Raw genomic sequence first — 115343 nt, 5'->3', positions numbered from 1 at the left:
TCCTAAATGTGGGTTCAATCCGAATGGTTAACGAATTTGTTTCTGACCTACATGTAAAACAAAAACTGTTATCAAATGCCTATTTCGGTGGGATTTCACCAACTTTTATTTGGTCACCATTTTTCGCGTCTCTCGGGATTATTTTATACTATACGGGTCTCACCTATCTTGAGTATTTTCCAATTGGGATTATTTTTGTGTTTTTTCAAGTTGTAGTTGCCTTTCTGTTAGTTGGACCTATAAGAAAAAGAACGACTGATTCAACAATTGAAAGGAAGAAGAACCAGGGATTTAGCCCATTTTATCTGCTAATTATATACGTTGTTTTACTTGTTTGTATTCTTATTCTTTTAGAAGAAATAACAAATAAGCCTATGACTTTACTAGTTACAGTCATTTGTATATTTTTACCTATACTTTATACGATTCTGCGAAGAAAATGGTCAGATATAAAAACTGAAGTGAGCCTTTTTAAACAGCAACTAACGACAAATTCTAATTTTGAAATTGCCTTATTTCTGAGTGCTGGATTACTGGGAAATGCACTACTAAGTACAAAATTAGATAGTCTACTAAAAAGCATTATACTATGGTCATCTGATATATCGATTATGCTTTTATTTTTCTTAGTGATTTGCTTTGTAACTTTAATGTCTATTATAGGAATTCACCAAATAGTGGTCATTCCCATCATATTAACTTTATTAATATCTCCTGATGTTAACATTGGCCTGTTTGTCTCAGCATTTATGTGCATCTTTACTTGGATGCTTTCAGCTTCATTAAGTCCTTTAAATGTATTGAATGTCATTATTAGTAGATGTGTCAAAACAAATGGTGTAAGAGTAGCATATTACTGGAACGGAAAGTATTTCTTATCGATTACTATATTGGCATTCTTCTATGTTTTCGTTTTGGATATTTTAGACTAGGTGTATATGGCTGGTAACTTAATCAAGGAGGATATGTTTATGAAAGTTGGTCTAATCTCGGCAACAAAGGTATCACTTGAACCAATTGAAAGTGCGTTTCATAAAGAATCTCCTGAAATAGAAGTCTTTCATTATCTCGATTCTAGTTTGCTGCCCATGTTAAAAGATGAAGGATATCTCTCTCCAAAAATTATGAAACGTTTTATTCGACTCATTGACTCTGCTGTGGATTCTGAAGTTGATGTGATCCTACTTACCTGTTCTGCATTTAATGATTTAGTGGAAATATTAAAACCACTTTATCAAATTCAAATCTTTCGTTCTGATGAGGCTGTATTAGATAGTGCTCTTGCATATGAGCGAATTGGCCTTTTATCAACCGTTCATGAAACATCAACCGTATTGATGAACTATTTAAAGAAAAAGAACCCAAACGTATCTGTAGTACCAATGGTTGAAGATGGATTAATCTTCTATTTAAATAGTGGCATGATAAAAGAACATGACGAAAGAGTTATAGAAATGATTAATGAAATAAGTAAAGAAGTCGATGTTATCGTTTTGGCTCAATTTAGTATGGAACATGTAGCAGACCAAGTCAATTTTACAATTCCAATACTAACTGCTCCTCGTTTGGCTGCAAAAAGGTGTAAAGATTATATATCGGATTTGCATTAGCAAGAAAAATCATGATTAATGAAGAAGGTTCACCTCATATTACTAATTGAGGTGGACCTTCTTATTAAATATAGAATTTTTCCATAAAAGTTTCTATAAGATTCTATTGCTGTTATATAAACCAACTTATTTTTAGTATCCAATTTGAAATTTCTTTTTTATAAAACGTAGCCCAAATTATACAGAATCATTTTTACAATAATGAACCTTGGCATGATTTATTTATTAATGAAATAAAATTCCCCTTTGGATTATCTGAAAGACTATATTGTTACTTGTACTTATCCTAAAAACTATTTTATTACAAAACTTTAATGTGATATTAAAAAAACTTAGAATAATTTGACAAATCAAATAATTCATGATAAATTACTCATAAATATATCGGGACACTAGACCAAATATCGGGACACTTGACGATTTTTGCGTAATCCCGAATTATGTTTACTTACATTACAAAGGGGGATGAAAATGGAGTTTGAAACTAATACAGCCATTTCTACAAGAGATAAAATTACAGTCTATGGTTATGACTTAACGGAAGAATTAGTTGGAAAGATCAACTTGGCTGACATGATTTTTCTAGGTGTTAAAAACCGAAAGCCAACGGAAAATGAATCTATTATGCTGAATGCAGTGATGGTATCTATTTCAGAGCATGGTTTTACTCCAAGTTCAATTGCTACTCGATTGACTTACCTTGGAGCACCTGAAGCAACTCAAGCTGCTGTAGCAGCAGGTCTTTTAGGTGCAGGAACTGTTTATCTCGGTGCTATGGAGTCTACGGCAAAGATGTTACAAGAGGCTTATTCGAAATACAAAGAGGATACTCCAGATATTAAAGAGATTGCTAGTAAAATATTTTCAGAGAAAACTAGTAAGCGCTTACAAATACCTGGATTTGGTCATCCTATTCATAGACCCGTTGATCCCCGAACAGTAAAATTATTTTCTCTTGCAGAAGAATATGGATTTAAAGGTGCACACATCCAGCTATTAGAAGAAGTACATAGATTGTTGTGTGAGGATAAAGGAAAACAAATTACGTTAAATGCAGCAGGTGCTGTTGGTGCTGTTATGTCAGATATGGAAATCGATTGGCGTGTAGTAAAACCAATTATGGTTGCCGCTCGTGCCGTAGGTTTAGTTGGACATATAACAGAAGAAATGAAATTGGGTAGAAAAGAAAGTGTAGGCCAAAGAGTTTTTGATTATTTTGATGAACATACAACTTATGCAAAATTCTAGTTAAATACAAACACAATAAATAATTGAAAGAGGGGACGTTATGAAAGGTTTGAAGTATCAAAGAAATTTATATCTTGTTGTAGTTCTTTTAGTCTCTATACTTCTTACAGCCTGCAGTTCTGAAAAAGAAACAGGAACACAAACAGGTGACTCGCAGAATAATGAAAATGGAGAATCTGAAACGTTTGAACTAACATTTTCAAGTTACCTAGGTGAAAATTCACCTCCAAATCCTGTTGTAGTTTGGTTTATTGAAGAGGTTGAAAAACGAACAGAAGCAAGAGTGAAAATTGAGCCTTTTTGGGCAGGGTCATTGCTCGGAGGACCCGATACTTTAACTGGTTTGAAAGATGGAAGGGCAGATATGGCTTATGTTAATCCTGCAGCTTTCCCTTCAGAGCTTCCATTAACGAATGTAGTTGCCGTACCATTTGTTAATGCGAATCCAGAAGTAACACTAAAAACCTTCTATGATCTGTATCAAAATAATGAAACATATAAAACTGAGTGGGAAAACCAGGGTATTCGTGTGTTAAATTTCTTCCCATTTGGAACTAATGTTATTGGCACACAAGATCAAGTCGATAGTATTGACTGGTTTGATGGAAAAATGGTCCGTGGCTTAGGATATGTCAATCAAGCATTAGAAGCTGTTGGTGCTAATCCAATTGCAATTGATGCAGCAGAGGTATATGAAGCGTTAAATCGTAAAACCATTGAGGCAGTTTCCGGTATGACATTAGAAGCATATAGCACTCTTAAATTTCAAGAGGTTGCTCCACATATTGTAGATACTGGATTGGGAAGTTATATCACAGCTACGATGAGTATAAGAAAAGAAGTATGGGATAAAATGCCATCTGATATTCAACAAATTGTATCAGAAGTAGCGTTAGAAGCACAGGAAAAATCCCTGGAATCTTTAAATGAATGGCAAGAGAACAGTGCTAAACAAATTGTTGATGCTGGGGGAACAATAAAAGTATTGCCTGAAGATGAGGTGCAGAAATGGAAGGATGCTATTGGGGATACGATTATTAACCAATGGATTGAAGAGAATGAGGAGAGAGGGCTTCCAGCAAAGGATTTCTTTGATCAATATACCGAATTAATAAAAAAATATCAAGAAAGCTCTACTTATACATCAGGTGCTGAGAGATGGTCAACTGAATAATTATTGTATCTGTTAAGAAAAAGGATTGTATTCATTTTGGGATTATTCATAATATGAAAGTTTACAATTATTGATACAATCCTTTTTCAGTCTAGCAAAGTAGGTGAAATAATTGAGAAAAGGAATTGAAAAAATATCAAAATGGAGTGCGATCTTATCAGCAATACTGATAGGTATTTTAATGTTAAGTACTACATTCGATGTTATAAGTCGCAGTGTAACTAATAAATCACTTAGAGGAGTAGTAGAAATTAGCGATGTATTACTCGTTGCGATTGTGTTTTTAGGAATGGCATATACTCAACAAACAAAAGCACATGTGAAAATGGAAGTACTTAGTTTTTTGCCAAGAAATCGATTAAGTGCTTTTATGCGTATTATTGGATTGACGGTACTTTGTTTTGTTTCCGTCCTACTTATATATACTACAGGTCAAGGATTTATTTCTTCTTTTACTTCAGGTGAATTTCGTACTGGACTTTTGTCAATACCTCTATGGCCATCAAAATTCTTTATTGTATTTGGGTTTACCCTCTTTTTTTTCATAGTCCTATATGAACTTATTGATATTATTAAGAACACTTTTACAAACATAAAGCATGATAAGTCTGGCTCTACTAAAGATGGGGGGATATCAGCAAAATGACTTCTGGATTTATCGTTGCATTAGTAATCATTCTTTTATTTGTGCTTTTATTTTTTGATATTCCCATTGCTTTTGCATTATTAGCAAGTGGTTTGGTAGGTATTGTTCTATTGAAAGATTGGGATGTTGCAGCTGGAGCATTAGCGAATATTCCATTTCAATCAACTGCAAAATATACACTTATTGTGATCCCCTTGTTTCTCTTCATGGGACTCTTGGCTCAGCATGGTCGAATTGCAGAGGATGTTTTTAATTTTGCTCACCGGTTTTTGCGTAAATTGCCCGGAAGCCTTGGGATAGCCACTGTCGCAGCTTGTGCAGGTTTTGCAGCAGTATCTGGATCGAGTGTGGCTACAGCGGCAACTGTTGGCAAACTGACAATAGGAGAAATGAGGAAGCATGGGTATAATGCAACGTTTGCCACAGGAATTGTCGGTGCTGCCGGTACATTGGGAATTCTTATTCCTCCCAGTCTAGTATTAATTATCTATGGAACGATTACGAATGAATCAATTGGCAAACTATTATTAGCCGGTATTATTCCGGGACTTTTAACAGCAGCTATTTTTATGATAGCTATCGTTATCATTGCTCGTTTTAGACCTAGTATGGTGGAGGTACCGCAAGGCAGTTCATTACAAACTCTATCTACCAGCCAATTTAAGAGTCAAAGCTATTGGGGAGTTCTTAAAATTGCGATCTTGTTTGTAATTGTAATGGGTGGAATTTATAGTGGTATTTTTACAGCGACAGAATCTGCAGCAATTGGTGCCTTGGTAGCTCTTATTATGCTTATCTTACAATATCGGAAACATAGGAAAGTATTAAGTGAAAAACTAGTCGACTCTCTTTTAGAAACGGCTAAAACCACATGTATGGTTTTTGCTATTTTAGTAGGTGCAAGTTTACTAACCTATTTTTTTACAGTATCCCTTGTTCCAACTAGATTTGCTGAATGGGTAACAGGATTAGGAGTATCACCTGTTATTACAGTGGCTCTCCTTTTGGTTATTTTTATACCGCTTGGAATGTTCCTAGATGGTATGTCAATTTTATTGATTACCATTCCATTAGTTTATCCGGTAGTAACCCATTTGGGTTTTGATGGTATATGGTTCGGTATTCTTGCAGTAAAGATGATTGAATTAGGATTAATTACACCGCCTTTAGGTGTTAATGCTTTTGTTGTTGCTGGAAGTGCAAAGGATGTATCTATAGTAAGGATTTTTAAAGGTTTAGGGTTGTTTATGGTACTTGACCTCATCGTCATTTCACTACTTTTTATGTTCCCAGAACTTACAACCTGGCTGCCGAACTTAGCAGATAAATAGAGGAGGATTTATATGTCTAATTGGGGAGAAGAAGTTCAAAAGGTTCAACAAGTCGTTCATGCTTCTGAGGAAGGTAGAATTATCGTAATGGATTCTATTACATGGACGGATGAAAGAAACAATAATGGAGATGTGATGGTAGGTGCTTCTTTTGCAGGAATTATTTCTGTTCGATTTCCACTGAGAGTAGTACCAAAGGCAGTAATATGCCATGATGCGGGAATTGGAAAGAATAATGCAGGAATAAATGGACTCTTGCTTTTGGAAGGAAAAGGTATTCCTGGAGCTGCTGTTGAAACAATGTCAGCGAGACTTGGTGATGGTAAAAGTATGTATGAAGATGGAGTCATTTCAGTCGTAAATGATCTTGCCAAAGAAATGGGAGTGTATCCTGGAATGACAGTTAAAGAGGCAGCGCACATTTTATTGAAATATAAAAAGGTTATTGAAGAAATACCGAAATATCAAGAAGTTATGTATGAAAGTGAAAGAGGAAAGATTGTTGCGATGGAAACAGTTACTTTTACGAATGAAAGTAATCATTATGATGTTGTATGTGCTGGCTCTCACAGTGGGGTTACCTCGGCAGCTTACTCATCAAGATTTTCTCCGCGTGGGGTTATATGTAATGACGGTGGTATGGCAAAAGATAACTCAGGTATTGCAGGTCTTCCTATTTTGGATAGTAAAGGAATCGCTGGTGCGGCAGTTGACACTATGAGTGCAGAAATAGGAAGTGGAAGGAGTACGTATGAAGACGGAATTATTTCTGCTCGAAATGAAACCGCTAAGGAATGTGGTATAGAAGTGGGGATGACTGCAAAAGAAGCAGCAATGTTAATGCTTGAAGGTGTTCGATAAGTTAGGGAGTTTATCTAAATACATTATATGAAGGGTGATCATATTGACACAGTGGCCTCAGCATATTGTTTATCAATCTAATCGAGGAAAAATCATTTATATGGATTCAATGGGTTACATTGATGAAAGAAATGATGTAACAGATGTATTAATATGTGGTTCTCATAGTGCTTTATGTGCGGTTGAATTGGTTTCATGGGTTCGTCCAAGGGGGTTAATCGGACATGATGCAGGAATTGGTTTAAGAGAAGGAGGTATTTCAGGTTTAAAACATCTTGAAGAAATAGGTATTCCTGGAGCAGCTTGTGGTGGAGAATTCGCACAAATTGGCAATGGTGAAAGTTTATATCATGAAGGAATCATTACTGCTGTTAATAAGCCTGCTAAGGACAAAGGAATAAAATTAGGTATGACTACTAAAGAAGCAGCAATGATCATGTTGGAATGGGTTTATTCTTCACCCCCAATAAAGAAAGTGCAGAAAATACTTTTAGATTCGGAACATGGAAAAGTAATAGGGATAGATACGATAAAGTATGGTGATCAGAATATTAACAATACAGTAATTTGTATGGGTTCTCATGCAGGCGAATCAATGGCAAAATATGTATTAGATTTAAAAGTAAACCTATATGGAATTATTACAAATGATGTAGGTCTACCTAAGGGAAATTCAGGTATTTCTGGGTTACCTATCCTTAATAAATACGGTATTCCTGTTGCGACGGTTTCGGTTAATACAGCAGAGGTCGGAAATTCAGAAAGTACTTATCAAGAAGGTATCATATCGACGGTAAATGAAACTGCTGAAAAAATAGGCGTTAAAAAGGGAATGGATGCATCTGTGGCAGCTAAGATAATGCTAAAAAGGGGAGTTAAATAACCTTTGTATAAATTAATATACCTTTTAAAAAAGTTTATAACTAACTTTGTGATAAAGGAGGAAAGTTATTGCGGATATTTGTTAAGCTCGAAGAATGGATTCTAGTATTGTTAATGTCTATCTTGTGTTTATTAACATTTGGAAATGTTTTGGCAAGATATATCTTTCATTCATCTTTCTCATTTACCGAAGAACTTACAACGAATCTATTTCCTTTTATCATTTTTATTGGTGCTGCTCTTTTGGCTAGGGAAAAAGGCCATCTAGGGTTTGCCTTACTCAATGATATACTGCCAAAGCGATTTTCAATTGTTCTAATAATAATTGTTGGGTGCTTAACATCTATCTTTTTTATAGCACTCGTATGGTATGGAATAGATATGGTTATTCAACAATACGAATTTAATCAAAAAACTCCAGCAATGGGAATGCCTGCATGGATAATGGGTTTAGCCATTCCATTCGGATCGTTTCTATGTATTTATCGTTTTTGGGAAGGTTATATCAGATCAATACATGATCTTTCGGATGTGGAGGAAACAAAATGAGTACTATAGCAATTGCGTTATTCGGTTTGTTTTTTCTATTCCTTCTCATCAACATGCCTATTGCAATAGCGTTAGGATTATCCACTGCTATTACCATGTTATTATTTGATTTACCAATACAGTCCTTACCAGCAACTTTATCTTCATCTCTAACGAAGTTCTCTTTATTAGCGATTCCATTTTTCTTTTTGGCAGGACTTATTTTAGAGAAAGCAGGAATTTCGAGAAGACTTATCAATCTTGCTCAAACTTTAACTGGACATTTAACAGGGGGATTAGCAATTGTAGCGGTTGTAGCGGCATGTTTCTTTGCTGCCATCTCTGGTTCAGGGCCAGCTACAATGGCTGCCGTAGGAACCATTATAATCCCTGCAATGGTTAAAGCGGGTTATAAAAAAAAGATGTCAGGTGGTTTATTAGCAACAGCAGGAGGAATTGGAATCATCATTCCACCAAGTATTGGTTATATCGTTTACGGAGTCGTTGCACAAGTTTCGATTGGCGAGTTATTCATTGCCGGGATAATTCCAGGATTAATAATGGGGACTGTACTAGCCATTTTAAGTTTCTTTATTGCTAAAAAGGAAAAGATACCTACTTTGCCAAAGGCAAGTATAGGTGAAGTATGGGTTGCCTTTAAAGATGCAATTTGGGGATTATTTGCACCAATTATTATATTAGGTGGAATTTATTCAGGTATATTTACTCCTACTGAATCTGCGGTAGTAGCCGTATTTTATGGATTGTTTGTAGGGTTAGTTATTTACAAAGAAATTAAGATTACGGAGTTACCTCAAATTCTGGTTGAATCAGCTAAGACGACATCAATGATTATGATAATCGTAGCTTCTGCTGCTTCTTTTGGTTGGCTCCTTACGATTGAGGGTATAGCACTTGAACTTGCAAATTCACTAATGAGTATTGCCCCTGAGAAATTTACGATGTTACTAATGATGACTATTATACTTTTAATTGCTGGTATGTTTGTAGATGCAATCTCTGCATATTATATTTTTCTACCTATTTTCATGCCAATCATGTTAAGCATGGGAATAGATCCGGTTCATTTTGGAATAGTGATGACCATGAATTTAGCAATTGGTCTAATCACTCCTCCAGTAGGATTAGACCTATATGTCGCAAGTGGATTGACAGGATTATCTTTAAAAGAAATGTCGTTAGGTGTTTTACCATTTCTTTTTGCAGCATTAATTACATTGCTTTTAGTTACCTATATCCCGCAAATTAGTTTATGGCTGCCTCAACTACTTGATATGCGATAGATTGATAACTTGATTACTAAAAAAATATAAAAAATGGAGGGTTTTTAGATGGAAAAACAAAATGAGATTCGAAATTGGCGTGAGGTTGTAAAAGAATATGATGAAGAAATGCATGAAAAATTAGTAAGTTACATAGGTCATATACTCGAGCGTGAATCTACAATTCCAAGAAAATATAAAGAGCTTATCCTTGTTGCTGTTTCTACAGGAATTAGATTTGAAAGCAGTATAGAATCTCATGCCAAAGGTGCATTAAATCATGGAGCAACGAAAGAAGAAGTGTTTGAAGCCATGTCTTTATCAGCATTGTCAGCAGGCTTTACAGCGATGATAGAAGGAACAAAGGTATTAGATAGATTATAACAATATTTTAAAAAATAAGGGGGATAAAACATGAAAAATTTTCTAAAATTTATCACTGTTTTAACAATGTTTGTACTATTAGTCGCCTGTTCCACTTCTAATTCAAATACAAGTAATGAAGCATCAAATGAAACACCTGAAAAAGAAGAACAACAAGTTAGAGAACTTAAGTTTAGTATGTCAGTTGGAGAAACATCTCCTTGGACAAAAGGTGCTTTTAAATTTGCAGAATTAGTAGAAGAAAAGAGTGATGGAAAAATAAAGGTTACAGTCTATCCTAATGGCCAATTAGCTGGAGGTAATCAAATCACTGAACTGGAGTTATTACAAAACGGTTCAATTGATATTACTTGGCATTCAAGTATTATCCTTAGCTCTATTGATGAACGATTTATAGGATTTTCAATGCCGTGGATTGCGTCTTCATTTGAGGATATGGAAAAGATTATGGATGGTCCGGGTAAGCAAGTTTGGGAAGACCTTAGTTCTAAGGGCGTTGTCCCACTAGACGGCTACAGCAGTAGTGGTTTTAGACAAATAACCACTAAAAATCAACCAATTGAGAAACCTGAGGACCTAGAGAAATTAAAAATTCGGGTACCTGGTATAAGCATGTATACATCCATTTTTAACGAACTAGGTGCAAATCCAACGACGATGTCTTTTGGAGAGTTATTTGTTGCATTGCAGCAAGGTGCAGTTGATGGTCAAGAAAATCCAATAAGTTTAATAGAAGCTTCTGGTTACGATGAAGTTCAAAAATATCTATCTATTTGGAATTATTCAGCGGATGTAATTGGGATGCTGATTAACAAAGAATTGTGGGAGAGTTTAGATTCGGAAGAACAATCTATTTTAAATGAAGCTGCTCAAGAAGCTGCACAAGAACATAGAAAGATGCAGCAGGAAGCCGATCAAACATCTTTAGATGAACTATCAAAAACAATGGAGATTACAGAACTAAATCAGGAACAAATTAATGAATTTAGAAAAGTCATGGAACCGGTATATGAGGAATACAAGAGCATTGTCGGTGAAGACCTAATAAAGGAATTCCAGGATGCAGTAAGTGCGAACTAATTAAGTTCAAGTGGGGTGGACCGGTTCAAAATAAACGAGTTGGTAAAAGTCTACCCCTTCAATCTATAACCAATCCTCAACTTTATGAAAAGTGTAAGGAGGTAACCTAATTGAAGAATAGCCATTACCCAGATTGGTATTTAAATACACACAAGACATGGGTACAGGTTTTGGAAGAGACTTGTACAAGGTTTCCTAACAAGGAATATATTGTTTTTAATGATGAAAGAATTACATACGGCGAGTTTTATGAAAAAGTAAATCACATTGCAGGTGGCCTTTTGGAGTTGGGGGTTAAAAAAGGTGACGTTGTTGCCGTTTGGATGCCCAATTGTCCAGAATGGATGCAAATACAATTTGCCATTTATAAAATAGGGGGCATTCTACTTCCCTTATATACGTACTACCGGACAATGGAAGTAGAATATGCACTTAAGCAATCTGAAGCAAAGGTCCTGTTTATGAAGGATGATTTTTTAGGGAAAATCGATGCTGCAGAAATTATGAAGGATATTTGTCCTGAAATTGAATCAATAAATAAAGAAGACTTTAATTCTGAGAAGCTACCCAATTTAAAAACTATTATAAGTTTGGACGGCAAAGAATTAATTGGAAGATACGATTTTTCTGAGATTGTATCAACAAAAGAGAATAGTATTAGTGAAGTAAATCGTATTGTAAAAGAGATTAGTCCTTTTGATGTTATGAACATTATGTATACCTCTGGAACAACTGGATTCCCTAAAGGTGGTATGTCCATGCACCGTACAAACCTAGCAACTGTGTATCACTGGACAACAATTGCTAATGTTTCGGAGCGGACCGTCATACTTGGCCAAGTACCACTATTTACGAACTTTGGAGGGCTATATGTTGGACCACTAGCGATGCTTAGAGGGGCAAAAGTGATTTTAACTGAGTATTTTAATGCGGAAAACTCGTTAAGGCTAATTGAACAAGAAAGTGTTACTTATATCCCTGGGTCACCAAGTATGTTTATTATGCTACTTGAGCATCGAGATTTCGGAATTAGGGATGTAAGCTCTTTAACTACAGGGCATGTGGCAGGTGCACCTCTATCTCCCGAGCTTATGAATGACATTATCCATAAGATGGGTGTAAAGAATATTATGCAGGCGTATGGACTTAGCGAGTGTGGTGGAATAGCAACAGTTACGTCCTCGGAAGATGAAATGGATAAAAGACTCGAGACAGTTGGTAAACCTCTCCCGTCTGCTCAAGTGAAAGTTGTTGATATAGAGACTCAAGAAACAATAATAAATAAACCTGGTGAAATTTGGCTGCATGATGTGCTTCCAGGATCTTGCGTTGGAAAAGGATATTGGAGAATGCCTGATAAAACTGACGAGACCACAACTAAGGATGGTTGGTTTAAGACTGGTGATATTGGAATAATGGGTACCGATGGATATCTTAGATTTGTAGGGAGACTAAAGGAGATGTTTACTGTTGGAGGTTTTAATGTTTATCCAGCCGAAATTGAAAACTTTATTCAAACACATCCTGATGTTCAAGAAGTACATGTTATTGGTGTACCAGACCATCGATTAGGCGAAGTACCAATGGCATGGATTCGATTAAAACAAGGTGTATGTTTAAGTGAAGAAAGCATGATTGAATTTGTTAAGAAGAACCTATCTAGCCAAAAAGTTCCTAGATATGTTCAGTTTTTTGGTGAAGGTGAACTTCCTATGACAGGTTCTGGGAAAATTCAAAAATTTAAGCTTCGTGAAAGAGCAATTAATGATTATCAGTTGACTAATTAAAAACAAGCGTGATAGAAGGGAAAAGCCTCTAATGAATCGAGATAATGTAGAGTTAGTCCAAACAGTAGAACGTGCTATTCGAATAATGAATTGTTTCACAAAGGAAAATCCTGAATGGGGCGTTAGAGAATTAGAAAAAGAGCTTGAAATAGGAAAGAGTACCGTTCATCGGATTCTTCAAACTCTTCAGATATGTGGTTTTTTAACACGAAGCAGCCATACTGGAAAATACAAATTAAGTTTACGCATCTATGAATTGGGGCGAGTTGCTTTTGAAAGTTTTGACTTTTTGACAGAGTCTACTGAAAACATGAAAAGACTTGTAAAAAGATTTAATGAAACCGTCTACCTTAGTGTGCGAAATGGAACGGAAATCACATATTTAGGACGTGAGGATTGCGAACATCCGCTACGCTACATTTTGGAAATAGGATCAAATTCAGTCATGCATGTAAGTGCAGCAGGTCAAGCAATAATGGCATTCCTCAAAATAAATGAAATAGAAGAAGTAATAAAAAAACATGGTTTACCACGTTTTTCAAATGGTCAAACGCTGACACGTACAGAATTAGATGAAAAGTTACTAAGGATTAGAGAAGAAGGCTATGCCTTAAGTTATGGAGGAAAAATCGAAGGGATTTATGGGATCGCAGTTCCAATATTTTCATCAGACTATATTATTGGCTCGCTTGCATTCTCTATTCCAGAACAAAGATTTGACAAAGAGAACTTACACACATTGGTGAATGTGTTAAAAGAAGAAGCGAGTAACATCTCAAATCTTTTGGGTTACCGATAGTAGATAAATAGAAGGGGAGTGGAGCAGTGGAAAAAGAATTAGGAATTATTGATTGTTGGACGAATGTATTTACCCCAGAAGCATTACATAGGATGTATATCGAAACAGAAGAGTTATTTCAGATTGTTAACTGGTGGGGAATGCATGAAAAAGTAAAGGGGCATAAGGTGGATGATTTTATTTCAATCCTTGATGAAGCTGGAATCGAAAAGGTCCTAATTCCTGCTTTTAGAATGCAATCCTTTCAAACAAAACAAATGTTATGGGATTTTGATAATAAAGAGATATATAATTTAGTACAAATGCAACCAGATCGGTTTGTTGGGTTAGCAGGTATTAACCCCATATTAAAGATGGACGGAGTTAGAGAGCTTGAGATGGCCGTAAAGGAATATGGGTTTAAGGGTGCTCATTTACATGCAAATGGATTCGGTATTCCACTAAATCATAAAGATTTATATCCTTTTTACGCAAAATGTGTAGAGCTTGATATCCCTGTGATGATCCAAACAGGTCATTCAGCAGAACGCATGCCAAGTGAAATGGCAAGGCCCATTCATCTCGATGAGGTTGCATTGTATTTTCCTGAGTTACGGATTGTCGCAGCACATACTGGATGGCCATGGGTAGAGGAATTAATTGCTCTTGCTTGGAAGCATCCTAATCTATATATTGCCACTACAGCTCATGCTCCAAAATATTGGTCTGAATCACTAAATCATTTTATTAATAGTAGGGGCAGAGGAAAAGTGATGTTTGGAACGGACTTCCCTGTATTAAAACATAAGGAAAGTCTAGAACAAATATACGAGAAAAACTATAGAGAAGCATCATTAAAAGCACTACTTAGAGATGTGGCAGTAAAAGTATTCAAATTAGACTAAGGAGGTAAGGAAAATGATTAATCAGGATGAAATTAAGTTTGATTTGCCTCTAAATGAAGGAAAAAGTAAAGTCATGCCATTATCAGAAGCTATTAAAAAACATGTGAAACCTAGGATGATGATTGATATTGGTTATAGCTATGGTAGACCAAATGCGGCAATAAATGAAATTGTAAGGCAGTTTGATGGGAAAGACCCAAAATTTTCAATTGTAACTGCAGGTTTAGTAGCTAACCAAGCAGCACTTGTTAGTCGGGGATTAGTAAAAAAAATAATTGCCTCATTTTGTGGGGATAATTTTCCGACACCAGGACCAAATCCTATTTTTCAACGTGCTTATAAGAACGGACAGATAGAAATTGAAAACTGGTCACTCCTATCCTTAAATCAAAGATTATTTGCTGGTGCAATGGGTATTCCATTTGTACCAACTAATTCATTAAAAGATAGTGGTATGTCAGCTAACGCCGATTTTCACGAGCTAGCTAATCCTTTTGATGAAAACCATTCTGTTGGAATTGTAAAAGCGCTAAGACCCGATATTGTCGTAGTTCATGGGTTGATGGCCGATGAGAATGGTAATGTCATACTTTCACCACCATATGGTGAGGGATTGTACGGCGCAATGGCAAGTAAGGATGGAGTAATTGTTACAGTTGAAAAAATTGTATCAACGAATTTTATACGAAAACATGCGGCTCATGTAAAAATACCAGGATACTTGGTAAAAAGTGTATCAGAGGTTCCATTTGGAGCTCATCCTTATGGAGTTTTTAATCCTGGTATTGAGGGGCCAAGTTCATATGTAGAGGATAATGATTTTATTGTGACCGTTAGAAATAAAGCTAAGAATGAAATGGAATTTGAAGATTGGGTAAAGGAATGGATTTTAGAATGCAAAGATCATAGTCAATATCTAGGAAAAATAGGAAAAGAGAAATTACAGGTAATTAAACAAGGAAGTCTTGCAGAATCGTGGAGAGAAGACTTACCACAAGATTTTTATAATAGAGTTAATAAACCTGAATATACAGATGAAGAAATGATGGTAGTGGTTACTGCTAGAAAGATCAAGGAAAAGATGCGTGAAAATAATTATCATACTATTTTGGCAGGCGTAGGCTTTTCTAATCTTGCATCTTGGCTTGCAACAAGTGTATTAAAAGAAGAAAATTTTGATGTTGAATTGATGGCGGAAATTGGAATGTTTGGTTATCTACCAAGACCAGGTGAACCATTTATATTCAGTAATCGGAATCTACCTACATGTAAAATGTACTCCGATGTCCTTACAACATTAGGAATTATGGTTGGTGGCTCGAATAACCCTTGTTTAGGAGCAATAGGCGCTGGTCAGATCGATAAAATTGGTAATATAAATTCAACTTTCACTGCAAATGGAGACTTTATGGTTGGCTCCGGTGGTGCAAACGATATAGCTTCCGCTTCACAGGAACTTGTAGTAACAGTAAAACAGTCGCAACACAGATTTATAGAAAAGGTACCATATGTGACAAGTCCTGGAAGAAATATAAAAACTGTAGTTTCAACTTTAGGAGTTTTTGAAAAAGATGACAGAAGTAATGAACTTATTTTAACTAGTTATTTTTATAAAAAAGGAGAAACCACAGAACAATCTGTTCAAAGTATTAAAAATAAGTGTGGTTGGGATTTAAGAGTAAGTCCACAACTAAAGATAATCGAACCTCCAACAATAGAGGAATTAGAAATGATAAGATATTTTGATCCGAATAGGGTTTTCTTAAAATAATATATATTATTCATTTTCTTGGTTTCTCATCAATAATCCTGAAAATATAGTGTTATAAATACAGTCTAGGAGGATTAATGAGTGAGCAATTTAGGTCTTGTTTTAAAGGACATGTACAATAAAGCATTTCAATTGTACGGAGATAAAACTGCGATTAACTTTAAAGATGAGCGAATTACCTACAAAGAATTAGATAAACAAAGTAATCAACTTGCTCATGCATTTATACAAAATGGAATTAAAATAGAAACTCCAATTGCTTTATTAATGTCAAATTGCATAGAGTTTGCTATAGCTGACCTAGCTATTATGAAAATTGGTGCAACGAAAATACCACTAAATCATATATTAAATAGAAATGAAATTTTATATATGCTAGAACAATCAAATGTCAAAGCTATAATTTGTGGACCGGAAAGCTATTCAATAATTTCAGACATTCGTGAAAAACTACCGTTCTTAGAAGTAATTATCGCACTATCTAATTCCGTACCTAAAGGCTTCATCAGCATGAAAAGTTTTATACAAAATATGCCAAAGACTGCACCAGATTTAGATGTTGAACCTAGTAATATAGCATCTATTCAATATACTGGTGGTACAACAGGTGTGCCCAAAGGAATCGTACAGACTCAGGAGAAAATAGCGCTTAATTTGCTTTGTGAAATCATTGAGTTAGAGCTTGTAGAGCAGGATGAAATTTTACTGATGACCCCACTTGTTCATGGGGCTGGTAAATTTTTGGAAAGTGGCTTATTGAAAGGGGCATCCCACATAATATTTGAGAAATTTGATCCTTTGCTTGCATTAAATGTCATTAAACAAAAAGGAAACATAGTGACTTTTATGGTGCCTACAATGATATACCGTCTGCTTGATGCTATTGATCAATATCAGATTAAAGTATCGCCAAATGATATAAAAACGATTGCATATGCTGCATCTCCTATCATGGAAGAGAGATTAAAACAAGGACTTAAGCAGTTTGGTCCTGTTTTCTATCAATTCTATGGACAATCCGAATGTCCGAATTTTATTACAAGGTTGCGTAAATCTGATCACAGCCTTGATTCGGATAAAATTCATCGTTTACGCAGTTGTGGAACTCCTTCATTTATGGCCAACGTAAAAATTGTTGATGAGAAAGGAAAAGAAGTTCCAAAAGGAGAGCAAGGAGAAATTGTTGTTAAAGCACCTTATGTTATGGAAAGATACCATAACATGCCTGAAAAGACGAATGAAACGATTGTGAATGGTTGGTTACATACAGGCGATATTGGAAAAATGGATGATGAAGGGTATGTTTATTTATTAGATAGAAAGAATGATATGATTGTTACGGGTGGATTAAATGTGTACAGTACAGAAGTGGAAAACATCATTCAAAAATTCCCAGGAATAAAACAAGTGGCTGTTATAGGAGTCCCCCATTTTGACTGGGGTGAACAAATTATAGCATTGGTAGTCCCTGACCCTAATAAACCGCCTTTAAAAGATGATCTTCTCTCTTATTGTAAAATTAATTTAGCCAAATATAAACAACCCAAGGAAATCAAATTTGTTTCAGAATTACCTCTAACTTCATATGGAAAACTAGATAAAAAGAAAATGAGGGAACCGTATTGGAGGAAAGAACAGAGGTTAATAAATTAATATAATTTGATAAAACAAGCTCTTGTTTTTTAGCAAGTGCTTGTTTTTGGTTGTTGTGTTTCATTGAATAAATAAGAATAAATTTAGGAGTGAGTATTGTGAAAGGGTTCATAATGCTCACTTATCTGGCACCAATGCTTCCGAGAAGCTTGGACGTCCTTCCAGGAGGGATCACGCCTAATCGGTGCAGTTGTTGTAAATGCCGATGGTGAAATTGTTGCAAGGGGAAAGAGTGCTGTATTCGGTGAGTTGTCAGATTTAGTGGTTTTTCACAATGAACTAGCCCATGCTGAGATCATTGCATTGCTAAAACTTGATAATCGTGTCCATACCAAGGTTAATAAATTATACGCTCTATACAACAATGGAACCATGCCCTCTTTGTTTTGGTGCGTTATACATGAGTGGGAATAAAAATCTCGCTTATGCTGCCAAGGACAAATATGGAGGAAGCACAAATTTACTCGGGAAAACCCCATATTTGAGTCGGAAACGAATTCAAGTCGAGGGATCGATTCCATTTTTAGATGATCTATCAATATTATTAAAAGTATATTTTGACCTGAAAATTGGTTATGAAAAGGGACTAGCTGTGATTGAAATAATGCAGGACGATTACCCAACAGCAGTGGCGTTAGCAAGTGAATGCTGGAAAGAATATAGATTGAACGATTATCAGAATCTGCAAATTGAAGAAGTTTACGAGATGATGCTTTCATCGGTGAAGGATTAACCTAAACTTTCATAATCTTGTTATAATAGTAGTAATTCTAACAAATGAGGTGTCAGCATTGAAAATTACACTATCACAGAAAATGAACGAGTTTGGGGAATCGGTTTTTACCGAACTAGCAAACTATAAGAAACAAAAAATACGTGAGGGGCAAGACATTATTGACTTAAGCGTGGGCAGTCCGGATTTGCCGCCACCTCCTTATGTCATTGAAGCATTGGCTACTTATGTTCAAAACCCTTCATTATATGGTTATTCATTAACTGGTATAGATGAATTGCATGATGCCATTTCTGATTACTACATAAGAAGATTTGATGTTTCCATAAAAAAAGAAAATGAAGTATTAATGGTCATGGGCTCTCAGGATGGTCTTGTTCACTTTCCAATGGCTTTTGCCAACCCAGGGGACTTGGTTCTTGTTCCAGACCCTGGATATACGGCATATGCAGCAGGTATTGCATTAGCAGGGGCCAAACCGTATGGCATGCCATTAAAAGAGGAAAATCAGTTCTTACCAGATTTGGATGCCATTCCTGAGGATATTTGTCAAAAGGCAAAACTAATGATACTAAATTTCCCTGGTAACCCTGTGCCAGCACTTGCAACTCAACGCTTTTTCAAAAAAGTCATTCAGTTTGCGAAAAAACATCAGATTCTGGTCCTGCATGATTTTGCCTATTCGGAGTTGTATTTTGAGGAAATACCGATTAGCTTTTTATCGGTAGAAGGTGCAAAAGAAGTTGGGGTTGAATTCAATTCTCTTTCAAAAAGCTTTAATATGGCAGGGTGTCGGATTGGATATATTGTGGGTAATCAAGATATCATTGCTGCCATAAACCGACTCAAATCAAATCTTGATTATGGAGTGTTTTTGCCCATACAAAAAGCAGCAATTGCTGCATTAAGGGATGCCTCAAGCTTCAGCGACAACTTGCGTGAAACGTATAAAAAACGACGTGATCTGTTAGTGAATGGACTAGCTGAAGTGGGCTGGAAAGTGGATTCTCCAATAGCATCGATGTTTATCTGGGCAAAGGTTCCAAGGGGATTTACATCTACTGAATTTACGTATCGTTTAATTGATGAAGCGGGAATTGTGGTTACTCCAGGAAATGCCTTTGGCCCGAGTGGAGAGGGCTATGTACGAATTGGGCTCGTTCAAAATGAAGAGACTCTTAAAAAAGCTGTCAACCGATTACAAGATATCCCGTTATTAAAATAGAATAACGACTTAACTTGGAATACGTGTCTGAAACAAATCTTACAGTTTTTCATAATAAGACGAATCAAATATAAGATTCGTCTTATTTTATTGTAAAAATCTGGGTATTATAGAAGTACTACTTGTTCAGGAGTGTATTCGATGCACCTAGTCTATAATGCCTTATTCCTTTTAGCCGCGATAAAATGGGGCGATTGGAGAAGGTGGCGAGAATATTACCCAACTATTTTGTTCTTTATAGTAGGGGACCTTTTAAAAAATCTATTATTCCATGATTACTGGATTTGGACCTATCAGGAAACAATATTTGCAAAAAACATCCTCAGCAATCATACATTTATTACCTTATTAATTATGTTTGTAAGCTATCCTGCAACAGTTCTTATCTATCTTGGGCGCTTTCCTGAAAAAAGATGGAGAAAGCTACTCTGGATTGGCATGTGGGTGTCTGTATATGTAATAGTGGAATACATCAATTTGAAATATTTACACCTCATTAAGCACCACCATGGTTGGACGATCCATTGGTCGCTTCTTTTTAATCTCGTTATGTTTCTAATGCTGAGACTTCACCAGAAACAGCCCCTTATTGCGTGGGGATTATCTATTATTTGGATTATCTTTTTATTAAATATGTTCCCAATTCCATTGAAATACATAAAGTAAAATTTATATGGAAAATGGCCTTAAAATAGGATATAGTTATTCATGGTAAAGGGAACTCTTGTTTGGAGTTCCTTAATTTTTGATGGGAGAGAATGTATGAATACAATAAATGAACGGGATTTTAATAATTGGAAAAAGAATATTATTCTTTTTCTAGGAAGCCAAACGATTTCTCTGTTTGGATCGGCATTAGTTCAATATGCGATCATGTGGTATATCACCCTTAACACGCAGTCAGGAATTATGATGACCATCTCGATTATCTGTGGATTTTTACCGACTTTTTTCCTTTCTCCTTTTGCTGGCGTGTGGGCTGACCGATATAATCGGAAAGTGTTAATCATTCTGGCGGACGGAATGATTGCTGTTTCTACATTAATATTAGCCATTTTGTTTTTAATGGGATATGACTCCATTTGGCTCCTTTTTGTTATATCCGCGATTCGGGGATTAGGAACAGGAATCCAAACACCAGCTGTTGGCGCGATTTTACCACAAATTGTTCCTCAGGATAAGTTAACGAAAACAAATGGTGCAAATGGAAGCATCCAGGCTGTGATCATGCTGATTGCACCAATGGTAAGTGCAGCTTTGCTAACTATAGCTTCACTTGAAATTATTTTCTTTATTGATGTAATAACAGCAGCAATCGCGATTATGACTTTGCTTGTCTTTCTTAAAATTCCTTCCCATAAGAAGGCAGTCGAACAACAACATGTCGGGTATCTTGAAGATTTTAAGCTCGGAGTAAACTATATTAAACAAAGTGAATTTTTGAAGCCATTTTTCCTTTTCTTTGCAATCTTTTTTGTGGCTATGGCACCAGCAGCCTTCCTTACACCACTTCAGGTCACGCGCAGCTTCGGAGATGATGTGTGGCGATTAACAGCAATTGAAATTGCCTTTTCAATCGGGATGATAGTTGGAGGAGGAGTGATTGCCACTTGGGGTGGCTTCAAAAATAAGATTCATACAATGACATTGGCGAGTGTCCTATTTGGTCTAACAACAATTGGACTAGGAATTGTACCGATTTTCTGGTTGTATTTAGGTGTTATGCTGATTTGCGGTATCGCGATGCCAATCTTTAATACACCTGCAACCGTATTATTGCAGGAAAAAATTGAGGAAAATTATCTAGGAAGGGTTTTTGGGGTATTCAGTATGATTTCTACCTCGATGATGCCTCTCGGGATGTTGATTTTCGGACCGATTGCAGATATCGTAAAAATCGAATGGCTCCTCATTGGCACGGGAATCTTCATGGTCGCACTGTCCTTCTTCCTTATGGGAAGTAAAGCGCTCGTGAAAGCAGGAGCACCGATGCCTGTTCAGGAATCATAAAAAAAACACAAACGGTAGTCAAACTTAGAATTAGTTTGGCTACCGTTTTTTTACGAATTTTATCCAGGATTGTGATTCACCCAAGTAACGAAGCTGCACCGTGTTGAAACTTTTCCTCAGGAGGCCATGCAGATAGGTCAAAAGGGTAATCTGAACCAGGTACGATTCTTTCTTCTCCAACTATTTTACATAGAAAATCAAGGCTATCTTGATTCCACAAGACGGTGTCATACCAGAAGCGTTTTATGTACTCAGATGGTGGGGCTTGAAGATTTGTGGATACTAGCTTCCACTGCTCATATCCTTTATCCAATCTCCCAATTTGATAGGGAAGAAATCCACCCCCATGGGCAAACAAAACTTTTACATTTGCATATCGATCAATCAGTCCACTTAATAAGAAATCTGTTGCACAAACAGTTGTTTCCCACGGAACACCAATAAGGTTCGGCATCATTCTCCTTTGGAGTCGTGGGTCTTCTGCTAAAAGTGGATGGATAAAAACGATGGCATTGAGCCGGTTTGCTTCTTCAAAAAATGGCGTGAAAAATTCATCAGATAACATTCGGCCTGGTAATCCAGGACCGATAATTACTCCTTTTAGGCCAAGATTCATTCCTTCGTTTAAAATTTGTGCTGCTTTGTCTGGGTTCGTAAGGGGGACAGTTCCGAGTGCTGAGATTTTCTGGGGTGCTGCTTTCGTCAATTGAGCTAAAGAACGATTGTATACAAGAGAAATGTCAGATGAAATGTCATCAGGAAAATCATACAAGAAAAGCTGTGGAATGGGTGAAACAACAGAGTGGGTGACGCCTGCTTTCGCTTGTTCTACTAAATAAAGATGACTGTCAATGAAAGCTTGCTTCAGTTCAAATCCCCATTTTTCATTCACCACTAAAAATTCATTTTTGTTTGCTTCTTTTTGAATCCATTTTGCATTTACTGTGTGCTGATGATCCTTTAGCCATGTGATAACATCGGGCGGGATAAGATGTGTATGGAAATCGTACATTGTCTATTCCTCCTTTAGGGAATTGTTCCTCTATAGTAAACGTTTTTCATAGTATGTAATATAGCAAAGAAGTATGTAAGTTGAAAAGGTAGAATTAAAAACGTTTTGATTTGTTTGATAATTATTTTTTTCGAAAAATGAAATTTATTTTAAAGTTGTTCCACATAGAGAAACAGCAGTGTTGTTTATGGAATAGATAGAGGGTAAGATACAGACATAAATTATCAAAAAATTTAGTTAATAAAAGGAGGAATTGTTTCATGCAAGTTGAAACAAGAGTACAAGCAATAAATTGTTTACATTTTATTAATGGACAATTTGTTGAATCACAGAATCAAAAAACATTTACTAACATCAATCCTGCTACCGAAGAGGTTCTGGGAACAGTTGCAGAGGGTGGGAAAGAAGAGGTCGACTTTGCTGTAGCTGCTGCCAGAAGAGCCTTAAATGGAAAGTGGAAAAACACAACTGTTGAGGAGCGTTCGAAAATTATTCGTCGGATTGGAGATTTAATCCTTGAAAGACAAGAGGAACTCGCACGGCTTGAATCTTTAGATACTGGAAAGCCATTTTGGTTAGCAAATAGTGTTGATATTCCACGTGCAGCATATAACTTCCACTTTTTTGCTGATTATATGGTCTCAGTAAATACGGATGCGAATCTGCAAGACGATAAAGCTTTGCATTATACCCATCGTCGTCCGGTAGGGGTGGTTGGGATTATTAAGCCATGGAACCTACCGTTACTGCTACTTACTTGGAAATTAGCACCATGTCTAGCAATGGGGAATACTGCGGTCATCAAACCAGCTGAATGGACACCCATGACTGCAACGGTCTTGATGGAGATTTGTAAAGAAGCTGGAGTTCCGGACGGGGTTGTCAATTTAGTTCATGGATTTGGTACCAACTCTGCAGGAAGTGCAATCTCTGAGCATCCAGATGTAGATGCGATTTCCTTTATCGGTGAACCGGGAACGGGCTCCGCGATTATGAGAGCGGCCTCTACCTCATTGAAAAAATTATCCTTTGAGCTTGGTGGTAAAAATCCTAATATTATTTTCGCGGACTCCGACCTTGATGAGGTTATTGAAACGACGATGAAATCAAGCTTTATCAATCAAGGTGAAGTGTGTCTTTGCGGTTCGAGAATTTATGTAGAACGTCCAATTTACGAAGAGTTCTTAAACAAATTCTCTGAGAAAGTGAAGGCATTAAAAGTAGGTCGACCGGAAAATTCGGATACCAATGTCGGAGCATTAATCAGTAAAGAACATTATGATCGTGTGAATAGCTATCTAGAAATTGCTCGCAATGATGGTGGGAACTTTGTAACAGGTGGAAAACGACCTGAAGGATTTGAGAAAGGTTATTTTTTAGAGCCTACGATTATTACAGGGTTGGATCGAAATTCTCGTTGTGTAAGAGAAGAAATTTTCGGGCCTGTTGTGACGGTTACACCGTTTGATATGGAAGAAGAAGTCATCATGCAGGCAAATGATACGCATTATGGTTTAAGTGCAACCATTTGGACGAATGATCTTCGACTTGCTCACCGTGTAGCCCACCAAATTGAAGCCGGAATTATTTGGGTCAACACGTGGTTCTTGCGTGACCTTCGTACACCATTTGGTGGGATGAAGCATAGTGGTATCGGCAGAACGGGTGGAATGCATAGTCTTGACTTTTACTCGGAATTATCCAATATCACAATCAAACTATAAGGAAGGGTGTGTGACCGTGACCAATAAAATCGAACAATTTGCCTTGAAACTAGCTGAAGCAGAATCTACTCGCGTTGGAATTGAAGCGCCAACTTCAGTAGATTCAGAGCTAACAGTCAAAGACGCTTATTATATTCAGCTTGAAAATATAAAAAAAAGGGTAGTGGAAGGACAGAAAATCGTCGGGAAAAAAATCGGTTTAACCTCTTTAGCGATGCAGAATCTATTAGGGGTTGATGAACCGGATTACGGCCACTTATTGGACAGCATGGTGGTCGAAAATGGCGGGAAAATTTCGATTGAAAAAGTACTGCAGCCTAAGGTGGAAGGTGAAATTGCATTTATTTTAAAGAAGGATTTACGTGGACCAAATGTGACCGCGCTTGATGTTCTTCAAGCAACCGAGTATATTGTTCCAGCCTTAGAAATCGTTGATAGTAGAGTAAAAGATTGGAAGATTAAGCTTGCTGACACGGTTGCTGATAATGCATCTTCTGGTTTTTATGTGCTTGGTGGAAAACCAACCAAGGTAGAAGATATTGATCTCGAGTTAATCGGCATGACTCTTTCAAAAAACGGTAAGCTGGCTAACACGGGTGTCGGTGCAGCAGCCTTGGGAAATCCGGCAAACTGTGTCGCCTGGTTAGCAAATAAGCTTTCTGAATTTGATATACCGCTACGAGCAGGAGAGGTTATTTTATCAGGTGCATTATCAGCGGCAATAGAGGCACGTGAAGGGGATTCATTCACTGCACGATTTGCCCATATTGGCCAAGTGAGCGTTCGTTTTTAAAAATAGGGAGGGGAGAATCTTATGTCAAAAATAAAAGTAGCCATTCTTGGCTCAGGAAATATTGGCACAGATCTGATGCTAAAACTTCGTAGGTCTAACATACTTGAATTAACGACCGTTATTGGAATTGAACCAGAGTCAGATGGATTAAGAAAAGCTCGCGAGCACGGGTTTGAAACGATTGATACTGGAATAAGCGGATTTTTAGAAAGACCCGAATTGGCTGATATTGTGTTTGATGCTACCAGTGCGAAAGCTCATATCCGTCATGCCAAACTATTAAAAGACGCTGGAAAGCAGGTGCTCGATTTAACGCCAGCAGCCGTAGGGCCATTCGTTGTACCTTCTGTGAATCTAGGGGAGCATGTGGAAGCGGAAAATATCAATCTCATTACATGTGGAGGTCAAGCAACGATTCCGATGGTTCATGCGATTAATCGCGTCCAACAGGTTGAATATGCCGAAATTGTCGCAACGATTTCAAGTAAAAGTGCTGGACCGGGTACAAGAGCCAATATTGATGAATTTACGCAAACAACTGCCCGTGGAATCGAAAAGATTGGCGGCGCAAGAAGAGGAAAAGCGATTATCATTTTAAATCCAGCAGAACCTCCCATTATCATGCGAGACACCATTCATGTCATTGTCGAGGGTGAATCCGTTCAGCAGGAAGAAATTACAGCTTCGATCAAGGAAATGGAAAAGCAGGTTCAAACCTATGTACCAGGATACCGACTAAGACAAGAGCCGATCTTTGATGATAATCGGATTACCGTCTTTATTGAAGTAGAAGGGGCTGGCGATTATCTACCGAAGTATTCCGGAAACTTAGATATTATGACCGCAGCTGCCGTGAAAGTAGCAGAAGAATGGGCACAGCACAAAATGTCAAAAGTAACGGTTTAAGAAAGGAGCGAAACAAGAAATGACACTAGAAAGAGATGTATTAATTACTGAAGTCGCATTGCGTGATGGTAGTCATGCGATTAGGCATCAATTTACCGTTGAACAGGTAACCAATATTGCTAAGGCTTTGGATGAAGCCAATGTCCCTTATATCGAAGTATCACATGGAGATGGGCTGGGGGGCTCGTCCTTACAATACGGCCTATCCTTAACAAACGAATTGGAGTTAATAGAAGCGGCTGCATCTGTTGTTGACAATGCGAAAATTGCTGTCCTTCTCTTACCAGGGATTGGAACAATGCCAGAGTTAAAGCAAGCGGCCCAGTTAGGTGCGAAAATGGCACGAATTGCAACACACGTCACAGAGGCTGATGTATCACCGCAGCATATCGCTACTGCAAAGGATCTCGGGCTCGAAACAGTTGGGTTTCTTATGATGTCCCATATGGCACCAACTGCAAAATTAGTCGAGCAAGCCAAATTAATGGAAAGCTATGGTGCCGATACAGTCTATGTTGTTGATTCGGCTGGAGCGCTCTTGCCGCATCAAGTGTCTGAAAGAATTCGAGCTCTCAAAGATACGTTAACGGTTAATGTTGGCTTCCATGCCCATAATAATCTTTCTTTAGCTATGGCCAATACACTTGCAGCGATTCAGGAAGGGGCGACTAGAATTGATGGTAGTATTCGCTGCCTAGGTGCAGGAGCTGGTAATACACAAACGGAAGTACTTGTTTCTGTCCTCGATAAAATGGGGATAAAAACGGGAGTCGATCTTTTTAAAATGATGGATATTGCGGAAGAATTGGTTGCACCGATTTTAAAGAAGCCACAGGAAATTACAAGAGATAGTCTTGTTCTTGGCTATGCAGGTGTCTATTCAAGCTTCCTGCTTTTTGCTCAGCGTGCTGCGAAAAAATTCAATATTGACTCGCGCGAGATTTTAATCGAACTTGGAAGAAGACAAGTTGTTGGTGGTCAAGAAGATATGATCATGGATGTAGCAGCAGAATTGGCAGCAAAGAAGCATGTTGTTAACTTTATTTAGAACTGAGCCCCAATTATATAGATGATTAATGTAAAAAGAGTTTGAAATTTGTGTGGGGTTCATAACACGGCTAAATAAAGTAAAGCCTCCGGCGGATGCCACAGATTTTCAAAGGGAATTTTTCGAGCAATAGATCAAAGACTAAGAACGCCACTTCCTGTGGCAACGTCTTTGTGACCCACCTCGTGTGGGCCTAAAAAATCTGGGCTCAAATACGCCAAGGCGCAATTGATTAAGGAGGAAATCGAATGAGTCTATATAAAGAAATTGCTCAATACCTCGTTTCAGCTGAAGTTGAAAGACGCGAGGTTCAAAGAGTTACAGCGAATTTAAAGCAAGATTTAACGGTTGAAGAGGCATATCTTGTTCAAGAAGAAATCGTCAACATGAAAGTAAATGAAGGAAAACGTATTGTGGGTCCTAAGATGGGTTTAACAAGCCCGGCAAAAATGAAGCAGATGGGAATTAAAGATCCGATTTACGGCTATGTGTTTGATTATATGCTGATTGAAAATGGAGGCAAGGCTCGTTTAAGCGACCAAATTCATCCTAAAGTTGAGGCGGAAATTGCGTTTGTTATTGGTGAGGATATAGAAGGTCCTGGTATAACAGGGGCACAGGTTTTAGCAAAAACGGAATATGTTCTACCGGCCCTCGAGTTGATTGATAGCCGTTATGAAAATTTCCAGTTTACCTTACCGGATGTAATTGCTGACAATGCTTCTACGTCACGGGTTGTGTTAGGTACAACACTGAAGAAGCCTGAACAATTTGAGCTTGACCTTGTAGGTGCAACCTTGTTCATTAATGGTGAAATAAAAGAACTGGGTGCAGGAGCTGCTGTTCTTGGTCACCCGGCCAATTCAATTGCGATGCTTGCTAATATGCTCGCAGCTAAAGGTGGAAAAATTCACAAAGGTGACATCATTTTATCAGGTGGGATTACGAGTGCCGTAATGTTGAAGCATGGTGATGTCGTAAGTGGTAAATTCGATGGTTTTGGTGAAGTTAGTTTCACAGTAACAGATTAAGAGAGGAAGAGTTTTCATGCCAATTATACACGTGCAAATGATGGAAGGCAGACCTAAGGAGAAAGTCGCTGAATTAATTCACAATGTAACAAACACGGTATCTGAAACATTGGGTTCAGATAAGGAAACCATTCGAGTACTCGTTACTGAAATTCCAAAAACACATTGGGGAAAAGCGGGAGAACCGGTTGAAAAATAGAGACATCCAAAAAGGGGGAGCAAGATGATAAGTTCTTGCTTCCCTATATTCATATAAAATTGAAAACGTTTTCTAAAAATGATTGGTTCGAAAAAAATTAGTTTAGGAGGGAATTAGGATGACAATTGAATGTAGCATGCTTGTACCACATGTTCCAAGTATGTGTCATGAAGATCAAGTGCCTGAGTTCCAACAGGATATGGCCTCTGCAATGAAAGAAATCGGGAAGAGACTAAAGGAGATTAAACCGGATGTCCTTGTTTTAGTTTCTTGTCACTGGCCCTCGACATTCTTTCATTATGTAGATTGCACGCCCGTTCATAAGGGGATGCTAACTGCTTTTGAAGCACCCGATTTGATTAAGGACGTTCCCTATCAGTATCCTGGTGATGAAGATTTAGCGAAGGAATTGGTAAGTGCTGCTGAAGAGGCTGGTCTTCAAGTTCAAGGGGTACATGATCCCTATTTTGTTTGGGATTACGGTAGTGTGGTCCCATTGCGTTACTTAGTTCCTCAAGAAGATATTCCAGTTATTAATTTATCTGTCACATTGGCGGCAACTCTAGAAGAAACCTATAAATGGGGGAAAGTGATTGGTAAAGTTTTACGAGAAAGTGAGAAAAAAATAGTGTTTATTTCAAGCGGAGCTCTATCTCACAATCTAGTAAGGGGAAGACACAATATACCAACAGTTACAGAACATGCGATGGATAAGCAATTTATTGAATTTGTCATGAATAAAGAATACAAGGCGGCTTATTCCATGCTTCCTGAGTATGCCCGGTTTGCAAGAGTGGAGTCTGGGGGACGTCACCTAGCTATGCTATTAAGTATCATTGATGAAAATGCCGAACCTGCTTATCTAGCAGATGGTCAATCATCTGGCAGTTGGAATGCAGTTATTACATTTGGCCTAAGACAAATCCCAGATGTAACTCATTTGGAAGAAAGCGAATCTGTAAAGTAATCAATTAACCAAACTTAATGGGGAAGAACAAGAAAAAATTTGAATTTCATAAAATATTTTTTATAAGTAAAACACCTAAAAGCATTTCTTTTTTAAAGGAGAAATGCTTTTAATATTGAAGTATTTCTTATAGGAAACGTTTGGGGAAATGAGTGAGTTCTAAATGAAGACTAAAAATAAGATTATTCGAATGTCAAAAGTCCTTTCGATGGCTTTTTTGATTTTTATTAAAATCTATTGGTTTAAGGTCCGCAAAAAGCCACAGCAGGATTGGGATAAACTATGGGCGGATATTGGTGCAAGGTTTCGTAAGACACTTTTTGAATTGGAAGGCCTATTAATTAAGGTTGGACAAATCTTAAGCACGAGGGCTGATTTGCTTCCCGAACCGTTTATTAAACAAATTCAAGATCTGACCGATCAAGTGCCTTCGTCAGATTGGAAGGATATTGAGGAAATTCTGAAAGAGGAGTGGGGGAACTCCACTCATGGAATTTTACAATCCATTGAAAAAGAGGCAATTGCTTCTGCGTCGATTGGAGAAGTATATAAGGGAATCTTAACAAAAGGTGAAAAAATTGCTGTTAAAGTCCAAAGACCCCATATCCACTCAATACTTAAAACAGATTTCCGAACATTGGCTATCATCATTTGGTTTGCAGATCATTTTGTACCTGTTCCTAAAGGATTTATCAACTTTAAGGTATTGTTTAAGGAAATAAAACAAGTGATTGAACGTGAGTTGGATTATTCAATGGAGCTACAAACCCTAGAAGTTTTTAAAGAACGCTTCAAGAATCATGACGCTGTTATCATTCCTAAGGTCTATCCTGAGTATAGTACATCAAAGGTTCTTGTTATGGAATGGGTAGATGGAATCAAGATTTCAGATACAGTGGATTTGCAAACGATGGATCGAAAACGTCTTGCCCAGAGTTTAATTGAGCTCTTCATTCCTCAATGGTTAGAGCCTGGTTTGTTTCATGCAGACCCACATCCTGGGAATGTACTTATATCAAAGGAAGGTAAAATTATTTTACTAGATTTCGGTATGGTTGGAGAAATCTCGAAAAAAGATGCTACGAACTTTCAAAGGTTGGTTGAAAGCTTTCTTACAAAGAATTATTCAAAGGCGGTCGAGTGTTTATCGCAGTTGGGATTCTTATTACCTGAATCTGACCATAGAACCATGGAGAAACTACTAGAGGAATGGATGTCATTTGATTTGTCCCAATTAAAGCAAATCGATCTAATTGCTTTTAAACGAGAAATGAATGACATTGTTCATGCACTCCCCATTCAGGTCCCAACACGATTTGTCTTTTTAGGTCGTTCCTTCGTTGCCATTGAGGGAATTTTACTTCATTTAATCCCTGAGGAAGAAGTTTTAGATCTTGTTAAGCCTGTATTTATGAATTGGTTACATAAAAGCGGCAATCAGAAATGGTCATTCATCTTGAATTGGATCCAAGCTCTCCCAGTGTTTAAGATCTTTCATTCAGTTCAAGATTTCTTACAGTTACCTCATACATTAGAAAATTTGAAGGAAGTTGAACAAAGAAGAGAATTTCAATTTACCATTTATGAAAATAATAAAAAGCATATATTCCTGCTTTTTCTATTTGGTATTGCAGGTATTGTAGCAAGTATTATTGCTTCGCATTCCATGTTGCTTTATCTAACTTCTGGGCTCACAGCTATATCAGGAATAGGGTATACAATGATTAGTCATAAACAGAAAAAATGGTTGAAGTATATGCATGAAAAACGAAAATGAAAAAGGGAGAAGACGTATGGCTGAAATTGATGAATTAAAATTAAGCAAACCAGCATTACGTGCCTTGCATGCAGCGGGATACGTCATGCTCGATCAGTTCACGAAGCTAACTGAAAAAGAAGTGTTGGCCTTACATGGAGTCGGTCCAACTGCCATAAGGGAGCTTCGAAAAGCACTCGATGAAAAGGGGCTTGCTTTTAAAATCGAAGAATAGACGAAAATCGCGAGGGTCATTCCCCGCGATTTTCTTGTTCATTAGCCTTTTTATTTTGATTATAAATATACCGGATCATCTTCATCGTTCGACTACCTTGAATCATAATCACAATTGTATAGATTGTTGTTAAAATAACCCCAAGGATCGCAATCCAAAACAATGTTGTGATTTTTGTTGCTCTACTTAACATATCAATCCCCCAATTCTTTAATCTAATTGTAGTTTTTGCCACAAAAACGAGATTATCCATTTTTCTAGGAGGTGTATTTTTTCACCGAGAAAAATATTTGTGTGATACACTATTTAAATCAGGTTAAAGGGGAGTACAAAAATGTCTCATACTATAAAAAAGCCAACAATATTAATCATCGCCATTGCATTAGGAGCCATTTTAAATCCACTAAATACAACGATGATCACAGTGGCTTTACCATCGATTCAACAGGATTTCAAGCTTTCATCAACTGATACTTCATGGTTAATTGCCTCTTACTTCATTGTGAGTGCTATTTTTTTACCGATTATCGGAAGACTTAGTGATTATTATGGAAGGAAGCGAATATTTCTCATTGGATTATTGTTTGTTTTAATTTCATCTATTCTTGCGCCAATGTCGAAAAGCATGATGATGCTTCTAAGCATGAGATTGATTCAAGCGATTGGCACGTCAGCACTATACCCAGCAGGGATAGGCTTGGTCCGCTTATATATTAAACAAAATCAAAATCGGGTGATTGGTACATTGGCGGTATTTGCCACTACTTCCGCTGCGTTTGGACCGACGATAAGTGGTTTGCTGATTCAATATGGCGGCTGGCCGGTTATTTTCTATGTTAATCTTCCGGTCATTTTTCTGTCGGCCCTGTTAACATGGGTTTATATCCCGAAAGATGAGCCAACTAAAGGTAACGCATTTAAATGGGATGTTGTCGGAATGATCCTATTCAGTGCTTTTATCACAAGTTGGATGGTCTTTTTGCTATCATTGGAAGGCGGATTTAATGGATGGTCTTTGATTCTTTCGATTGGTTTGTCGATTCTTTTTTATACATATGAGAAAAAGAAAGCAGATCCTTTGATCAATGTCGTCTTTTTGAAAAAGAATCCTACGATTTCTGTAATTTATGCACAGTACATCTTAGCAACACTGATATTCTTCTCAATCCTTTTGTTTACACCCATCTATTTACAGGAAGTTATTGAGTTGGGTTCAGAATATACAGGATTGATGATGCTGGCGTTATCTGTATTTGCGATGCTCACAACACCAATTGCGACAAGATGGGCAGAAAGAGTGGGGTACCGGGTTCCGTTACTTGTTGGCGCGGGGATTGGAATTGCAGGAGTCGCATTCCTTTATATGACCACAAAAAATTCCTCGTTGCTGTGGATTGTCCTGGTTTTGGCGGTGTTTGGAATCAGTAACGGTCTGATGAATATCAGCTTGCAAAACCTGTTATATACGTTTATTAGTGTAACTCAAACAGGAATTGCATCAGGTTTGTTAATGACTTCAAGATTTATCGGAAACATCCTAGCATCGAGCATATATGGTGTCGTTTTTGCCATTGGGTTAAATGATGTGAGTAAAAATTCGATGGCGTTCGTCTTATTGGCGGTTTCACTAGTCATCATTCCGGGCATGTTCTATGTAACAAATCAAAAAATGAAGACGGAACAATGGTAAAGGAACAAGCCATAATGCATCCAGGGGCATTATGGCTTGTTTTTTATCAAAGCCAAAACAATTGATTTGTTGATGCGAAATGTCTCTGAGACAAGGTCTCGAAGACAAATCAAGTTTAAATGCCAAGTAAATTGTCTCTGATACTTGCTATCGTGGACAAATCCGCTTTAATAGCTAAATGTATTGTCCGTGAGCAGTCATCTCGAAGACAAACCTAACTCAAATGCTGTACGAAATGTCCTTGAGTAACAGACTCGCCCCTTATAAACAAAAAATTCCAAGGTTAAGAAGGATTCTTCCTTTTTCTCTCGAACTATTTAGGGAGATTTTTTTCGATTTCATAAAAGCTTCAACCGACTCATCAAGCAATCTTTCACGATTCATGTCTTCGTTAACATCAGAATCAACTTCCATCTCTGATTTAAAAACACCATATGTATCATCTGGATCAAAAGAATTATCATTGTCTTTTTTCATTTGCTATCACTCCTTGTAAGTAGTGTAAGCAATCGTATGAGAATCTACTCTATCTTTTAATGGGTCTTTCGAGTGTTAAAATTTCATCGTCAAGAGAAGCGAATTGTTGATCCACAACCGCTTTTACATCATGGACGGCAGCATTGTAGATATGAGGTGCCAGTTTTTCTTTTACAAAATGTAAAACCTGTTCAGCTGCAAACTCACTGATTTCTTCATCTCTTTCAAGTGAGAAAAATTCCTGTATATCGGAAATCATGGATTGCTGTTGTTCTTTCGTAAGCTTAATAAACAATAAAAAACACTCCTAACATTTGAAAGGTGGATTTAGCAATGAAATTGAAAACCATTTTGATCGTCATTCCGCTGCTCCTCGTCTTACTATACAGTTTTACATACGTACCTCACAAGCTATTCGATATCAATCCTTCCGATGTTTCAAAAATACATATCGTCGATGGGAATTCAGGATATAGGTTTGATATTACTTCAGAAGGGGAGATCCACCGAATCATCAAGAATTTAAACGAGGTTACGTTTAAAAAGGGGAAACTCTCAGCAGGGTATATGGGATATCGCTTTAACACAACCATATACGACAAAAAAGGAGAACCAATAAAAGAACTAATCATTAACTCTAGTGATACGATCCGATATAAAGGATTCTTCTATACAACAACAGAGATCCCTCTTGAATATGAATTTATCGATGAAGTAGGGGACCAGAGGGACGGTTCTATTGGCTCTCTTTAGGTAATTATGGAAAACAAAAAGGGAACCCCTGGGTCAGAACTGGGGTTCCCTTTTACAAAAATATATTTAGTCGAGCTGTGTAAAGCTAGGGACCACAAGAACCGTCCCCTTGGCGCCCTGGCGCCGCTGGCAACTTGGCACCTAGGCAACTTGGTCCTTAATAAATGCGGTCGCCGTTGAAGATTGAGTTTTTGACGACGACGTAGTCGACGTGGCGGATGGAATCTAGTTTGTTTCCGCCTGAGTAAGAGATAGCCGATTGTAAATCTTGTTCCATTTCTTTAAGTGTATCTTTTAGTGATCCTTTGTGCTCCACATAGATTTTCTTACCTTCAACATTCTTCTTTTCGCCTTTTTGGAATTCAGAAGCTGAACCGAAGTATTCTTTCACAAGCTTACCATCAATTTCTGTTGTTTCACCAGGTGATTCTTCATGTCCTGCGAATAGGGAACCAATCATGACCATTTTCGCACCGAAGCGAACTGATTTTGCGATATCACCGTGAGTACGAATACCACCATCTGCAATAACAGGCTTTGTTGCAGCTTTTGCGCACCAACGAAGTGCTGCTAGTTGCCAACCACCAGTTCCGAAACCTGTTTTGATTTTCGTAATACAAACCTTACCAGGTCCAATTCCAACCTTTGTTGCGTCAGCTCCTGCGTTTTCTAATTCTCTTACCGCTTCTGGAGTGCCAACGTTACCTGCGATGACAAAGCTTTTTGGTAGGTTTGCCTTGATATGCTTAATCATTTCAATGACTGAGTTTGAATGACCATGAGCGATATCAATCGTGATGAATTCTGGTACAAGGTTTTCTTCAACTAGTTGTTCGATGAATGTATATTCCTCAGGCTTAACACCAACACTAATTGAAGCAATTAAACCACGACCTTGCATATCTTTAATAAAATCAACTCGTTTTTCTGGGTTAAACCGGTGCATGATATAGAAAAAGCCATTTTCAGCTAAAAATAATGCGATTTTCTCATCTATAATGGTCTGCATGTTAGCAGGGACGACCGGAAGTTTAAAGGTGTGGCCACCAAATTCAACTGTTGTGTCACACTCAGAACGACTATTTACAATACATTTTGCTGGGATTAATTGAATATCTTCGTAATCAAATACATTATCCATTAAAAACACTCCTAAAACCGAATATTATTTTCTTCATTCTTTAATAATGTTCGCACATTAGATAATGTACATGATTTTTAAAACGATGTCAAAGTTTTTTTATTATTTGTAGCCGAATAAATAATAACCAAGGAAAAAAAAGCCTGCGATTTCCGCAGGCTTAAAACAAAACTATAAAATATCATTCAATTCCGAATTGGAGTAGACGGAGATCAGAATCACAGCAGTTGTTTCTCCGATATTTTTTACAAAATGAGGAACACTGGCATTCCAGCTGAAGGAGTCTCCTTCTTCTACGATAACGGAATCTTCTCCTTGTTCAGCGAGAATTTTTCCTTTTAAGACTAAATGGCATTCTTCTCCTTCATGAGCGTTCGGTTCTCCCATGGAAGCACCTGGCGGACATTCGACAATCATCATGCGTAAGCCGCCCTTTGAGGTGAGATGTTCCACTTGTAAATGATTAAAGGATGTTTTTGTACGAGCATCCTTACGAACGACTCGCATATGCTCTTTCTTTTCTAATAATAAGTAGGGAAGCGGAACCTCTAAGAAATCAGAAATTGTTTTTAATGTATTAATCGATGGAGAGGTATTGTTATTTTCAACATTACTGATAAACCCCTTTGAAAGGCCAGTACCTTCGCACATTTGGGCGATGGTTATTTTTTTGCGATTTCGTATTGCGCGAATTTTAGTGCCAATATCCATAATTCGTACCTCACTTGTATTCTAGTAGGAAACATATTTTTATATTAGCAAAAAAAATGTTGACAATCTACCACAGGTCTTGTTATCTTATAAACAACAAATATTCATATTAAGAAACAAACCTTAGAGGTTTTCTTTTTTTGCCCTTGTGTTTCTTCATACGAATATTTTATTCCTATATAAATACTTCATTGTGGGGATACTTTAAGTAAATAACATGAAGGAAGGACTGATAGAATTGAATTCACCTTTTGTTTATGAACTACGTAATCCTTCAACAATTGATTCTAATAAAAAATATCCAGCGTTGTTTCTAATGCATGGGATGGGGAGCAATGAACAAGATCTCCTCTCATTAACAAAAGGGTTAGAGGAGTTTTTTTATATTTTTAGTATTCGTGGTCCATTAACACAACCACCAGGCTATGCCTTTTTTACAATTGAAGGTTATGGCAAACCACACAGAGAAGTATTTGACCATAGTATTGGTCAACTCACACATTATCTTGATTATGCTTCGCAAAGTTATCCGATTGATCAAGAAAACATCTATTTAGTAGGATTCAGTCAAGGAGCTATCGTTTCGATGACTTTAGGGCTTTCATTAGGCGATCGAATTAAGGGCATTGTCGCTTTGAGCGGGTATATTCCTCGTTTTGTAAAAGAGGAATATGACATTCAATCTATCGAAAATCTTTCAATCTTTATTTCGCATGGGCAACAAGACCCTGTGTTGCCGTATCAATGGGGAGTGGAGAGTAAGGAGTTTTTTGAAAAGCTTGGAGCGAATGTGAGCTTTCATTCATATCCAGAAGGGCATACCGTATCACTACAAAATTATCGTGATTTAAGGGAATGGATCACGAACAAATTGAAAAATGGAGGAATTGGAAATGGAAAATAAATTTGAATTAGGTAGTTTAATTATAAGAGTTGTTTTAGGTATTACATTTTTTGTTCATGGACTTGTGAAGTTTCAAGACGGAATTGAAAACACGGTTGGCTGGTTCGACAGCATTGGACTACCAGGTGTTTTAGCATATGGAGTAGCAGTGATTGAGCTTGTTGGTGGAATTATGTTAGTTCTTGGATTATTTAGCAGAATCGTGTCTATCCTATTTGCGATCGTAATGGTTGGGGCAATTGTTAAAGTGAAACTTGCAATTGGCTTTTTAGGTAATGGACAAATGGCAGGTTATGAATTAGATTTAGCATTTCTAGCAATGGCTGTGATGCTTGCTATCACTGGTTCGAAGGCGTTTGCTCTTGATCAACTGATTTTAAAAGGGAAAGAAAATACGACATCTTCTATTAATTAAGGAGAAAAAGCATTACCTTTGTACATAAGGTAATGCTTTTTTATTTAAAGTCTACATTAATCATCACAACCTCTGACCTTGTTCCAAGTCTAAGGGGAGGTCCCCATGTTCCAAATCCAGAAGATACGATGGAATGCATATTTCCTTTTTCTAATAAGCCGTAGTCATTCTCATAAAGCAAGTTAGTAATTAGATTTCCAGGAAAGACTTGTCCACGATGGGTATGTCCTGACAGAATCAAGTCGATCTCGTTAGCCTCTGCAGCATCTAATTCATTTGGCTGATGATCGAGCATAATCATCGGTTTTGATGAATCAAGTGTTGAAACTAACTTTGACATTTCGACACGATTTTTATCTGTAGCATCATTTCTTCCTATAATATAGATGTCATTTTCAATCATCGTTACTTCATCAGTTAATACCTCAATCCCGAGCTTCTCCATTTCTTCGACAATTTTTTCGTTATCTTGTCCGTAGTAGTCATGATTTCCAAGTGTGGCATAGACACCAAGTGGTGCGCCGATTTTTTGCATCATCTCACCCATGTTTTCTTTTAAAAATGGCTCAATGTGATCATCGATTAGATCCCCGGGAAGTAAGATCATATCTGGATCAGTTTCTTCTACTAAATGGACAAATTTTTCAAGATGATTTTTACCAACAATACTACCGAGGTGAAGATCAGAAGCCATTAAAATTTTTAAACGATCCCGTTCGACATTTTTGTCGATCGAAAGATGATACGTTTGTACAACAGGACTCCATGCGTAGAAAGTTCCGAAGCTAAAGATTAGGATGTACACCGAGAGTAACACGAATCCAAGTGCACGAATGCCTTTCTTTTTTAATAGAAAGAAGCTTAGGGTAGCGATTGGGAGGAAGATAAGTCCAAATCCTACAAGGATGAGCCAATAATACCCGATCGTCTGCAGAATAGCTGATGATGTAGAGTAACCAACAAAAATGGCTAATGATAACACCAGAATGACTAAGGTGTATGTCTTTTTATGTCGAAAAGAAAATGAATGTTTGAGCCACACCCAACCCATATACCCAAAATAAAAGCTCATACCACTATAAAGCAAGAGAAATAGGAGAATTGCTAGAATAAACATAGTTCGAATAGCCCTTTCCATTTAAAGTAATTCCTTTTATAGTAGTATAATTGAAAGCAATCGTTTCGTCTTTGCTTTTGCTTCCTTTTGTAAAGAAAAATTGGTCATAAATGAGAAGGATGTAACGTATTTTATAAAAGTTTGTAAATGTAGTGTACAGGCTAGTGTGTAAGGGAATACATAAGTTGCAAGAAAATTTCGGGGTTTTAAAGAACTATTGACTTTTTGACGAAACGTAGTAAAGTAAGTGAATGTATCGCTAATGTAAATTTAATTACATTTGTTAATAATTTGTTCATATTTGCTTGGTAAAATAGTTTTTACGATTTTAGTTATTGAAATAATTTTTGTTTAGATTGAAGGTAGGTGCAATCATGAAAAAGAATATTCTAAAACGTGGTCAAAATATCTTCACTAGCTTTTTTGGCTTCTACTTATTAGCGGTGTTATTCCTTTGGATAAAAACATTTATTTCGCAATCAACCGAATTTAACTTAAATATTGATAATTCATTACAGACTTTTTTATTGATTTTGAATCCACTTGGATCGGCTTTATTCTTTTTAGGTCTAGCATTCTTAGGGAAAGAGAAAAAGGGATATAGACGACTTCTCATTATCTATTTTCTAATGTCTTTCCTTTTATACGCGAATATTGTATATTACCGTTTCTTTAGTGACTTCATTACATTGCCAACATTGTTCCAAACACAGAACTTTGGTGATGTGAGTGGTAGTGTTGTTTCACTTTTAAAACCATATGATTTCTTATTCTTTATTGACTTTATCGTCCTTCTAGGGTTGTTTTTATTTAAAAAAATGAAGACTGAGACGACAACAAATAGTATGAGAGGTTTAAAAGTAGCCGCATTATTTGCATTTGCGATTTTAATTTCAGCTGTTAACCTTTCTCTAGCAGAGGCTGATCGTCCACAGCTATTAACACGTGGCTTTGACCGCCATTATATCGTGAAATACTTAGGTATGTATAACTACACGATTTACGATGCTGTTCAAAGTACAAAGGCTTCTACACAAAGAGCATTAGCGGATAGTAATGATAGCATTGAAGTGATTAACTATACAAAAGCAAACTATGCTGAACCAAATCCCGAATATTTTGGAGTTGGTAAAGGCATGAACGTTATTTATCTTCACCTTGAGTCCATGCAAAATTTCTTAATCAATTACAAGCTGAACGGGGAAGAGGTAACACCTTTCTTAAATTCATTAGTGAATGAAGGAAATACCCTTTACTTTGATAATTTCTTCCATCAGACTGCACAAGGTAAGACAGCTGATGCGGAATTTCTTCTTGAAAACTCATTATATGGTCTACCGCAGGGATCTGCTTTTACAACGAAAGGCTTGAACACATATCAGGCTGCTCCAGCAATCCTTGGACAAGAAGGTTATACATCTGCTGTATTCCACGGAAACTCAGGTAGCTTCTGGAACCGGAATGAAATTTATAAGTCATTTGGCTATGATCATTTCTTTGATTCAAGCTATTATCAAATGAATCCAGAAGACCTTGCTGAATATGGACTAATGGATAAACCATTCTATGAGCAATCGGCTGATTTATTAGACACATTACCACAGCCGTTTTATACAAAATTTATTACAGTAACAAATCACTACCCGTATAAAATTAATGAAGAGGATGCAACGATTGCGCGTCATACAACAGGTGATCGTTCAGTTGATGGATATTTCCAAACGGCACGATATGCGGATGAAGCATTAGAGCAATTCTTCAATGATTTAAAAGAAAAAGGCTTATACGATAATTCAATTATCATTATGTATGGTGACCATTATGGTATCTCTGAAAACCATAATAAAGCCATGAAGCAAGTACTAGAAAAAGATGAAATTACACCATTTGATACTGCTTCCCTTCAACGGGTACCATTGTTTATCCGTGTTCCAGGAATGGAAGGTGGGGTTCAGCACCAGTATGGTGGCCAAATTGACCTTCTTCCAACACTACTACACTTGCTTGGAATTGATACTAAGGATTATATGCAATTCGGAACAGACTTACTTTCTGAACAACATGATCAAGTGATTCCATTCCGTAATGGTGATTTCGTAAGTCCAACCATTTCCGCAGTTGATGGTAAGTTTTATGATTCAACAACAGGTGTTGAAATCACAGAAGACCAGCTAGACACTGCGAAAAAGCTTCAGGACATCGTAGAAGAAAAGTTAGCAACTTCTGATAAGGTTGTAAATGGTGACTTGTTACGATTCTACACACCACAAGGATTTGAGCCGGTTAATCGTTCAGATTACAATTATTTGATTGATGGTGAAGAATCAGCCGAATAATGATTAAAAAGCTACCTAAGGATGTTTCTTAGGTAGCTTTTTTTGATGGGAAGGCACCAATTTGGGGCAGGATAGGAAAATAAGAACACGATTCATTCATTGTTTAGTAAGGAGAAATTGGCATGGATAAGAATAAAAATACAGGTGACCGTATATACAAGGTCGCTAAAAAAGAAGCATTAATTGGTATCGGTTTAGCGGTTTTCAATTTCCTATGGTGGTTTGGCTTTGCGTATGGACTAGGATCAAAGCAGGTTTCTGAATATACATACATCGCAGGTTTACCAAGCTGGTTTTTTTATAGTTGTGTTGTTGGTTTTATTGTGGTGGTTTTGTTGGTGATTATTCTTGTGAAAATGGTCTTTAAAGAGGTACCGTTTGAAGATGAGGGAGGGGATTCATTATGAATTGGGAAGTATTAATCCCTTTCCTTGGTTTATTAGTGATTATTTTTATGATTGGAATTTATGCAGCAGGGCGTTTAAAGAATAGCTCTGGATTTCTTCAAGATTATTTTCTAGGGAGCCGTGAGTTAGGTGGTTTTGTCCTAGCTATGACAATGGTTGCTACGTATGGAAGTGCAAGTAGTTTCATCGGTGGTCCTGGTGCTGCATACAATATCGGACTTGGGTGGGTCTTGCTTTCGATGATTCAAGTGGTAACAGGGTATTTTGTTCTTGCGGTATTAGGAAAAAAATTCGCGATTGTGGCTCGTAAGATCAATGCTGTAACCCTTATTGATTTTTTAAAGGAACGCTATCATTCGAAGTGGGTGGTTTTACTCTCATCTGGAAGTATTATCGTCTTTTTGTTTGCTTCGATGTCTGCCCAATGGGTCGGAGGTGGCAGATTAATTGAATCCTTGACAGGTTTATCTTATACAAGTTCATTATTTATTTTTGCTATTTCGATTTTAGTTTATGTGACGATTGGTGGATTTCGTGCTGTTGCTCTTACAGAGACGATACAAGGAATTATCATGTTTATTGGGACGTTGATCATCCTCATCGGAACGATTATTGCAGGTGGAGGAATCCCAGCCATTATCGAAGAACTTATTGGACAAAATCCAAATCTCGTGTCACCGTTTGGAAATGATAGATCCCTTACTCCAATCTATTTATCCTCATTTTGGATCCTTGTAGGGGTAGGTGTTGTTGGGTTGCCTCAAATTGCTGTGCGCGCGATGTCCTATCGGCATGCAAAAGCAATGCACCAAGCGATGATTATCGGAACCATTGTAGTTGGCTTTATTATGCTTGGCATGCATTTATCAGGTGTTTTTGCGAGGGCGATTATTCCTGGGGTTGAGGTTCCAGATACAGTTATGCCGTTGTTAGCCATGGAAGTATTACCCCCATGGTTGGCTGGGGTTGTTCTTTCTGCACCGATGGCGGCGATCATGTCTACTGTTAACTCGTTATTATTAATTGTAGGCTCTACCATTGTGAAGGATGTGTATTTAAATTACATAAAGCCGGATGCTTCAGAGACAATGGTGAAAAGACTGAGTATGAGTGTAACCGCATTGGTCGGTGTACTCGTCTTCCTAATGGCGATCAATCCTCCCGATTTGCTAATCTGGCTCAATTTGTTTGCGTTCGGGGGGCTTGAGGCTGCGTTTATTTGGCCGGTTGTACTTGGCTTGTATTGGCGAAGGGGGAATAAATATGGAGCCATCTCCTCGATCATCGTTGGAGTAGGTAGCTATATTCTGATCCATACCACGAATCCAGAACCCTTTGGTATGCATTCGGTTGCTTTGCCTGTGTTTTTCTCGCTTATTAGTTATGTTCTCGTAAGCTTACTGGTGAAGGAAAAAGACCTTGAACATTTACGGAATATTGATGCAAAGTTTTCTTAATCGACAAGTGTAAAGCGCTTGTCGTTTTTTTTGATAGTGAACGAAGTATTGGAATGGTACTATGTTAATAAGATAAGCGAAAAGGGGATCTACTGTGAAGGTTTTAATTGCGATTGATTCATTTAAAGGTAGTATTTCGTCTCTTGAAGGGAGTAATGCGATTGCTTTAGGGATAGAAGAGGTTTATCCTGATGCCACTATCATTACCATACCGCTCGCAGATGGTGGTGAGGGGACAGTCGAATCGTTCATTCAGGCGACAAACGGGGAAATGATAGAAACGACAGTTACTGGACCGTTAATGGAGAAAATCTCTGCAATGTATGGAATTTTAGGTGATAAAAAAACAGCTGTTATTGAAGTGGCGGCTGCGTGTGGTCTTCCTCTTGTTCCTTCTGATAAAAGAAACCCGAAACTCACAACAACCTTTGGTGTAGGAGAATTGATCCTTGATGCCTGCCATAGAGGCTGCAGGGAGTTTGTGATTGGGCTCGGTGGAAGTTCCACAAATGATGCTGGCGTTGGTATGCTCCAGGCACTGGGCTTTCGCTTTTTAGATAATAAAGATCAAGAGGTTGGATGTGGAGGCCAGCATTTAAAAGATATTTCAAAGATTGACGCTTCTGCTGTTCATCCAATCGTAAAGGAATGCACGTTTCGAATTGCTTGTGATGTAAACAATCCACTATATGGACCAAACGGTGCAGCCTATATTTATGGTCCGCAAAAAGGTGCAGATGAAACAATGGTGGCAGAACTGGATGATGGGTTAAAACATTTTTCCAAAATCGTCCTTCAGACGATGAATATCAATATTCACTCCTTTCCAGGAGCTGGGGCTGCCGGCGGGCTTGGAGCTGCTTTTAGTGGTTTTTTACAAGGACAACTCGTATCGGGAGTTGAATTGGTTCTTGACAGTGTAGGAATGAACCAACTTTTAGAAGGTGTTGATTTTGTGATAACTGGCGAGGGGAAGATGGATGGGCAGACATCGATGGGAAAAGCCCCGTTGGGTGTTGCGAAAAGAGCTCAGCAAAAAAATATCCCGGTAATTGCCTTAGCGGGTGCAATGACAGGTGATACGTCTGCTTTAAATGAACTTGGAATCACCTCTTTCTTTTCGATCATCAATGAACCAATGACATTAGACGAAGCGATGAATACAAGTCATACATTTGAAAATTTAAAATCAGCCTCCAGCCAAATTTTTCGGTTGATAAAGGCAGTTAAAGGATAAAGTTAAAAATATAAAAAACCCCACAATCTGTGGGGTTACCCTGAATAAACGCTATCACATGTGTTTGCCTCTGGTTCATAATAGCAATGATTTTTAAATTGTCCTGCAAATGGTTGACCGTACCATGTAGGAGGACATGGAGCATACGGGTTAAAATACCAAAGAGAATACTTGGAAGGATGTTCCCTCCAATAGTCTAATGTTTGCTTCGCTAGCCTTTTTTCCACATTTCTAGCAGGATTATAAAACAAGTTACCTTTTTGTACTGCTTCAAATGAATAATTTCCACCTTGTACATGAAAAATTACTTGCCGTATGCTTCTCAGATCTTTAAAATCCAAACAATTTGCGACTGCGCGATTTACAATGACATTACCAACCATCAGCATCCCTTGTCGTCCTTCAGCTTCAGCCTCCGCTCTCATCATCCTTGCCACCAAATTCACATCATTGTCCGTATATTTTACTCTAGGCATTTTTCATCACCCCTACAAAAATTGTATGAAGCCTTTCACCAAAAAAGTCGGTTTTAAATCATTTTTATCTGATGAACTCATTTCGTTTCACAAACTCTATGTAGGACAGATGGTCAAATGAAACTTTTTCGAGTTGCAATCGTAAATAAATCATGGATGTTCGATTGATCAGTAATTAATAAATAAAGTTGGAGTTTTAGAGAATATTGCTACAAGGAGTTGCTGATATGAGTGAAGTAAAATTAACAAATCAATTATCCCCTGCTTTCCCCAAAATACGAATCATAACTGAAACCATTACTAATATTATAGGTTTTATCGTCCTAGGCGTTTTATTTTGGTTGAATCATTATTTTTCATGGCCAACATGGGCGTTTTGGATTTTGGTAGCTCTACTTGTGTTCGGCCTACTTGGTGCGATATGGTCCTTTATTGAACCGAAGTTACTTTATCAAACCTGGAGTTATCAGTTTAATGATGAATACCTACAACTACGTTATGGTGTGTTAACAAAAGAATGGGTGACTGTTCCGTTGACGAAAATACAGTCCGTTTCAACAAGTCAAGGTCCGATTATGAAAAGATTTCACGTCAGGGCGATTAAAGTGGAGACAATGGGATCTTCTCATACAATTCCTGCTTTGGAAGAGCATGTTGCGCTAGAGCTAAGAGAGAAATTAGCAGATTATGCAAAACTAAAGGAAGTGGATGAATGATGCGTTACCATCCACTTAGTATCGGTTTTCGAATCTATCAATTTATCAAAAGTAGTTTTGTAGTTATTTTGTTGTTATTTGTGTTAAGAAAGGATTCGGATTCTTGGGTTTTTGTGTATGGGAGATATGCTTTTCTACTAGTTGTTATATTGGTGCTAGTTCACATTGTGGCTAGTTGGTTTGTCGAGAAATATGAGTGGAAGGACCGAACATTCCATATACATAAGGGGATTTTTGTGAAGCGGACAAGTACTATTCCTTTTTCAAGAATACAAAATATCACGCGAAAAACATCCGTCTTTCATAAAATCTTTGGACTAACCTCCCTTACCTTTGAAACGGCAATGGATGGGGAGGATGATTCCATCGATTTCGCGGTATTAACGAAGAAACATGCCAATTTTCTAATTGATTTAGTTCAGCCGGATAAACAGCCGGAAGTCATACAAAATCATGAGGAGTCTGAACAGGTAATCGTTCATGGACCAAATCGTACTGTTCATTTTACACCAGAGAAAAAAGATTTGTGGAAAGCGAGCTTTACCTCTTTAAGTTTCCTAGCAATTGTCCCGATTGTATTTGCAGGGCTGGATTACTTGGAACCCCTTTTACCAGATACCAATGATATAAAAGGTATCTTTCAGGTGTTACTCGAAAGTAAATGGCTCTTTGTCATCATCCTTATATTGGCTGTTGTTGTTGCCGTTACTTTTGGTGTTGCAAGGACATTCATTCGTTATGGCAAATATGAAATATCATCCGATGATAGATTTATCTATATTGATCGAGGGGTTCTAAATGAAAGTTATTTCGCGATTGAAAAAAGGAAAATTCAGGGCTTAGAAATGAAGCAAACATGGATGAAGCGACTCTTTGGGTTAGCAGAAGTTAAATTAATCAGTTCTGCCAATCCGAATAAAGGGGATGAATCGATCAATGTGAACTCCCTTTATCCATTTTTGCCGGTCCTAAAAGCATATGATTTAATTGAAGAATTGCTTCCAATCTATCAGTTGAAAGAGACCCAATTAGAGAGGTTACCGCGCAAGTCCTTATGGGTAAAATTGTTGAAACCAAGCTGGTTTTGGGTGCTGGCAACGATAGGACTGTTTTATTTTAAACCTGAGCTATTTGGATTCAACGAGGCGTGGTGGATCTTATCTCTTGTTCTACTCTTTTTAATCATCTTGCAACGGATTCTTGATTTCGTACATACAAGATTTTCGTTGAAGGAAGACCAAGTGCAATGGTGGCATGGTGGTCTAACGAGTCGTATGTTTATAACGAAGCGAAGACATGTGATTGAAATGTCGTATGATCAGACCATATTACAAAGGCTCTTTGATGTAGCTTCCATTACAACGATGAATCGTTCAACACCAACACATATCGAAACAATTCATGATATTCCCTTACCGTTTGCCGATACGTTTGAAAAATGGTATTTGCAGCGTCAGGAGGAAATTGAAATTGTAAAACGTAATGGGAGAATTCCACCCGTTTAAAGAAAAGGTCATTTATTGTGAAAAAAATGAGAAAACAGTAGTTGACAATGTTATGAAAAAAATGGTAATCTTCAAGAACACTAATAAAAATTTTTACAAAGGAGGAAAGGACAATGAGAGACCCAAAAACACGAAACCTACACAACAATTTTATACATTGTCCATACCTTTATTTGTAGAATTGTAGATTCCAAATGCAAGTACAGGTATGGTACGCCTACTATACCTGTACAAAAGATGCATGCTCTTTTTAGGGTATGCATCTTTTTTGTGTGGGATTTTTTAGTGAATACCCATGAAAGGGAGTAAAGACAATGTGGAAAAAGCGAAGAGTATTGATTTTCAACAAGGAGTTGCTAGATAGTGGGTAGCTCAAAGCTTTCAACTGTGAACGAGAAAGAAGGTATGAGATATGTTTGAAGTATTAGGTAAACTTGGTTGGTTTTTTAAAAAATATTGGTTGCAATATACAATTGCTATCGTCTTGTTAATGATCGCCACAGTGTTGGAAGTGATTCCACCTTATTTACTTGGCTCGATTATTGATGTTTTAACAGCAAGTGAAATGACTAGGAATGTATTGATTCAATATATTTTAATATTCGTAGCCATTATCGTTTCTGGCTATTTCTTAAATTTCTTTTGGCAGTACCGATTATTTGAAGGTTCTTTAAACCTAGAAAAAGTCATGCGTCGTAAGCTTATGTTGCAGTTTTTAAAAATGACACCGACCTTTTATGAGAAGAACCGTACTGGGGATTTAATGGCACGTGCTACGAATGATTTGAATTCCGTTTCGCTAACAGCGGGTTTTGGAATTATGACGTTGATCGATTCTACCTTGTTTTTGGGAACGATTATTTTTGCAATGGGATTCATGATTTCGTGGAAATTAACCTTCTTTTCAATGCTACCGGTTCCAATTATGGCCGTGCTCATTCAATATTTAGGGAAAATTGTCCATGAACGATATATGAAAGCCCAGGATTCATTTGGTGAATTAAATGATAATGTTCTAGAATCTGTTGCAGGTGTGAGAGTCATTCGCGCCTATGTACAGGAAAAGAAAGACGAACAAGTCTTTGCTGATAAAAGTGAAGAGGTATACCAGAAAAATATGCATACAGCGAAGACTAATGCTTTATTTGGCCCGATTACGAAAGTCGGAACAGGTATTAGCTATGTCGTAGCATTAGGATATGGTGCATTTCTTGTAGCTAATGGTGAAATGACAGTAGGTCAGCTTGTTACATTTAATGTGTATCTAGGTCTTGCCGTATGGCCAATTTTTGCAATTGGTGAACTGATCAACGTCATGCAGCAAGGAAATGCTTCACTTGATCGTGTCCAAGAAACGCTCAATTATGAGGCAGATGTTAAAAATTCAAATGATCCAGTTGCTGTTTCGACACCTAATAACATAGGATTTCATGATTTAATGTTTCAGTACCCAACGAGTCAAGTGAAAAATTTGCAGAAGATCACTCTATCCTTAAAAAAAGGAGAAACACTTGGAATTGTAGGAAAAACAGGTGCTGGTAAAACGACATTTTTACGACAATTACTACGCGAATATCCATTACAAGAAGGTCAACTCAGTATTGCTGGGATTGATATCGCGTCACAAACGAAGGAACAAATACTTGATTGGATTGGATATGTTCCACAGGATCACGTGTTATTTTCACGGACGATTCGAGAAAACATTTTGTTTGGTAAAGAAGATGCTACAGATGCAGAAATCGAGAAGGCTATTCATTTAGCATACTTTAAAAAAGACTTGGAAAACTTACCGAGGGGACTTGAAACCCTTGTTGGAGAAAAAGGGGTTTCCTTATCTGGAGGACAAAAGCAACGCGTGTCCATTGCACGTGCACTTATCAAAGACCCTGAAATCTTAATCCTGGATGATTCTCTATCCGCAGTTGATGCGAAAACAGAGGCTCGAATCATCGAAAACATTCAGAATGAGCGAAGTGACAAAACAACGATTATTACGACACATCGTTTATCTGGTGTTCAACACGCTGATCATATTATCGTGCTGGATGAAGGGCAAATTACAGAACAAGGGACTCACGAAGAACTTCTAAAACAAAATGGTTGGTATAAGGAACAATTTGACCGTCAGCAGCTAGAGGAGGGTCGGGCATGAGTACAGGTAAACGATTAACAAAATATGCGATGTATTACAAGGGACCTATTTTTATTGGACTATTTTTCTTAACGATTGCAGTCTTTACGGATTTAGCAGGTCCATTTATTGCGAAGTACATCATCGATGAATATATGGTCCTTGGAAATATTGAAATTCAGCCAATTGCATGGTTGCTTTGCTTGTATCTCATTTTAGCAATCGCAACAGCGATTTTACGATATTTCATGTATATTTATTTACAAGTTGGAGCGAACCGGGTCATCCAAAAATTACGCCAGGATGTATTTGGGCATATTCATACATTGCCGATTCAATTCTTTGATCAACGTCCAGCCGGAAAAATTGTCGCACGGGTTACGAATGATACAGAAGCCGTTAGAAATTTATACGTGCAGGTACTTTCAAATTTTGCGACAAGCTTTATTTCAATTGCGGGTGTTTATATTGCCCTATTTATACTTAATTGGAAAATGGCGATGCTTGCATTACTCATGATTCCACTTATTTATGTATGGATGATTTTATACCGGAAATATGCATCACAGTATAATAAAGTGATTCGTAAAAAAATTGCGGACATCAATGCGATGATAAATGAGTCGATTCAAGGAATGACGATTATTCAAGCCTTTCGTCGTGAAAAGCAAATGACGAAGGAATTTGATGATATGAATAATGAGCATTATGCATATGGACGAAAACTATTATTATTAGATTCTGCCACTTCATTTAACTTAGTAAATACGTTGCGTCTCATGATGTTCACAGTTTTCATTGTATATTTTGGTACACAATCATTATCGGTAGGTGAGGTTGCCTCAGCGGGTACATTGTACGCATTTGTTGATTATTTAACAAGATTATTTAATCCGATAACGAATGTTGTGAATCAGTTTTCCCAATTAGAACGCTCTCTTGTGGCAGGAAAACGAGTATTTGATGTATTAGATTTAAAAGGGGAAGAGGTATCCGAGGAAACGATGCCAAGATATGATGGTCATGTGGTATTCGATGATGCCACTTTCGCCTATAAAGATGATGAATATGTATTAAAGAATCTATCGTTTGAAGCAAAACGTGGTGAAACGGTCGCCCTAGTTGGTCATACCGGTTCTGGAAAAAGCTCAATCATGAACTTGCTTTTCAGATTTTATGATCCATCCATAGGAAAGATTTATATCGATGGAATCGACATCACGACCTTGCCAAGACAGACAATTCGTCAGCATATGGGAATCGTCTTGCAGGATCCGTATTTGTTCACAGGTACCATTGCCTCAAATGTGAGCTTGAATGACCCGAAGATCACACGGGAAAAAGTAGAGAAAGCATTACAAGCAGTCGGTGCAGAGCGAGTTCTCAAGAATCTTGAAAAAGGAATCGATGAACCGGTAATTGAAAAAGGAAGTACACTTTCATCAGGTCAACGCCAGCTTATCTCATTTGCACGTGCACTTGCGTTTGACCCAGCGATTTTAATATTAGATGAAGCGACTTCAAATATTGATACGGAGACTGAAGAGATAATTCAACATGCGATGGATGTTCTTAAGAAAGGGCGCACAACCTTTATTATTGCTCACCGTCTTTCAACCATCAAAAATGCCGATCGCATTCTTGTATTAGAACGAGGAGTCATTAAAGAACAAGGAACCCATGAAGAATTATTGGCTCACGGCGGTATTTATGCAAACATGTATCGCATGCAAGCACAGTCACTATATGCGTAAGTTTTTTGGACCACACGAGTACAAGGCTCTGTGGTCCTTTTTCATGGTTGCTTTTATAAGTATTCTTGAAACAACGATGAAGCCCTTTCGTTTGATATCTCTTTCTTATCTTGTGATAATAGAAGAAATACATGAGAGAAAGGGGCTAGATGGATGAAGGTTTGTGTAGTTGGAGCAAATGGACAAATTGGTAAACAAGTAGTTGGGTTATTAAATGAAAGTGGTGAGCATACACCACTTGCTATGGTACGTAAGCAAGAGCAAGTAGCCTATTTTACAGAATTAGGTGTCGAAACTGTTGTAGCAAGTATTGCAGACAGTGTGAAAGAAATCCGTGAGGCAATTTCGGGATGTGATGCAGTTGTATTTACTGCAGGGTCTGGCGGTCACACAGGTCCAGATCAAACCCTCTTAATTGACCTGGATGGCGCAGTAAAAACCATTGAAGCAGCAGAACAATCTGGGGTCAAACGCTTTGTCATGGTCAGTGCGTTAGGTGCTAATCAACGTGAAAAATGGAATGAAGCCATCCGTCCATACTATGTCGCAAAGCATTATGCAGACCGAATTCTCGAACAAAGTGAGTTAACCTATACGATTGTTCGACCTGGTGGTTTATTAAATGAAGAAGGAACTGGGAAGATTGCTGTAGGGGAGAATTTAACGAGAAATACAATCCCCCGGGCGGATGTCGCAAAAGTGATTGTCGCTTCGTTAACAGAGGAACGTACATTTAATCAAGCTTTTGATCTTGTAAGTGGCGAAGAGCCAATAGTGGATGCATTAAAAAATTTATAGGGTATACATTACGCTTGCGACATGATTGTGTCGCAAGCGTTTTAACTTATTGATCTGCAGGAAATACGAGTCCCATTTGCTGCCGGGCTTCGTCTAGGATTTCCATTACAGCCAATGAGTTTTCGTATGTATTGACAGTTGATTGGATTGAACCATTTTTAATCAACTCGATAAATTCCTTTGCCTCATAATACATCGTGTGCTGCTCGGGAAGGATTGAAAGATCTTCCACTTTTCCATCCCGATAACGAATTTCAACTTTTTCAGGTGAAGAGATTTTATCAATCAGAATGCTACCATTTTCACCTTGAATTTCAGAAGGGATGTATGAATTCGTGATTTTCGAAAACATCATCATACCCTCCATCTCCTCGTAATGGGCAAGGATACTCCCTTCACCATCCACACCAGAATTAAGCATTAAACCACTTGCTTTGATCGAATCGGGCTTTCCAAATAATTGAACCATTGGATATACACAGTACACGCCAATATCCATTAACGAACCATTCGAAAATTCAGGTTTAAAGGCATTTAATACGGTACCTTCCTTATAGGCATCATAGCGGGATGAATATTGACAATAGCTCGCAAAATAGCGGCGAACTGGACCGATTTTGTGTAAGTTCTCGCGAATGTTTGCATAAGAAGGGAGAAATCCGGACTTCAAAGCTTCCATTAAGAGCACTTGATTTTCCTTTGCCGCTTGAATCATTTCTTTTAGTTCTCTCGTATTTGAGGCAATCGGTTTCTCACAAAGAACATGCTTGCCATGATTCAATAAAATAATAGCTTGAGAGGCGTGAAAGGAAGTCGGGCTTGCGATATAAACTGCATCAATTACATCAGATTGTGCCATTTCCTCAATCGATGTAAAGATATAGGGTGCTTGATAATTTTCAGCAAACTCCATTGCGCGTTCCTCTGTACGCGAGTAAACAGCCGTTAATGAAAAATCCTCGATTGCTTTTGTTGCTTCTAAAAATGCATCTGTTATCCAGTTAGTTCCAATTATTCCAAAACGAATCATATATTTTCCTCCATAAACAAAAATTACAGCATATACTAGATTATATCAGACATACACAAATTGAAAAAAATGATAAAGTGAAACTTCAATCATTGGGGGGCTTCTTCCCCAATGATTGTTAGTTGAGGGCCATACGATGTGGGTCACAAAGACGTTGCCACAGGACGTGGCGTTCTTAGTCTTTGTTCTTCTTAATCGGGCTTTTACGGGCAGTTATTTTCCACTTAAACACTTAGCTTATGCTAAAATTATTTTACTGCCCGTTAATGCGGGATAAAATGAAAATCATACATAATCGAATAGGGATGAGAATAGTGAAAGTGTTTTTTAGTTCATTACAATGGCTTGCGTTTATCATTGCAAGCTCGATTGTGGCGCCAATCGCGATAGCAGCTCTTTATGGAATGGCCCCAGTAGAAACAGCTAGTTTTGTTTCGCGGACCTTCCTATTACTCGGATTAGCAAGCTTAGTTCAAGTGTATTTTGGGCACCGTCTGCCGATTAATGAAGGGCCGGCCGGTTTATGGTGGGGCGTGTTTATCATTTATGCAGGTCTAGGGCCAACCTTGTATGGCTCAGGGGAAGATACACTCCGAGCGATAGAAGCGGGGATTTTGGTTAGTGGAATATTATTTATGCTTTTAAGTGTACTTGGAATTATTGATCGAATTTCAAAATTATTTACACCGGTTGTAACAGGGACTTATTTGATTTTGCTTTCACTTCAACTAAGTGGTTCATTTTTAAATGGAATCTTTGGGGTGGGTTACCGGGGCGAAGAAACGGTTAATTTAAAAATCCTAGTGATTTGTCTGTTTATTATTCTTTTTACGTTTGTTTTTGCAGAAAAGGGACCTCGAGCATTAAGGCAATACTCCGTTCTTATTAGCTTAGCCCTTGGTTGGATCATTTTTGCTATTTTCGGCCTTACTGAGCCAATCAAAGTGACATCGAATAAATGGATGGAATTCCCTCGTATCTTTTCCTTTGGAAGTCCAGTCTTTGATAGTGGAATGATTGCCACAGCGATCCTTGTGACGTTATTGCTGTTAACAAATTTAATCGCAAGCATAAGAGTTGTTGAGCAGGTGCTCCACTCCCAACAAATTAAAACTGAAAAAACTAGATATCGTCCGGCTGGATTTATGGCAGGGGTTAACCAAATCCTCGCAGGAATTTTTTCAGCGGTTGCACCCGTTCCCATCTCAGGAGCGGCAGGTTTTATTGCAACCACGAAAATCAATACAAGACTTCCTTTTATTGTCGGTAGTTTTATTTTAGTCGGCATTAGTTTTTTTCCAAAAATCATGAACTTTGTTTCAGGATTGCCGGCACCAATTGGGTATGCAACAGTATTTATCATTTTCGCTAATCTCATGTTGCCTGCGTTAGCTGCATTTGAAAACTTGTTGAATAAAAGTCGTTCCCGAATGATCATTGTGTTTTCGTTATTTGTTGGGGTAGGGTCGATGTTCGTACCTTCAGATGCTTTCAAGGATGTGCCCCCTATTTTAACATCGATATTAAATAATGGACTCGTTCTGGGAACAATTGTCGCCATCTTAATTGAACAAACTGTTACACGACTAGGCTCTAAAAAGAAAGAAAGAGCCTAGTCGAAATGGAGGTAATTATGCTACTATAAAGAAAAATTTGTTAAAAGCAAATGTCTAGTAGGTGACTTGATGGATACGGTAAAAATGTATACGGCTTTTACGAGAAAAGCCTTTATGAGGTCAGCCGCCTATCGATTTGATGTGTGGACAAGGTTGGTTTCAAATATTATCTTTCTACTAATGTGGATGTCAATTTGGTATGCACTGTATGCTGGTAAAGAAGAAGCAAGTGGAATTTCTTTAACAGCCATGCTTACCTATGTTGTCGTCAGTCAATTTTTAACCGCAGTGAATGGTGCGGGTACGCCATTATGGGAGCTGCAGGAAAAGGTTCGAACAGGTGACATCGCACTCGAATTAATGAGACCTTTTGATGTGCCGTTACGCTATTTGTTTGCCGATTTCGGCAGTGTCGCATTTTATATGTTAACCGCGTTGGTCCCGTTATATATTCTGTTGTTTTTCTTTGTTGATCTGAGCTTGCCAACCTCATGGCAGACGTGGATTTTATTTGTTATTTCAGGGTTTTTAGGCTTTCTCATTCGATATTGTATTGAACTGACATTTGGCTTATTCACATTCTGGCTCATTGAAACCGGAGGAATCGAGGATGTCTTTTATTTTTCTGTTTCACTTCTATCCGGATCTGTCATCCCGTTGTGGTTTTTCCCAGGTTGGTTGCAAACGCTTGCATACTATTTACCATTTCAAGGAATCTATTTTATTCCGAATGCTATTTTCATAGAAGAGATTTCAGGTAACGAGGTCTTTCTATCAATTGGGATTCAGTTATTTTGGGTAGCAGTTTCGTATGGAATCCTCCGATTTGTTTGGAGTAAAGCATCAAACAAAGTGATCGTGCAGGGAGGGTGAAGCATGAAAAATATAATCGATTACATGAAATTATATTTTCGACTCGTCGGAGCAGGTGTCCGTGCCCAAATGCAGTATCGCTTTGCATTTATCATGCGCATTGTTGGGATGGTCGCAGCCTATACAGGTACTGCTATCACGATGTGGGTTATGCTCTATCAATTTAAAGAACTAGGAAAATGGAATTTCTATGAGTTGCTCTTTTTATTTGCACTTGCCGTTTTGTCATGGGGATTTTGTATCATTCTCTTTTTCCATTTTAGAAGCTTGGATACGTATATTGTAAATGGTACCTTTGACCGGTTCCTCGTTCGCCCCATCAATCCATTCTTTCATTTTATGGCGATGAAATTTGATATTGGGGCAGCGGGTCAGTTCATTTTTAGTATATTGGTCTTTATTTGGGTGAGCACTGCCCTTGATATTCATTGGCAATTTGGAAAAATCCTCTTTTTACTTAGTGCAGTTATCGGAGGGATATTGGTTCAAGGGGGACTACTCGTGTTTATTTCGGCAATTGCCTTCTGGACGACAAAATCAGAGCGTTTTTATTGGGTCGTGATGTATCCAGCACGAAATTTAACGAACTATCCTCTTGCGATTTATCCAAAAGTGGTCCAATGGGTAACTGCGTTTGTTGTTCCATTTGGGTTTGTGAACTATTTCCCAGCAGCGGTGATTTTAGAAAAGGAAACACCTTATTTCCCTTCCTATATTGGGTATTTTACACCACTTGTGGGAATCGTGTTTTTTATCATGGCATATCATGTGTGGATGCTTGGTTTAAGTCGATATAAAAGTGCTGGCTCATAAAAAAAGGGGGTTCCTATCTTGGCTATAATTGAGGTCGAACATGTACGAAAAGAATTTAAGATTGCAAAAAGGGAGACCGGGTTCATGGGGGCTTTAAAAAGTGTAGTGAACCGGCAATTTGAAACGAAAGAAGCAGTTAAAGACATCACATTTTCGATTGAAAAAGGGGAAATGGTTGGATACATTGGACCAAATGGTGCTGGGAAATCAACGACAATCAAAATGCTTACCGGCATTCTAGTTCCATCAAGCGGGTCAATCCGTGTTAACGGGATTATCCCTTATGAAAATCGGAAGGAAAATGCGAAAAACATTGGTGTGGTGTTTGGTCAACGGACGCAGCTTTGGTGGGACCTGCCAACGATTGAATCATTCGAATTACTTAAGGAAATTTACCGTGTTCCAGTAGTCCGTTATAAAGAAAATATGGACACTTTTACAGAAATTTTAGGCTTAGGTGAGTTTTTGAACACGCCTGTTCGTCAGCTTTCACTAGGTCAGCGAATGAGAGCAGACATTGCTGCATCCCTGCTACATGATCCGGACATCTTGTTTTTGGATGAGCCAACGATTGGTCTTGATGTCGTTGCGAAAGAAAAAATGCGGGAATTTATTCAAGAAATCAATAAGCTTCGAAATGTGACGGTGATTTTAACTACCCACGATATGGAAGACATTGAAAAGCTATGTAAGCGAATGGTTTTAATTGATCATGGTCAAAAAGTGTATGATGGCGAGATTGCATCAGTTAAGTCACGTTATGGTAAAATGCGGACATTAATTGTTGATGTTGAGGAAAATGGAATCGACTTACAGATATCGAATGGGGAAATCTGCAAAGAGGAAGGAAACCGAAAATGGATTCGTTTCAATCGTGATGATTATTCTGCGTCAGATGTGATTTCCCAAATTACTCAGACCCATAATATTACGGATTTGACGGTAGAAGAGCCTGAAATTGAGTCGATCATTAGTCGAATTTACCAAGAAGGCTTTTCGAAGGAAGAAGTTCCGGTGAAGGTTTGATATTTTTGATGTAAAAAGCCCTACGAAGGATTAATTCGTAGGGCTTACTTGTGTTTTATGGTCATTATTTCATTTTAATGGCTGATAAACTGACCCCTATGGTCATTAGCACAAAATCAAACGTTTAAAAAAACAAATAGGCCATTCCTACAATAATGGGTAAGGTAATCAGCGTCCGCTGTAAAAAGATAATGACTAAGTCTAGGAACGATACGGGTAATTTAGAACCGAGTAATAATCCACCAACCTCAGACATGTAGATTAACTGTGTAATGGATACTCCTGCAATAACAAATCGTGTAAGATCATTCTCGATATCTGCCCCAATAATTGTAGGGAGGAACATGTCTGCAAATCCGATTACCATCGTTTCAGATGCGGCAACCGCCTCTGGCACTTGAAGTAAGGCTAGAATCGGTACGAAAGGTGCGCCAAGATATTTGAAGATCGGAGTATATTCCGCAATCAGAAGTGCGATTGTTCCGATTGCCATAACGACTGGAACAACACCCAACCACATATCTAAGACGTTTTGCATGCCGCCTTTGACTACTTTCGAAACGCCTTCGCTTTTTTTCGCTTGGTAGACAGCTTGTTCCATTCCCCACTTGAAACGACTTACATTGCCTGGAATAGTTTCGTCCGCCTTTTGTGTAGTACCTTCATAATACGTATCCGATTTTCTTGATAATGGCGGGATTCTTGGTGTAATAATCGCCGCAACAAAACCTGCAAGTAGGATTGTAAAATAGAACTGCGCAAACATATTCTGTAATCCCATTTGAGCTAATATCACCACTGTAAACGTGATGGAAACAACTGAGAAAGTCGTTCCAATAATGGCTGCTTCCCTTTTTGTATAGTAGCCTTCTTCATATTGCTTATTTGTAAGAAGAACACCAACGGTTCCATCGCCTAACCAAGAAGCGATGGCGTCAACGGATGAACGTCCGGGTAATTTGAAAAGGGGACGCATCACCTTCGTCAGTAATGCTCCAAATAGCTCTAGTAGACCAAAATCAAGCAATAATGGTAAAAACAGTCCTGCAAATAAAAAGACAGAAAATAGAACAGGAATTAAATCAAATAGCAAAGTACCACCAGTTGCATCCGACCAAATAGCGGAAGGACCAAGCTTGAAGAGGGTCATAATTGAAAAAATCATCCCTAAAATTCTTGTTACAACCCACACTGGAGACACATAAAAAAGTCCCGATAAAAACGGAGATTTCGTAATAAATGCAGGTTTGATGAATACTGTTAAAATCGAAATAATCCCAGTAATGGCGATTAAACCGGTCATAATATAAGGAATTGAATCGCCTAATAAATCTTGAACAATGCCTGCTAAAATGGCAACAGGAATTGTGAATGTATCCTGATATTGAAAGGGTACGATAAATAAAATAATTCCAATTAAGGATGGAATAATAAATTTTAAATAATCAGTCGCTACTGGTTTCTCTTGTTGTTTTTGAACTGCCATAGTTGTTTCACCTCATTAAAAAGTCACAAATCCTACTTTATAACAAATTGCATAAAAATGCGAGAGTTATTTTTATAAAAATGCTTCCATTCGCATAAAAATACTATTCTGAAAACACGGTTGTTTTTTGTATCATACCCAACTATAGGGAATACTAAAAGAAAGGAGTGGTTACCTATGAAAAAACGTCAAAATAAAGAAGAGCCAACAATTGCAGTTGGAATGGACACAGAAGAGGAATTAAGAGAAGATGCGTCAATGAAGGAAATTGAAAAAGGTGACTACACAAAGGTCACAACCCTTTCATATGACGAAAATGATCCGAGCTAATCATAGAGAAAAGCATTGTCACTTTGTGATGATGCTTTTCTCATTTTCAGTCCTAATACCCAAGTTTACTGATTTCCTTTAATAGACAACCTCTAAAATGCTAAAATTGTAGTATACTAAAAAAATGGACTTATAGTGGTAGATTATTAAACTAGGAGAATGATGATGTTACAGAAGCTCAACAAAAAATTAGAGAAACTGATGCCACTCATTACACCTACAAGTGTAGTATTGGGTGTCTTATTAACTGCATATTTGGCTCCTTTTTCGTATTTAGTACCATGGATTTTTGCATTTATCACGTTTTCAGGAGCATTAAGTTCAAGTTTTAGTTCATTAAAACGAGCAATCACACATCCATTCCCAATCTTGATTGCTCTTTTTACATTACATTTAATCATGCCTGCATGGGCTTGGATTGTTGGGCATTTAACCTTTCCAGGCGACAGCTTTACAATTACTGGGTTGATTTTGGCAGTGGTAATTCCCACTGGAATTTCAAGCTTTATCTGGGTTGCGATGAAGCACGGAAATATTGCACTTACACTCTCTATTATCTTAATTGATACGTTGATTTCACCATTTGTTGTTCCGTATAGTTTAACGTTATTTGTCGGTAGTAATGTTGAAATGGATATTTTAAGTATTATGCAGGGTCTTTTTTTCATGGTCGTGCTGCCTTCCATTCTTGGTATGCTCGTTAACCATGTGACAAAAGGAAAATGCACAAAAACTCTTAGCCCAAACCTAGCGCCTTTTTCAAAGATTGGCCTTGGAGTAGTGGTGATGATCAATAGTGCCGATATAGCACCCTATTTGAAAAATGTAAACCTGAAATTGATACTGATCGGAGCGGTCGTTTTCTTTATTGCTTTTTGTGGTTATTTAATCGCATGGGGAATAGGTCGTTTCATGAAATTAGACTCAGATGTCATAATTGCTCTTATCTTCACGGGGGGCATGCGCAATATTAGTGCCGGAGCCGTCATTGCCATTACATTCTTCCCAGCTGAAGTCGCTGTTCCAGTCGTAGTGGGGATGCTCTTCCAACAGATATTAGCTTCAATTTACGCTTTATTCATTGATCGTGTATATTCATTCGATGGACTTGAAAGAAAGTTCTCTGCATAACCAGCGTTAGCCAATTTGGCTAGCGTCTTTCTTTTAAAAATGATTGAAAGTCGAATTACGAAGACATAGGATGATTATTGTGCAGTATTACAAATAAGATTTACGAGAAGAATACTAAAAAAGAACAAGGGGAATTTTCATATGGTAGAAGCAAAGTATTGCAAAGAATCTTTTGTTGTGAAGACAAGTAATGTATTTCCGCCTGATACGAATTATCATGGAACCATGTTTGGGGGAAAGCTCATGGCGTATATTGATGATGTTGCATCCATTGCAGCAGTTCGTCATTCACGCTCTCCAGTTGTAACAGCATCAACGGATTCTGTTGATTTCCTTCATCCGATTCAGGAAGGAAGTTCTGTTTGTTTAGAAGCGTTTGTTACATATACGGGACGTTCCTCGATGGAGGTTTTTGTAAAAGTGATTGCAGAGGATTTATATACGGGCGAACGGCATATTTGTGCATTATCGTTTTTAACGTTTGTTGCATTAGATGAGAACGGTAAACCAAAGCCTGTTCCGAAAGTCATACCGAAATCTGAGGAAGAAAAAATGCTTCATGAATCTGGGAAAGACCGTGCAGAGAATAGAAAAAGGCGAAAAAAAGAAAATGAAAAAATGGCTTCGAAATTCAGCATCGCTTTACCTTGGGAACTATAAAAAAAAGGTTGTCCATCGTCTATTTTATTTTCGACTTGGACAACCTTTTATTAATTACCACGTTGTTCTTTTAATAAATCACGTATTTCTGTGAGCAGTATTTCTTCTTTTGTTGGAGTCGGATCTGGAGCAGGTTTTTCTTCTTCTTTTTTCTTAAAACGTTGGAAGAAGCGAATAAAGAGAAAAATAGAGAAAGAAATAATTAAAAAGTCCAAAACTGTTTGTAGAAAAGCACCATACATGATCTCCTCACCCTTAAAGGGGATAGAAGCCTTTGATATGTTTACCCCACCGAGCAAAAATCCGATTAGTGGCATAATAATATCATTCACAAGTGATGTAACGATTTTTCCAAATGCTCCACCAATAATAACCCCGACTGCAAGGTCAATCACATTTCCCTTTAAAGCGAATTTTTTAAAATCATTAAGCATATTGACGTCCTCCTTTCATAACCCTTTTTTATTCTATCCAATATCGTGAAAAAGAAAATAGTTCAAATGGCTTATCCTTTGAACTTCTCTAGTTGATGTAGCATGTTTTCATTTCTTAGAATTTCAATCTGTCGTTCACCTAATAAATCAAAATGGGGGAAGCCTGTCCGGTTATGAATGTACTTTGAAGGAATCCCATATTTCTTTCCCCAGCTTTTAAGCTTTTCAAGGTCAGCACAGCCAACCTTTGTGACAGTTGTCATTCCGGGAAAACGGTCGTCTATCCAATAATGCGTCAAAAACGCAATTTCCCCTTGTGAAACCTTTTTCTTCCACTCAACAAGTTCCTTACGTTTAATGCCAAAAGCCATAAAAAGTCCACCTCATCCTAGAATCTCTACCCCTCATTATAACAAATCGCAATTGGATTGATAGTCTGTGACAAAACCCTTACACTTTGTCTTTTTAGTTCTACAACGAAATTTCACTAATAAAATTGTAACATCATCTTAGAAAAATGGTTAGGAGTGGGATTTTGAAAAAGGCTGATCAATTTATCGTACATGCAGACAGAGAACGTGTCTATTCAGTTTTTATGGACCCAATGAAATTGGGCCGATGTTTTCCAGGCTGTAAAGAGGTTAAACAATTAAGCCCAACTAAATATGAAACATTAGTTGAGGTGAAAGTTCAATTTGTCCCCATTAAAATTCAGGGTGTAGGGGAACTGAAAGAGACCATTGAAAACGAAAAAATTGTCGTTGAAATGAAGGGGAAGCCTGTTTCACTAGCGGGATCCTTTACGAATACTCTTATAGCAAACCTAACGTCTATTGAACCAGATAAAACATTAGTTGAATATGAAATGGATTTTGAAATGACAGGTAAATTAGCAAAGGTTGGCGAGGTCTTAATGAAGGGATCGAGTAACAAACAATCCGAGGAATTCATGAGAAACGTACAAGAACTTTTCCAGCATACGTAAAAAATATAACCAAAAATAAAATCACAGGATTAAAAAAGAGATTAGTAGAATTACACTCTGCTAATCTCTTTGATGTTAGAAAATGCTTTCAAAAGACTCCTGGACGATTCGTTCTGGGTGTGAATAGACATTAAGCTTGCCACCACGGATAAAGCCAACCGCCGTAATATTGAGTTCCTCCGCCATTTTGATCGCTAAATCGGTAGGTGCTGATTTTGATAACACTATACCGACTCCAATTTTTGCGGCCTTTAATAAGACTTCTGAAGAAATTCTTCCGCTAAACACAATCACCTTATCACGAACTGGAATTTTATTCATTAAGCAATATCCGTATATTTTATCAAGGGCATTATGTCTGCCAATATCGGTTCGATTCACAATCATGTCAGTAGGTGTACAAAGTGCAGCATTATGCACACCACCTGTGTCTTTAAAAACAATGCTACTTTGCTGCATTTCATTCATTAAATTGATGCATTCTTCCGGTGTAAGGGTAATGGTTGATGTTGAGGTTTTAGCCGTTTTTGCATCATTCACAAAGTAAAATTGTCTGCCTTTGCCACAGCAGGAACCGATAAAACGCTTTGAATAGTATTCCTGACTGGTTGTCACTTCGGCTGTTGTTTCCACATATGCATAGCCCTGACCTTCGTCAATATGAAAACTCTTTATTTCATCTCTGAAGCGGATGACACCCTCTGAGGCCAAAAATCCAATTACAAGTTCATCAAGCTCGGATGGGGTACAAACCATCGTCGCAAATTCCTGTTGGTTCAAGAGAATAGTCAAGGGGAATTCAGTCACGATTTGATCTTCTTCGTTAAATAATTGACCATCTTCAAATTTGATAATACTTTTTCGAATGGTAATAGACTCTACCATCTTTACACCTCACTTTCCGTTTTAAACTGGACCACCATGCTAATCCCTATTTGATTATTAATATATAATCATACTTTTTTTGGTAAAACAACTATAAAGTTTTTTCGCAACTCAAAATAATTTAACAAAAAGCTATTGTAATATTTTCCTAGGTTTGATAATATCGTAACAAATAGTTCACAATATAGACACACTTTTGTCACAGGATAGCGAACCTGTCTCTAGTGCAAAAGGTGGAATATTGGAAACGATTACTGTTAATTTTGTAGTAGCGATCCTGCTAGGGAAATTAACCGTCATCATCCTTTTTATGCTTATTCAAGCATAGGGCTGCTGGCGGTTTTTTTGTTCTAGAAATAGTTTCTACTGCAAAATGAACACCACTATTTCAAAATAAAGGAGAGAAGAAATGGAAAAGACAAAAAATCGTTGGCTGATTGCAGCCTCGGCAGTTGGAATTCATTTATCGATTGGTTCTGTTTACGCATGGAGTGTATTTACAAAACCACTACAGTCAGAATTCGGTTGGGACTTAACCGACATCAGCATGACCTTTAGTATCGCGATTCTTTTCTTAGGATTATCCGCAGCATTTCTTGGGCATTTCGTTGAAAAATATGGCCCTCGTGCATCTGGAATACTAGCTGCTATTTTCTTTGGTGTCGGAATCACAGGTTCTGGTCTTGCAATCAACTTAGAATCACTGCCATTATTATATTTATTCTATGGTGCTTTAGGTGGAATTGGTCTAGGCGTTGGATATATTGCACCTGTATCCACATTAGTAAAATGGTTCCCAGATCGACGTGGTATGGCTACAGGACTTGCGATAATGGGCTTTGGATTTGCATCCCTCATCAGTAGCCCAATCATGCAAAAGCTTATTGTTTCAGTAGGAATAGCAAATACGTTTTATATTTTAGGAGTTACTTACTTTGTCATTATGATTGTATCTTCTTTATATCTTGCTCCACCGAAAGCAGGCTGGTTACCAGCTGGCTTTAAGGAAAAGGTTGCAAGCGGAGCTAAACAGGTAAAACAGGATTTATCACAATTAACTGCAAACCAAGCTGTAAAAACAAGACGTTTTTATTATCTATGGCTTATGCTCTTTATAAACGTGACGTGCGGAATTGCCATTATCTCTGCTGCTTCACCACTAGCACAAGAAAGTGTAGGATTAAGTGCAGTTGCAGCTGCAGCGTTAGTTGGCGTATTAGGCGCATTTAACGGCCTTGGACGGATTGGATGGGCGTCAGTGTCGGATTACTTAGGGAGACCAAATACATATACAGTATTTTTTATCATTCAAGTAATCGCGTTTCCATTACTACCTTATGTATCCAATCCTTTGTTGTTCCAGGTATTACTAGCCCTAATCTACACATGTTATGGTGGTGGGTTTGCTGCAATCCCAGCTTACATTGGGGACTTGTTTGGAACAAAACAACTTGGAGCAATCCACGGTTATATTTTAACGGCTTGGGCAGCCGCAGGACTTGCAGGTCCGATGTTTGCTTCATGGATTCGTGACACCACTGGAAGCTACACACAAAGTTTAACTGTGTTTACGGCATTATTTGCGGTTGCATTGGCGATTTCACTTTTGATCCGGTTGGACATTAAGAAACTACAAAAGCAACAATCTGCAAAAGGTACTGAGCTTGCTGGTTGACATTCATTGGTAAACTTGATTAACTAAGTTTAATGAAGTTTCAAATAAGAGGGTAGAACTAACATGAATAAGTACGAAGCAGAGTTTAGCAATCTAGTAAGGTCTTTTCGCAAAAAACATATGGGAAAAGGACCGAGTAAAATCACAACAACCTTTTGTAAAAATTGGGCAATTTGTGAAATGGAAGGGAACCTATCTCCAGTAGAAAAATTTATTGCAGCCGCAGATGAAGGAAAACAAATGCTTCGTGCGGCAAGAACCGAAATGGTAAAAGAAATGTATCGAAAAAACAGGCCCGTCGAAATGGAAGAATTTTTAGGCTCAAACCTAATCGATTTATTTGTAGATATTGATATTGACCGAGACTTCGGAATGTCCGTCTTTGTATTTGATCAAGATCTACAAAAGAAGTTCTCAATTAAATAAAACAACATCATGTGTTGGCACTTGGTAGCGACCCTGCTAAAGACTAACCACCGTTTCATTTTTCTAACATCCTAGAATCATGTTTCGGTGGTTTTTTCTATAATTAGAGATTTTTTAGAAGGAATAAGCAGTTTGAAAACCGAAAAACCATAGTTAACTTAAATTAGCAGAAGCTAGCACTTCTGCTAATCAAAGTTAAAGCCTCCGGCGGATGCCACGATTTTTCAAAGGAAATTTTTCGAGGCAAGCTCGAAAAAAATCGGGCGCAAATACGCCTTGGCGTATTTGAATATAAGTTAACTTTTACCATACACATAGTAATAACGAGTAGAAAGAGGGGGATTAATCATGGGAGAAACAAAGCATCAGGGACCAATTAAGTCTACGAAAATGCCACAACCAAAGCACTGGGTCAGTCCGATTCCCTTTGGTTTAGGAAAGGTAAAGCCAAAGCACATTCGTGACACGATGAAAGTCGCTTGGGAAAATAAGGACAATCTCGGATATGCAACACGCATTTTAACACAGGGTGTATGTGATGGCTGTGCTCTTGGTGTTTCCGGACTTTATGACCAAACACTGAAGGGGCCACACATGTGTACAACTCGCCTTAATGTGCTACGTCTAAGTACAATGCCAGCCATTGATTCAGAGCTTCTTCACGCTGATATCGATGAGCTCCGCAAGTATAATAGTACTGAACTTCGAAAGCTTGGAAGAATTCCATATCCAATGATTCGTAGAAAAGGAGAAAGAAAGTTTTCCAAAATCTCCTGGGATGAAGCAATGGATATGATTGCGGAAAAGATGAAGAAGTTGAATCCGAAGCAGTATGCTTTTTATTTAACTTCTCGTGGGATTACGAATGAATCTTATTATGTAGCTGCTAAGGTTGCTCGTTTCCTAGGTACGAACCATATTGATAACGCTTCACGAATTTGTCATTCTCCTAGTAAAACAGCCATGAAGCGTTCCGTAGGTGTTGGAGCATCGACCGCCAACTATCAGGATTGGATCGGTGCAGACGTTTTATTATTTTGGGGAAGTGTGGCATCAAACAGCTCGCCTGTTTCTACAAAATACATGCTTGAAGCGAAAAAGCGCGGTACAAAAATTATAGTCATTAACCCACATAGAGAACCGGCGATGGATAAATATTGGATTCCGTCTAATGTGGAATCTGCATTATTTGGAACAAAGCTTGCGGATGATTTCTATCAAGTGAACATTGGTGGAGATATTGCCTTCATGTTCGGAATTATGAAGCATTGGTTTGAAATGGAGGAAAACCAACATGGTTCTGCAATCAACCATCAATTCGTGAAAGAACATGTAAACGGGTTTGAAGAATTAAAAGCACATGCCATGTCGCAAAGCTGGGATGAGATTGTGAAATCATCAGGCGTCTCGAAGGAACGAATGTTGGAGTTAGCAAAGCTTCTAGCAAATAGCAAAAATGTGGTGTATACATGGGCTATGGGATTGACGATGCATTCCTTTGCGACCGATAATATCTCACAGGTAGCAAACCTTGCCCTTCTTCGTGGACATCTAGGTCGTAAGCACAACGGACTAATGCCGTTCCGTGGTCACTCCTCTGTACAAGGGTCAGGTGAAATGGGAGCAGATCCATTTGTTCTGCCTGGTGGCGAATTTGATGAAAAGAATATCGAGCGCCTTGAAAAGGTTTGGGGCTTTGAGATTGAAAAATGGCAAGGCGATATTGTTGGAGTCACATTAGAAAATATTGTTCTTCCAGACGACCATGAGCGAAAAGTAAAGCTCTATTATATGTCCGGCGGTAATTTCCTTGAAACGATGCCGGACCCTGTTTTTGTTGAAAAGGCATTATCTGAGCTTGAGATTCGTGTTCATCAAGATATCATTTTAAATACATCAACCCTATTGGATGCAAAAGAAGCCGTGATTGTGTTACCTGCAAAAACCCGTTATGAACAAGAGGGTGGGGGAACATCGACTTCCACGGAGCGGATGGTGTATTTTTCACCTGAAATTGAAGGGAACAAAAATGAGATAAAAGAAGCTCGCGCAGAATGGAAGATTTATGTGGATCTTGCCAAGCGGGTGAAACCTGAAAGTGCGCATTTGATTGATTTTAAGAGCGGACAGGAAATTCGCGACGAAATTGCAATTGCCAATCCAAATTACAATGGAATCCAGCATCTCAAGAAAAAAGGGGATGTGTTCCAATGGGGTGGAGCATGGCTTTGTGAAGGCGGAGTGTGTCCGACACCTGATGGCAGAGGAAACCTAATTCAGGTTGAAATTCCTGACTTTGGGAAAAAAGAAGAACAATTCGTGTTAACCACTCGCCGCGGAAAACAATTTAACTCGATGGTTTATAAAGAGGTCGATCCATTTAATGGAGCAGGACGTTATGATGTGTTAATCAATCCTCAGGATGCTGCAGAGCTTCGTATTGCAGAAGGTGAAGCGATTGTTGTTCACAATGGCTTTGGAGTCTTCCAAGGGAAAGCAAAATTTGCGGATATCGCAAGAAAAAATCTAGGCGTGTTCTTCCCAGAAGGTAACTTCTTACTTCCAAAAGGCCGCTATGAAAAATTTGCAGGAATCCCTGATTACAATATTGCTGTATACGTTGAGAAAGCAGAACGTTTTAATGCACGAAAAGATACACAATATCAAGAAAAGGAAATTGAGGATGATCTAGACATTAATCCTCCAGCATAAAAGAAATGCCCCCAAATCTAAAAGTTGGGGGCATTTTTATGCGTAAAACAGGGAATTGATAACAATAATGTTAATTTTTCTGAGGTGTTACAATTGATATCGTTTCGTGGAGATGCACATAAAATCTATTTAAAGCTAAAAAAGAACGCGCGAAAAGATCGAACCTTTAAACATTTGAAGGAAATGGAGGAAGTGCGTTCCATCAAGTGCTTTTATAAAGGAATTGACTCGCAAACCTTAAAAATCATTTATTACCGCATGTTAAAAGAACAAAATGGCTCAGGCATCATTCCCATTTTAATCACAGCGATCCCGTGGTTTTTATTTCTATTTACAAACCAATTGCAAAAATTTTTGTTTGGAAGAGGATATCTTTATTTAATTCTCTTCACCCTAATTTATTTTTTTCTCCTATTTTTTACCGTCATCCTACACTTTCGTGAAAAAGCGTGGGCGTCATTTCATATTCAAATGATTTGCGATATTTTGGAGGAACGAAAAAAAGAAGTTGGGAAATGAGTTCCCAACTTCTTTTTTAATACAGCACTAGGATGATGGATAAAGTTAGAATTCCCATCATGATAGATGAAATTAACCCTACAAATAAAGGACGTAAACCAACGGATTTAATCTTTTTAAAATCTGTACCGAGTCCAACGCTCGCCATTACCATGAGGATTAAGAATTTCGCTAATCCATCTGTTACACTCGTCAGTGATGTTGGAAGCGAGAAAATCGTATTAATCGCAACAGCTCCGGCGAAAAAGAGAATAAAGGTTGGAAATATCTTGCTTATTTTCACCTTGTTTGTTGTGCTCCCTTTTGATCTCATTGATATGAAGATTGATAGAATCAGAGTCACAGGTACTAGCAAGAGTGTTCGAATTAGTTTAATCACAACAGATGTATCACCGGCTGCACTGCTATAACTATACCCCGCAGCAACTACTGACGAAGTATCATGAATCGCGACACCTGCCCACATTCCAAAAATATTGTCGGGCATCGAAAAAAGTTGTCCTATTAGAGGGTAGAATAATACGGCCAATACATTAAAAGCAAAGATTGTATTAATCGCATATGCCGTTTCTTCCTCTTTTGCACGAACAATTGGGCTTGATGTTACAATCGCGGTTGCCCCACAAATGGCAGTTCCAAGTGAAACGAGAATCGGGATATTTCCTTCAAGCTTAAACAGCTTGGCCAAAATAAAAGTAAATACAATTCCAGATAAAACCGCAATCATGACTAAAAGGATCGCTTCATATCCAAGCTGAAAAATACTTGCATAACTAAGACCGAAACCGAGCAGCACAATGGCCGTTTTCAATAAGGTTTTTAATGTATAGGAGATACCTTCCGTATAGACAGCCGGAATGCGTAAAAAGTTACGAACTAAGATCCCGATGATGATGGCCATCACAGCTCCGCCGATTAATGGGAAATCTTTCCCTAAGGAGTTTGCCAATAACCCAATAATGAAGACTAGTGCTACTCCGGGTAGCTTATTCTTAATTGGTAAAGAATCAAAGATTGATAACGTTCTTTTTGCGTTTTTAGGTTGATGTAATTTAATGTTTGCATTATTCATAATATCGTTCCTTTTATATTTCAAGTTACTACCTCTATTTTATCATAGAAGTGGACTAATCATTTTACAAATCATAAAAATGACATATCTTGAAATTCCCCATGAAGATAAAAGAGATGTAAAATCTAATTTTCTGTACATGTTTTTAGACAGTGTTGAATTATTTTTACACAAAAATAAACACTGTCTATTTTTCTAAACAATAATCTTTGTGTGTCTATTTGTGTTATATGGCACAGAACTTGCAAGATAAATAGATGGATGAAGGTATATAAAATTTATCATCTAGTATTTAAAATTGAAAGGGGATTTAAAATGACAAAATTTTCAGGGGTGTATGTAGCGATTGTAACTCCGTTTACAGAAGAGTACGAGGTCGATTACGAAAGATTAACTGAGCTCTGTAATTGGTTAATTGAAGAAGGAGTTGATGGCTTAGTTCCATCTGGTTCTCTTGGGGAGTATGCTACCTTCACTGTTGAGGAAAGGGCTAAATTAATTGATACAGTAATAGAGGGTGCTGCGGGTCGTGTACCTGTTGTTGTTGGAACGGGAGCACCTTCTACACAACTTGCAGTTAAATGGGCTAGCTATGCAAAAGAAAAAGGTGCAGCTGGCATTATGGCATTACCACCAATTAATTATAGACCTTTACAAAATGAGGTTATTGCCCATTATGAAGCACTGAACGAAGTGGGTATTCCAATCATTGCATATAACAATCCGCTTGATTACCCTGTTGATCTTACACCCGATGTGTTAGCTACATTATCAAAGCTTGAGAACGTAGTTGCTGTTAAGGAATTCTCTGGAGATATCCGTCGTGTATCAGATATTCTAGCAAAAACAGATTTAGAAGTAATGATTGGTGTAGATGACCTAGCAGTTGAAGGACCATTAATGGGAGCAACAGGTTGGATTGCGGGTGTTCCTAACGCATTACCAAGAGAATGTGTGGAATTATTCAATTTGGCTAGAGAAGGTAAAGTAGAAGAAGCCAAAAAACGATACAGTCGCTTACTTCCATTATTCCATTATGATTCAAACCCACAATTAGTGCAATCTATCAAGTATATGATGGAATTAGCAAATAAGCCTGTAGGACCAACTCGCCCTCCAAGATTACCTTTAGCTAATGAGGTCTATAAAGATATTAAGAAAGCCTTTGATCTAGCTGTTAAAACAGTACATCAATAAAAAACATGTATGTGAAGGAAGGTGTACGAAAATCGAAACAAAAAACTGGATAGGTGGGGAAAGTGTTTTAATACAAGACCAAGGTCAGATTGTTTATAGTCCTTCAAATCTATCAGAAGAAGTAGGGGTCATTCATTACTCAGAGCGCTCCCATGTTTTTCAAGCGGAAGAAGCTGCAAAGCAAGCCTTTAGAACTTGGTCAAAACTTACGGGTGTAACTCGAGCAAGCTATCTTTATCAAATGGCAAACGTCCTTGAAAAAAATCAAACTGAACTTGCTACGTTAGCTTGTCGAGAAATGGGTAAACCGATAACAGAAATGATGGGAGAAGTCACTCGTGCCATCCACCTATTAAGGTATTACGCAGCAGAAGGAGTGCGTTCTGACGGTGAGCTCATCCCAGCAAGTGATGTTAATGTACTCCAATATTCAAAGAGAGTTCCTCTCGGTGTAGTTGGAGTCATTACTCCGTGGAATTTTCCTGTCGCCATCCCAATATGGAAAATTGCGCCTGCACTCATTTGTGGGAATACTGTTATATGGAAGCCCGCTGACAATGCAGCACTAACTGCTTCTAAAATGATGGAGTTCTTCAGTGAAGTGAATCTACCTGAAGGAGTACTAAATTTAGTAATTGGAAAAGGAAGTGTTATTGGAGTTGTGCTGTTAGAAGAAGTAGATTTTCAGGCTGTAAGTTTTACTGGATCTACTTCTACCGGTACTCATGTAGCATCCATTTGTGCGAAACGAAATATTAAGTATCAAACAGAAATGGGTGGGAAGAACGCAGCAGTTGTCCTCAATGATGCAAATCTAGAAATAACGATTCCAATTATTCTAAGTGGGGCTTATCGTTCAGCTGGCCAAAAATGTACGGCAACAAGTCGTATTATTGTTGAAGAGGGTATCTATCCACGATTTGTGGAGCGGTTAAGAGAGGCTGTTTCAGGACTTAAAGCAGTTCATGCATTAGAACCTACCGCTTATCTAGGACCTGTTGCTTCCAAATCACAATTTGAGACTGTCTCACATTATGTAAATCTAGCTCATAAAGAAGCAGAAATCATTGCTGAAGGTACTATCAAGTCCGACAATGATGGTTACTTTATTCATCCACTCTTAGTAACTGGAGTACAAACAGATCATTCTTTAGTTCAAGAGGAGATATTTGGACCGGTTTCTGTTTTGTTACAGGCAGCCAATTTTGATGAAGCGATTCAACTAAGTAATGAAACGATTTATGGCTTAAGTGCTTCTGTTTTTACAAATGATTTATCAAAAGCTCATCGATTTCTTGAAGAAGCGCAAGCTGGAATGGTACGTGTAAATCAAGAAACTGCAGGAGTCGAGTATCAGGCGCCATTCGGTGGTATGAAGCATTCAAGTTCCCACACTCGTGAACAAGGGCAAGCGGCACTTTCGTTTTACACGACTGTAAAAACATGTGCCATTAAGCATACGTTTTAGCATTTAGAACATGCAAGAAGCGCACCTTGATGGATGCGCTTCCTTTAATAAACAAACACTGTTGATACTATTTATAGATTGGGGGAAATAAAATGGAGTTTACACAACATTTTACATCAATCGACGTCCACACAGCAGGGGAACCGCTACGTATTATTACTGGTGGAATTCCGCCAATACCTGGGAAAACAATTTTGGAAAAACGAGCTTATTTTCTTAAAAACATGAACCATATTCGTGAAGTTTTGATGTATGAGCCCCGTGGTCATGATGGTATGTACGGCTGTATCATTACAGAGCCTGTCAGTGCTGGTGCACACTTTGGGGTTTTGTTCATGCATAATGAAGGGCTAAGTACGATGTGTGGCCATGGAATCATTGCTGCTGTTACAACTGTAATCGAAACTGGCTTATATAATTTTCAAGAAAATGAACCGATTGTTATTGATAGTCCAGCTGGAACAATCATTGCATATGCACAATGTGACGGAACGAAAGTAAAATCGGTTTCCTTTGAAAATGTCCCGTCATTTATGTATGAAGCAAATGTTCCCCTACAGGTAAGTGGAAAGAGTTTTTCTGTTGATATCGTATTTGGAGGAGCATTTTATGCAATCGTGGATGCGAGAGATATTGGGCTAAAAGTAGAGATTACACAATTAGCCGACTTGAAGAAGATTGGTCGTGCAATAAAAGAGCAAATTGAATCAAAAGTAAATGTTCAGCACCCATTTGAACAAGATATAAATGGGATCTACGGTGTTATCATTTCTGATTCACCTGTAAAACATGATTCCCACTTACGCAATGTGACCGTATTTGCAGAAGAGCAAATTGATCGATCTCCTTGTGGGACAGGAACTTCTGCACGTGTCGCAGCTTTGTATCACCATGGTGATTTAAGTGTTGGAGAAAAATTTGTCCACGAGAGTATTATCGATAGTCAATTCATAGCAGAAGTCGTAACAACTACGAAAATAGGAAACTATAAGGCGGTTGTCCCAAAAATTACAGGAAGTGCTTTTATTACTGGTTTTCAGCAATTTGTTGTGGATCCATCAGATCCATTAAAGAAAGGGTTCTTATTACGATAAAGAAGGGAAAAGGAGCTATAAATGATTATCTTAAACAGTGAAGACATAAATAGCTTGATTTCGATGAATGATGTAATTGAAACTATTGAGAGTTATTATCTTCATGACGGGGATACAAGGGAACTTGTTCCAGAGCGATTGTTTATAAATGATAATAATAATACAGCCTTATTAATGCCATCTTTTTATGAAGAATACTATGGTGCAAAATTAATCGGAATCGCACCTGGGAATGTACGAATTAACGAGCCTACACTAAGAGGAATATTTTTATTAAATAATCGTAATACAATGGAGCCACTTGGACTATTCGATGCGCGTACGATTACTGCCCTACGTACTGGTGCCGTCAGCGGTTTAAGTATGAAATATTTAGCCGCGAAATCAGCAAAAAAAGTGGGGGTAATCGGAACGGGTGATCAAGGCTGGAGCCATTTGCAAGCAGCATGTGCGGTTCGACCAATCGAAGAAGTGTACGTTCATAATAGAAGTGCGGATAGGATGAATCATTTTATCGAAGAGACACAAAAGCATTTTCATCATCTTAAGATAAAAGCTGCTCCTGTTGAAGAACTAGTAGCAGAAGCTGATATCATTATTACAACTACTACATCAAAGGATCCTGTCATACCAGAAAATCTACCTGTGAATATGTGCGGCAAGCATATTGCAGCTTCAGGCTCTTTTAAACCAATTATGCAGGAATTACCTGATTCCATTATCAAAAATGCGGATAGAATTTTTGTAGATACTTTAGCCGCTTTTCATGAATCGGGAGATATGATTAAAGCAAAAGAGTTCGGAAAAACTGAAGATTACGTACTTACCGCTAAAGAGCTTACTCGACTAGGAGGTAGAGCATACAAGGAAAGTGAACTTACAATCTTTAAATCAGTGGGGCAAGCCATCTTTGATATTTTAACTGCAAAATTAATTTATGAACGATCATTAGCGTTGAAATGAAAATCACTTGGAAAAATAGAGGCACTCGAATAAGGACCTCTATTTTTTATGATAATTTTTCAAGCTAAAACCGTTGAATGCCATAGCTGTTGAAGTTTATTTCGACCTTCTATAATATTTGGATGAAATTGAATAATAGCATTTTCCCTGACTTTTTTTACGTTTTGAATCGCTGCTTGAAGTTCATTTTGTACGTTTTTTAGTCCAGTATTAAGAATGATGGAAAAGCCCGCAACGATTCCTTGTGCAATTGCCACTTTCGCACTTTCAATCCCTGTAATATTTCCGGCAACATACAGACCACCTACTGGGGTCTCCATTTTTTCATTATGAAGGGGAATGTGACCACCTAGTTCTTTAATATAATTGAAGGGACATCCGGATACTGCAGCTAATTCTGCTAGTGGGTATAATCCACCCGCAATACAGACGAAGTCGACTGGAATGACTTGATTAGAACCAGGTATTTGCCTTCCGTCTGGGGCAATGTCAACAATCTCTACGCCCTCTACTTTGTCATCACCGATAATACGTGTTGCGGCTTTACGCAGTTGAATCGGTAGATCCCACATTTTTATACCTGATTTTGGGTAAAAATGGACACTTACATTCTTTAGGATTTCACTTTTTATGAACTTACTTCCAAAGCGGATAAAAGGAGAAGGGGCTAAGTGTGCTACGTTTATTAATGTTTCAAATACCTTTCTAGGGTTCCCTCCCTCTTTTGATAATGGGTGTAAGGGAGGAAGAACAATTGAGGATATTTTAATCCCAGCTAATTGAAGTTCACGAGCAATCGCTGTTCCTAAAATATTTACTCCAATTATGATACCCTTACTACCTATCTTCACTCGATGGACATTTGTCATCACTTGAGCAGCACCGATTGACATCACGCCAGGGAGGGTCCAGCCTGGAACTGGGGTAGCAAGCTCCGCCGCACCAGTCGCTAAGAGTACTGCTGGTGTATCGAGCATTTCATTTTTTGTATGTACTACCCAACAATTTTCCCTTTTTTCTAAATGATGAACAGGAGTTCCGCATTCAATTTCGACGCCAAGCTCGATTGCTTTTTGCTGAAGGTTCTTTGATTCTTCAATCCCATTCCACCATGTTCCATCAGGCTCTTGGTGAAGTTGACCAAGAAGTCTTCCTCCAGGTCTCATAAATTCATCAATGATTTTCACCTTTAATCCATGTTCAGCACATGTAATTGCTGCAGACAAACCTGCGGGTCCAGCCCCGATTATAATGACGTCGATCATTATGGTGTCACCCCTTTTTTTAATGGGGTAGGTAATTGTTGACCACTTTTAACTTTAATGCCATTTTTTACGAGAGTAAGACATGATCGAATCCCACTAACTCCATCAATGGTAATCCTACATTCAAAGCAGTGCCCGATATTACAATAAATTCCTCGAGGAGTTCCAGTTTCTTCGTGACTACGAATCGTTCTGATTCCATTTGCAAGCAATGCTGCTGCCACCGTTTCACCTTCAAAGGCTTCAATCATCTGTTCATTAAAAGTAAAGAGAACGGTTTTTCGTTCTGGAAGTGAACCTAATATAGGATGTTCCATGATTCGATTTGAAATATTCATCTGTTATTACCTCCAAACTCGCCAAAGGAAATAGGACGAATAGGAGTTTGGTATTTTAGTTGTATCTGCTGTGGAGTCTCTTTCCCGGTATGATCTGCAATAATCATATCAATCATGTTCCTGCACGTCCGTCCACCACAATAGCCCATTCCGGCTCTTGTTCGGAGTTTTGTTTCCCTAGAGGAGCAATCATATTTCTTAACAGTTTCTACGATTTCGTAATAGGATACTTCTTCACATCTACACACAATCATTGGCTAAGCCTCCAGTATAATGAGCATTTACTACTTATTGTTGCAAGTAACATGCCAAAACACGAGAAATTAGACGGTTATTTGAAGCCTTTTTAGTCTGTTATACAATGTAGCTCTCGTAATCCCGAGTCGCTTTGCACATGCTTGTTTGTTGCCTTTTTCAAGTTTTAAGGCATCCAATATAATTTTTCTTTCATGTTTTTCGAGCTCGTCTGTTAGATATCCAATATCTAGCGGGATAGACTCACTGATCATCTCATGCTGTTGAGATAGGTCATCCGATTGGTGTGTGAATGGTAAGTCCTCTTTTTTTATTGTTCCGTCAGTTGCCAATACGACTAATCGCTCGATTACATTCCGCAGTTCACGAATATTACCCGGCCAATCATAATGAAGCAATTGGTACATCACTTCTTGTGAGACACCGTGTATTGGTCTACCGTAACGAACGGAAAATTCATATAGGAAATAGTGTGTTAACTCGATAATATCCTCTCGACGTTCGCGTAGTGGTGGAATTGCAAGATTGATGACGTTAAGTCGATAATAAAGGTCTTCGCGAAATTTACCCTCTTTTACCATTTCTTTCAGATCACGATTTGTAGCAGCAATCACCCTGAAATCAGCACTTATTTCTTTCGTCCCACCGACTGAAAAGTATTTTTTATCTTGTAAAACACGAAGTAGCTTTACTTGCATTTCAAGCTGCATTTCACCGATTTCGTCTAAAAAAAGGGTCCCACCACGTGCTAATTCAATTTTTCCTCGTTTTCCCTTATTATCAGCTCCTGAAAAGGCACCTCGTTCATAGCCAAATAATTCACTCTCAAAAAGGGTCGGAGGAATGGCACCACAATTAATTGGTATAAAAGGTGCTTTTGATGACTCTCTTAATTCATGGATTGCTTTTGCGAACAGTTCCTTTCCTACACCACTTTCCCCTGAAATGAGTACAGTTGTATCAGTAGAGCTGATCTTTTCAACCATTTCGATCGTACGTTTTATTGGAGGTGAGCCTCCTTTAATCGCATGGAATGGATTTTTAGAAGGACTCAATTTAGCAACCTCTTTTTCCAAGTAATGTACTTTTGTTGAGACATTAAACAATTCTTGGTTCAAGCGCACTTGACTCGTAATATCAGTTTCGGAAACGACGGCACCAACAATTTGATTATGTAAATAAACCGGCTGTGAATTAATTAAGACAAACAAGTCCGATCGTGGTTGGTGTTGGTGACGGTAAATGGTGCGGCCTTCTTTTAATGTCTTCATAATTTCTAACATATCAATGTCAAAAAACTGGGTAATTGGTTTACCGATAATATCTTCCTTTTTTATGGAGAATAAATCTTCTGCACCTTCTGTCCATACGAGTACTTCTCCATTTTGATTAATGACTGTAACAGATGCGTCAAGGGTATGGATAACTGCGTCAAAGTAAGCGTGTAAATATTGGTATGAGTTTATGAGGTATTTTGATAGTAATAATGCATTGACAAATCCAATTGCCTGTCCATTTTCATCTTTTACTAATACACATTCAGTTTGTTTCAATACTGTTAGGAGGTCGAATATGGAGTCAGTTGTAGATACGTAGTCTGATCGATTCAAAACGAATTGATTTGTAGAATCATCTGAACAAAGATAATAAATATGATTCTTTTTTAATAGAAAGGTTGTACGGTTATCAGTTAATTTTTTTTTGAGCTTTTCTTTGATGACATCTTCTTCAAAAAGTAATACGAAGTCTCGTTCCATGACCTCTGATATAGAAGGTAGTCGAAAAGCAGTCAAATGAAATCCCCCTTTTTTCCACTGCAGCGCCTTGCACCTCGTGGTCATTATACATTATCACTCCAGAAATCATCATTTCTGGAGTGATGCGGGTATGATTGTTGAGTTTAGGCGCTACGGCATTTTTATGTATAAGTACATTTACAATATAAAAAATATTTTACACATTAATGTTAAAATATAAAGACAATTTTGACAATATTTTTGTGAAAAAGTAAAAATCCTTTGGCATGGTTCTTGCAACATTTCTTACAAAGCTTTTTATTAGGAGGAAAAATCGTGTGAAAAAGCATACGGATGTGTTAGTCATTGGTGGAGGTATAATCGGCAGTGCAATCGCCTACTATGTATCAAAGTCCGGCCTGCATGTTTCTGTTGTAGAAAAAGGTGAGCTTGCTAGTGGAACCTCTTCTAGATGCGATGGAAATATATTAGCTATTGATAAAGAACCCGGTTTTGACAGCCAAATGTCACTTACAAGTCAGAAATTAGTTGATGAATTAAGTCGAGAACTAGATCAACCATTTGAATATAGAGCACCTGGTAGTATTTTAGTTTGTGAGACAGAGGAGGAAATGATTGCAGCCAATAAATGGGTAGATCAACAAAAGAAAGCCGGTCTACCGTTTCGAATGTTAGACCGAGAGGACATTAGACAGGAATCTCCGTATTTTGCAGACGATCTTCTCGGAGGATTAGAGTGTGCGACAGACTCAACTGTTAACCCATACTTATTAACATTTGCAATGTTTGATGGTGCAAAGAAAAATGGAGCCAATATATACACACATACTGAAGTTAAAGCAATAAGAAAAGAGAATGGTTACTTTAGGATTGAAACAACGAATGGTGAAATGATCGCAGAAAAAATTGTGAATGCTGGAGGGGTATGGGCGCCAAAAATTGGAGAAATGGTTGATTTGCAAATTCCCATTTATCCAAGAAAGGGACATCTTATTGTTGCATCAAGGCAAGCACCAGTTGGACTTCGAAAGGTGATGGAGTTTGGTTATCTTATTTCCAAGTTTGGTGGAGAGCGAAATGTCGATGCTGAAACAGAAAAATATGGAGTTGCTCTAGTGTTTGAACCGACTGAGAGTCAAAATTTTTTAATCGGGAGCAGTCGCCAATTTGTCGGATTTGATACAAAAGTAGATATTAATGTTGTGAAATGCATTGCCAGACGAGCTATTCGATTTTATCCGAAAATGGGAGACATGCTATTAATTCGCACTTATGCCGGATTACGTCCGTATACAGAGGATCATTTGCCAATTATTTCACAGGTAGATCATATTCCGAACTATTTTATTGCTGCAGGGCATGAGGGTGATGGTATTAGCCTTGCAGCGGTTACAGGAAAAGTAATCGATGAAATGATAAGAGGAGTTACTAAAACGACTATTCCAATAGAGCCCCTCCGATATGATCGTTTCGAAAGGGTGGTAAAACAATGAAGGTAAGTAAGATCTTTAAAACAATTGATACGCATACAGGTGGAAATCCAACTAGAACTGTGATTAGTGGATTACCAAAGTTAAAAGGAAAGACAATGTCAGAAAAAATGCTTGAAATGAAAAATGAGCACGACTGGATTCGAAGATTTTTAATGTATGAACCAAGAGGACATGATGTGATGAGCGGAGCATTAATGGTTGACCCATGTCATCCAGATGCTGATATCGGAGTTATTTATATTGAAACTGGTGGGTATTTGCCAATGTGTGGACATGATACGATTGGTTTTTGCACGGCATTAGTAGAAGCAGGATTAATTGATGTGACAGACCCAACCACAAAGATTAATCTCGATACACCTGCTGGGTTAGTGAAAGTTGAAATTACAGTTGAAGATGGTAAAGCAAAGGAGGTCACCTTCTGTAATATACCTGCATTTTTATTAAAGAGTATAGTTGTTGAAGTGGATGGGATTGGAACAGTCTCATGTGATATTGCGTATGGCGGGAATTTTTATGGGATTATTGATGCTCGACAACTGGGTCTAGAGCTATTACCAACAAATGCTTCAACGATCATTGAAACAGCTGTAAAAATTCGCGATGAGATTAATAGAACTACCAAAGTAATTCATCCGGAGCAACCATTTATTAATGGCTTGACACATATTGAATTTTATACAGATCCTTCTCATCCGGTGGCAACTGTAAAAAACACGGTAATCGTTCCTCCTGGGGGAATTGATCGTTCGCCTTGTGGAACAGGAACTTCTGCAAAGCTTGCAACTCTTTATGAACGGAATGAACTTGGGATAAACGAAGAATTCGTACATGAAAGCATTGTAGGCACTCTTTTTAAAGGGAAGGTGTTAGGGAAGACAAAGGTTGGAGATTTACGGGCCGTTATCACGCAAATTTCAGGAACTGCATGGGTTACGGGTATGCATACATTTGTTTATCAGCCAGATGATGAGGTGGGGGCTGGTTTTTTATTAATTCCCGAAATGAAGGGTCACTAGTTTTTGGTGTCAAAAAATCTATACATTCAAAAAAAATGGACACTACTTTTTAAAAAGTGTTCATTTTTTTTTACAACAACATATATCGATAATTCTGAATCTTAGAAAATATAGTTGGCATATTTCTTGCAAAGAAAAATACAAATAGAAAGCTTTTGTAAGGAGGGATACTCATTCACCTTTACATTATTTAACATTTAAATAGTAAAATTTAAAAGAAAATAGGGGGTCAAGAAATGAAGAATGCAAAAAAGCTTTTATTTGTTATTGTTCTAGGATTTTCGATGTTTCTAGCTGCTTGTTCATCAGATTCAAGCGGTGGAAGTAGTAGTGATGAAATAGTAATAGGAACGATTTTACCTGTTTCAGGTAATAACGCAACAGATGGTAAGGATATGAAAAATGCAATGGAAATGGCAATTGAAGAAGTGAATGAGGCTGGCGGTGTATTAGGTAAAAAAATCAAACTTGAGGTTGCGGATGATGCATGTGATCCACAAACAGCAACAACAGCTGCAAATAAATTAGTTTCATCGAAAGTAGTTGCGGTAGTAGGAGGATACTGTTCGGGAGCTACATTACCTGCATCTGGAGTGTTCCATAATGCCGGTATTCCAATGATTGTACCAGCTGCTAACTCATCTGAGCTACCAGCTCAAAACTATGATTCGTTATTCTTGATAAATGGTCTCGTTCCTAACCAAGCTCAAACAGCAGCTGACTATTTTGATAAAAAAGGAGCTAAAAAGATTGTCATTATCCATGACAATTCAGCTTATGCAAAGGACCTTGCTGACTTTGCTAAAGAATCAGTTGAAGGCAATGGTGGGGAAGTTATTGCGTTTGAAGCAATTAATCCAGAGGAGAAAGACTTTGGTTCCTTAATGACAAAGCTTAAGTCTTTAAATCCAGAAGGTACATTTTTTACAGGGTATTATGCAGCTGCAGGTCTTATGAAAAAGCAATTTGAACAAAAAGATGTTCCTGGCTTATTTATGGTTGGGGATGGTAGTTATTCTCAAGATTTAATCGATATTGCTGGTGAAGATGCCCGAGATATCTTAGTTACTGCTACACCACAAGCTAGCTTTATTCCTGGTGCTGAAGAGTTCGTGAAAAAGTATGAAGAAAAATACAATTTATCTCCTGGTCCATATTCAGCTCTTTCATACAATGGATTTCAGCTCTTGTTTGATTCAATTAAACGCGCTGATTCAACTGAATCAGAAGATATTAAAAAGGCAATCAAAGAAACAAAGGCCTTTGAAGCAATTGGGCAGGTTATTGAATTTAATGATCAAAATTCTTTAAATGAGTCTAACTTCCAAGTATTAACAGTTGTTGATGGGAAGTTTGAATTAGCCAATTAAATTACGGGAAGTGGAAGTTCGTTCAGATGATTAATCATCTGAACGAATTCCCATATGGCAGCTTGGTAAAGGGGGAAGTTAAATTGGAGATATTTTTGCAAATCTTAATTGATGGACTAGTTATTGGTGCGTTTTATAGTTTAATTGCATTAGGTTACACAATGGTTTACGGCATTATTAAACTATTAAATTTTGCACATGGTGATTTATATATGCTAGGTGCTTTTATCGGATTTACTTTATTATCCTTCTTTACTGGTGATGGTGGTTTTAATGGTGGTGTTTTGGGGCTTGCAGTCGTATTTCTCCTCACAATGATTATTATAGGTGTTATTGGAATGGGAATTGAAAGGGTTGCTTATAGACCACTATTATTAGCACCACGCTTATCCATTTTAATCACAGCAATCGGTGTATCACTTTCATTAGAGTATAGTTCTATGATTGGATGGGGTGCTTCTTATAAAGTGTATCCGATATCATTACCTAACAATGGAATTGATATTTTAGGAGCTCACATAAAATATGCACAACTATCAATGATCCTAATTTCTGCTTTACTCATGGTTGGGCTGCGGTTATTTATTGATAAAACGATTTACGGAAAGGCAATGCGTGCAATTGCCCATGATCAAACAGCATGTAGCTTAATGGGTGTAAACGTTCATCGAATTATAGGTTTAACCTTCTTTATTGGTGCATTTTTAGCTGCAGGGGCTGGCTTAATGGCTGGTGTTTATTATGGAACGATTAACTTTATGATGGGTTTCATTATAGGATTAAAAGCATTTACAGCAGCAGTTTTGGGGGGAATTGGTAATATTACTGGCGCGATGATTGGAGGAATAGTGTTAGGTGTTTTAGAATCCCTTGGAACCTTTTATCTAGGTGGGTCATGGAAGGATATACTCGCTTTCAGTATCCTAATTTTAATACTCGTCTTTAAGCCTACTGGAATCATGGGTGAAAAGGTTACGGAGAGGATGTAGGTATGAAAAAGAAGAAAACTATTTCTCTAGGCGTATTGTTACTTGCATCATTCCTTTTTCCGTTTATTTCAAATAGCTATTGGCTAGATGTTGCAACCCTAGTCTTGTTTTACGTTGTATTAACGCAAGGTTTGAATATAGTCGTTGGCTATACTGGACTACTTGATTTAGGATATGCCGCCTTCTTTGCGGTTGGCGCATACACTACCGCAATCTTAATGACTACCTTTGGATGGTCATTTTGGTTGACACTACCTGTAGCGATCATTTTTGCAGCAATTACAGGTGTAATCATTGGTGGGCCGACGCTACGTCTACGTAGTGACTATCTTGCTATTGTTACGTTAGGATTTGGCGAAATTATTCGAATCCTAGCTATTAATTTAGAAATCACAGGATCTGCATCCGGTATTTATGGAATTCCGAGACCATCCATTGGCTCTTATACATTAACAACTCAAAAGGATTATTATTTCTTAATATTGGTTTTGGCCATCATAACAATAATTGCAGTATCAAGATTGGGGAAATCAAGAATTGGACGTGCATGGATTTATATAAGAGAAGATGAAGATGCAGCAGAGGCGATGGGGATCAATCGTGTACGCCTAAAGTTATTATCATACGCTACCGGTGCTGTAATTGGGAGTCTAGGAGGTTGCATTTTTGCTATCAAAATGAGTGCAATTGCTCCCTTAAGCTTCAGCTTTAATCAATCCGTGATGATCTTACTAGCCGTAGTTCTTGGAGGGTTGGGAAGTATTTCTGGTGTTGTCATTGGAGCCGTTTTGGTCATTGTTCTTCCAGAAGCATTACGTTCAATGGAGGATATGCGCTTCCTTTTATTCGGAATTGCGTTAGTGGTGATGATGATTTTTAGACCACAAGGTATTTGGCCAGCCAAATATGAAACAGAAGACGTTCCAGATGATGATTCTATTAATGACTCATTCCTTGATCCAGATGAAAAGAAATCTATCTCTCTAAAAGGCTAGTAGAATCTCGGAAATGAAAGGAGCATCGAACATGACGGTATTATCAGTAGAAAATCTTACACTTACATTTGGAGGGTTAACAGCTGTTAATAATTTATCATTTCAGATTGAGGAAAATTCAATTTCTAGCATCATCGGTCCTAATGGTGCAGGGAAAACATCAGTATTCAACATGATAACGGGTTTTTACAGTCCAACTAGCGGTAAAATTGATTTGTTGGGTCAAAGTCTTGTGCATAAAAAGCCTAGTCAAATTACGAAGATAGGATTAGCTAGAACATTTCAAAACCTTCGACTGTTTCCAAATTTATCGGTATTAGATAATGTAAAATCAGGAATGCATTGCCGTACCAAGCAAGCTGTCTTGGGAGCATTGTTTCGGACAAAAGCACAGCGCGCGGAGGAAAAATATATAGAGGATGTAGCATACCAGTGTATTGACTTTGTTGGTATCCGTAAATATACAAATCGAGCTGCGAAAAACCTACCATACGGAGCACAGCGTTATTTGGAAATTGCCAGGGCATTAGCAACACAGCCGAAGCTGTTATTGCTTGACGAACCTGCAGCAGGATTGAATTATGAAGAAAAGCAATATTTAATTGAATTAATTCACCGTATCCGTAATGAATTTAATATTACTGTATTAATGATTGAACATGATATGGGACTTATCAAGCAAATCTCAGAAAAAATTACTGTTATTGATTATGGCTGTAAAATCGCAGAGGGTACCCCTGAAGAGGTCCTTTCAAACGAAAAGGTCATCGAGGCATATTTAGGGAAGGAGGAGGACTAGTGAAACCATTACTCAAACTTGATGGCATCCACTCCTATTATGGAAAAATCCACGCATTAAGTGATATTAATCTTGAAATATACGAAGGTGAGATTGTAGCGCTTTTAGGAAGTAATGGTGCGGGGAAAAGTACAACCTTAAAAACCATATCGGGCATCATTAAACCAAAGAAGGGCCTTATTGAATGGAAAGGGGAAAATATCGTCGGCAATCCAGCCCATAAAATAGTTGAAAAAGGTATTATCCACATACCAGAAGGACGTAGGATTTTTGGGGGATTAACGGTTACTGAGAATCTTGAACTAGGGGCGTTCACGGTAAGGAAAAATAAGAAACAGATAAAAGAAGGGATTGAACGAGCGTTTGATTTGTTTCCAAGACTAAATGAGCGTGCAAAGCAAATAGCAGGGACGTTAAGTGGTGGAGAACAACAAATGCTTGCCATTAGTAGAGGGCTTTTGAGTCAGCCAAAGCTTCTCATGCTTGACGAGCCATCCATGGGTCTAGCTCCCATCATTGTTCAAGAAATTATGAAAATCATTAAAGAGATTAATAAACAAGGCACCACAATTCTCCTCATTGAGCAAAATGCAAAAGCTGCTCTAAAACTAGCAAACCGAGGCTATGTCATTGAAACTTCAAAAATTATTATGCACGAGGAAGCAAGCGTATTAAGAGAAAATGACAAAATTATTAAGGCTTATTTGGGAGCTTAAAGGAAACCCGCATCGGCGGGTTTCCTTTTGAAAACAAATCGTCTATATATCCCCCTGAATGGGGTTACTCTTATTGCTTCATCCTAGCTAGGACTTCTGCTTAAGAAAGTCAACCCTTCACACTCCAACTTTCTTCCTCTATAATAAAATGTATTCAATTAGACAAAAAAAGAGGAAGTGATTTCTCACTTCCATACACGAACAGATAAAGAATAAGGAGCTAACACCACACTGTATAGTATGCACGAAGTTACACGGACATGTGGGGTAGTACACTGCGTCAAACGCACATTTTTAGCAAATTAAGTAAAATAAACAATAAAGGTGTTTTCTATGATTGAACAAGCAAAGCAAGTTTTACAGTCGTATTTCGGTTATCCGTCTTTTAGACCGGGTCAGGAATCCATTATCGAGAACATTTTACAAGGAAACGATACACTCGCCATCATGCCTACTGGGGGTGGAAAGTCGTTATGTTATCAAATCCCTGCTCTGATTTTTGAGGGAATAACGATTGTCATTTCACCATTAATCTCATTGATGAAGGACCAGGTAGACACATTGCTTGGTGTGGGTATATCGGCTACTTATATTAATAGCAGTATTTCAATGCAAGAAATTCAGGAAAGGCTGCAGGATGCGCGCGCTGGTCGCTATAAAATCATTTATATTGCTCCTGAACGACTCGAATCCTCTCAATTTCGATCCCTTTTATCTTCCATACCCATTTCTATGATTGCTGTTGATGAAGCGCATTGTATTTCACAATGGGGACATGATTTCAGGCCAAGCTACCGAAACATCCATGATATGATAGCGGAACTACCATCAAAGCCGGTTGTTTCAGCATTAACTGCAACCGCAACGGTTGAGGTAAAAGAAGACATTTGCAGTCAGCTTCAGATAGACCCGTATGCTGTATTCATTACAGGGTTTGCGAGAGATAATTTAACCTTCAATGTCTTAAAAGGTGAAAATAAACGAGATTTTGTGAAAAGCTTTTTACTAGAAAATAAGAACCAATCGGGAATTGTCTATGCGGCAACTCGTCGGGAGGTTAATGAACTTCATTCATTTTTAGAAAGAGAAGGCTTTTTAGTAGGAAAATATCATGCTGGACTTTCGGATGAAGAGCGAAAACAAGCACAGGAGGATTTCCTATTTGACACTGTGAATGTTATGGTTGCGACAAATGCATTCGGGATGGGAATTGATAAAAGTAATGTAAGATATGTCATTCACTACAATCTACCGAAAAATATTGAAGCCTACTACCAAGAAGCGGGACGAGCAGGCCGTGATGGTGAAAAAAGTGATTGTTATCTATTGTTTGCATCACAAGATATCCAACTTCAAAAATTCCTAATCGAGCAGTCTACAGTGGATGAGGTGAAAAAAGAGCAAGAGTATCACAAGCTCCAGCAAATGATTGACTACTGTCACACTGAGAAATGCTTGCAAAGCTACATTTTGGAATATTTCGGGGAGAAGGAGAGCGTGGAATGCGGTCGTTGTGTTAATTGTAAAGATGACCGTGAAAAAATTGATGTGACAACTGAGGCGCTCATGATATTTTCATGTATCAAACGGATGAAGGAACGCTATGGAAAGACCTTGGTAGCGCAGGTGTTAAAGGGTTCAAGGAATAAAAAAATTCAAGAGTTTGGGTTTACATCCTTGTCGACCTACGGCTTATTAAAGCAGTATTCAGAAAAACAAATCGTCGGCTTAATCGACTTTTTGGCTGCAGAAGGGTATGTCAAACTAACCAATTCTCAATACCCTGTGCTCATCCTTGATGCAAAAGCATTACCTGTTCTAAAAGGGGAAGTCAACATTTTCAAGAAGGAACAAGTGAAGAAAAAGCAAGTTGTCACCGACAATACATTATTCGAAATTCTTCGTGAGGTACGTAAAACCATTTCTACACGCGACGGGGTTCCTCCGTATATCGTTTTCTCAGATAGTACATTACGAGAAATGAGTGAAGTGGCACCTGTAGATGAGAAAGAACTTCTTGAAATAAAAGGGGTTGCGCAGATGAAGCTAGAGCGCTACGGTGTAGATTTCTTAACTGCCATTCGGGATTATGTCGAGGAAAAAAGCACAGTTAACTAAAGGCACCACATTTGTGGTGCCTTCCCTTATGCTTTAAAGAGTTCTTCCATAGCAAGATTACGATTTTGTTGTTCTTCTTCAGATACTAAATCATACTTTTTTAAGAGGTGAAATAATTCGTTTAGTGTTAACTGAGTGCGTTCAGTTTCTAAGAATTGGACCGCGCTGCGATAAAGCTCTGTAGGCACAAAGCTTTCTTGGCTTTGAAGTTTTTTGATCACATCTTCTTTTGTGTGATCGATATTACATGTGGACATTTCATTTACCTCCATTCGTGATTTTACCTTCAATTTTAGCATGTTTGGAGGAGGATGAATATGGTAGAGGAGGTATTTGAAGATTTGAGGGCAGTAAACCGTGATTAAGAAAGCAAACGTACGCAACTCGCGTTAGTGTCCTCGCACATGGATAAAATCAGGAAAAGGTGAACCAGCAATTAAAGTTATCATCACGCCCCACTTGGAAAAAACGAAAGCACCACCAAAAATTCGAACCAATCAACACTCAAAACATCCCAAGTGATATCCCACACTACATATTTCTTAACGATCCGGTAAAATGGGTAGAAATAGAAGGGGAGGGTTGAGGATGGCCTATTATTTTTGGATTTTCATAAATGCGCTTCTCGTGATTAGCACATTTATTTACATATGGATTTTTAGAACACATGACTCTCAAATCGTCACATTAGGGCAAGCCTTCGCCCAAATCGCACTTATCCTTTTTATCGTCAATGTAAATATGTATTTTATCTTTCTGGTCATCCGAAGGACAAAAGTTCGAAAGCTGAAAATAACACTTGCAAAGATTTCACGCTATATGATGAAATCTCATATCAAACTTGCTATCATTGGAACGATTTTAATCGTGTTTCATGGGGGAATCATGCTTGTCAAACTCGGAGAAATCGTGGGATATTCCAGTCCTAAGATCATAAGCGGAATTTTTGCCATTCTATGTTTAGCATTGACGATTTTTGCAGGGTACCTACGCCATAAAAAATCTTCGGGATTTCGGCGGAAATTCCATTATACAACTGCTTTTATTTTCACCTTTGTATTCCTGATACACATATTTCTTCCTATATAATATAAAAAGACCGCCCACATTTCCGTTCTGGTTAGTCCCGCAACAAGCGATGTTGGAAGTAGTGGACGGTCTTACTTTAGTATATGTTTTGAGGTGAGAATATTATGCGTTTTTCAAAGTGGAAATAATGCTATTTTTAATGTCATTCCAAAGCGCTTCATCTGTTGTAATTCGTTCAGTAAACGATTTAATAAATGCCTTAAATGCAGCATCATATTCAGGCGACTCCTTATCAGGAACATTTGCCTTTAATTCATCTGCAATAGCTTGAGCCTCAGGTGCTCTTGGTCCCCATTTACCAACCTCTTCAAAGTCCTTGTTCACGAAAATAATAATTGGAATTGAACGAGACTTTCCGTTTGTCAAGTATTGATCCATTAGCTCTAGATTTTCATCGCGAATTAAATATTGAGTATCGAGTAATGCCTCATCTGCAATTCTCATGAGGATAGGAAGGTTGACCATTGCATCCCCACACCAATCAGCTGCCAAAATGATGGCTTTTAATTCTTTTTCCTGAAGTCCTTGGAGTAGTTCTTTATCAGATTCGTCTAAACGAAACTGATTATACACCTTTAGTAAATTTTCTTTATGAACTTGCATGCTGTTAATGTAGTCGTATTGGTTCATGCCTTTTTCAAACCATGGCTTTAAGCTTGTCATTATGTATGCCTCCTCAAAATTGATTATCTGCATTTACTATAAATGATTAAGGAAAATCATACCACTAAGTTGCTTATGAAAAATCATGAACCGTTTCGTAAAACTCATAGTAATCGTGTGTGGGAAATCTTGGGATCATCAGGTCTTCTTCAACAAGAACATCGGTCAACACATTGTAGTCTCCATGAGCTGAAGGCATCTCCGTTTGCGTCCACTTCCAACACGCTCCTGTAAAAGCAATTTGATTTCCATTTAGAAGTTTTATTTCGTGTAGAAGACCACCAATTTTAACATACCCAATTCCATTATTTTCTGATAGTCTTTCGAGTAATTCTTGCTTTAAAATATCCATTTTCATTCCCCCAATATTTGATAGGGTTGCCTACCAACATTACAAATAAGCTATCCAAGTATTGTTAGTTGAATCGTTCATATTTGGTTAAAAAACGAGACAAAATAGAGTAGCCAGGGTATTCTTCCTTTGGTGATTAAGCATGAGGAGTGGGTGCTGTTGTGAGATGGCAAAGGTCACTAATGGATTTACTTAAAAGTCGAAAAGACAAGAAGATTGCACTCGCCATAGATACTTCGACCAATCAAGTGCGATCTATTTTGATTAACAATATCATAAAATTTTTTGGAGAAATGGTTCCAGAAACACAGCTTGTCCAAGCTGATTTTAAAATAAGAAGCATCACCTCCATACAAAACCCTACTATTAAATATTATACGCATGGCAAGTCCTCCTATACGGAAGTGCTGGAGTGGGCAGATCAGGAGAAAATTGATACCTTATTTTATATAACGGATGTGACAGGCTATTTTTACGATGAGTTGGATGTGAAAGCGGAAATATTTTGGCTTATTCCAGATGATTATCTACCGAAAGTTCCATTTGGAAAAGCAATAAAAGTGGCATAACATGGACAAACCGTCTAGAATAAAATAGTTCTAGACGGTTTTTTCTGGAATAGATTTGATTTTATAATCTGGTATTTCATACTTGACGGATTCGTATAATCTGCATTATGCTTTAATACGTTGATAAACAAAAAGGAGGAAATCGTATGAGTTTACTTGGTATTGTAAATATCGTTTTTATGGTCTTATTGCTATTATTATTAGTTTATATGCAAAAAAAGCATGTCTCATTTTCAAAACGAGTATTTGCAGCACTTGGCTTAGGAATTGTTTTTGGTCTTATCCTGCAACTCATTTATGGGGCGGATTCAGAAATCATTTCCGAGTCGATTAGTTGGTTTAACATTGTTGGAAATGGTTATGTGAAATTTTTACAAATGATTGTCATGCCACTTGTTTTCATTTCAATCGTTTCCGCATTTACGAAAATGAAATTGGCAAATAATATCGGAAAAATTAGTTTCCTAATCCTTGCGATTTTAGTAGGTACAACTGCACTTTCAGCACTTGTTGGGATTGGTACAACTGTTGCATTTGATTTGGAAGCTATCCAAATTGAAGCTGGAGATGCTGAAGCAGCAAGAGGAGAGGCACTTGACCAGCGCTATGCTGATATTCAAGATAAGACGTTTCCTGAACAAATTGTTGATTTATTACCAGCTAATCCATTTCTAGATTTTACAGGTGCTCGCCCAACTTCAACCATCGCGGTTGTTATTTTTGCGGCGTTTATCGGAATGGCTTACCTTGGTGTTCGTCGTAAAGATCCAGAAAATGCAAATCTGTTTGCGAAAATGATTGATGCGCTTTACTCCGTTATCATGCGTGTTGTAACGATTATTTTACGCTTAACTCCTTATGGTGTTCTTGCGATTATGACTCGTGTGACAGCTACCAGTGATTATGGGGCGATTTATAAGCTTGGAAAATTTGTAGTTGCCTCTTATGTTGCGTTATTGATTGTGTTTGCAATCCATTTATTGTTGCTAACATTCGCTGGTTTAAATCCTATCACTTATTTGAAAAAGGCATTCCCAGTTTTAGCATTTGCGTTTTCATCACGCTCTAGTGCAGGGACATTGCCACTAAACATCAAAGCACAAACAAATGATTTAGGTGTTTCCGAAGGGATTGCAAACTTTGCTGGTTCGTTCGGGCTATCCATTGGACAAAACGGTTGTGCCGGCGTATATCCAGCGATGCTTGCTGTGATGATTGCTCCGACAGTTGGCATAAATCCATTGGACCCATCCTTTATTTTAACTGTAGTAGTGATTGTTGCAATTAGCTCATTTGGCGTTGCGGGTGTTGGTGGAGGAGCAACATTTGCTGCCATCCTTGTCTTATCAGCTCTCGACTTACCTGTAGCATTAGCAGGTTTATTGATTTCTGTTGAACCTTTAATTGACATGGGGCGTACAGCTCTTAACGTAAGCGGCAGTATGACAGCCGGTGTCATTACAAGTAGAATTACTAACGAACTTGATAAGGAAACATATTCAAATCCAACGCAATCACTAGGTGCATAAGATTTCTTGTAAAAAGACCCTTCATGGGTCTTTTTTTGATAAAATAATATAAAAACCGGGTTTGGAGTGGATGTGTTGGAGATTCGTTTTGACCATGTTGTTCATTATGTGAAAGACCCTCATGACCCAATGGCAGCTTTTCAGTTGCTGGGTTTTCATCCTGTAAAAGGTGGAAACCATGATATCTGGGGGACCTACAATACATTATGTTATTTTAAAAATGTAGCTTATATTGAATGGATTGGAATCAACAACTTAGATGTTACAAGGGAAGGTAGTCATCCTTTTAGTTACCATCTTCACAAAGACTATCAGCTAGGGGAAGGACTATCTCAAATTGCGTTTCGTACATCTTCAATAAAAAAAGTACAAACACAGCTAACCGAAAAAGGAGTTAAAACTCTCGGACCATATCCTGGATCACGAAAACGACCAGACGGCACTTTGCTTAAATGGTCGATGCTGTTTATTGAGAACACCCATCCCATGCCATTTTTTATTGAGTGGGGAGAAGAGGATGGAGTAAGGGAAAATGACCTTGTTACGAAAGGTTTGTATATTCCGGACAGGAAACGCATTTCGTATATTGGTTACTCTGTGAAGGAACCCGAATTAACAGCAAAGCTATGGGCCGATTTATTCAAAGGGGCTGTTTCAAACACGATACTGCCTGGTACGGAACAAGAAGCTGTAAAAGTAAAATTTGACTCAATCGAAGTCTATTTTTGTAATGAAGTTCACCCAAGAGGGGAACGGCCCTACATGATTGGGATCGAACCTAGCAATGGAAAAACAATCACCCTACACGGTGCAACCTATAAATTATGAAAAAGAACCAACCGCACGTTACGGTTGGTTCTTGTCTTGGGCGTGATACACTTTTCATAATATTATTTATTGCCGCGGTAGATTTGAAAATCTTAAACAACGAAAGCCCTACCTCTCTTTCGTCCTTTCGGCTCCGAAGCCGGTCCAGTGTGAATAAGTCTTTCTCAAATGTAAAAGATAAAACGAACTATCTTTATTTATATAAATAATTATGTTATAAGTTTTAAGGGAGCAAATAATTACTATACAGCAAATTGAAATTTTTGTCAAATGGTTACGGGGTGCTTGTCATGTTTAAAGAAGTTTTTAAAAAGCGATTGTGGCTCATCTATTTTTTGGCAAGCCTGTTTTGGATTACGTTTTCCGAATATCTCTTAGATAAATTTCCATCCGTCAATGTGAACTATTTTCAGATTGGGAAAGGGCTCGTCTTTGTCATTTTTACAACGGTTCTCATTCATCTTATCATTAAGAAACACGATGCCTATATTAAGGCTTTGGAAGAGCAAAATGAATTGACGACACTAATCAATGCGATGCCCGATTTCGTCTGTTTTAAAGATGGACAAGGTCGGTGGATTCGTGTCAATCGGTATGCAAAGGATCTCTTCAGCCTCCAAACTGAAATGTTTAAAAATAAAACGGATATAGAAATTGCACAGATGTATCCAGATTTTGAGGAATATCTGATTCAAAATATCCAATTAGATGAAGAAACATGGATAAAGGGGATGGAGACTCGTTATGAGCAAACCATCATGATCCCAAGTGGAGAACATAAAACCTTTGATGTTATTCGTGTGCCTTTATTTGAAGAGGGAAAGAGAGCGGGCCTTGTTACTATAGGAAGGGATGTATCAAACGTGAAGGTTGCTGAAGAGCTTGCCAGGAGAAGGGAGAAACTCTCTGTCGTAGGTGAATTGGCTGCTGGAATTGCGCATGAAATACGAAATCCTCTAACAACGATTAAAGGCTTCGTCCAATTCCAAAAGGAAAAAAATGAGTCAAACTCACAAATATCAGATATCATCCTCTCAGAGCTTGACAGAATTAATCAAATTGTCAGTGAGTTACTTGTGTTTTCCAAACCACAAAGTAAAATTCTAAAGGAATTTAAAGTAAGCGACCTTATTGATTATCTGATCAAGCTCACCTCACACGAAGCAATCCTTCATAATGTGGAAGTAAGAGTTGAAAGCCAGGCTGCCGGAGCGATTCTTTATGGAGATAAAAACGAACTCATTCAAGTATTTGTCAATGTCATTAAAAATTCAATTGATGCAATGCCTACCGGAGGGAAAATAAGAATTCGTACGAAGGTGGATAATGATAAAGTAAAAATTGAAGTCATTGACACTGGCGTCGGAATTCCGGAAGAACGACTTGAAAAAATAGGAGAGCCATTTTTTACATTAAAAGAAAAAGGAATGGGACTTGGTCTCACGATGAGTAATAAGATTATTCAAGACCATCAAGGGACATTCAACATTAAAAGTAAGGTTGGATTTGGGACTAAAGTAACGATTACTTTACCCATTAGACATACGTAAAAGAAGAGCTCATTGAGCTTAAATTATTGATTTCTACTAGTTATTCAGCTAGGATATGAAGGGTATGTAAAGTAAAAAAGTGGGGAATTATGATGTCTGATATTATCATATCTAAAGCTCTTAATAATAATGTAATTATTGCAGATCACTCCGACTATGGGGAGGTCGTTATTATAGGGAAGGGCATCGGCTTTAACCGAAAGAAACATGATGTGTTGGATGATGCGGGTGTGGAAAAGCTGTTTGTCCTAAAGAATGAAAAAGAACAAAAAAACTATATTAAGCTTCTGCCATATTTAGAGGATGATTTACAGAGAGTAATTATTTCGGCTATAGAGTTAATTAAAAGCAGAACGGATTCGTCGTTGAATGAGCATATCCATGTGGCCTTGACCGACCACTTGATGTTTACTGTCGCTCGGGTTTCACAGGGGATGGAAATCCGTAATCCTTTTTTAATAGAAACGCAAGCATTGTATCCTAGGGAATACGGAATAGCCAAAGAAGTTATGGACTTATTTAGGAAAGAAAGTAATATACACTTACCCGAGGGAGAAGCAGGGTTTATTGCCCTCCACATACACAGTGCAATTACCAATAAAGAATTATCGGAAGTAAATATGCATTCTCAACTTGTGACAAAGTTGGTGCAGACGGTTGAAGAACAGTTGAAAATAGTAATTGATAAAAACAGCATTGATTATATGAGACTTGTACGGCATTTAAGGTTTGCAATTGAACGGGTAAAAGCTGGTGAGAAGGTAGAAGAACCTGAAATAATCACTACTCTCTTGAAAGAAGAATATCCCATATGCTATAATCTCTCATGGAAACTCATTAAGATTATGCAGCAAACATTGAAGAAGCCAGTTTTTGACGCTGAAGCTGTCTATATTACGATGCATCTGCAAAGACTTCAGAAGAAAATTAAATAGCACACATTGTTTTTGACGTGTCACTGATTCGATCAGGCATGAGTAAAGAGAATGATTAAATGAAGTTTAACAGGATATACTTTCCTTTTTTCGGAGATAGTATCCGTTCGGCTTCTTTTGATTATTCTTTCTTACTCATGTCTTTTTTTATTTTTTTGGAAATTCTTAATGAGAATGAAAAAATATCGGGGGTTTTTAAATGTTTAAACAGGTTTTTGGGGTCCTGCAAAAGATCGGTAAAGCGCTGATGCTACCTGTAGCGCTATTACCAGCAGCAGGTCTATTACTGGGGATAGGAAATGCTATGCAACAAGAAACAATGCTGCAATATCTTCCGTTCCTGGAAGTTGATTGGATTCAACTCGCCGCATCAGTGATGGAGGATGCAGGTGGAATTGTCTTTAGTAATCTAGCCCTTATCTTTGCGGTTGGGGTAGCGATTGGCTTAGCTGGTGATGGTGCAGCAGCACTTGCTGCTTTAGTTGGTTATTTAGTTCTAAATCAGGTAATGAGTTCATGGCGGGGAGTAACTCCTGAAATGCTTTCTGATAACCCCGCATTTGCGTCCGTTTTAGGAATTCCAACATTGCAAACAGGTGTATTTGGAGGAATTATTGTGGGTCTTATTGCTGCTTTTGCCTACAATCGTTTTCATGATATTGAGATGCCTTCATTTCTTGGTTTCTTTGCAGGTAAACGATTTGTTCCGATTGCAACAGCCGCATTTTCTTTTATAGCTGGTCTTTTATTATTAATCATTTGGCCACCAGTGCAAGAAGCAATGAATAGTGCTTCTCTATGGCTAATAGAAGAAGGTTCGTATTTTGCTGTGTTTTTCTTCGGATTAATAAAAAGATTGCTGATCCCGTTTGGATTACATCATATTTTCCATGCGCCGTTTTGGTACGAATTTGGTTCTTATACAACATCAGCTGGTCAAGTTGTTAGGGGAGATATGACAATCTTCTTTGCCCAATTGAAAGATGGGGTAGATATTACGGCTGGTAACTTTATGGCTGGTGAATTTCCAATTATGATGTTTGGTTTACCGGCTGCTGCACTTGCGATGTATCATGCTGCACGTCCAGAAAATAAAAAACTTGTAGCCGGTTTATTAGGTTCAGGTGCCCTAACATCGTTTTTAACAGGTATCACAGAGCCACTTGAATTTTCATTTATGTTTGTGTCTCCAATTCTATTCTTAATTCACGCAGTCTTGGATGGATTATCTTTTGTTTTAATGACAGCTTTGAGTGTTAATATAGGCTATACCTTCTCAGGTGGAGGAATTGACTTTTTCTTATTTGGTATATTGCCTGGTAGAGAGCCTTGGTGGATTGCGATATTAGTAGGTCTTGTTTTTGCAGTTATCTACTATGTTATCTTCCGTTTTGCAATTAGTAAATTTAATCTCATGACACCTGGACGTGAAGTAGCAAAAGGTGAAGAGGATAAGGAAGGGAAGGCTGGAGATCTCGCTTTTAACATCCTACATGCAATGGGCGGACAAGAAAATATTGCCCATCTAGATGCGTGTATTACTCGACTTCGTGTTTCTGTAAATGATATTAAGAATGTTGATAAGGATGAGTTGAAAAAACTAGGAGCGGCTGGTGTGCTTGAAGTTGGAAATAATATTCAGGCAATCTTTGGTCCACGCTCTGAAATCATTAAAAGTCAAATGCAAGATGTTATGAGCGGGAAAAAGCCCCGTGAAGTAGAAACGGGCCGGACTGAAGAAATGGAAACAGATATATTGGGTAATGAACATCAGGGTGAAGATCAATTTGTTTCACCAATTAAAGGTGAATTAAAACCAATTACTGAAGTTCCTGATGCCGTATTTTCTGGTAAAATGATGGGTGATGGCTTTGCAATTATTCCATCAGAAGGTGTAATTGCTTCACCTGTTAATGGAAAAATTATCAACGTGTTTCCAACAAAACATGCGATTGGTATTCTATCTGATTCAGGTCGTGAAATTCTTATTCATGTTGGGATTGATACGGTTAGTCTAAAAGGACAAGGCTTTGAACTATTTGTGAGTGAAAATGATAAGGTCGAAAAAGGCCAACAGCTTTTAAAAGTTGATTTAGATTATATTAAGGAAAATGCAACCTCAATTATTACTCCAATCGTATTTACAAACCTTGCAGAAGGAGAAAAGATTGTTCATAAAAAGCAAGGAAATATTAATCTCTCTGAAGAAAATATCATCGAGATTACAAAAGGATAACTAAAATAAAACAGACAGACCATAGGGAATTTTGTGGGTCTGTCTGTTTTTATTTATCGTTTGTTAGAAGGAGAGTTCATGACTCTCTTTTTTTAATAAATTCCAAGCACTGCAGAATAATTATGTTGGAATATATCTATATTTTTGATAAATTTAAATTATCATAGAATTACATATTTTAGTGAATACGGGGGGCGCTTATGTCTGTAAAAGAGAATGTGTTAAAAATCAAAGAGAATATTGGGAAAGTTATCATCGGAAAGGATGATGTGATTGAGTTAGTCCTAAATTCTCTCATTAATAAAGGTCATATTTTACTAGAGAGTGTTCCTGGAACAGGCAAGACAATGCTTGCGAAAAGTTTTGCAAAATCGATTAGTGGAAATTTTAAGCGCATTCAATTTACTCCAGATGTGCTTCCAAGTGATATTACCGGGATTCAATTTTTTAACCCGAAGGAGCAAGAATTTCAGCTTCGTCCAGGTCCGGTTATGACCAATATCCTCTTAGCTGATGAGATTAACCGTGCGACTCCAAGGACGCAATCAAGTTTGCTAGAGGTCATGGAGGAACGACAGGTAACGATTGATGGGGAAACATTAAAACTACCTTCACCATTTGTCGTAATCGCAACACAAAACCCAATCGAGTCACAACAGGGAACTTTTCCACTTCCAGAGGCCCAAATGGACCGATTCTTTGTACAAATTGATCTTGGCTATCCAAGCTTTGAAGAGGAAAGGCAAATCATGAGGACGTATCGACAAAGCAACCCGATCGAGGAAATTTTTGAGGTTCTTACAAAAGAAGAGATTCAAGCCATGCAAGCTGAAGTCGGGCAAGTAAGACTTTCTGATGAAGTTGAGGATTATTTATTACGAATCGTTCATGCCACTAGAAAGCATGCAGATGTCGAAGTTGGAGTAAGCCCAAGGGGGACACTAGCGTTGATGAAAGCTGCCCAAGGTAAGGCGTATTTAGAAGGACGTATGTTTGTGACTCCAGAGGATATTAAGTTTATGGCTCCATATGTGATAGCACACCGACTTGTACTTACGATGGAGGGATCATTGAAGAAGACGAATCGCCAAATCGTTCAGGAGTTGCTTTCAACAGTTTCCGTTCCGGTAGAAGCTGGAGCTGTTAAGTAATGAACTGGCAACGGCAAATATCAATTGGAAATGAAATGTCCTACATGATGTTTCTTTCTTCCACATTTATAGTAGTGGGGATCCTTTCCCAGGTTTTTTTACTTGTGTTTGTTGGGGTACTATTCCTTTTATTTGTCTTTCTAAACAAATATTACTTAAAGCATGTTGGAAATAAAATAACGGTTTCTGTTGATAAAGAAACTGTCAAACTCTTTAAAGGTGAAGAGAGTGATTTTTCTCTTACATTAAGACAAGAGGGACGATTACCAATCTTTAATGGTCACATTCGGATGACGATCGATCATGTTGTCGGTTTTAAGAATGAAAGAAAAGTACTAGAAACGGAACAGATTGAACTAACTCTACCCCTTACTCTTTTCGGACGTCAGGCCTTTACGACAAAACTTCCATTTGAAGGGAAGCAAAGGGGAGTTGCGAAAATTCGTACACTTGAGATAAGAATTCCACATTTATTTGGCTTTGGTGAGGCGTATCTTCACTTTTTGAAGCCGGTTAGCTTTGAAACGATTATTTATTCTTCACCTGAAACAGTAGGGGGAATTGAAAAAATCGTTCCGAAAAATCAAGGGGAGTACCCAATCCGAAATTCGTTTTTTGAAGACATGACAGCGATTGTTGGGACGAGGAGTTATGTACCTACTGATCCATTTAATAGAGTTCACTGGAAGGCGAGCGCACGTACAAATCAATTACAAACAAAACTATTTGATAAAACGGCTCAGTTTTCATGGACGATTATTATCAATGTTCGTGAACGAAAACTGGAGCAATATTTAAGCGGGTTAACGTTTTTGCTCGAAACAGCAACCGTAAAAAATATTCCTTTTGAGATTTTTGTCAATGTGAGAAGAGCCGGTAAAACACCATATATCCATCTGCCTCTTGGAGTAGGGAAGGAGCATTTAGCAAAATCACTCGAATTGATTGCGAGGCTCAGTAAGCATAGTGTGACAATTCCGTTTCATTACATGATTCATGCCATTACAAGACAACAGCAACTATCACCTTATATGATTGTGTTAGGAGAAATGGAAGAAAATGAGCAGTTGATTTTACGAAGCCTTGCAAGAAAGGGTGTCGATTGTTTTAAGGTAATCGAAAATGAGGATGCGATTTATTTACAGAAAGCTTCCTCTTCAGTGAAGAGGGGGGATTCATTTGCGATTTAGTCAATCTTTACTTAAGTCCTACCAATACGTAATGGAAGTGATCCTTCTCTATATTTTATTCATGTTGTTATATATTCACACAGAGCAGCTGCCACCAATTCTACCATTTCTATTTATTACAGGTGTTGGAGCATTGGTGATTGCGTTCTTGTTATCGCTGATGAAATCAAACACTCCGTATGTATTTATTATGGTGGTTGTTCCATTGCTTGCTCTTGTTGGCAGTGAAATCGGAATGTCTTTTGGTCAGAGTCTAGTTCTTGCGGCTATCGTTTGTTACCGAATGATTGTTCATTTTCATAAAAATCCGAAGCTGACTGAAGGATTTATCTTAAATGGTAGCTTGCTTTTTGGTGGACTCACGTATTTTGCGGCAAAAGTTCAAGGGTATATCCATAGTGATCTTGTGTTGTATTTACTTGTGACGCAATTGATGTTCTTCATGATAGGTAAAATCTTAAACAGTGTAAGTACGAGTTCACTTGTCATGAAAGATATGGCCTCGAAAAAAGGCTCATGGTCTGTTTTCGGTTTATTTAGTGGTCTTTTTGTAGGTGCAATTGGTGTTGCGGTCATTTTTCCATTTCTTTTTGTGAAGGGTTTGTCCTTTGTTTCAACGATTATTGGGACTGGCATGTATTGGGTCTCAAAGCCGCTTTTTGATGCAGTTGAAGATATTGATTCATTTAGAGGGTCTCGTGGTGAAAGTGTTGGTTCCTTAAACTGGGACGAAACGGAAAAGAAAAATCCGTTATTAGAAATGCTAGGAAGTTTTGATATCTGGTTTTATTTATCGATTTTAGGGATGCTCATTTTAGCGGTGATCCTCTTCTTATTAGCTAGAAAGAGATTTGTAAAAGAGGCAGCTGTGGTGGGAGATGGCTATCAATATGCAACAATCACTGAAGGGATTTCGGTACCTGTTTCAAAGTGGAGAAGGCCGAGAAGACAAACGCCACAGGCCAAGGTTAGAAGGCTTATTCTTGAATTGGAGGTCCTTTCAGCTCAGAACAATCTAGGACGCTATCATTATGAAAGTGTGACAGAATGGCTAATGCGAAACCAAATCCTTGATTCTCGTCTTGTTGAACTCTACGAAAGAGTAAGATATGGAGACGATGAACTGAATGATGATGAAAACGCGGCTTGCGAGGAAATGGCGAAAAAAATAAAAGCAAAAATAAAAAACGTAAAAAAGCAAAAGTGAAAAAGAACCTGACGTTCCATTCAGGTTCTTTTTTTCGATCAAACCAATTGTTTACTATTTTGTTTTAAAATCATCTCAACTGCTTCAGCAACTGATTCAACCTCGTAATTCGCTTCTTTTTTTACATCATCATGTGCTGTAGACATCACAAAGCTATAAGGCGTTATACGAAACATGGGGATATCATTAAAAGAATCTCCGATACAGGCCATTTCCTCGGGTTTTAAAGAAATCTCATTTAGTAGCTTTTTAATCGCATTTCCTTTACTGATTTCCTTAGGCATGATATCTAGAACATGTTTTTCAGAAATGAATAAATCAATCATATCCTTAAATTCATTTGAAAGCTTTTCATACATGTCAAAAATTTCATTTTCTAAGCCGATCAATGTAATCTTTGATGGTTTGACATCGCTAAATTTCGAACCGATTTCTGGGTCAATGATGATGGGGTGGAACATTCTTTTTTGAATATCATCCACATACTCATTGCTTTCGTGTGTGAAATTTGTATCAAAGCTACAAACAATCGTAACGAATTTAGGGTCTAATACTCTTTTATAAATATTTTCAGCTATTTCTGTTGTAAAAGTACGAGAAAAAATAGAATTCTCATCAATCGTCGATGCAAAAGCACCATTTTGACTAATTCGATGAAATTTCTGCCCAATCGATTTTAATACTTCTTTTATTTCAGTATCCATTCTACCTGTCGCAATACTGATTTGAAGTCCTTCTTGTAATGCCTGTTTTAAGGCTTCGGCGTCCTCAGATTTAACTGTATTATTTTCCTGTAATAGTGTTCCGTCTAAGTCACTCACAATTAGTTTGATCAATGAAAACACCTCCAACTATAGTATGTAAATAAAATACAATATTTGCTTATTATACATGATAAACGTTAAGGACTGGTATCCCTAAGATTTTGATTTTGTAAAAAATCATACTTGTAAAATCATATATTTAGTAAATGAAAAAGATTCTCAATTTTTATTGTTGTCGGATTATGGGGCAAATTGTTGAAAAAAATTTGTTGTCTATGCTATACTTCTTTTGTAAGTGGTTAGATTGTAAAGCAAAGTGCTAATTATTCGATTTTTCAAATTTACATTTTACATACATTTCGCATTTACGTGTTACTGATTCGATCAGGCATGAGTAAAGAAATAGAAAATGCTATAAGGGAAGGGTTATATCTTCTCCTAGTGTTTTATTGTCTTTCTCGTGCCTTTTCATTTTTTTGACGTGGCACATACATGCGACTCTTTCTTTACATATCTATCGAAAACGAACAAATACTACAAGTAATCATTTTGATTCTTAAATAATTGAAAAGGGGAAATAATCCATGGCAGAAAAAACATTTAAAGTTACAAGTGAATCAGGAATTCATGCGCGCCCAGCGACAGTATTAGTACAGGCAGCTAGTAAATATAATTCGGATATTCAATTAGAGTATAACGGAAAGTCTGTTAACCTTAAATCTATTATGGGAGTTATGTCTCTTGGGATTGGCCAAGGTGCTGAAGTGAAAATCGTTGCTCAAGGTTCTGACGAGGCAGAAGCGATCGCTACTTTAACAGAAATCATGGCGAATGAAGGACTTGGTGAATAATGTCTAGTATGATTAAAGGTATTGCTGCTTCTGCTGGAATTGCTATTGCAAAAAGCTTTAGGTTAGAGCATCCTGATTTAACAGTTGAAAAACAAACAATCAGTGATAAAGATGCTGAAATAAAACGATTTGAGGACGCAATCAATCAATCAAAAGATGAATTAGAAGTGATTAAAAATCGTGCAAATGAAGAACTTGGGGAAGACAAAGCAGCCATCTTTTCCGCTCACCTACTCGTATTAAGTGACCCAGAGCTCCTTAATCCGATTACAGATAAAATCAGTTCTGATAGTGTAAATGCTGAATTTGCATTGCAAGAAGTTGCAAACATGTTCATTACAATGTTTGAAGGCATGGATAATGAATATATGGCAGAACGTGCTGCTGATATTCGTGATGTCACAAAACGTGTACTTGCGCATTTGCTAGGAGTTACAATCTCGAATCCAAGTATGATCTCAGAAGAAGTAATCATTATCGCGGAAGACTTAACTCCATCAGATACTGCTCAATTAAATCGTAAATATGTAAAAGGATTCACAACTGATATTGGAGGTCGTACCTCTCATTCTGCTATCATGGCAAGATCGATGGAAATTCCGGCTGTTGTTGGAACAAAGGCTGTTACCTCAACTATTCAAAATGGGGTTATGGTGATTGTCGATGGGCTTGATGGTGATGTTATCGTTGATCCATCTGAAGAGGTTTTAGCCCAGTACCGTCAAAAGAAAGAACAATATGAAGCTCAAAAGGCTGAATGGGCTAAATTAAAAAATGAAAAAACCGTTACAAGTGATGGCGAGCATGTTGAACTTGCGGCTAATATCGGAACTCCAGAAGATGTGAAAGGTGTTCTTGAAAACGGTGGAGAAGCAATCGGACTTTATCGTACAGAATTTTTATACATGGGTCGTGACCAGCTTCCTACTGAAGAAGAGCAGTTCGATGCATATAAAACTGTGCTTGAAAAAATGGAAGGCAAGCCTGTTGTCGTTCGTACACTAGACATTGGTGGAGACAAAGAACTTCCATATTTGAATTTACCAAAAGAACTTAATCCATTTCTTGGCTTTAGAGCGATTCGTCTTTGCTTAGAGGAACAAGATATTTTCCGTACACAGCTACGTGCATTACTTCGTGCAAGTACATTTGGTAACCTAAAGATTATGTTCCCAATGATCGCTACACTTGATGAGTTTAGACAAGCAAAAGCCATTTTAATGGAAGAAAAAGAAAAGCTTGTGGCAAGTGGAACAGCTGTTTCTGATTCCATTGAAATTGGTATCATGGTTGAAATTCCGTCTACTGCTGTATTAGCTGATCAGTTTGCAAAAGAAGTTGACTTCTTTAGTATTGGAACAAATGATTTAATTCAATACACAATGGCTGCAGATCGAATGAATGAGCGTGTGTCATACCTTTATCAGCCATATTCACCTTCAATCCTACGCCTTGTTTCAATGGTTATTGAAGCAGCACATAAAGAAGGCAAGTGGGCAGGAATGTGTGGAGAAATGGCCGGTGACACAATTGCGATTCCAATCCTTCTAGGTCTTGGATTAGATGAATTTAGTATGAGTGCGACATCCATATTACCAGCACGTACTCAAATTAAAAAGCTTTCAAAAGTTGAAATTGCAAGCAATAAAGAAAAGATTTTATCCATGAGCACAACTGCAGAAGTGGTTGAGTTTATTAAAGCAAACTATATGAACTAAAGAAAAAACGAGTCTTATGGAGAGACCTAATTAAATGAGACAAAGGAAAAAACACCCCTCAAGTCGTATTTATAAATATGACATGTAGGAGGTGTTTTTCTTATGGGGAGAACTAAGAATTTTTACTCATATGAGACAAAAATGAAAGCAATTGAAATGAAAATGTCAGGACAATATTCGAATCGTGAAATTATGGAGGAATTGGGTATTGTAAATGACTCTCAGATAAGGATATGGATGATGTGGTACAGAAAAGGGGAAATGTATCGCTTTTCACAACCAATCGGCAAACAGTATAGCTTTGGGAAAGGCCCAGAGGAATTAACCGAAATGGAGCAGCTAAGAAGAGAAAACCAGCATTTGCAGATTCACCTCGAAATTTTAAAAAAGTACAAGGAAATCGAAAGGAGTTGGTACCAGAGGTTGTTTTAGAACTTGTGGAGGAATTAAAAAGTAAATATACCATTTCTACCATTTGTGATTATATAGGCGTTCCACGTGCCACCTATTACCGCTGGAAAAAACAAGGAGCCCGTAAAATCAGAGAATTAGATCTTCAAATCATAGAAATTTGTAATAATCATAAGTTTCGAGTTGGATATCGAACTGTTAAAGCTTGGCTTAAAAAAGATTATAATGTAAAAGTTAACCGAAATACTGTACAAAGAATAATGCAGAAATATAATCTCCAATGTAGAGTAAAACCAAAGAGAAAAGTAAAGTTTGCAGGTGAAAGCAACATAGTTGTTCCTAATCGTTTGGAGCGTGATTTTAAAGCATCTAAGCCGAATGAAAAATGGGTGACAGATATAACATATCTTCCATTTGGACAATCAATGATGTACCTTTCGAGCATCATGGACCTTTACAACAATGAGATAATTGCTTACCGAATTAGTTTGAACCAAGATGTAACCCTTGTACTAGACACTTTAAGAGACGCTGTTAAGAATCAGAACGTAGAAGGAGTAATACTACATAGTGATCAAGGGGCACAGTATACGTCCTATGCATTCCAGAATTTAGCCAAAGAAAAAGGCATTATCACAAGCATGTCTCGGAAAGGCAACTGCTTGGATAACGCCGTCATTGAATCCTTCCATTCCACATTAAAGTCGGAAGAATTCTACTCTCAGCCACGAGAGTACCTTACAAATCCTATTGTAGTGGAAAAAGTAGAGAATTTCATCTATTATTACAATCAAATCCGACTTCAGGCAAAATTAAACTACCTGTCCCCAATTGAATATAGGAAACAGGTAGCTTAGGTGTTTTTTCTGTTGTCTCAAATCACTAGGTCAGTTCATTAGGCTCGTTTTTTCTCGTGAAATGGGTTTTTCCACTCCATTAATAATCCATAATTACAGGATTCTTCGTCTTCGAGGTAGTTTTGAATTAACTGGAGCGGCGTACGTCCACAACGGAGGAGAAAGGTTATCACAGGGTCTATTAATTCACCTGTCATTACTTTTTCAATGTATTTCTCCGCACTCCATTCCAAGGCGTGTTTGGAGTACCCGGAAATTCGGCCACCGCCTAATAATCGTTCTAACTTTAAATGCACAACAACCTCATACATCGATTGCATGAGCCATTTACCTAGCCCATATTTTCGGTATGCTGGACTCACACAAATATCTACAATATATAATGTATTTCCCTTGTGGCTATGATTTCGTATATAGCCATTATCCGTGATCTCTTCCCATGTATGCTTCGGATGGCTAGGATCAAACTGAACAATTAGTCCTGTCATGGACCCGCAAATTTTCCCATCCATTTCAACGCAAAGAGCACCTTCAGGAAATAACGTTACATGATTATGTAATTGTTCTTGATTCCACCATAATTCAGAAGGAAATGGTGGGGGAAAGCTTTCCCGTTGAACTTGAATTAAGGCATCAAAATCTGTTTCACGATAATTTCGAATCACGCACTTTTTCGGATTGTTTTTATCAAACACATACACTTCTTTTTGAAACATGCTATTCACCTCAAAACACATTTTACGTTACAAATCGTGTAATGAGAAGGAAAATTATTTGTATTTTTTGTTCGTTTCAAAAAACTCATCTACTACTTCTTCAATTAAGCTAGGCTCGGGCTGTTCTCCTGTAAAAGAGAAAGTCAATTCCTTGATAAATTCACCATTACGATATACATGAACCGCACCTTTTTGACTAATCACACTAAATTCTGTTTCAAACCGATAGCCTTCACGATCAATTGCACCCATTATCATCGCTCCTCTAAACTTTCATCATGTTCTTATTGTTTCTTATTGTTGAATAAAAAGTACATATTTTTGAAAAAATAACCCAATTTAATGATAAGGAGGTATTATCTATGCCAGACAATGATCGAGATTATCATGCACGTGACCCACATTTTGATGGGAAATATGAGGGAATTATCAATGATGATATGGCAGGAAATAAAATAGGAATTAGATCTGATGTGAACCCCGAAAACATGGCCCAACCGAAAAATCCTTATCATATAAAGCCAAAAGTTGATAAGGAAATGAAAAAGTTTCAGGATCTACTTGAAGAAAAATGACATGAAGAAGGCCAGCAACCATCAATAGTTGCTGGCTTTCTTATTGGTAATGGTGTTCTTAGCACCAAGCAGCTCCAACGATGATTAGAAGGATAAATAGTACAACAATCAACGCAAAGCCTCCGCGGAAGCCGTAGCCTCCATAACCGTAGCCACATCCACCGTAACCATATCCTGGGTATCCGTATCCAAATCCCATAACACATCTCCCTTTCTATTTTATAATTAACCTTTAATTTACTTAAAGAATTACCATCCTACATAAGCAGATCCTACTATAACCAATAAAATGAACAATACGACAAGCAAAGCAAAACCTGTTCCATATCCTACTCCACCACTCATTTAGAACACCTCCATGTATCTGTTTGTTATATCCTATGGAAAATGCACAGAGTATGTAAGGTACAAATCCCCAATTTTCCTAGATTTTTTTTTCAGTCTTGGTATATTTTAAAATATGATATGATGAAAATAAAAAAATGAGGGAGTTTAACTAATGGTACATAAAAATGTCTTACATCAAAACACGGTAATTGGATTTATTGGAACAGGTGTCATGGGGAAAAGCATGGCTGGCCATATCCTCTCAAAAGGATATAAGGTTCTCGTCTATACACGTACGAAGGAAAAAGCACTTGAACTTGTTGAACAAGGCGCCGTTTGGAAGCAGTCAGTAGCAGAAGTCGCTCAAGAAGCAAATATCGTCATTACAATGGTAGGATATCCATATGATGTGGAGGAGGTCTACCTAGGTGAAAACGGGCTTTTGGCACATGCAAACGAGGGAACTTATTTTATTGATATGACAACCTCGACTCCTTCTTTAGCAATTAAAATATATGAGGCTGCAAAACAAAAAAGCATGTATTCCTTAGACGCCCCTGTCTCAGGTGGAGATGTCGGTGCAAAAAAAGCAAGACTGGCCATAATGGTAGGTGGCGATCACGATGTATTTGAAGCATGCAAGCCACTTCTTGAAATAATGGGACAAAACATCGTGTACCAAGGACAAGCTGGTTCTGGCCAACATACAAAAATGTGTAATCAAATTGCGATTGCATCAAATATGATTGGTGTTGCGGAAGCGATGGTCTATGCGAAAAAATCTGGACTTGATCCTGAAACAGTATTAAAAAGCATTTCAACAGGTGCCGCTGGAAGTTGGTCCCTAAGCAACCTTGCTCCTCGCATGATTGCTGGCAATTTTGAACCTGGTTTCTTTATTAAGCATTTTATTAAAGACATGGGAATCGCTCTTGAAGAGGCAGAAGCAATGGGAATGAAAACACCAGGTCTAGAGCTTGCCAAACAAATGTACGACGAATTAGCCGAAAAAGGGGAAGAAAACAGCGGTACACAAGCCATCTTCAAGCTCTGGGAATAAAGGTTCGTGGGAGCTGTTATCAAAATTGCAGCTAAAATACATTTGGCATTACATAAAATGTCCAACCACATGCCTATTTTAGTATAGAAAACCTCTTGGAGAAGAAAATAATGATGATAATCTCTAAGGAGGTGCACTTTCTTATGGCAAAACGAAATAAAAAGAATGATCCCGAACAAAAGAACAAAAAAGGATTCGATTCGGCTGTAACGGATACGGAATTCGGGAAAGAGATGGGTAGTGCTGCTGCAAACAAAGCACACAAGAAAAAAGCGAAGAAAGAAAAGGCGTCTAAAAACGATGGAAAATACGAAGGTGGACTTTAATTCCCATCTACTAAATTCGACAAGTATATGTACTTGTCGAATTTTTTTACGCCATCAATCATAAATAAACGTAAATCTAGGTCACTTCACGCTTAGATTTTTGCATTTTGACCATCTCCAAAAAACATTGGGAATTTTGCTGAATTTTCTTTATAATAACATTAAAACAGGTCTTTCTACCTATGGATATGAATAAGCCCCTAACTTAATGTAATAGTATAGTAAAAAAATGGTTACACCTACCAAAAGTACATAAAAGAATACTTCTAAATTCATATACATGATTAGCCATTACGACCAAAATAAGCGATAGAGAGGTGGGGGTTCAATAGATGAGAACAGGAAATTCACAAAGTGCTCCGGAACATGTATCAGCAACATCTTCATCTGTTAATCTCATATTAACAGTGACTGTAAATGGTCAAATTCTTTATATTTCTAGCAACTGTGAAGATATATTAGGCTACAAAAAGGATATGTTAATTGGAACTTCAATTAAAAATATCATACATAAAGATGACCGTTTCATGCTTGAAAGTTATTTTTTCAATAAACAACAACGATCAGCCTGTGCACTAAGAGTGTTGAAAACAAATAATGATATTATCTGGTTTGAAACAATTGTTGAGCCTATCTTTGACACCACGTCTTTCGAATATGAAGAAATACTTTTAAAAATGAACGTGTTAGTGGATCCCACAAATGACTGCATTTTTGAGGAGAACAGCTCTAATACGTTGTTATCGTCGCTTTTTCCGGATAAGTCTTTCCCGATTACTAGGTTAGTTGATGCACCGATATTAATAGATGAAGCTCCATTTCCGATCATTATTGCAAAATTAGGTCAAATTGTGTATTTGAACAGGGAAGCAGCATCCTTATTAGAAATCCAACAACCTGATGAGGTTATTGGGAACGCAATTTATCAGTTTATAGACGAAGAATTCCACGAAGTGGTGGGTAAACGAATTGAGCAGCTCCAGAGTGGCTTTCGTTTAGGTATAATCGAACAAAAATGGTTGAAACAAAACAACGAAAAAATCTATCTAGAAGTGAAGGAAGTTCCAATCTATATCCATGATGAGATCTATGAGTATATCGTTTTGCATGATATCTCATCACGTAAGTCATTCCACGACATTATCCATAGAAGCCGTGAACGCTACCAACGAATTATTCAAAATTCAATTGATACCATTGCTGTGATTTATCAAAATAACTGGGTGTTTATCAATGACTCAGGTGTAAAAATGTTTGGGGCTAACAGCTATACAGAAATGTTAGGGAAAAATATTTATACCTTTCTTCATCCAGAAAATCATGATCAAGTCAGAGAATTTATCGGAATTGTAAATTCTGAAAAGAAGGAAGTTAATTTTAGTAAACAATCATGGTATACATTTCAAGGAAAGCAAATTTATACAGAACTAATTGGAATACCAACAACTTATTTCGGGGAAGCAGCGGTTCAAGTCATTATTCGTGATATTTCTGACCGAATAAAAGCAGAAGAATTAATGATAAAATCTGAAAAACTATCGATTGCCGGACAGCTTGCTGCCGGAATTGCCCATGAAATTAGAAATCCATTAACTGCAATCAAAGGATTTTTACAATTGTTTAATGATGAAATCCAAGGAAAACAGAATTATTTTGACATTATTTTTTCTGAATTAAATCGAATTGAATTGATTTTAAGTGAGCTTTTGTTATTGGCGAAGCCGTCTGAAATAAAATTCAAAAATAAGGATATCCGGACAATTTTGCGTGATGTTGTGACACTTCTAGAGACACAGGCCATTCTCCAAAATATTCAAATCAATATTGATTTTGTGAATCAAAATTCGATTATTACCTGTGATGAGAATCAGATTAAGCAAGTGTTCATCAATCTTATTAAGAATGCTATAGATGCGATGGAAAACGGCGGAACAATCAATATTCGCACAAGGGTTACAAATGACTCCATCTATATCTTATTTATTGATGAGGGGTGTGGAATTCCAAAGTCTATCCTTGATAGAATTGGGGAGCCTTTTTATACAACGAAAGATAAGGGAACAGGCCTTGGGCTAATGGTAAGCTATAATATTATCGAAAACCATAATGGAGAAATTACGGTAGATAGTAAAGAAAACGAAGGCACAACCTTTAAAATAAAGCTTCCACGGACAAACGAAACGGTGTAGCGCTCAGGGCTACACCGTTTTTTTCAAAAGAAATGGCTAGTGCATTTTGCACTAGCCTATTGTTTATTGTAAAAAATGATGTTGGGACAGTAACATATTATATTGTTTTGTGAGTTTCATAAATAATGATTCATCTCGATTAATTAGTGATTCGTCAATTTGTTTAAGCAATTGCTTTTTCTTAAAGGAGGCCTGTGATTGGATGAGAACCATTTCTGCTACTTTCTCATACATTTCTTCATCAGGCGTTTGAGATATAACAACTACTTCATTTTTTTGCTCTTTGTTAAAATGGTCCATTACGTAATCACTCCTTTTTATTTTTCGCTTATTTGTAAAAAAACGTTGGTTTACTTATAAGCGCCACTAGATTCTGGCTATTTTAGGAAACTATTGCATCATCTAGTTGTCTTTCTATTATGAAGGGAAAACGGTAAAAAGTAAAGTATTTTTTAGAAAATTTAGATATGTCAGAACTTAGTTAGATTGGAAAACGTTGTGATACGTGCAAGAGAATATGAAAAAATGGGTTACTTTCCTAATTTACATCATAGTATGATATGAGGACTTTTTATAAAAGGGAGGTACCTGCTATGAATCAACCATATGGTGGATATCAAATGAATCCGTATAACCGAACAGTTCCACAATATTATTATCCATATTATCCCGTAAATGGCTACCAACAAGCTTATTATATAAATCCTAACAGACCGGAAAATCAAAAAAGACAAACAGAAGAGTTTCAAAATGTGTGGAAAGAAGTACGAAAAAGTGTAAAACCCCATTATGATGAATTAGCAGAATTTAATGTTAACCGAAGAATGTCTCAGTATATTGCGATGCAAATTGTTATGTTTACACTTATGACGCAAAATCAATTTTCAGGTTCCTTAGATCAAAAGGTAAATCAGACTTATCGAGCTTTTCGGAACCAAGCAAATTGGATCTTTGTTGTGCTTGCTCCCTATCGTATTCCAGATCAGGTACTTCAACGGATAATGAAGGCGATTATTCGACTTACGTATGAAAATATTGGCTATTCTCCTGAAAAAAGTTGGAGCGATTGGGAGGACCTTGGGGGTTACTTAACATCTGGTCCTTCGGCTACAGTACCAGGTAGGAACCAATTAGACGTCTATGTACGAGGTAGAAATCGGGTCCTCTACCACCGGATATGGAATGGGTCAAGTTGGAGTGATTGGGAGGATCTCGGAGGATCTCTTACTTCATCACCAGCTGCCGTGTCATGGGGGCCAGGGCGAGTCGACGTTTTTGCCCGCGGTGATAATAACCATTTAATTCATAAATATTGGGACGGTTCCTCATGGAGTGAATGGGAAGATTTAGGAGGAGTTCTCTCGTCATCACCAGCGGTAGCATCATGGGGAGAGAATCGACTAGATGTATTTGGAAGAGGTTCGGACCGCCATCTTTATCATAAATATTGGGATGGCTCGGAATGGAGTGAGTGGGAGGATTTAGGCGGTGTTCTAACGTCAGCACCTGGTGCTGTATCATGGGGACCTAATCGCATCGATGTCTTTGCTAGAGGAGAGAATCGAGCTTTATTTCATAAGTATTGGGATGGCTCGAGCTGGAGCAATTGGGAAGACCTTGGTGGTCAATTAACCTCAAGTCCTGCTGCATCTTCAAGAAAATCTAATAATCTAGATGTATTTGTAAAAGGAACAGATAATCATCTGTATATGAAAAATTGGGACGGAAGTAGCTGGAGTGAGTGGGAAGATCTTGGTGGGACGTTAACCTCCGAACCATCCTCTGCCTCATGGAGCCGTAATCGAATTGATATCTTTGCAAGAGGAGAAAACAATCAACTAATTCATAAATGGAAAGCATAATTTGATTCAGCAGTCATCCTCCACTATAAGTGGCAGGGCAAATGCAGAAAATATTTAGTTCAGTGTTCGATCTTGTATGCACTAAGGAGTTGTGAAAATGCCAAGATATGTATGGGGAGTGGATTCGGCGGCAACAGCCGATGAAGAGTTATATACATGTGTGAAAAGTAAATTTGGAAACCCGAAATTTTGGGGGAGATATTTGAGTGAAGTGCCAAATGTTTCACACGCCTTAACAAGAGAAGAAATTTCATTTTTACGAAATCGTGGAATTAAGGTCTTGCCGATTTACAATGTTTTTTCTGATGCGACTAGTTATGAAAAAGGACAGCTCGCTGCACGTAATGCCGTATTTAATGCAAGACGTCTCGGTATTCCCAATAATGTTGCTCTATTTGCCAATATCGAGCGCTTTTTTGCTGTAGATGAAGCGTGGATTCGGGGATGGGTGGAGTCCATATACCCAACTGGCTATCGTCCAGGTATTTACCATGATCCAGTCGAAGGCGATTTTTCCAATGCGTATTGTGAAGCTGTTCGAAAAAATAAGCAGGTTGCGGTACAAACCATATTATGGAGTGCTGAACCTGAGCCCGGGGTGTCGAAGGAACGAAATGCGCCCAACTTTAGACCAGTGTCACCGAAATGCAAAGCAAATGTATGGGTATGGCAATATGGAAGAGACGCGCAAGAATGCCCAATTGATACAAATTTAGCCGATCAACGCACCTTAACTTACCTCTATTAAAAAACCAGGTACATACACCTGGTTTTTTCTATGGACTTATCGATAACTTTCTCCTAATTTTTTGAATACGGGTTTTTGGTAGGTTCGTTTGTGTGGTGAATGATTATTTTCCGTTTTTTCTTCAATTCCAACGTATTGCTGTAGAAGGCTTTTAGCTAGAGAAAGTGATAGATGAGTTTTTGGATTGCGATATGTCTGATTCAACTTTCCAAGGTGTGGTAGGCGTGAGAAGTCTTCTTTTGTAGGAGGCATGTGAAAATAATAATCCCCTGCTGAAATTAAAACGTCGGATTGCTGTTGGCTATTTTTCGGATTTCTGGAAAAATGAAGGCCTTTTTTTTTGGCTTTTCCTTCTAATATAAGCTTTTCTAATGCTTTTCGCTTAAGTAAATATAAAAATTTAGGGTTTGTTGCTGTTTTAGCGTGTCGATTCACAACAAAGATAGCACGAGCAAGGTTGTCCACAGTTGGTTCGAGCGGGGTTTGATTTACCTGTTTTTTCATACTTTCTCTCCTTTCTATCTTTTATTATACTTGTAGTAGTGAATTTTGACAAATTCAATAGCATGTATACGATTCATAGCATTTATTATTAATTGATATACTAAAATATTTCTTCGAAAAATAAAGGTTTTTATCGATATATGCAGAAAGATTTAGATATTACACGAAATAGGGAATGGTATCATGAACAGAATGAATAATGTCATCTTAAAAGATAATTGTTTTGATGATAAAATTGAAGCAATCATCTTTGAAATTATCCTTAAGCATATCAAGGATTTAATATACGTCATGAAAGTTGAAGACAACGGCAGCTTTTCCTATGTTTTCTTAAATGAAGAAGCTAAGGGGCACGCAAAATTAACGAGTGACAGTCTAGGGAAAACACTCCACGAGGTATTACCATTTGAAACTGCAGATCATCTGCATGAACAATACAATTCTGTTATGGAGAAAAAAGAACCGGTCTCTTTTCAGGATGTGGTTGTTTTAGCTGACAAGAGAGTCGTTCATGGAGAATCTATTCTAACGCCTATCTTTGATGATAATGGTGATATTACATTTATCGTAAGTGTTACACGTGATATTTCTGCTAGAGTTGCCGATAAAGAAATGATAACGTACATGGCTTATCATGATCCACTTACAGGGTTGCCAAATCGTAGTTCGTTAAAAAAGGACTTAGACAATGCAGTAGAAATAGCAGAAATGACTAATCAAAATCTAGCATTAATGTTTATTGATCTTGACCGTTTTAAATTTTTTAACGATTCAATGGGGCATGTTTCTGGAGATCATTTATTAAAAGAAGTTGGAAAACGATTAGCATCTATAAGTCAAAAGAGCTATAAAGTGTTCCGCCAAGGTGGGGACGAATTTATTATGATCCTACCAAACACATCCAGAGAACTTTCTGAGCAATTTGCTCAGAACGTGAACAGGGCTTTTGAAAAGCCTTTCCGATTAGAATCCAAGGAGTTTTTTATATCTGCTAGCATTGGTATTAGTATATTTCCAACAGATGGAAGAGATGGCGATACGCTAATAAAAAATGCTGATACAGCCTTGTATCGGGCAAAGGAACTAGGTAGGTCACTATATCAATTTTATAGCATCGATTTACAAAAACATACGACTCACTTGATGCAACTGGAGACTGGACTTAGAAAAGCAATTGAGAAAAATGAACTTGAAGTCTATTACCAACCACAGTTGGATCTTAGTACAGATAAAGTGACTAGCTTTGAGGCGCTATTAAGGTGGAAGCATCCAGTTCTCGGGTTCGTGTCACCAGCTGAATTTATTCCTATTGCAGAGGATACAGGGCTTATTTTATCAATTGGAGAATGGACTATTCAGACGGTATGTCGGAAACTAAAGCAATGGAAAGAGAGCGGGTATGGATCTGTTTCCATTTCAATCAATTTGTCTCCGAAGCAATTCCAGCAACCTGAATTAGTGACGATGATTCAACAAAATATCGAACAAAATCAAATCTATCCAGGATGCCTTGAATTTGAGCTTACAGAAGGGGCTATGCAGGATCCAAAGAGGACGTTGCAAACACTCGCAGAATTAAAAGAGATTGGTGTGCGTATTTCGGTAGATGACTTCGGAACAGGTTATTCCTCATTAAGTTATATTAAGAAACTTCCAATTGATACGCTTAAAATTGACCAATCCTTTGTTAAGGATGTGCTTCGTGATGAGAAGGATGCAGCGATTACAACAACAATTATTCACTTAGCACAAAGCCTTGGTCTTTCTGTTATTGCAGAGGGAGTAGAAGTAGAACAACAGGTAGATTTTTTCAAAATAATGGGCTGTCATAAGGTACAAGGCTATTTCTTTAGTAAACCCATTCCAGAGGCTGAAATGGTTGAACATTATCTAAAAAATAAATAGAGGAATGAAAAGAGGATGTCAGAGTGACATCCTCTTTTTGCTAGGTAGCAACTAATGTAAAAATAGAGATTTCGGGTTTTGCAAGAAAACGTAGTGGCAATCTTGTTGTTCCAAGTCCGCGATTGACATATAGG

116 protein-coding genes and 1 pseudogene (2 of these 117 running past the window's edge) are annotated in these 115343 nt (G+C 37.8%); 88 read left to right on the top strand and 29 right to left on the bottom strand.

The genetic code is table 11. The features are described from left to right. The 22 genes from ABC371_RS20055 to ABC371_RS19950 all read left to right on the top strand — a co-directional run. A protein-coding gene (locus ABC371_RS20055; RefSeq protein ID WP_412898409.1) for a hypothetical protein crosses the window boundary here: on the top strand, window positions 1-932 show its 3' portion. Its footprint begins 295 nt before the window's first position; only the last 932 of its 1227 coding nucleotides appear in the window; its start codon lies off the left edge, out of view; its stop codon occupies window positions 930-932. A gap of 39 nt (window positions 933-971) precedes the next feature. Continuing rightward, the gene (locus ABC371_RS20050; protein ID WP_412898408.1) at window positions 972-1610 is read left to right on the top strand and encodes a hypothetical protein; all 639 of its coding nucleotides are present in this window, start codon (window positions 972-974) and stop codon (window positions 1608-1610) included. A gap of 471 nt (window positions 1611-2081) precedes the next feature. Continuing rightward, window positions 2082-2858 carry a citryl-CoA lyase gene (locus ABC371_RS20045; protein ID WP_412898407.1) on the top strand — a complete coding sequence of 259 codons (777 nt, stop codon included), beginning with the start codon at window positions 2082-2084 and terminating at the stop codon, window positions 2856-2858. Window positions 2859-2898: 40 nt separating this feature from the next. Then, complete coding sequence (locus ABC371_RS20040) at window positions 2899-4032, top strand: C4-dicarboxylate TRAP transporter substrate-binding protein (RefSeq protein WP_412898406.1); 1134 nt, start codon at window positions 2899-2901, stop codon at window positions 4030-4032. 112 nt (window positions 4033-4144) lie between these two features. Further along, a complete protein-coding gene (locus tag ABC371_RS20035; RefSeq protein WP_412898405.1) occupies window positions 4145-4678 on the top strand; it encodes a TRAP transporter small permease subunit in 534 nt (177 codons plus the stop codon). Further along, a complete protein-coding gene (locus ABC371_RS20030) occupies window positions 4675-6009 on the top strand; it encodes a TRAP transporter large permease (protein WP_412898404.1) in 1335 nt (444 codons plus the stop codon). The genes ABC371_RS20035 and ABC371_RS20030 overlap by 4 nt, the downstream gene beginning before the upstream one ends. A 12-nt stretch (window positions 6010-6021) precedes the next feature. Next, window positions 6022-6870, top strand: coding sequence for a DNA polymerase Y subunit UmuC family protein (locus ABC371_RS20025; RefSeq protein WP_412898403.1), 849 nt, complete (start codon window positions 6022-6024; stop codon window positions 6868-6870). A 43-nt stretch (window positions 6871-6913) separates the two neighbouring features. After that, window positions 6914-7753, top strand: a complete 840-nt coding sequence (locus ABC371_RS20020) for a hypothetical protein (RefSeq protein WP_412898402.1) — start codon at window positions 6914-6916, stop codon at window positions 7751-7753. Between the two features lie 68 nt (window positions 7754-7821). Then, window positions 7822-8301, top strand: coding sequence for a TRAP transporter small permease (locus ABC371_RS20015; RefSeq protein WP_412898401.1), 480 nt, complete (start codon window positions 7822-7824; stop codon window positions 8299-8301). After that, the gene (locus ABC371_RS20010) at window positions 8298-9584 is read left to right on the top strand and encodes a TRAP transporter large permease (protein WP_412898400.1); all 1287 of its coding nucleotides are present in this window, start codon (window positions 8298-8300) and stop codon (window positions 9582-9584) included. Before ABC371_RS20015 ends, ABC371_RS20010 begins: the two co-directional genes overlap by 4 nt. 48 nt (window positions 9585-9632) lie before the next feature. Continuing rightward, entirely contained in the window at window positions 9633-9947 is a 315-nt protein-coding gene (locus ABC371_RS20005; RefSeq protein ID WP_412898399.1) for a carboxymuconolactone decarboxylase family protein, read from the top strand. Window positions 9948-9977: 30 nt separating this feature from the next. Continuing rightward, window positions 9978-11027, top strand: a complete 1050-nt coding sequence (locus ABC371_RS20000; protein ID WP_412898398.1) for a DctP family TRAP transporter solute-binding subunit — start codon at window positions 9978-9980, stop codon at window positions 11025-11027. A gap of 110 nt (window positions 11028-11137) precedes the next feature. Continuing rightward, window positions 11138-12814, top strand: a complete 1677-nt coding sequence (locus ABC371_RS19995) for an AMP-binding protein (RefSeq protein WP_412898397.1) — start codon at window positions 11138-11140, stop codon at window positions 12812-12814. A 31-nt stretch (window positions 12815-12845) separates the two neighbouring features. Continuing rightward, on the top strand, window positions 12846-13613 hold the full coding sequence (locus ABC371_RS19990) for an IclR family transcriptional regulator (RefSeq protein ID WP_412898396.1): 768 nt from the start codon (window positions 12846-12848) through the stop codon (window positions 13611-13613). 26 nt (window positions 13614-13639) lie between these two features. Further along, a complete protein-coding gene (locus ABC371_RS19985) occupies window positions 13640-14497 on the top strand; it encodes an amidohydrolase family protein (RefSeq protein ID WP_412898395.1) in 858 nt (285 codons plus the stop codon). A 13-nt stretch (window positions 14498-14510) separates the two neighbouring features. Then, window positions 14511-16268: a CoA-transferase gene (locus ABC371_RS19980; RefSeq protein WP_412898394.1), complete on the top strand. Its 1758-nt coding sequence runs from the start codon at window positions 14511-14513 to the stop codon at window positions 16266-16268. 81 nt (window positions 16269-16349) lie between these two features. Further along, window positions 16350-17921: a class I adenylate-forming enzyme family protein gene (locus tag ABC371_RS19975; RefSeq protein ID WP_412898393.1), complete on the top strand. Its 1572-nt coding sequence runs from the start codon at window positions 16350-16352 to the stop codon at window positions 17919-17921. A gap of 123 nt (window positions 17922-18044) precedes the next feature. Next, complete coding sequence (locus ABC371_RS19970; RefSeq protein ID WP_412899404.1) at window positions 18045-18335, top strand: cytidine/deoxycytidylate deaminase family protein; 291 nt, start codon at window positions 18045-18047, stop codon at window positions 18333-18335. Then, window positions 18322-18654: a hypothetical protein gene (locus ABC371_RS19965; protein WP_412898392.1), complete on the top strand. Its 333-nt coding sequence runs from the start codon at window positions 18322-18324 to the stop codon at window positions 18652-18654. Before ABC371_RS19970 ends, ABC371_RS19965 begins: the two co-directional genes overlap by 14 nt. Window positions 18655-18712: 58 nt before the next feature. Further along, entirely contained in the window at window positions 18713-19879 is a 1167-nt protein-coding gene (locus tag ABC371_RS19960; RefSeq protein ID WP_412898391.1) for an LL-diaminopimelate aminotransferase, read from the top strand. Window positions 19880-20020: 141 nt separating this feature from the next. Continuing rightward, on the top strand, window positions 20021-20545 hold the full coding sequence (locus ABC371_RS19955; RefSeq protein ID WP_412898390.1) for a CBO0543 family protein: 525 nt from the start codon (window positions 20021-20023) through the stop codon (window positions 20543-20545). A gap of 96 nt (window positions 20546-20641) precedes the next feature. Further along, window positions 20642-21889 carry an MFS transporter gene (locus ABC371_RS19950; protein ID WP_412898389.1) on the top strand — a complete coding sequence of 416 codons (1248 nt, stop codon included), beginning with the start codon at window positions 20642-20644 and terminating at the stop codon, window positions 21887-21889. Window positions 21890-21965: 76 nt separating this feature from the next. Here the strand turns inward: ABC371_RS19950 and ABC371_RS19945 are convergent, their stop codons facing one another. Next, window positions 21966-22901 carry an amidohydrolase family protein gene (locus ABC371_RS19945; RefSeq protein WP_412898388.1) on the bottom strand — a complete coding sequence of 312 codons (936 nt, stop codon included), beginning with the start codon at window positions 22899-22901 and terminating at the stop codon, window positions 21966-21968. A gap of 260 nt (window positions 22902-23161) precedes the next feature. On the opposite strand from ABC371_RS19945, the gene ABC371_RS19940 reads away from it, so the two are divergent. From ABC371_RS19940 to ABC371_RS19900, 9 genes are all read left to right on the top strand, one after another. Further along, complete coding sequence (locus ABC371_RS19940) at window positions 23162-24625, top strand: aldehyde dehydrogenase (protein ID WP_412898387.1); 1464 nt, start codon at window positions 23162-23164, stop codon at window positions 24623-24625. A gap of 16 nt (window positions 24626-24641) precedes the next feature. Then, entirely contained in the window at window positions 24642-25418 is a 777-nt protein-coding gene (locus ABC371_RS19935; RefSeq protein WP_412898386.1) for a 2-keto-4-pentenoate hydratase, read from the top strand. 21 nt (window positions 25419-25439) lie between these two features. Further along, window positions 25440-26324, top strand: coding sequence for an acetaldehyde dehydrogenase (acetylating) (locus ABC371_RS19930; RefSeq protein WP_412898385.1), 885 nt, complete (start codon window positions 25440-25442; stop codon window positions 26322-26324). Between the two features lie 19 nt (window positions 26325-26343). Then, window positions 26344-27372: a 4-hydroxy-2-oxovalerate aldolase gene (dmpG, locus tag ABC371_RS19925; protein WP_412898384.1), complete on the top strand. Its 1029-nt coding sequence runs from the start codon at window positions 26344-26346 to the stop codon at window positions 27370-27372. Between the two features lie 248 nt (window positions 27373-27620). Beyond that, a complete protein-coding gene (locus ABC371_RS19920) occupies window positions 27621-28403 on the top strand; it encodes a 2-keto-4-pentenoate hydratase (protein WP_412898383.1) in 783 nt (260 codons plus the stop codon). A gap of 16 nt (window positions 28404-28419) precedes the next feature. Further along, window positions 28420-28602: a 4-oxalocrotonate tautomerase gene (locus tag ABC371_RS19915; protein WP_412898382.1), complete on the top strand. Its 183-nt coding sequence runs from the start codon at window positions 28420-28422 to the stop codon at window positions 28600-28602. Window positions 28603-28720: 118 nt separating this feature from the next. Next, window positions 28721-29569, top strand: a complete 849-nt coding sequence (locus ABC371_RS19910; protein WP_412898381.1) for a DODA-type extradiol aromatic ring-opening family dioxygenase — start codon at window positions 28721-28723, stop codon at window positions 29567-29569. A gap of 163 nt (window positions 29570-29732) precedes the next feature. Further along, complete coding sequence (locus ABC371_RS19905; protein WP_412898380.1) at window positions 29733-31346, top strand: ABC1 kinase family protein; 1614 nt, start codon at window positions 29733-29735, stop codon at window positions 31344-31346. A 16-nt stretch (window positions 31347-31362) separates the two neighbouring features. Continuing rightward, window positions 31363-31560 (top strand): DNA-directed RNA polymerase subunit alpha C-terminal domain-containing protein, encoded by a 198-nt coding sequence (locus tag ABC371_RS19900; protein ID WP_412898379.1) that lies wholly within the window; start codon window positions 31363-31365, stop codon window positions 31558-31560. Between the two features lie 16 nt (window positions 31561-31576). Here ABC371_RS19900 and ABC371_RS19895 read toward each other — a convergent pair whose 3' ends face one another. Continuing rightward, window positions 31577-31753, bottom strand: a complete 177-nt coding sequence (locus ABC371_RS19895) for a hypothetical protein (protein ID WP_412898378.1) — start codon at window positions 31751-31753, stop codon at window positions 31577-31579. 141 nt (window positions 31754-31894) lie between these two features. On the opposite strand from ABC371_RS19895, the gene ABC371_RS19890 reads away from it, so the two are divergent. Further along, window positions 31895-33250 carry an MFS transporter gene (locus tag ABC371_RS19890; RefSeq protein ID WP_412898377.1) on the top strand — a complete coding sequence of 452 codons (1356 nt, stop codon included), beginning with the start codon at window positions 31895-31897 and terminating at the stop codon, window positions 33248-33250. A 261-nt stretch (window positions 33251-33511) separates the two neighbouring features. On the opposite strand, the gene ABC371_RS19885 is transcribed toward ABC371_RS19890, so the two are convergent. Further along, complete coding sequence (locus ABC371_RS19885) at window positions 33512-33727, bottom strand: hypothetical protein (protein WP_412898376.1); 216 nt, start codon at window positions 33725-33727, stop codon at window positions 33512-33514. Window positions 33728-33776: 49 nt separating this feature from the next. After that, complete coding sequence (locus tag ABC371_RS19880; RefSeq protein WP_412898375.1) at window positions 33777-34022, bottom strand: DUF2164 domain-containing protein; 246 nt, start codon at window positions 34020-34022, stop codon at window positions 33777-33779. 38 nt (window positions 34023-34060) lie between these two features. On the opposite strand from ABC371_RS19880, the gene ABC371_RS19875 reads away from it, so the two are divergent. Then, window positions 34061-34480, top strand: coding sequence for a hypothetical protein (locus ABC371_RS19875; RefSeq protein ID WP_412898374.1), 420 nt, complete (start codon window positions 34061-34063; stop codon window positions 34478-34480). Window positions 34481-34637: 157 nt separating this feature from the next. Here ABC371_RS19875 and guaC read toward each other — a convergent pair whose 3' ends face one another. Both guaC and ABC371_RS19865 read right to left on the bottom strand, forming a co-directional pair. Then, window positions 34638-35621, bottom strand: coding sequence for a GMP reductase (gene guaC, locus ABC371_RS19870; protein ID WP_412898373.1), 984 nt, complete (start codon window positions 35619-35621; stop codon window positions 34638-34640). Window positions 35622-35792: 171 nt separating this feature from the next. Then, window positions 35793-36332, bottom strand: coding sequence for a helix-turn-helix domain-containing protein (locus ABC371_RS19865; protein WP_412898372.1), 540 nt, complete (start codon window positions 36330-36332; stop codon window positions 35793-35795). A gap of 238 nt (window positions 36333-36570) precedes the next feature. On the opposite strand from ABC371_RS19865, the gene ABC371_RS19860 reads away from it, so the two are divergent. Further along, window positions 36571-37236, top strand: coding sequence for an alpha/beta hydrolase (locus ABC371_RS19860; protein ID WP_412898371.1), 666 nt, complete (start codon window positions 36571-36573; stop codon window positions 37234-37236). Continuing rightward, window positions 37226-37651: a DoxX family protein gene (locus ABC371_RS19855; protein WP_412898370.1), complete on the top strand. Its 426-nt coding sequence runs from the start codon at window positions 37226-37228 to the stop codon at window positions 37649-37651. The genes ABC371_RS19860 and ABC371_RS19855 overlap by 11 nt, the downstream gene beginning before the upstream one ends. A 40-nt stretch (window positions 37652-37691) precedes the next feature. Here ABC371_RS19855 and ABC371_RS19850 read toward each other — a convergent pair whose 3' ends face one another. Beyond that, a complete protein-coding gene (locus ABC371_RS19850; RefSeq protein WP_412898369.1) occupies window positions 37692-38789 on the bottom strand; it encodes a metallophosphoesterase in 1098 nt (365 codons plus the stop codon). A 353-nt stretch (window positions 38790-39142) separates the two neighbouring features. On the opposite strand from ABC371_RS19850, the gene ltaS reads away from it, so the two are divergent. From ltaS to ABC371_RS19830, 4 genes are all read left to right on the top strand, one after another. Continuing rightward, complete coding sequence (ltaS, locus tag ABC371_RS19845) at window positions 39143-41104, top strand: lipoteichoic acid synthase (RefSeq protein ID WP_412898368.1); 1962 nt, start codon at window positions 39143-39145, stop codon at window positions 41102-41104. A 122-nt stretch (window positions 41105-41226) separates the two neighbouring features. Further along, the gene (locus ABC371_RS19840) at window positions 41227-41511 is read left to right on the top strand and encodes a YhdT family protein (protein ID WP_412898367.1); all 285 of its coding nucleotides are present in this window, start codon (window positions 41227-41229) and stop codon (window positions 41509-41511) included. Further along, on the top strand, window positions 41508-42968 hold the full coding sequence (gene panF / locus ABC371_RS19835) for a sodium/pantothenate symporter (RefSeq protein ID WP_412898366.1): 1461 nt from the start codon (window positions 41508-41510) through the stop codon (window positions 42966-42968). Before ABC371_RS19840 ends, panF begins: the two co-directional genes overlap by 4 nt. Before the next feature lie 94 nt (window positions 42969-43062). Beyond that, on the top strand, window positions 43063-44205 hold the full coding sequence (locus tag ABC371_RS19830; RefSeq protein WP_412898365.1) for a glycerate kinase: 1143 nt from the start codon (window positions 43063-43065) through the stop codon (window positions 44203-44205). Window positions 44206-44240: 35 nt separating this feature from the next. Here the strand turns inward: ABC371_RS19830 and ABC371_RS19825 are convergent, their stop codons facing one another. Then, complete coding sequence (locus tag ABC371_RS19825) at window positions 44241-44681, bottom strand: cell wall hydrolase (protein WP_412898364.1); 441 nt, start codon at window positions 44679-44681, stop codon at window positions 44241-44243. Between the two features lie 227 nt (window positions 44682-44908). Between ABC371_RS19825 and ABC371_RS19820 the strand changes: the two genes are divergently transcribed. From ABC371_RS19820 to ABC371_RS19800, 5 genes are all read left to right on the top strand, one after another. Further along, on the top strand, window positions 44909-45397 hold the full coding sequence (locus ABC371_RS19820; protein WP_412898363.1) for a PH domain-containing protein: 489 nt from the start codon (window positions 44909-44911) through the stop codon (window positions 45395-45397). Next, complete coding sequence (locus ABC371_RS19815; protein ID WP_412898362.1) at window positions 45394-46902, top strand: PH domain-containing protein; 1509 nt, start codon at window positions 45394-45396, stop codon at window positions 46900-46902. The genes ABC371_RS19820 and ABC371_RS19815 overlap by 4 nt, the downstream gene beginning before the upstream one ends. A gap of 412 nt (window positions 46903-47314) precedes the next feature. Beyond that, window positions 47315-49057: an ABC transporter ATP-binding protein gene (locus ABC371_RS19810; RefSeq protein WP_412898361.1), complete on the top strand. Its 1743-nt coding sequence runs from the start codon at window positions 47315-47317 to the stop codon at window positions 49055-49057. Next, on the top strand, window positions 49054-50790 hold the full coding sequence (locus ABC371_RS19805) for an ABC transporter ATP-binding protein (protein WP_412898360.1): 1737 nt from the start codon (window positions 49054-49056) through the stop codon (window positions 50788-50790). Before ABC371_RS19810 ends, ABC371_RS19805 begins: the two co-directional genes overlap by 4 nt. 153 nt (window positions 50791-50943) lie before the next feature. Continuing rightward, window positions 50944-51588 carry an SDR family oxidoreductase gene (locus ABC371_RS19800; RefSeq protein ID WP_412898359.1) on the top strand — a complete coding sequence of 215 codons (645 nt, stop codon included), beginning with the start codon at window positions 50944-50946 and terminating at the stop codon, window positions 51586-51588. A 46-nt stretch (window positions 51589-51634) separates the two neighbouring features. On the opposite strand, the gene ABC371_RS19795 is transcribed toward ABC371_RS19800, so the two are convergent. Then, window positions 51635-52618 (bottom strand): Gfo/Idh/MocA family protein, encoded by a 984-nt coding sequence (locus ABC371_RS19795; RefSeq protein ID WP_412898358.1) that lies wholly within the window; start codon window positions 52616-52618, stop codon window positions 51635-51637. A gap of 314 nt (window positions 52619-52932) precedes the next feature. On the opposite strand from ABC371_RS19795, the gene ABC371_RS19790 reads away from it, so the two are divergent. From ABC371_RS19790 to ABC371_RS19775, 4 genes are all read left to right on the top strand, one after another. Continuing rightward, complete coding sequence (locus ABC371_RS19790) at window positions 52933-54234, top strand: purine/pyrimidine permease (RefSeq protein ID WP_412898357.1); 1302 nt, start codon at window positions 52933-52935, stop codon at window positions 54232-54234. Between the two features lie 69 nt (window positions 54235-54303). Beyond that, window positions 54304-55107: an ABC transporter permease gene (locus ABC371_RS19785; RefSeq protein ID WP_412898356.1), complete on the top strand. Its 804-nt coding sequence runs from the start codon at window positions 54304-54306 to the stop codon at window positions 55105-55107. Window positions 55108-55110: 3 nt separating this feature from the next. Next, window positions 55111-55920 (top strand): ABC transporter permease, encoded by an 810-nt coding sequence (locus ABC371_RS19780; RefSeq protein ID WP_412898355.1) that lies wholly within the window; start codon window positions 55111-55113, stop codon window positions 55918-55920. An 18-nt stretch (window positions 55921-55938) separates the two neighbouring features. Beyond that, window positions 55939-56946: an ABC transporter ATP-binding protein gene (locus ABC371_RS19775; RefSeq protein WP_412898354.1), complete on the top strand. Its 1008-nt coding sequence runs from the start codon at window positions 55939-55941 to the stop codon at window positions 56944-56946. A 124-nt stretch (window positions 56947-57070) separates the two neighbouring features. On the opposite strand, the gene ABC371_RS19770 is transcribed toward ABC371_RS19775, so the two are convergent. Then, window positions 57071-58432 (bottom strand): YjiH family protein, encoded by a 1362-nt coding sequence (locus ABC371_RS19770; protein WP_412898353.1) that lies wholly within the window; start codon window positions 58430-58432, stop codon window positions 57071-57073. Window positions 58433-58609: 177 nt separating this feature from the next. Here ABC371_RS19770 and ABC371_RS19765 point away from each other — a divergent pair, with 177 nt between their 5' ends. From ABC371_RS19765 to ABC371_RS19755, 3 genes are all read left to right on the top strand, one after another. Further along, window positions 58610-58762 carry a hypothetical protein gene (locus tag ABC371_RS19765; protein WP_412898352.1) on the top strand — a complete coding sequence of 51 codons (153 nt, stop codon included), beginning with the start codon at window positions 58610-58612 and terminating at the stop codon, window positions 58760-58762. A 165-nt stretch (window positions 58763-58927) separates the two neighbouring features. Then, entirely contained in the window at window positions 58928-59893 is a 966-nt protein-coding gene (locus ABC371_RS19760) for a bile acid:sodium symporter family protein (protein WP_412899403.1), read from the top strand. Window positions 59894-60034: 141 nt separating this feature from the next. Then, complete coding sequence (locus ABC371_RS19755; protein ID WP_412898351.1) at window positions 60035-60553, top strand: acyl-CoA thioesterase; 519 nt, start codon at window positions 60035-60037, stop codon at window positions 60551-60553. A 50-nt stretch (window positions 60554-60603) separates the two neighbouring features. Here the strand turns inward: ABC371_RS19755 and mscL are convergent, their stop codons facing one another. Continuing rightward, on the bottom strand, window positions 60604-60987 hold the full coding sequence (gene mscL, locus ABC371_RS19750) for a large conductance mechanosensitive channel protein MscL (RefSeq protein ID WP_412898350.1): 384 nt from the start codon (window positions 60985-60987) through the stop codon (window positions 60604-60606). A gap of 71 nt (window positions 60988-61058) precedes the next feature. Then, window positions 61059-61358, bottom strand: coding sequence for a hypothetical protein (locus tag ABC371_RS19745; RefSeq protein ID WP_412898349.1), 300 nt, complete (start codon window positions 61356-61358; stop codon window positions 61059-61061). A gap of 164 nt (window positions 61359-61522) precedes the next feature. Between ABC371_RS19745 and ABC371_RS19740 the strand changes: the two genes are divergently transcribed. Then, window positions 61523-61972 carry an SRPBCC family protein gene (locus ABC371_RS19740; protein WP_412898348.1) on the top strand — a complete coding sequence of 150 codons (450 nt, stop codon included), beginning with the start codon at window positions 61523-61525 and terminating at the stop codon, window positions 61970-61972. Between the two features lie 75 nt (window positions 61973-62047). On the opposite strand, the gene fdhD is transcribed toward ABC371_RS19740, so the two are convergent. Then, window positions 62048-62857, bottom strand: a complete 810-nt coding sequence (gene fdhD, locus ABC371_RS19735; protein WP_412898347.1) for a formate dehydrogenase accessory sulfurtransferase FdhD — start codon at window positions 62855-62857, stop codon at window positions 62048-62050. A gap of 409 nt (window positions 62858-63266) precedes the next feature. On the opposite strand from fdhD, the gene ABC371_RS19730 reads away from it, so the two are divergent. The 4 genes from ABC371_RS19730 to ABC371_RS19715 all read left to right on the top strand — a co-directional run bounded on the left by ABC371_RS19730 (window position 63267) and on the right by ABC371_RS19715 (window position 68189). Then, window positions 63267-64532, top strand: a complete 1266-nt coding sequence (locus tag ABC371_RS19730) for an L-lactate MFS transporter (protein WP_412898346.1) — start codon at window positions 63267-63269, stop codon at window positions 64530-64532. 63 nt (window positions 64533-64595) lie between these two features. Beyond that, the gene (locus ABC371_RS19725; RefSeq protein WP_412898345.1) at window positions 64596-64958 is read left to right on the top strand and encodes a Na-translocating system protein MpsC family protein; all 363 of its coding nucleotides are present in this window, start codon (window positions 64596-64598) and stop codon (window positions 64956-64958) included. Between the two features lie 348 nt (window positions 64959-65306). Next, window positions 65307-67670 (top strand): FdhF/YdeP family oxidoreductase, encoded by a 2364-nt coding sequence (locus tag ABC371_RS19720; RefSeq protein ID WP_412898344.1) that lies wholly within the window; start codon window positions 65307-65309, stop codon window positions 67668-67670. Between the two features lie 93 nt (window positions 67671-67763). Next, entirely contained in the window at window positions 67764-68189 is a 426-nt protein-coding gene (locus tag ABC371_RS19715; protein ID WP_412898343.1) for a hypothetical protein, read from the top strand. A 16-nt stretch (window positions 68190-68205) separates the two neighbouring features. Here the strand turns inward: ABC371_RS19715 and ABC371_RS19710 are convergent, their stop codons facing one another. Beyond that, window positions 68206-69285 (bottom strand): YeiH family protein, encoded by a 1080-nt coding sequence (locus ABC371_RS19710; protein ID WP_412898342.1) that lies wholly within the window; start codon window positions 69283-69285, stop codon window positions 68206-68208. A 291-nt stretch (window positions 69286-69576) separates the two neighbouring features. Here ABC371_RS19710 and ABC371_RS19705 point away from each other — a divergent pair, with 291 nt between their 5' ends. The 4 genes from ABC371_RS19705 (at window position 69577) to ABC371_RS19690 (ending at window position 73983) form a co-directional block, all read left to right on the top strand. Next, window positions 69577-70458, top strand: a complete 882-nt coding sequence (locus ABC371_RS19705; protein WP_412898341.1) for a dihydrodipicolinate synthase family protein — start codon at window positions 69577-69579, stop codon at window positions 70456-70458. 31 nt (window positions 70459-70489) lie between these two features. Further along, complete coding sequence (locus ABC371_RS19700) at window positions 70490-71926, top strand: aldehyde dehydrogenase family protein (protein ID WP_412899402.1); 1437 nt, start codon at window positions 70490-70492, stop codon at window positions 71924-71926. A gap of 92 nt (window positions 71927-72018) precedes the next feature. Further along, the gene (locus ABC371_RS19695) at window positions 72019-73020 is read left to right on the top strand and encodes a proline racemase family protein (RefSeq protein WP_412898340.1); all 1002 of its coding nucleotides are present in this window, start codon (window positions 72019-72021) and stop codon (window positions 73018-73020) included. A gap of 21 nt (window positions 73021-73041) precedes the next feature. After that, window positions 73042-73983, top strand: a complete 942-nt coding sequence (locus tag ABC371_RS19690) for an ornithine cyclodeaminase family protein (protein WP_412898339.1) — start codon at window positions 73042-73044, stop codon at window positions 73981-73983. A gap of 59 nt (window positions 73984-74042) precedes the next feature. Here ABC371_RS19690 and ABC371_RS19685 read toward each other — a convergent pair whose 3' ends face one another. From ABC371_RS19685 to ABC371_RS19670, 4 genes are all read right to left on the bottom strand, one after another. Beyond that, entirely contained in the window at window positions 74043-75248 is a 1206-nt protein-coding gene (locus ABC371_RS19685) for an NAD(P)/FAD-dependent oxidoreductase (protein WP_412898338.1), read from the bottom strand. Beyond that, window positions 75248-75580, bottom strand: a complete 333-nt coding sequence (locus ABC371_RS19680; protein ID WP_412899401.1) for a (2Fe-2S)-binding protein — start codon at window positions 75578-75580, stop codon at window positions 75248-75250. The genes ABC371_RS19685 and ABC371_RS19680 overlap by 1 nt, the downstream gene beginning before the upstream one ends. Before the next feature lie 2 nt (window positions 75581-75582). After that, a complete protein-coding gene (locus ABC371_RS19675) occupies window positions 75583-75840 on the bottom strand; it encodes a (2Fe-2S)-binding protein (RefSeq protein ID WP_412898337.1) in 258 nt (85 codons plus the stop codon). A 69-nt stretch (window positions 75841-75909) separates the two neighbouring features. After that, on the bottom strand, window positions 75910-77598 hold the full coding sequence (locus ABC371_RS19670; protein WP_412899400.1) for a sigma-54 interaction domain-containing protein: 1689 nt from the start codon (window positions 77596-77598) through the stop codon (window positions 75910-75912). Window positions 77599-77915: 317 nt separating this feature from the next. Here ABC371_RS19670 and ABC371_RS19665 point away from each other — a divergent pair, with 317 nt between their 5' ends. The 8 genes from ABC371_RS19665 to recQ all read left to right on the top strand — a co-directional run bounded on the left by ABC371_RS19665 (window position 77916) and on the right by recQ (window position 87097). Beyond that, the gene (locus ABC371_RS19665; RefSeq protein ID WP_412898336.1) at window positions 77916-79091 is read left to right on the top strand and encodes an NAD(P)/FAD-dependent oxidoreductase; all 1176 of its coding nucleotides are present in this window, start codon (window positions 77916-77918) and stop codon (window positions 79089-79091) included. Beyond that, window positions 79088-80110, top strand: a complete 1023-nt coding sequence (locus ABC371_RS19660) for a proline racemase family protein (protein WP_412898335.1) — start codon at window positions 79088-79090, stop codon at window positions 80108-80110. The genes ABC371_RS19665 and ABC371_RS19660 overlap by 4 nt, the downstream gene beginning before the upstream one ends. 236 nt (window positions 80111-80346) lie before the next feature. Next, on the top strand, window positions 80347-81480 hold the full coding sequence (locus tag ABC371_RS19655) for a branched-chain amino acid ABC transporter substrate-binding protein (RefSeq protein WP_412898334.1): 1134 nt from the start codon (window positions 80347-80349) through the stop codon (window positions 81478-81480). Window positions 81481-81563: 83 nt separating this feature from the next. Next, window positions 81564-82469 (top strand): branched-chain amino acid ABC transporter permease, encoded by a 906-nt coding sequence (locus tag ABC371_RS19650; protein ID WP_412898333.1) that lies wholly within the window; start codon window positions 81564-81566, stop codon window positions 82467-82469. 2 nt (window positions 82470-82471) lie between these two features. Continuing rightward, entirely contained in the window at window positions 82472-83464 is a 993-nt protein-coding gene (locus tag ABC371_RS19645) for a branched-chain amino acid ABC transporter permease (RefSeq protein ID WP_412898332.1), read from the top strand. A 31-nt stretch (window positions 83465-83495) separates the two neighbouring features. After that, complete coding sequence (locus ABC371_RS19640; RefSeq protein ID WP_412898331.1) at window positions 83496-84263, top strand: ABC transporter ATP-binding protein; 768 nt, start codon at window positions 83496-83498, stop codon at window positions 84261-84263. Further along, complete coding sequence (locus ABC371_RS19635; protein WP_412898330.1) at window positions 84263-84979, top strand: ABC transporter ATP-binding protein; 717 nt, start codon at window positions 84263-84265, stop codon at window positions 84977-84979. Before ABC371_RS19640 ends, ABC371_RS19635 begins: the two co-directional genes overlap by 1 nt. Window positions 84980-85312: 333 nt before the next feature. Beyond that, window positions 85313-87097, top strand: a complete 1785-nt coding sequence (gene recQ, locus ABC371_RS19630) for a DNA helicase RecQ (protein WP_412898329.1) — start codon at window positions 85313-85315, stop codon at window positions 87095-87097. Between the two features lie 26 nt (window positions 87098-87123). Here recQ and ABC371_RS19625 read toward each other — a convergent pair whose 3' ends face one another. Continuing rightward, window positions 87124-87354, bottom strand: coding sequence for a hypothetical protein (locus tag ABC371_RS19625; RefSeq protein WP_412898328.1), 231 nt, complete (start codon window positions 87352-87354; stop codon window positions 87124-87126). A 331-nt stretch (window positions 87355-87685) separates the two neighbouring features. Here ABC371_RS19625 and ABC371_RS19620 point away from each other — a divergent pair, with 331 nt between their 5' ends. Beyond that, entirely contained in the window at window positions 87686-88186 is a 501-nt protein-coding gene (locus ABC371_RS19620) for a hypothetical protein (RefSeq protein ID WP_412898327.1), read from the top strand. A 102-nt stretch (window positions 88187-88288) separates the two neighbouring features. Here the strand turns inward: ABC371_RS19620 and ABC371_RS19615 are convergent, their stop codons facing one another. Continuing rightward, window positions 88289-88849, bottom strand: coding sequence for a thioredoxin family protein (locus ABC371_RS19615; RefSeq protein WP_412898326.1), 561 nt, complete (start codon window positions 88847-88849; stop codon window positions 88289-88291). Window positions 88850-88922: 73 nt separating this feature from the next. Continuing rightward, on the bottom strand, window positions 88923-89201 hold the full coding sequence (locus ABC371_RS19610) for a hypothetical protein (protein ID WP_412898325.1): 279 nt from the start codon (window positions 89199-89201) through the stop codon (window positions 88923-88925). Between the two features lie 161 nt (window positions 89202-89362). On the opposite strand from ABC371_RS19610, the gene ABC371_RS19605 reads away from it, so the two are divergent. The 9 genes from ABC371_RS19605 to ABC371_RS19565 all read left to right on the top strand — a co-directional run bounded on the left by ABC371_RS19605 (window position 89363) and on the right by ABC371_RS19565 (window position 100396). Continuing rightward, window positions 89363-89770 carry a VWA-like domain-containing protein gene (locus ABC371_RS19605; protein ID WP_412898324.1) on the top strand — a complete coding sequence of 136 codons (408 nt, stop codon included), beginning with the start codon at window positions 89363-89365 and terminating at the stop codon, window positions 89768-89770. A 146-nt stretch (window positions 89771-89916) separates the two neighbouring features. Beyond that, window positions 89917-91299 (top strand): L-cystine transporter, encoded by a 1383-nt coding sequence (locus ABC371_RS19600; protein ID WP_412898323.1) that lies wholly within the window; start codon window positions 89917-89919, stop codon window positions 91297-91299. A 75-nt stretch (window positions 91300-91374) separates the two neighbouring features. Beyond that, complete coding sequence (locus ABC371_RS19595) at window positions 91375-92127, top strand: VOC family protein (protein WP_412898322.1); 753 nt, start codon at window positions 91375-91377, stop codon at window positions 92125-92127. Window positions 92128-92417: 290 nt separating this feature from the next. Beyond that, window positions 92418-93677, top strand: coding sequence for an ATP-binding protein (locus tag ABC371_RS19590; RefSeq protein ID WP_412898321.1), 1260 nt, complete (start codon window positions 92418-92420; stop codon window positions 93675-93677). Window positions 93678-93769: 92 nt separating this feature from the next. Then, window positions 93770-94612 carry a glucose PTS transporter transcription antiterminator GlcT gene (gene glcT / locus ABC371_RS19585; protein ID WP_412899399.1) on the top strand — a complete coding sequence of 281 codons (843 nt, stop codon included), beginning with the start codon at window positions 93770-93772 and terminating at the stop codon, window positions 94610-94612. Window positions 94613-94811: 199 nt separating this feature from the next. Next, window positions 94812-96848, top strand: coding sequence for a glucose-specific PTS transporter subunit IIBC (gene ptsG, locus ABC371_RS19580; RefSeq protein WP_412898320.1), 2037 nt, complete (start codon window positions 94812-94814; stop codon window positions 96846-96848). 200 nt (window positions 96849-97048) lie between these two features. Further along, a complete protein-coding gene (locus ABC371_RS19575; protein ID WP_412898319.1) occupies window positions 97049-97999 on the top strand; it encodes an AAA family ATPase in 951 nt (316 codons plus the stop codon). Next, the gene (locus ABC371_RS19570) at window positions 97999-99189 is read left to right on the top strand and encodes a DUF58 domain-containing protein (protein WP_412898318.1); all 1191 of its coding nucleotides are present in this window, start codon (window positions 97999-98001) and stop codon (window positions 99187-99189) included. Before ABC371_RS19575 ends, ABC371_RS19570 begins: the two co-directional genes overlap by 1 nt. After that, window positions 99179-100396: a hypothetical protein gene (locus ABC371_RS19565; protein ID WP_412898317.1), complete on the top strand. Its 1218-nt coding sequence runs from the start codon at window positions 99179-99181 to the stop codon at window positions 100394-100396. The genes ABC371_RS19570 and ABC371_RS19565 overlap by 11 nt, the downstream gene beginning before the upstream one ends. Before the next feature lie 38 nt (window positions 100397-100434). Here the strand turns inward: ABC371_RS19565 and ABC371_RS19560 are convergent, their stop codons facing one another. Next, a complete protein-coding gene (locus ABC371_RS19560) occupies window positions 100435-101232 on the bottom strand; it encodes an HAD family hydrolase (RefSeq protein ID WP_412898316.1) in 798 nt (265 codons plus the stop codon). Window positions 101233-101744: 512 nt separating this feature from the next. On the opposite strand from ABC371_RS19560, the gene ABC371_RS19555 reads away from it, so the two are divergent. The 3 genes from ABC371_RS19555 (at window position 101745) to ABC371_RS19545 (ending at window position 104997) form a co-directional block, all read left to right on the top strand. Beyond that, window positions 101745-102011, top strand: coding sequence for a phosphocarrier protein HPr (locus tag ABC371_RS19555; protein ID WP_412898315.1), 267 nt, complete (start codon window positions 101745-101747; stop codon window positions 102009-102011). 8 nt (window positions 102012-102019) lie between these two features. Then, window positions 102020-103729, top strand: a complete 1710-nt coding sequence (ptsP, locus tag ABC371_RS19550; RefSeq protein WP_412899398.1) for a phosphoenolpyruvate--protein phosphotransferase — start codon at window positions 102020-102022, stop codon at window positions 103727-103729. 102 nt (window positions 103730-103831) lie between these two features. Beyond that, a protein-coding gene (locus ABC371_RS19545; protein ID WP_412898314.1) for an IS3 family transposase occupies window positions 103832-104997 on the top strand; the annotation gives its coding sequence in 2 pieces (ribosomal slippage) (window positions 103832-104114 and window positions 104114-104997; 1167 coding nt in all). Between the two features lie 38 nt (window positions 104998-105035). Here the strand turns inward: ABC371_RS19545 and ABC371_RS19540 are convergent. Continuing rightward, window positions 105036-105713 carry a GNAT family N-acetyltransferase gene (locus ABC371_RS19540; RefSeq protein WP_412898313.1) on the bottom strand — a complete coding sequence of 226 codons (678 nt, stop codon included), beginning with the start codon at window positions 105711-105713 and terminating at the stop codon, window positions 105036-105038. Between the two features lie 54 nt (window positions 105714-105767). After that, on the bottom strand, window positions 105768-105965 hold the full coding sequence (locus tag ABC371_RS19535; protein ID WP_412898312.1) for a DUF5370 family protein: 198 nt from the start codon (window positions 105963-105965) through the stop codon (window positions 105768-105770). Window positions 105966-106075: 110 nt separating this feature from the next. On the opposite strand from ABC371_RS19535, the gene ABC371_RS19530 reads away from it, so the two are divergent. Continuing rightward, complete coding sequence (locus tag ABC371_RS19530) at window positions 106076-106288, top strand: hypothetical protein (protein ID WP_412898311.1); 213 nt, start codon at window positions 106076-106078, stop codon at window positions 106286-106288. A gap of 58 nt (window positions 106289-106346) precedes the next feature. On the opposite strand, the pseudogene ABC371_RS19525 reads toward ABC371_RS19530, so the two are convergent. Both ABC371_RS19525 and ABC371_RS19520 read right to left on the bottom strand, forming a co-directional pair. Next, window positions 106347-106430 (bottom strand): annotated as a pseudogene (locus ABC371_RS19525) (YjcZ family sporulation protein); the annotation flags it as partial. 107 nt (window positions 106431-106537) lie between these two features. Continuing rightward, window positions 106538-106633 (bottom strand): YjcZ family sporulation protein, encoded by a 96-nt coding sequence (locus ABC371_RS19520; RefSeq protein ID WP_116350760.1) that lies wholly within the window; start codon window positions 106631-106633, stop codon window positions 106538-106540. 154 nt (window positions 106634-106787) lie between these two features. Here ABC371_RS19520 and ABC371_RS19515 point away from each other — a divergent pair, with 154 nt between their 5' ends. The 3 genes from ABC371_RS19515 (at window position 106788) to ABC371_RS19505 (ending at window position 110190) form a co-directional block, all read left to right on the top strand. Further along, complete coding sequence (locus ABC371_RS19515) at window positions 106788-107675, top strand: NAD(P)-dependent oxidoreductase (RefSeq protein ID WP_412898310.1); 888 nt, start codon at window positions 106788-106790, stop codon at window positions 107673-107675. 143 nt (window positions 107676-107818) lie between these two features. Further along, window positions 107819-108001, top strand: coding sequence for a hypothetical protein (locus ABC371_RS19510; protein ID WP_412898309.1), 183 nt, complete (start codon window positions 107819-107821; stop codon window positions 107999-108001). A gap of 332 nt (window positions 108002-108333) precedes the next feature. Continuing rightward, window positions 108334-110190: a PAS domain S-box protein gene (locus ABC371_RS19505; RefSeq protein WP_412898308.1), complete on the top strand. Its 1857-nt coding sequence runs from the start codon at window positions 108334-108336 to the stop codon at window positions 110188-110190. A gap of 63 nt (window positions 110191-110253) precedes the next feature. Here ABC371_RS19505 and ABC371_RS19500 read toward each other — a convergent pair whose 3' ends face one another. After that, window positions 110254-110490, bottom strand: a complete 237-nt coding sequence (locus ABC371_RS19500; RefSeq protein ID WP_412898307.1) for an IDEAL domain-containing protein — start codon at window positions 110488-110490, stop codon at window positions 110254-110256. A gap of 293 nt (window positions 110491-110783) precedes the next feature. Here ABC371_RS19500 and ABC371_RS19495 point away from each other — a divergent pair, with 293 nt between their 5' ends. Both ABC371_RS19495 and ABC371_RS19490 read left to right on the top strand, forming a co-directional pair. Continuing rightward, on the top strand, window positions 110784-112052 hold the full coding sequence (locus ABC371_RS19495) for a PLL family lectin (RefSeq protein WP_412898306.1): 1269 nt from the start codon (window positions 110784-110786) through the stop codon (window positions 112050-112052). 97 nt (window positions 112053-112149) lie between these two features. Next, a complete protein-coding gene (locus tag ABC371_RS19490) occupies window positions 112150-112800 on the top strand; it encodes a glycoside hydrolase domain-containing protein (protein WP_412898305.1) in 651 nt (216 codons plus the stop codon). Window positions 112801-112836: 36 nt separating this feature from the next. Here the strand turns inward: ABC371_RS19490 and ABC371_RS19485 are convergent, their stop codons facing one another. Continuing rightward, window positions 112837-113304 carry a YkyB family protein gene (locus ABC371_RS19485; RefSeq protein ID WP_412898304.1) on the bottom strand — a complete coding sequence of 156 codons (468 nt, stop codon included), beginning with the start codon at window positions 113302-113304 and terminating at the stop codon, window positions 112837-112839. A gap of 183 nt (window positions 113305-113487) precedes the next feature. Here ABC371_RS19485 and ABC371_RS19480 point away from each other — a divergent pair, with 183 nt between their 5' ends. Continuing rightward, window positions 113488-115209 carry a sensor domain-containing protein gene (locus tag ABC371_RS19480; RefSeq protein ID WP_412898303.1) on the top strand — a complete coding sequence of 574 codons (1722 nt, stop codon included), beginning with the start codon at window positions 113488-113490 and terminating at the stop codon, window positions 115207-115209. Window positions 115210-115249: 40 nt separating this feature from the next. Here ABC371_RS19480 and ABC371_RS19475 read toward each other — a convergent pair whose 3' ends face one another. Then, window positions 115250-115343, bottom strand: the final stretch of a protein-coding gene (locus tag ABC371_RS19475) for a metallophosphoesterase (RefSeq protein ID WP_412898302.1). Its footprint extends 770 nt past the window's final position; 94 of the gene's 864 nt are visible here — the last part of the coding sequence; its start codon lies off the right edge, out of view; the stop codon is at window positions 115250-115252.

Source organism: Bacillus jepli (assembly GCF_047238305.1).
In the GTDB taxonomy this organism is placed as follows: domain Bacteria; phylum Bacillota; class Bacilli; order Bacillales; family Bacillaceae_L; genus Ferdinandcohnia.
The sequence above is the reverse complement of the archived record's forward strand: the minus strand, read 5'-3'. Positions and strand labels throughout refer to the sequence as shown.

Excerpts from the sequence above, each read along its gene's own strand:
- recQ (WP_412898329.1), top strand. The coding sequence starts at position 85,313 with ATGATTGAACAAGCAAAGCAAGTTTTACAGTCGTATTTCGGTTATCCG.
- ABC371_RS19865 (WP_412898372.1), bottom strand. The coding sequence starts at position 36,332 with ATGGATATTGGCACTAAAATTCGCGCAATACGAAATCGCAAAAAAATA.
- ABC371_RS19555 (WP_412898315.1), top strand. The coding sequence starts at position 101,745 with ATGGCAGAAAAAACATTTAAAGTTACAAGTGAATCAGGAATTCATGCG.
- ABC371_RS19885 (WP_412898376.1), bottom strand. The coding sequence starts at position 33,727 with ATGAAAAAAGACAATGATAATTCTTTTGATCCAGATGATACATATGGT.
- ABC371_RS19980 (WP_412898394.1), top strand. The coding sequence starts at position 14,511 with ATGATTAATCAGGATGAAATTAAGTTTGATTTGCCTCTAAATGAAGGA.
- ABC371_RS19480 (WP_412898303.1), top strand. The coding sequence starts at position 113,488 with ATGAACAGAATGAATAATGTCATCTTAAAAGATAATTGTTTTGATGAT.
- ABC371_RS19695 (WP_412898340.1), top strand. The coding sequence starts at position 72,019 with ATGGAGTTTACACAACATTTTACATCAATCGACGTCCACACAGCAGGG.
- ABC371_RS19720 (WP_412898344.1), top strand. The coding sequence starts at position 65,307 with ATGGGAGAAACAAAGCATCAGGGACCAATTAAGTCTACGAAAATGCCA.
- ABC371_RS19640 (WP_412898331.1), top strand. The coding sequence starts at position 83,496 with ATGACGGTATTATCAGTAGAAAATCTTACACTTACATTTGGAGGGTTA.
- ABC371_RS19785 (WP_412898356.1), top strand. The coding sequence starts at position 54,304 with ATGGATACGGTAAAAATGTATACGGCTTTTACGAGAAAAGCCTTTATG.
- ABC371_RS19875 (WP_412898374.1), top strand. The coding sequence starts at position 34,061 with ATGAAATTGAAAACCATTTTGATCGTCATTCCGCTGCTCCTCGTCTTA.
- ABC371_RS19755 (WP_412898351.1), top strand. The coding sequence starts at position 60,035 with ATGGTAGAAGCAAAGTATTGCAAAGAATCTTTTGTTGTGAAGACAAGT.
- ABC371_RS19615 (WP_412898326.1), bottom strand. The coding sequence starts at position 88,849 with ATGACAAGCTTAAAGCCATGGTTTGAAAAAGGCATGAACCAATACGAC.
- ABC371_RS19765 (WP_412898352.1), top strand. The coding sequence starts at position 58,610 with ATGAAAAAACGTCAAAATAAAGAAGAGCCAACAATTGCAGTTGGAATG.
- ABC371_RS19540 (WP_412898313.1), bottom strand. The coding sequence starts at position 105,713 with ATGTTTCAAAAAGAAGTGTATGTGTTTGATAAAAACAATCCGAAAAAG.
- ABC371_RS19915 (WP_412898382.1), top strand. The coding sequence starts at position 28,420 with ATGCCAATTATACACGTGCAAATGATGGAAGGCAGACCTAAGGAGAAA.
- panF (WP_412898366.1), top strand. The coding sequence starts at position 41,508 with ATGAATTGGGAAGTATTAATCCCTTTCCTTGGTTTATTAGTGATTATT.
- guaC (WP_412898373.1), bottom strand. The coding sequence starts at position 35,621 with ATGGATAATGTATTTGATTACGAAGATATTCAATTAATCCCAGCAAAA.
- ABC371_RS19655 (WP_412898334.1), top strand. The coding sequence starts at position 80,347 with ATGAAGAATGCAAAAAAGCTTTTATTTGTTATTGTTCTAGGATTTTCG.
- ABC371_RS19575 (WP_412898319.1), top strand. The coding sequence starts at position 97,049 with ATGTCTGTAAAAGAGAATGTGTTAAAAATCAAAGAGAATATTGGGAAA.
- ABC371_RS19660 (WP_412898335.1), top strand. The coding sequence starts at position 79,088 with ATGAAGGTAAGTAAGATCTTTAAAACAATTGATACGCATACAGGTGGA.
- ABC371_RS19800 (WP_412898359.1), top strand. The coding sequence starts at position 50,944 with ATGAAGGTTTGTGTAGTTGGAGCAAATGGACAAATTGGTAAACAAGTA.
- ABC371_RS20000 (WP_412898398.1), top strand. The coding sequence starts at position 9,978 with ATGAAAAATTTTCTAAAATTTATCACTGTTTTAACAATGTTTGTACTA.
- ABC371_RS19570 (WP_412898318.1), top strand. The coding sequence starts at position 97,999 with ATGAACTGGCAACGGCAAATATCAATTGGAAATGAAATGTCCTACATG.
- ABC371_RS19600 (WP_412898323.1), top strand. The coding sequence starts at position 89,917 with ATGAGTTTACTTGGTATTGTAAATATCGTTTTTATGGTCTTATTGCTA.
- ABC371_RS19780 (WP_412898355.1), top strand. The coding sequence starts at position 55,111 with ATGAAAAATATAATCGATTACATGAAATTATATTTTCGACTCGTCGGA.
- ABC371_RS19590 (WP_412898321.1), top strand. The coding sequence starts at position 92,418 with ATGTTTAAAGAAGTTTTTAAAAAGCGATTGTGGCTCATCTATTTTTTG.
- ABC371_RS19930 (WP_412898385.1), top strand. The coding sequence starts at position 25,440 with ATGTCAAAAATAAAAGTAGCCATTCTTGGCTCAGGAAATATTGGCACA.
- ABC371_RS19920 (WP_412898383.1), top strand. The coding sequence starts at position 27,621 with ATGAGTCTATATAAAGAAATTGCTCAATACCTCGTTTCAGCTGAAGTT.
- ABC371_RS20040 (WP_412898406.1), top strand. The coding sequence starts at position 2,899 with ATGAAAGGTTTGAAGTATCAAAGAAATTTATATCTTGTTGTAGTTCTT.
- ABC371_RS19950 (WP_412898389.1), top strand. The coding sequence starts at position 20,642 with ATGAATACAATAAATGAACGGGATTTTAATAATTGGAAAAAGAATATT.
- ABC371_RS19905 (WP_412898380.1), top strand. The coding sequence starts at position 29,733 with ATGAAGACTAAAAATAAGATTATTCGAATGTCAAAAGTCCTTTCGATG.
- ABC371_RS19770 (WP_412898353.1), bottom strand. The coding sequence starts at position 58,432 with ATGGCAGTTCAAAAACAACAAGAGAAACCAGTAGCGACTGATTATTTA.
- ABC371_RS19815 (WP_412898362.1), top strand. The coding sequence starts at position 45,394 with ATGATGCGTTACCATCCACTTAGTATCGGTTTTCGAATCTATCAATTT.
- ABC371_RS19610 (WP_412898325.1), bottom strand. The coding sequence starts at position 89,201 with ATGGATATTTTAAAGCAAGAATTACTCGAAAGACTATCAGAAAATAAT.
- ABC371_RS19840 (WP_412898367.1), top strand. The coding sequence starts at position 41,227 with ATGGATAAGAATAAAAATACAGGTGACCGTATATACAAGGTCGCTAAA.
- ABC371_RS19670 (WP_412899400.1), bottom strand. The coding sequence starts at position 77,598 with ATGGAACGAGACTTCGTATTACTTTTTGAAGAAGATGTCATCAAAGAA.
- ABC371_RS20050 (WP_412898408.1), top strand. The coding sequence starts at position 972 with ATGAAAGTTGGTCTAATCTCGGCAACAAAGGTATCACTTGAACCAATT.
- ABC371_RS19955 (WP_412898390.1), top strand. The coding sequence starts at position 20,021 with ATGCACCTAGTCTATAATGCCTTATTCCTTTTAGCCGCGATAAAATGG.
- ABC371_RS19510 (WP_412898309.1), top strand. The coding sequence starts at position 107,819 with ATGGCAAAACGAAATAAAAAGAATGATCCCGAACAAAAGAACAAAAAA.
- ABC371_RS19940 (WP_412898387.1), top strand. The coding sequence starts at position 23,162 with ATGCAAGTTGAAACAAGAGTACAAGCAATAAATTGTTTACATTTTATT.
- ABC371_RS19990 (WP_412898396.1), top strand. The coding sequence starts at position 12,846 with ATGAATCGAGATAATGTAGAGTTAGTCCAAACAGTAGAACGTGCTATT.
- dmpG (WP_412898384.1), top strand. The coding sequence starts at position 26,344 with ATGACACTAGAAAGAGATGTATTAATTACTGAAGTCGCATTGCGTGAT.
- ABC371_RS19645 (WP_412898332.1), top strand. The coding sequence starts at position 82,472 with ATGAAAAAGAAGAAAACTATTTCTCTAGGCGTATTGTTACTTGCATCA.
- ABC371_RS19810 (WP_412898361.1), top strand. The coding sequence starts at position 47,315 with ATGTTTGAAGTATTAGGTAAACTTGGTTGGTTTTTTAAAAAATATTGG.
- glcT (WP_412899399.1), top strand. The coding sequence starts at position 93,770 with ATGTCTGATATTATCATATCTAAAGCTCTTAATAATAATGTAATTATT.
- ABC371_RS19520 (WP_116350760.1), bottom strand. The coding sequence starts at position 106,633 with ATGAGTGGTGGAGTAGGATATGGAACAGGTTTTGCTTTGCTTGTCGTA.
- ABC371_RS19495 (WP_412898306.1), top strand. The coding sequence starts at position 110,784 with ATGAATCAACCATATGGTGGATATCAAATGAATCCGTATAACCGAACA.
- ABC371_RS19760 (WP_412899403.1), top strand. The coding sequence starts at position 58,928 with ATGTTACAGAAGCTCAACAAAAAATTAGAGAAACTGATGCCACTCATT.
- ptsG (WP_412898320.1), top strand. The coding sequence starts at position 94,812 with ATGTTTAAACAGGTTTTTGGGGTCCTGCAAAAGATCGGTAAAGCGCTG.
- ABC371_RS19705 (WP_412898341.1), top strand. The coding sequence starts at position 69,577 with ATGACAAAATTTTCAGGGGTGTATGTAGCGATTGTAACTCCGTTTACA.
- ABC371_RS19855 (WP_412898370.1), top strand. The coding sequence starts at position 37,226 with ATGGAAAATAAATTTGAATTAGGTAGTTTAATTATAAGAGTTGTTTTA.
- ABC371_RS20010 (WP_412898400.1), top strand. The coding sequence starts at position 8,298 with ATGAGTACTATAGCAATTGCGTTATTCGGTTTGTTTTTTCTATTCCTT.
- ABC371_RS19530 (WP_412898311.1), top strand. The coding sequence starts at position 106,076 with ATGCCAGACAATGATCGAGATTATCATGCACGTGACCCACATTTTGAT.
- ABC371_RS19485 (WP_412898304.1), bottom strand. The coding sequence starts at position 113,304 with ATGAAAAAACAGGTAAATCAAACCCCGCTCGAACCAACTGTGGACAAC.
- fdhD (WP_412898347.1), bottom strand. The coding sequence starts at position 62,857 with ATGGTAGAGTCTATTACCATTCGAAAAAGTATTATCAAATTTGAAGAT.
- ABC371_RS19515 (WP_412898310.1), top strand. The coding sequence starts at position 106,788 with ATGGTACATAAAAATGTCTTACATCAAAACACGGTAATTGGATTTATT.
- ABC371_RS19535 (WP_412898312.1), bottom strand. The coding sequence starts at position 105,965 with ATGGGTGCAATTGATCGTGAAGGCTATCGGTTTGAAACAGAATTTAGT.
- ABC371_RS19500 (WP_412898307.1), bottom strand. The coding sequence starts at position 110,490 with ATGGACCATTTTAACAAAGAGCAAAAAAATGAAGTAGTTGTTATATCT.
- ABC371_RS19805 (WP_412898360.1), top strand. The coding sequence starts at position 49,054 with ATGAGTACAGGTAAACGATTAACAAAATATGCGATGTATTACAAGGGA.
- ltaS (WP_412898368.1), top strand. The coding sequence starts at position 39,143 with ATGAAAAAGAATATTCTAAAACGTGGTCAAAATATCTTCACTAGCTTT.
- mscL (WP_412898350.1), bottom strand. The coding sequence starts at position 60,987 with ATGCTTAATGATTTTAAAAAATTCGCTTTAAAGGGAAATGTGATTGAC.
- ABC371_RS19675 (WP_412898337.1), bottom strand. The coding sequence starts at position 75,840 with ATGATTGTGTGTAGATGTGAAGAAGTATCCTATTACGAAATCGTAGAA.
- ABC371_RS19825 (WP_412898364.1), bottom strand. The coding sequence starts at position 44,681 with ATGCCTAGAGTAAAATATACGGACAATGATGTGAATTTGGTGGCAAGG.
- ABC371_RS19910 (WP_412898381.1), top strand. The coding sequence starts at position 28,721 with ATGACAATTGAATGTAGCATGCTTGTACCACATGTTCCAAGTATGTGT.
- ABC371_RS19795 (WP_412898358.1), bottom strand. The coding sequence starts at position 52,618 with ATGATTCGTTTTGGAATAATTGGAACTAACTGGATAACAGATGCATTT.
- ABC371_RS19965 (WP_412898392.1), top strand. The coding sequence starts at position 18,322 with ATGAGTGGGAATAAAAATCTCGCTTATGCTGCCAAGGACAAATATGGA.
- ABC371_RS19730 (WP_412898346.1), top strand. The coding sequence starts at position 63,267 with ATGGAAAAGACAAAAAATCGTTGGCTGATTGCAGCCTCGGCAGTTGGA.
- ABC371_RS19620 (WP_412898327.1), top strand. The coding sequence starts at position 87,686 with ATGGCCTATTATTTTTGGATTTTCATAAATGCGCTTCTCGTGATTAGC.
- ABC371_RS20005 (WP_412898399.1), top strand. The coding sequence starts at position 9,633 with ATGGAAAAACAAAATGAGATTCGAAATTGGCGTGAGGTTGTAAAAGAA.
- ABC371_RS19725 (WP_412898345.1), top strand. The coding sequence starts at position 64,596 with ATGAATAAGTACGAAGCAGAGTTTAGCAATCTAGTAAGGTCTTTTCGC.
- ABC371_RS19745 (WP_412898349.1), bottom strand. The coding sequence starts at position 61,358 with ATGGCTTTTGGCATTAAACGTAAGGAACTTGTTGAGTGGAAGAAAAAG.
- ABC371_RS19895 (WP_412898378.1), bottom strand. The coding sequence starts at position 31,753 with ATGTTAAGTAGAGCAACAAAAATCACAACATTGTTTTGGATTGCGATC.
- ABC371_RS19685 (WP_412898338.1), bottom strand. The coding sequence starts at position 75,248 with ATGATCGACGTCATTATAATCGGGGCTGGACCCGCAGGTTTGTCTGCA.
- ptsP (WP_412899398.1), top strand. The coding sequence starts at position 102,020 with ATGATTAAAGGTATTGCTGCTTCTGCTGGAATTGCTATTGCAAAAAGC.
- ABC371_RS19945 (WP_412898388.1), bottom strand. The coding sequence starts at position 22,901 with ATGTACGATTTCCATACACATCTTATCCCGCCCGATGTTATCACATGG.
- ABC371_RS19690 (WP_412898339.1), top strand. The coding sequence starts at position 73,042 with ATGATTATCTTAAACAGTGAAGACATAAATAGCTTGATTTCGATGAAT.
- ABC371_RS19850 (WP_412898369.1), bottom strand. The coding sequence starts at position 38,789 with ATGGAAAGGGCTATTCGAACTATGTTTATTCTAGCAATTCTCCTATTT.
- ABC371_RS19505 (WP_412898308.1), top strand. The coding sequence starts at position 108,334 with ATGAGAACAGGAAATTCACAAAGTGCTCCGGAACATGTATCAGCAACA.
- ABC371_RS19490 (WP_412898305.1), top strand. The coding sequence starts at position 112,150 with ATGCCAAGATATGTATGGGGAGTGGATTCGGCGGCAACAGCCGATGAA.
- ABC371_RS19625 (WP_412898328.1), bottom strand. The coding sequence starts at position 87,354 with ATGTCCACATGTAATATCGATCACACAAAAGAAGATGTGATCAAAAAA.
- ABC371_RS19820 (WP_412898363.1), top strand. The coding sequence starts at position 44,909 with ATGAGTGAAGTAAAATTAACAAATCAATTATCCCCTGCTTTCCCCAAA.
- ABC371_RS20030 (WP_412898404.1), top strand. The coding sequence starts at position 4,675 with ATGACTTCTGGATTTATCGTTGCATTAGTAATCATTCTTTTATTTGTG.
- ABC371_RS20025 (WP_412898403.1), top strand. The coding sequence starts at position 6,022 with ATGTCTAATTGGGGAGAAGAAGTTCAAAAGGTTCAACAAGTCGTTCAT.
- ABC371_RS19890 (WP_412898377.1), top strand. The coding sequence starts at position 31,895 with ATGTCTCATACTATAAAAAAGCCAACAATATTAATCATCGCCATTGCA.
- ABC371_RS19900 (WP_412898379.1), top strand. The coding sequence starts at position 31,363 with ATGGCTGAAATTGATGAATTAAAATTAAGCAAACCAGCATTACGTGCC.
- ABC371_RS20045 (WP_412898407.1), top strand. The coding sequence starts at position 2,082 with ATGGAGTTTGAAACTAATACAGCCATTTCTACAAGAGATAAAATTACA.